Origin of the sequence: Enterococcus sp. DIV2467a, from assembly GCF_050532945.1 — a bacterium.
Classification (GTDB): domain Bacteria; phylum Bacillota; class Bacilli; order Lactobacillales; family Enterococcaceae; genus Enterococcus; species Enterococcus faecalis.
This window is the reverse complement of the sequence record NZ_CP172896.1, coordinates 2,300,687-2,416,029: the sequence shown is the minus strand read 5'-3', so window position 1 is coordinate 2,416,029 and position 115,343 is coordinate 2,300,687. Positions and strand designations below refer to the sequence as shown.

At 37.4% G+C, this 115,343-nt stretch carries 100 protein-coding genes, 1 tRNA gene, 1 pseudogene, 1 riboswitch and 3 other annotated features (2 of these 106 running past the window's edge); of the genes and pseudogenes, 76 read left to right on the top strand and 26 right to left on the bottom strand.

Going from position 1 to position 115,343, the window contains the following annotated elements; genetic code table 11:
- The 3 genes from pfkB to IGL80_RS11375 form a co-directional block, all read right to left on the bottom strand.
- Positions 1-568 carry the 5' portion of a 1-phosphofructokinase gene (pfkB, locus tag IGL80_RS11385; RefSeq protein ID WP_002358692.1) on the bottom strand. It extends 350 nt beyond the left edge of the window, so 568 of the gene's 918 nt are visible here — the first part of the coding sequence; its start codon is at positions 566-568; the stop codon falls past the left edge of the window.
- Positions 565-1,317: a DeoR/GlpR family DNA-binding transcription regulator gene (locus tag IGL80_RS11380; protein WP_002381250.1), complete on the bottom strand. Its 753-nt coding sequence runs from the start codon at positions 1,315-1,317 to the stop codon at positions 565-567. The genes pfkB and IGL80_RS11380 overlap by 4 nt, the downstream gene beginning before the upstream one ends.
- Positions 1,318-1,455: 138 nt before the next feature.
- On the bottom strand, positions 1,456-3,015 hold the full coding sequence (locus tag IGL80_RS11375) for a ClC family H(+)/Cl(-) exchange transporter (protein WP_002358694.1): 1,560 nt from the start codon (positions 3,013-3,015) through the stop codon (positions 1,456-1,458).
- Between the two features lie 164 nt (positions 3,016-3,179).
- On the opposite strand from IGL80_RS11375, the gene pcrA reads away from it, so the two are divergent.
- Together pcrA and ligA are read left to right on the top strand one after the other, a co-directional pair.
- Entirely contained in the window at positions 3,180-5,438 is a 2,259-nt protein-coding gene (gene pcrA / locus IGL80_RS11370; protein ID WP_010708284.1) for a DNA helicase PcrA, read from the top strand.
- 125 nt (positions 5,439-5,563) lie between these two features.
- Positions 5,564-7,594, top strand: a complete 2,031-nt coding sequence (gene ligA / locus IGL80_RS11365; protein WP_002358699.1) for an NAD-dependent DNA ligase LigA — start codon at positions 5,564-5,566, stop codon at positions 7,592-7,594.
- Here ligA and IGL80_RS11360 read toward each other — a convergent pair.
- Complete coding sequence (locus IGL80_RS11360; RefSeq protein WP_002382998.1) at positions 7,591-7,806, bottom strand: hypothetical protein; 216 nt, start codon at positions 7,804-7,806, stop codon at positions 7,591-7,593. The genes ligA and IGL80_RS11360 overlap by 4 nt on opposite strands.
- On the opposite strand from IGL80_RS11360, the gene IGL80_RS11355 reads away from it, so the two are divergent.
- From IGL80_RS11355 to IGL80_RS11320, 8 genes are all read left to right on the top strand, one after another.
- Entirely contained in the window at positions 7,772-7,858 is an 87-nt protein-coding gene (locus tag IGL80_RS11355; protein ID WP_306173767.1) for a hypothetical protein, read from the top strand. The genes IGL80_RS11360 and IGL80_RS11355 overlap by 35 nt on opposite strands.
- Before the next feature lie 317 nt (positions 7,859-8,175).
- On the top strand, positions 8,176-8,481 hold the full coding sequence (gatC, locus tag IGL80_RS11350; RefSeq protein WP_002355569.1) for an Asp-tRNA(Asn)/Glu-tRNA(Gln) amidotransferase subunit GatC: 306 nt from the start codon (positions 8,176-8,178) through the stop codon (positions 8,479-8,481).
- Positions 8,481-9,950, top strand: a complete 1,470-nt coding sequence (gene gatA, locus IGL80_RS11345; RefSeq protein WP_002358701.1) for an Asp-tRNA(Asn)/Glu-tRNA(Gln) amidotransferase subunit GatA — start codon at positions 8,481-8,483, stop codon at positions 9,948-9,950. Before gatC ends, gatA begins: the two co-directional genes overlap by 1 nt.
- Positions 9,950-11,380, top strand: coding sequence for an Asp-tRNA(Asn)/Glu-tRNA(Gln) amidotransferase subunit GatB (gatB, locus tag IGL80_RS11340; protein WP_002358703.1), 1,431 nt, complete (start codon positions 9,950-9,952; stop codon positions 11,378-11,380). The genes gatA and gatB overlap by 1 nt, the downstream gene beginning before the upstream one ends.
- Positions 11,381-11,398: 18 nt before the next feature.
- Positions 11,399-12,487, top strand: coding sequence for a diacylglycerol kinase (locus IGL80_RS11335; RefSeq protein ID WP_002383001.1), 1,089 nt, complete (start codon positions 11,399-11,401; stop codon positions 12,485-12,487).
- 199 nt (positions 12,488-12,686) lie between these two features.
- Entirely contained in the window at positions 12,687-14,060 is a 1,374-nt protein-coding gene (gene rlmD / locus IGL80_RS11330; RefSeq protein WP_002355574.1) for a 23S rRNA (uracil(1939)-C(5))-methyltransferase RlmD, read from the top strand.
- Positions 14,061-14,189, top strand: coding sequence for a hypothetical protein (locus IGL80_RS11325; RefSeq protein WP_002355577.1), 129 nt, complete (start codon positions 14,061-14,063; stop codon positions 14,187-14,189).
- Between the two features lie 284 nt (positions 14,190-14,473).
- Entirely contained in the window at positions 14,474-14,791 is a 318-nt protein-coding gene (locus IGL80_RS11320; protein ID WP_002358707.1) for a thioredoxin family protein, read from the top strand.
- A gap of 40 nt (positions 14,792-14,831) precedes the next feature.
- Here IGL80_RS11320 and IGL80_RS11315 read toward each other — a convergent pair whose 3' ends face one another.
- On the bottom strand, positions 14,832-15,677 hold the full coding sequence (locus IGL80_RS11315; RefSeq protein ID WP_002392183.1) for a helix-turn-helix domain-containing protein: 846 nt from the start codon (positions 15,675-15,677) through the stop codon (positions 14,832-14,834).
- A gap of 398 nt (positions 15,678-16,075) precedes the next feature.
- On the opposite strand from IGL80_RS11315, the gene ptcA reads away from it, so the two are divergent.
- From ptcA to IGL80_RS11270, 9 genes are all read left to right on the top strand, one after another.
- Positions 16,076-17,095: a putrescine carbamoyltransferase gene (gene ptcA, locus IGL80_RS11310; RefSeq protein WP_002355587.1), complete on the top strand. Its 1,020-nt coding sequence runs from the start codon at positions 16,076-16,078 to the stop codon at positions 17,093-17,095.
- A gap of 66 nt (positions 17,096-17,161) precedes the next feature.
- Positions 17,162-18,538 (top strand): APC family permease, encoded by a 1,377-nt coding sequence (locus IGL80_RS11305; protein ID WP_002355588.1) that lies wholly within the window; start codon positions 17,162-17,164, stop codon positions 18,536-18,538.
- Positions 18,531-19,628 carry an agmatine deiminase gene (gene aguA, locus IGL80_RS11300; protein WP_002358710.1) on the top strand — a complete coding sequence of 366 codons (1,098 nt, stop codon included), beginning with the start codon at positions 18,531-18,533 and terminating at the stop codon, positions 19,626-19,628. The genes IGL80_RS11305 and aguA overlap by 8 nt, the downstream gene beginning before the upstream one ends.
- An 11-nt stretch (positions 19,629-19,639) precedes the next feature.
- Positions 19,640-20,569: a carbamate kinase gene (gene arcC / locus IGL80_RS11295; RefSeq protein WP_002355590.1), complete on the top strand. Its 930-nt coding sequence runs from the start codon at positions 19,640-19,642 to the stop codon at positions 20,567-20,569.
- 196 nt (positions 20,570-20,765) lie between these two features.
- A complete protein-coding gene (locus IGL80_RS11290; RefSeq protein WP_002358711.1) occupies positions 20,766-22,352 on the top strand; it encodes an amidase family protein in 1,587 nt (528 codons plus the stop codon).
- A 557-nt stretch (positions 22,353-22,909) separates the two neighbouring features.
- Positions 22,910-23,608 carry a nicotinamide riboside transporter PnuC gene (pnuC, locus tag IGL80_RS11285; RefSeq protein ID WP_002358712.1) on the top strand — a complete coding sequence of 233 codons (699 nt, stop codon included), beginning with the start codon at positions 22,910-22,912 and terminating at the stop codon, positions 23,606-23,608.
- A gap of 8 nt (positions 23,609-23,616) precedes the next feature.
- Positions 23,617-24,261 (top strand): deoxynucleoside kinase, encoded by a 645-nt coding sequence (locus IGL80_RS11280; RefSeq protein WP_002355594.1) that lies wholly within the window; start codon positions 23,617-23,619, stop codon positions 24,259-24,261.
- Between the two features lie 349 nt (positions 24,262-24,610).
- The gene (locus IGL80_RS11275; protein WP_002355595.1) at positions 24,611-25,042 is read left to right on the top strand and encodes a hypothetical protein; all 432 of its coding nucleotides are present in this window, start codon (positions 24,611-24,613) and stop codon (positions 25,040-25,042) included.
- Positions 25,043-25,154: 112 nt separating this feature from the next.
- Positions 25,155-25,541, top strand: coding sequence for a DUF1149 family protein (locus tag IGL80_RS11270; RefSeq protein ID WP_002358717.1), 387 nt, complete (start codon positions 25,155-25,157; stop codon positions 25,539-25,541).
- A gap of 46 nt (positions 25,542-25,587) precedes the next feature.
- Here the strand turns inward: IGL80_RS11270 and IGL80_RS11265 are convergent, their stop codons facing one another.
- The gene (locus tag IGL80_RS11265) at positions 25,588-25,923 is read right to left on the bottom strand and encodes a hypothetical protein (protein ID WP_002358719.1); all 336 of its coding nucleotides are present in this window, start codon (positions 25,921-25,923) and stop codon (positions 25,588-25,590) included.
- Between the two features lie 297 nt (positions 25,924-26,220).
- On the opposite strand from IGL80_RS11265, the gene IGL80_RS11260 reads away from it, so the two are divergent.
- The 15 genes from IGL80_RS11260 (at position 26,221) to IGL80_RS11190 (ending at position 42,803) form a co-directional block, all read left to right on the top strand.
- The gene (locus IGL80_RS11260; RefSeq protein ID WP_002355598.1) at positions 26,221-27,612 is read left to right on the top strand and encodes an L-cystine transporter; all 1,392 of its coding nucleotides are present in this window, start codon (positions 26,221-26,223) and stop codon (positions 27,610-27,612) included.
- Between the two features lie 274 nt (positions 27,613-27,886).
- The gene (locus IGL80_RS11255; RefSeq protein ID WP_002358720.1) at positions 27,887-28,267 is read left to right on the top strand and encodes a VOC family protein; all 381 of its coding nucleotides are present in this window, start codon (positions 27,887-27,889) and stop codon (positions 28,265-28,267) included.
- Positions 28,268-28,419: 152 nt separating this feature from the next.
- On the top strand, positions 28,420-29,586 hold the full coding sequence (locus IGL80_RS11250) for a serine hydrolase domain-containing protein (RefSeq protein WP_002358721.1): 1,167 nt from the start codon (positions 28,420-28,422) through the stop codon (positions 29,584-29,586).
- Positions 29,587-29,719: 133 nt separating this feature from the next.
- Positions 29,720-30,397: a DUF1003 domain-containing protein gene (locus tag IGL80_RS11245; protein WP_002399139.1), complete on the top strand. Its 678-nt coding sequence runs from the start codon at positions 29,720-29,722 to the stop codon at positions 30,395-30,397.
- A gap of 442 nt (positions 30,398-30,839) precedes the next feature.
- Positions 30,840-31,790 carry a rhodanese-related sulfurtransferase gene (locus tag IGL80_RS11240; protein ID WP_002358723.1) on the top strand — a complete coding sequence of 317 codons (951 nt, stop codon included), beginning with the start codon at positions 30,840-30,842 and terminating at the stop codon, positions 31,788-31,790.
- A gap of 178 nt (positions 31,791-31,968) precedes the next feature.
- Positions 31,969-32,352: an LPXTG cell wall anchor domain-containing protein gene (locus tag IGL80_RS11235; protein WP_002358724.1), complete on the top strand. Its 384-nt coding sequence runs from the start codon at positions 31,969-31,971 to the stop codon at positions 32,350-32,352.
- Positions 32,352-33,083, top strand: coding sequence for a WxL domain-containing protein (locus IGL80_RS11230; RefSeq protein WP_002358725.1), 732 nt, complete (start codon positions 32,352-32,354; stop codon positions 33,081-33,083). Before IGL80_RS11235 ends, IGL80_RS11230 begins: the two co-directional genes overlap by 1 nt.
- Before the next feature lie 16 nt (positions 33,084-33,099).
- Positions 33,100-33,879 (top strand): WxL domain-containing protein, encoded by a 780-nt coding sequence (locus IGL80_RS11225; RefSeq protein WP_002358727.1) that lies wholly within the window; start codon positions 33,100-33,102, stop codon positions 33,877-33,879.
- Positions 33,880-33,898: 19 nt separating this feature from the next.
- Positions 33,899-35,998: a lectin-like domain-containing protein gene (locus IGL80_RS11220; RefSeq protein WP_002404764.1), complete on the top strand. Its 2,100-nt coding sequence runs from the start codon at positions 33,899-33,901 to the stop codon at positions 35,996-35,998.
- A 22-nt stretch (positions 35,999-36,020) separates the two neighbouring features.
- Positions 36,021-36,761 (top strand): WxL domain-containing protein, encoded by a 741-nt coding sequence (locus IGL80_RS11215; RefSeq protein WP_002355609.1) that lies wholly within the window; start codon positions 36,021-36,023, stop codon positions 36,759-36,761.
- Positions 36,762-36,836: 75 nt separating this feature from the next.
- Positions 36,837-37,931, top strand: coding sequence for a DUF916 and DUF3324 domain-containing protein (locus IGL80_RS11210; protein ID WP_085366624.1), 1,095 nt, complete (start codon positions 36,837-36,839; stop codon positions 37,929-37,931).
- A 201-nt stretch (positions 37,932-38,132) separates the two neighbouring features.
- The gene (locus tag IGL80_RS11205) at positions 38,133-38,582 is read left to right on the top strand and encodes a hypothetical protein (RefSeq protein WP_002381257.1); all 450 of its coding nucleotides are present in this window, start codon (positions 38,133-38,135) and stop codon (positions 38,580-38,582) included.
- 3 nt (positions 38,583-38,585) lie between these two features.
- Positions 38,586-40,034: a helix-turn-helix domain-containing protein gene (locus IGL80_RS11200; protein WP_002358731.1), complete on the top strand. Its 1,449-nt coding sequence runs from the start codon at positions 38,586-38,588 to the stop codon at positions 40,032-40,034.
- Between the two features lie 109 nt (positions 40,035-40,143).
- Positions 40,144-42,048 (top strand): heavy metal translocating P-type ATPase, encoded by a 1,905-nt coding sequence (locus IGL80_RS11195; RefSeq protein ID WP_002391769.1) that lies wholly within the window; start codon positions 40,144-40,146, stop codon positions 42,046-42,048.
- A gap of 35 nt (positions 42,049-42,083) precedes the next feature.
- On the top strand, positions 42,084-42,803 hold the full coding sequence (locus tag IGL80_RS11190) for an MgtC/SapB family protein (RefSeq protein WP_002358733.1): 720 nt from the start codon (positions 42,084-42,086) through the stop codon (positions 42,801-42,803).
- 47 nt (positions 42,804-42,850) lie between these two features.
- Here IGL80_RS11190 and IGL80_RS11185 read toward each other — a convergent pair whose 3' ends face one another.
- Together IGL80_RS11185 and IGL80_RS11180 are read right to left on the bottom strand one after the other, a co-directional pair.
- Positions 42,851-43,588: an amino acid ABC transporter ATP-binding protein gene (locus IGL80_RS11185; protein ID WP_002355616.1), complete on the bottom strand. Its 738-nt coding sequence runs from the start codon at positions 43,586-43,588 to the stop codon at positions 42,851-42,853.
- 1 nt (position 43,589) lies between these two features.
- A complete protein-coding gene (locus tag IGL80_RS11180; protein WP_002355617.1) occupies positions 43,590-45,758 on the bottom strand; it encodes an amino acid ABC transporter substrate-binding protein/permease in 2,169 nt (722 codons plus the stop codon).
- A gap of 278 nt (positions 45,759-46,036) precedes the next feature.
- Between IGL80_RS11180 and uvrB the strand changes: the two genes are divergently transcribed.
- The 8 genes from uvrB to IGL80_RS11140 all read left to right on the top strand — a co-directional run bounded on the left by uvrB (position 46,037) and on the right by IGL80_RS11140 (position 56,743).
- Positions 46,037-48,034: an excinuclease ABC subunit UvrB gene (gene uvrB / locus IGL80_RS11175; protein WP_002355618.1), complete on the top strand. Its 1,998-nt coding sequence runs from the start codon at positions 46,037-46,039 to the stop codon at positions 48,032-48,034.
- A 117-nt stretch (positions 48,035-48,151) separates the two neighbouring features.
- Positions 48,152-50,971, top strand: a complete 2,820-nt coding sequence (uvrA, locus tag IGL80_RS11170) for an excinuclease ABC subunit UvrA (protein ID WP_002358734.1) — start codon at positions 48,152-48,154, stop codon at positions 50,969-50,971.
- 172 nt (positions 50,972-51,143) lie between these two features.
- On the top strand, positions 51,144-51,938 hold the full coding sequence (locus IGL80_RS11165; protein ID WP_002358735.1) for a YusW family protein: 795 nt from the start codon (positions 51,144-51,146) through the stop codon (positions 51,936-51,938).
- 165 nt (positions 51,939-52,103) lie between these two features.
- Complete coding sequence (gene rapZ / locus IGL80_RS11160) at positions 52,104-52,991, top strand: RNase adapter RapZ (RefSeq protein ID WP_002355625.1); 888 nt, start codon at positions 52,104-52,106, stop codon at positions 52,989-52,991.
- Positions 52,991-53,986 (top strand): gluconeogenesis factor YvcK family protein, encoded by a 996-nt coding sequence (locus IGL80_RS11155; RefSeq protein ID WP_002355627.1) that lies wholly within the window; start codon positions 52,991-52,993, stop codon positions 53,984-53,986. Before rapZ ends, IGL80_RS11155 begins: the two co-directional genes overlap by 1 nt.
- A 33-nt stretch (positions 53,987-54,019) precedes the next feature.
- Entirely contained in the window at positions 54,020-54,955 is a 936-nt protein-coding gene (gene whiA, locus IGL80_RS11150) for a DNA-binding protein WhiA (RefSeq protein ID WP_002358736.1), read from the top strand.
- A 232-nt stretch (positions 54,956-55,187) separates the two neighbouring features.
- Complete coding sequence (locus IGL80_RS11145; protein WP_002358737.1) at positions 55,188-56,111, top strand: PEP phosphonomutase; 924 nt, start codon at positions 55,188-55,190, stop codon at positions 56,109-56,111.
- Between the two features lie 113 nt (positions 56,112-56,224).
- Complete coding sequence (locus IGL80_RS11140) at positions 56,225-56,743, top strand: DsbA family protein (protein ID WP_002358739.1); 519 nt, start codon at positions 56,225-56,227, stop codon at positions 56,741-56,743.
- A gap of 44 nt (positions 56,744-56,787) precedes the next feature.
- Here the strand turns inward: IGL80_RS11140 and clpP are convergent, their stop codons facing one another.
- Positions 56,788-57,381: an ATP-dependent Clp endopeptidase proteolytic subunit ClpP gene (gene clpP / locus IGL80_RS11135; RefSeq protein WP_002355633.1), complete on the bottom strand. Its 594-nt coding sequence runs from the start codon at positions 57,379-57,381 to the stop codon at positions 56,788-56,790.
- 195 nt (positions 57,382-57,576) lie between these two features.
- On the opposite strand from clpP, the gene IGL80_RS11130 reads away from it, so the two are divergent.
- Complete coding sequence (locus IGL80_RS11130) at positions 57,577-58,095, top strand: hypothetical protein (protein WP_002355635.1); 519 nt, start codon at positions 57,577-57,579, stop codon at positions 58,093-58,095.
- 20 nt (positions 58,096-58,115) lie between these two features.
- On the opposite strand, the gene IGL80_RS11125 is transcribed toward IGL80_RS11130, so the two are convergent.
- Positions 58,116-58,520 (bottom strand): DUF1622 domain-containing protein, encoded by a 405-nt coding sequence (locus tag IGL80_RS11125; RefSeq protein WP_002383026.1) that lies wholly within the window; start codon positions 58,518-58,520, stop codon positions 58,116-58,118.
- A 464-nt stretch (positions 58,521-58,984) separates the two neighbouring features.
- Here IGL80_RS11125 and IGL80_RS11120 point away from each other — a divergent pair.
- From IGL80_RS11120 to IGL80_RS11095, 6 genes and pseudogenes are all read left to right on the top strand, one after another.
- Positions 58,985-62,343, top strand: a pseudogene (locus IGL80_RS11120) (isopeptide-forming domain-containing fimbrial protein).
- Positions 62,344-62,367: 24 nt separating this feature from the next.
- The gene (locus IGL80_RS11115) at positions 62,368-62,751 is read left to right on the top strand and encodes a bacteriocin (RefSeq protein ID WP_002358745.1); all 384 of its coding nucleotides are present in this window, start codon (positions 62,368-62,370) and stop codon (positions 62,749-62,751) included.
- Between the two features lie 173 nt (positions 62,752-62,924).
- The gene (locus IGL80_RS11110; protein WP_002358746.1) at positions 62,925-63,434 is read left to right on the top strand and encodes an SA1002 family membrane protein; all 510 of its coding nucleotides are present in this window, start codon (positions 62,925-62,927) and stop codon (positions 63,432-63,434) included.
- Between the two features lie 29 nt (positions 63,435-63,463).
- The gene (locus IGL80_RS11105; RefSeq protein ID WP_002358747.1) at positions 63,464-65,251 is read left to right on the top strand and encodes a glycerophosphoryl diester phosphodiesterase membrane domain-containing protein; all 1,788 of its coding nucleotides are present in this window, start codon (positions 63,464-63,466) and stop codon (positions 65,249-65,251) included.
- A gap of 25 nt (positions 65,252-65,276) precedes the next feature.
- Entirely contained in the window at positions 65,277-65,684 is a 408-nt protein-coding gene (locus IGL80_RS11100) for an NUDIX hydrolase (RefSeq protein WP_002358748.1), read from the top strand.
- A gap of 233 nt (positions 65,685-65,917) precedes the next feature.
- The gene (locus IGL80_RS11095) at positions 65,918-66,118 is read left to right on the top strand and encodes a cold-shock protein (RefSeq protein WP_002355647.1); all 201 of its coding nucleotides are present in this window, start codon (positions 65,918-65,920) and stop codon (positions 66,116-66,118) included.
- Between the two features lie 657 nt (positions 66,119-66,775).
- On the opposite strand, the gene IGL80_RS11090 is transcribed toward IGL80_RS11095, so the two are convergent.
- A tRNA-Arg gene (locus tag IGL80_RS11090) sits at positions 66,776-66,847 on the bottom strand.
- A gap of 58 nt (positions 66,848-66,905) precedes the next feature.
- Here IGL80_RS11090 and rpoN point away from each other — a divergent pair.
- The 5 genes from rpoN to IGL80_RS11065 all read left to right on the top strand — a co-directional run bounded on the left by rpoN (position 66,906) and on the right by IGL80_RS11065 (position 74,182).
- Positions 66,906-68,237 carry an RNA polymerase factor sigma-54 gene (gene rpoN, locus IGL80_RS11085; RefSeq protein ID WP_002358750.1) on the top strand — a complete coding sequence of 444 codons (1,332 nt, stop codon included), beginning with the start codon at positions 66,906-66,908 and terminating at the stop codon, positions 68,235-68,237.
- Positions 68,238-68,437: 200 nt separating this feature from the next.
- Positions 68,438-70,315 carry an acyltransferase family protein gene (locus IGL80_RS11080; RefSeq protein ID WP_002358751.1) on the top strand — a complete coding sequence of 626 codons (1,878 nt, stop codon included), beginning with the start codon at positions 68,438-68,440 and terminating at the stop codon, positions 70,313-70,315.
- Between the two features lie 122 nt (positions 70,316-70,437).
- Positions 70,438-70,533, top strand: a riboswitch (SMK box riboswitch).
- Positions 70,531-71,715 carry a methionine adenosyltransferase gene (metK, locus tag IGL80_RS11075; RefSeq protein ID WP_002355656.1) on the top strand — a complete coding sequence of 395 codons (1,185 nt, stop codon included), beginning with the start codon at positions 70,531-70,533 and terminating at the stop codon, positions 71,713-71,715. Its footprint overlaps the riboswitch before it by 3 nt.
- 170 nt (positions 71,716-71,885) lie before the next feature.
- Entirely contained in the window at positions 71,886-73,352 is a 1,467-nt protein-coding gene (locus tag IGL80_RS11070; RefSeq protein ID WP_002358752.1) for an MDR family MFS transporter, read from the top strand.
- Positions 73,353-73,390: 38 nt separating this feature from the next.
- Positions 73,391-74,182, top strand: a complete 792-nt coding sequence (locus tag IGL80_RS11065) for an alpha/beta hydrolase (RefSeq protein ID WP_002358753.1) — start codon at positions 73,391-73,393, stop codon at positions 74,180-74,182.
- An 80-nt stretch (positions 74,183-74,262) separates the two neighbouring features.
- On the opposite strand, the gene IGL80_RS11060 is transcribed toward IGL80_RS11065, so the two are convergent.
- Positions 74,263-74,925: a TetR/AcrR family transcriptional regulator gene (locus IGL80_RS11060; protein ID WP_002358755.1), complete on the bottom strand. Its 663-nt coding sequence runs from the start codon at positions 74,923-74,925 to the stop codon at positions 74,263-74,265.
- Positions 74,926-75,178: 253 nt separating this feature from the next.
- Between IGL80_RS11060 and erfC the strand changes: the two genes are divergently transcribed.
- The 5 genes from erfC to IGL80_RS11035 all read left to right on the top strand — a co-directional run bounded on the left by erfC (position 75,179) and on the right by IGL80_RS11035 (position 81,568).
- Positions 75,179-76,894 carry a multidrug ABC transporter ATP-binding protein/permease ErfC gene (gene erfC, locus IGL80_RS11055; protein WP_002355662.1) on the top strand — a complete coding sequence of 572 codons (1,716 nt, stop codon included), beginning with the start codon at positions 75,179-75,181 and terminating at the stop codon, positions 76,892-76,894.
- Complete coding sequence (erfD, locus tag IGL80_RS11050) at positions 76,894-78,663, top strand: multidrug ABC transporter ATP-binding protein/permease ErfD (protein ID WP_002358756.1); 1,770 nt, start codon at positions 76,894-76,896, stop codon at positions 78,661-78,663. The genes erfC and erfD overlap by 1 nt, the downstream gene beginning before the upstream one ends.
- A gap of 408 nt (positions 78,664-79,071) precedes the next feature.
- Complete coding sequence (locus tag IGL80_RS11045) at positions 79,072-79,677, top strand: TetR/AcrR family transcriptional regulator (protein WP_002355664.1); 606 nt, start codon at positions 79,072-79,074, stop codon at positions 79,675-79,677.
- A gap of 138 nt (positions 79,678-79,815) precedes the next feature.
- Complete coding sequence (locus tag IGL80_RS11040) at positions 79,816-80,895, top strand: ABC transporter permease (RefSeq protein WP_002355665.1); 1,080 nt, start codon at positions 79,816-79,818, stop codon at positions 80,893-80,895.
- Positions 80,896-80,899: 4 nt separating this feature from the next.
- The gene (locus tag IGL80_RS11035) at positions 80,900-81,568 is read left to right on the top strand and encodes an ABC transporter ATP-binding protein (protein ID WP_002363221.1); all 669 of its coding nucleotides are present in this window, start codon (positions 80,900-80,902) and stop codon (positions 81,566-81,568) included.
- 57 nt (positions 81,569-81,625) lie between these two features.
- Here the strand turns inward: IGL80_RS11035 and IGL80_RS11030 are convergent, their stop codons facing one another.
- The 5 genes from IGL80_RS11030 to IGL80_RS11010 all read right to left on the bottom strand — a co-directional run bounded on the left by IGL80_RS11030 (position 81,626) and on the right by IGL80_RS11010 (position 85,675).
- Positions 81,626-82,189, bottom strand: a complete 564-nt coding sequence (locus tag IGL80_RS11030; protein ID WP_002355667.1) for a class I SAM-dependent methyltransferase — start codon at positions 82,187-82,189, stop codon at positions 81,626-81,628.
- On the bottom strand, positions 82,189-83,157 hold the full coding sequence (locus tag IGL80_RS11025) for a TIGR01212 family radical SAM protein (RefSeq protein WP_002355668.1): 969 nt from the start codon (positions 83,155-83,157) through the stop codon (positions 82,189-82,191). Before IGL80_RS11025 ends, IGL80_RS11030 begins: the two co-directional genes overlap by 1 nt.
- Before the next feature lie 15 nt (positions 83,158-83,172).
- A complete protein-coding gene (locus tag IGL80_RS11020) occupies positions 83,173-83,823 on the bottom strand; it encodes a phosphatase PAP2 family protein (protein ID WP_002355669.1) in 651 nt (216 codons plus the stop codon).
- A 167-nt stretch (positions 83,824-83,990) separates the two neighbouring features.
- Positions 83,991-85,016, bottom strand: a complete 1,026-nt coding sequence (locus tag IGL80_RS11015; RefSeq protein ID WP_002358757.1) for a DUF4097 family beta strand repeat-containing protein — start codon at positions 85,014-85,016, stop codon at positions 83,991-83,993.
- A complete protein-coding gene (locus tag IGL80_RS11010; protein ID WP_010708289.1) occupies positions 85,016-85,675 on the bottom strand; it encodes a DUF1700 domain-containing protein in 660 nt (219 codons plus the stop codon). The genes IGL80_RS11015 and IGL80_RS11010 overlap by 1 nt, the downstream gene beginning before the upstream one ends.
- A 316-nt stretch (positions 85,676-85,991) precedes the next feature.
- On the opposite strand from IGL80_RS11010, the gene IGL80_RS11005 reads away from it, so the two are divergent.
- Together IGL80_RS11005 and leuS are read left to right on the top strand one after the other, a co-directional pair.
- Complete coding sequence (locus tag IGL80_RS11005; RefSeq protein ID WP_010708290.1) at positions 85,992-88,205, top strand: autolysin; 2,214 nt, start codon at positions 85,992-85,994, stop codon at positions 88,203-88,205.
- A 50-nt stretch (positions 88,206-88,255) separates the two neighbouring features.
- Positions 88,256-88,488 (top strand) — a binding site (T-box leader).
- 120 nt (positions 88,489-88,608) lie between these two features.
- On the top strand, positions 88,609-91,023 hold the full coding sequence (gene leuS / locus IGL80_RS11000) for a leucine--tRNA ligase (protein ID WP_002364766.1): 2,415 nt from the start codon (positions 88,609-88,611) through the stop codon (positions 91,021-91,023).
- 54 nt (positions 91,024-91,077) lie between these two features.
- On the opposite strand, the gene IGL80_RS10995 is transcribed toward leuS, so the two are convergent.
- The 5 genes from IGL80_RS10995 to IGL80_RS10975 all read right to left on the bottom strand — a co-directional run bounded on the left by IGL80_RS10995 (position 91,078) and on the right by IGL80_RS10975 (position 94,154).
- Positions 91,078-91,302 (bottom strand): DUF3955 domain-containing protein, encoded by a 225-nt coding sequence (locus IGL80_RS10995; RefSeq protein ID WP_002383054.1) that lies wholly within the window; start codon positions 91,300-91,302, stop codon positions 91,078-91,080.
- Between the two features lie 96 nt (positions 91,303-91,398).
- Entirely contained in the window at positions 91,399-91,842 is a 444-nt protein-coding gene (locus IGL80_RS10990) for a DUF2798 domain-containing protein (protein WP_085366620.1), read from the bottom strand.
- Between the two features lie 175 nt (positions 91,843-92,017).
- A complete protein-coding gene (locus IGL80_RS10985) occupies positions 92,018-92,851 on the bottom strand; it encodes an amino acid ABC transporter substrate-binding protein (protein WP_002355679.1) in 834 nt (277 codons plus the stop codon).
- Between the two features lie 10 nt (positions 92,852-92,861).
- Positions 92,862-93,497 carry an amino acid ABC transporter ATP-binding protein gene (locus tag IGL80_RS10980; RefSeq protein WP_002358764.1) on the bottom strand — a complete coding sequence of 212 codons (636 nt, stop codon included), beginning with the start codon at positions 93,495-93,497 and terminating at the stop codon, positions 92,862-92,864.
- Positions 93,498-93,509: 12 nt separating this feature from the next.
- On the bottom strand, positions 93,510-94,154 hold the full coding sequence (locus IGL80_RS10975) for an amino acid ABC transporter permease (RefSeq protein ID WP_002383057.1): 645 nt from the start codon (positions 94,152-94,154) through the stop codon (positions 93,510-93,512).
- 53 nt (positions 94,155-94,207) lie between these two features.
- Positions 94,208-94,450 (bottom strand) — a binding site (T-box leader).
- A gap of 154 nt (positions 94,451-94,604) precedes the next feature.
- Positions 94,605-94,837: a binding site (T-box leader), on the bottom strand.
- A gap of 147 nt (positions 94,838-94,984) precedes the next feature.
- Here IGL80_RS10975 and IGL80_RS10970 point away from each other — a divergent pair.
- From IGL80_RS10970 to IGL80_RS10945, 6 genes are all read left to right on the top strand, one after another.
- Positions 94,985-96,616 carry a peptide ABC transporter substrate-binding protein gene (locus IGL80_RS10970; protein ID WP_002404754.1) on the top strand — a complete coding sequence of 544 codons (1,632 nt, stop codon included), beginning with the start codon at positions 94,985-94,987 and terminating at the stop codon, positions 96,614-96,616.
- A gap of 106 nt (positions 96,617-96,722) precedes the next feature.
- Entirely contained in the window at positions 96,723-96,971 is a 249-nt protein-coding gene (locus IGL80_RS10965; RefSeq protein ID WP_002355684.1) for a GlsB/YeaQ/YmgE family stress response membrane protein, read from the top strand.
- Positions 96,972-97,349: 378 nt separating this feature from the next.
- Positions 97,350-99,089 carry a DUF2264 domain-containing protein gene (locus tag IGL80_RS10960; protein WP_002358767.1) on the top strand — a complete coding sequence of 580 codons (1,740 nt, stop codon included), beginning with the start codon at positions 97,350-97,352 and terminating at the stop codon, positions 99,087-99,089.
- Positions 99,090-99,092: 3 nt separating this feature from the next.
- Entirely contained in the window at positions 99,093-99,920 is an 828-nt protein-coding gene (locus tag IGL80_RS10955; protein ID WP_002391333.1) for a hypothetical protein, read from the top strand.
- Positions 99,921-100,191: 271 nt separating this feature from the next.
- Entirely contained in the window at positions 100,192-101,355 is a 1,164-nt protein-coding gene (locus IGL80_RS10950; protein ID WP_010708292.1) for a glycoside hydrolase family 88 protein, read from the top strand.
- A 12-nt stretch (positions 101,356-101,367) separates the two neighbouring features.
- Entirely contained in the window at positions 101,368-103,146 is a 1,779-nt protein-coding gene (locus tag IGL80_RS10945; RefSeq protein WP_033607434.1) for a glycoside hydrolase family 35 protein, read from the top strand.
- Positions 103,147-103,170: 24 nt separating this feature from the next.
- Here the strand turns inward: IGL80_RS10945 and IGL80_RS10940 are convergent, their stop codons facing one another.
- The gene (locus tag IGL80_RS10940) at positions 103,171-103,878 is read right to left on the bottom strand and encodes a GntR family transcriptional regulator (RefSeq protein ID WP_002355690.1); all 708 of its coding nucleotides are present in this window, start codon (positions 103,876-103,878) and stop codon (positions 103,171-103,173) included.
- A gap of 260 nt (positions 103,879-104,138) precedes the next feature.
- On the opposite strand from IGL80_RS10940, the gene IGL80_RS10935 reads away from it, so the two are divergent.
- From IGL80_RS10935 to IGL80_RS10920, 4 genes are all read left to right on the top strand, one after another.
- Positions 104,139-105,032 (top strand): PTS mannose/fructose/sorbose transporter subunit IIAB, encoded by an 894-nt coding sequence (locus IGL80_RS10935; protein ID WP_002383065.1) that lies wholly within the window; start codon positions 104,139-104,141, stop codon positions 105,030-105,032.
- Positions 105,033-105,080: 48 nt separating this feature from the next.
- Positions 105,081-105,872 (top strand): PTS mannose/fructose/sorbose/N-acetylgalactosamine transporter subunit IIC, encoded by a 792-nt coding sequence (locus IGL80_RS10930; RefSeq protein WP_002358771.1) that lies wholly within the window; start codon positions 105,081-105,083, stop codon positions 105,870-105,872.
- Complete coding sequence (locus tag IGL80_RS10925) at positions 105,865-106,665, top strand: PTS system mannose/fructose/sorbose family transporter subunit IID (RefSeq protein ID WP_002383066.1); 801 nt, start codon at positions 105,865-105,867, stop codon at positions 106,663-106,665. Before IGL80_RS10930 ends, IGL80_RS10925 begins: the two co-directional genes overlap by 8 nt.
- Before the next feature lie 114 nt (positions 106,666-106,779).
- Positions 106,780-109,794 carry a polysaccharide lyase 8 family protein gene (locus tag IGL80_RS10920; protein WP_002404751.1) on the top strand — a complete coding sequence of 1,005 codons (3,015 nt, stop codon included), beginning with the start codon at positions 106,780-106,782 and terminating at the stop codon, positions 109,792-109,794.
- Between the two features lie 69 nt (positions 109,795-109,863).
- Here the strand turns inward: IGL80_RS10920 and IGL80_RS10915 are convergent, their stop codons facing one another.
- Both IGL80_RS10915 and IGL80_RS10910 read right to left on the bottom strand, forming a co-directional pair.
- Positions 109,864-110,187: a DUF960 domain-containing protein gene (locus IGL80_RS10915; protein WP_002355697.1), complete on the bottom strand. Its 324-nt coding sequence runs from the start codon at positions 110,185-110,187 to the stop codon at positions 109,864-109,866.
- Positions 110,188-110,438: 251 nt separating this feature from the next.
- Complete coding sequence (locus IGL80_RS10910) at positions 110,439-111,047, bottom strand: 50S ribosomal protein L25/general stress protein Ctc (protein ID WP_002358773.1); 609 nt, start codon at positions 111,045-111,047, stop codon at positions 110,439-110,441.
- A 330-nt stretch (positions 111,048-111,377) separates the two neighbouring features.
- Here IGL80_RS10910 and IGL80_RS10905 point away from each other — a divergent pair, with 330 nt between their 5' ends.
- Both IGL80_RS10905 and IGL80_RS10900 read left to right on the top strand, forming a co-directional pair.
- Positions 111,378-112,160 carry a 16S rRNA pseudouridine(516) synthase gene (locus tag IGL80_RS10905; protein ID WP_002358774.1) on the top strand — a complete coding sequence of 261 codons (783 nt, stop codon included), beginning with the start codon at positions 111,378-111,380 and terminating at the stop codon, positions 112,158-112,160.
- Positions 112,157-112,837 (top strand): YjjG family noncanonical pyrimidine nucleotidase, encoded by a 681-nt coding sequence (locus tag IGL80_RS10900; protein ID WP_002358775.1) that lies wholly within the window; start codon positions 112,157-112,159, stop codon positions 112,835-112,837. The genes IGL80_RS10905 and IGL80_RS10900 overlap by 4 nt, the downstream gene beginning before the upstream one ends.
- 35 nt (positions 112,838-112,872) lie before the next feature.
- Here IGL80_RS10900 and IGL80_RS10895 read toward each other — a convergent pair whose 3' ends face one another.
- Entirely contained in the window at positions 112,873-113,328 is a 456-nt protein-coding gene (locus IGL80_RS10895; RefSeq protein WP_002363227.1) for a GNAT family N-acetyltransferase, read from the bottom strand.
- A 174-nt stretch (positions 113,329-113,502) separates the two neighbouring features.
- Between IGL80_RS10895 and udk the strand changes: the two genes are divergently transcribed.
- The 3 genes from udk to IGL80_RS10880 all read left to right on the top strand — a co-directional run.
- Positions 113,503-114,132 (top strand): uridine kinase, encoded by a 630-nt coding sequence (gene udk / locus IGL80_RS10890; protein WP_002355702.1) that lies wholly within the window; start codon positions 113,503-113,505, stop codon positions 114,130-114,132.
- 168 nt (positions 114,133-114,300) lie between these two features.
- A complete protein-coding gene (locus IGL80_RS10885; RefSeq protein ID WP_002355703.1) occupies positions 114,301-114,642 on the top strand; it encodes a type II toxin-antitoxin system PemK/MazF family toxin in 342 nt (113 codons plus the stop codon).
- Between the two features lie 102 nt (positions 114,643-114,744).
- On the top strand, positions 114,745-115,343 hold the 5' portion of the coding sequence (locus IGL80_RS10880; protein ID WP_002358777.1) for a Gfo/Idh/MocA family protein. Its footprint extends 367 nt past the window's final position; only the first 599 of its 966 coding nucleotides appear in the window; the start codon lies at positions 114,745-114,747; the stop codon falls past the right edge of the window.

The window sequence follows — 115,343 nt, the reverse complement described above, 5'->3', positions numbered from 1 at the left end:
GATATAATTCTGCCAACTCATGATTATTTGGCTTGACCAATAAAGGCTTTTGTGACAAAGCGTTCATTAAATCTTCACCTGTCGTATCAATAACAAATTCTGCGCCTTTTTCCTTCACAATTTGGATTAATTCTTCGTAAAATCCTTTGCGTAGAGAAGCAGGTGTACTTCCTGAAAGAACAACAATATCACCAGCCTGAACACGACTAACTGCTTGTTTTAGTTCTTGAATTTCTTCGTTTGTTAGAGCAGGTCCTAAGCCGTTAATTTCTGTTTCAGTATCTGATTTCAATTTAATGTTGATTCGTGTATCAGCAGACACGGGAGTGAAATTCGTTTGGATTTCTTCTTTTTTCAACCAATCGGCAATGAATGAGCCTGTAAAACCACCTAAAAAACCTAAGGCAGTGGATTCTGTCTCCATACGTTTTAAAATACGTGAAACGTTGATTCCTTTGCCGCCAGGTAATTTAAAATCATTCGTCATCCGATTTAAATCACCAATTTGTAGATGATCGACATGAACGATAAAGTCGATAGAAGGGTTTAAAGTCACTGTGTAAATCATTTGTTTGCCTCCATTAAAATAGTTTTTTGCTGGAATCCTTGAAGCGATTCAGCAGGGCAGTAGTCAGTTAGTAAAGTAACTGACTCTAATTCTTCCACTTTGGTAAACGTTACTTCATTAAATTTTGTATGATCCAGTAAAACATAGGCTGTTTCTGCTTGATGAATAGCCAAGGCTTTTAGCGCTGCTTCTTCGGGATCAGGCGTCGTTAAACCAAACTCTAAATGTGCGCCGTTAGTTCCTAAAAAAGCTTTGTTAAAACGAAAATGTTGTAGCTGTTCCATACTAGTGGCACCAATGATTGCTTTAGTGGAGAGCTTCAAAGTACCACCAAGCATAATAGTGGGAATTTCCATATCGCTAAGTTTTGCAGCATGATGTACGGAATTCGTCACTACATGGATTTGTTTCCCAACTAAAAAAGGGATCATTTCTAACGTGGTTGAACCAGCATCTAAATAGATCATATCGCCATCTTGTACACAACTAGCGGCTAAAGAAGCAATCTTTTGCTTTTCGTGCGTGTTTTTGATTGATTTTTCCGTCATGTTTTGTTCAAAGCCTAAATTAAGAATACGCTTAGCGCCGCCGTGAATGCGTTCTAACAAATTGGCGTCTTCTAATTCTTGTAAATCGCGGCGGATTGTGGATTCTGAAGCATTGAACAAGCTAGCAAGTTCTTGTGATTTGACGACTGATTTTTGATCTAACAATTGTAAAATTTTTTGATGTCGTTCTTCCGTAAGCATTTTCATCCCTCATTTCATGGATATAATAGCACAAATGAAAACGCTAATCAATCTAAAACGGTCAAAAACATTCAAAAAAATTAAAAAACAGTCATAAGAAAAAAAGAAAGCTGCTGAACCTGAGTTCAGCAGCTTTCTTTAATTCACTAAATCATTCGGTAAAGTTTTTTGATAAATCTCTTTTTTGACTTGGTAAGCGAGTTTTTCATCGGTCAAAATAATGAGCACATCGCCAACATGCATAACAGTATCACCATGTGTTAAAATTTCCGATTCACCACGGCGAATGGAAGTGAGCAACATTTGTTTAGGCCAGACAAAATCACGTACCATCGTATCATCTAAGGAACTTTCTGCAGTGATAGGTAATTCGATAATCGTTTTGTGGCCACGAATATTACTTACTTTAGAAGGAACCAAACGTTCTAATAAGCTTTCATAAATTGGCTTGCCGCCAAGACTATCGATGGTAATATAACTAACTAAAGCAACAACCCCTAAAGACATTAAATGAGAAAAATTGCCGACCATTTCTGTTACTAAAATAATCGCTGTTAACGGTGCTTTACCAATCGCAGTAAAATAACCAGCCATGGCAAAAATTAAAAAGTTTTTCACAAAAATTGGATCCATCCCTACGTATTGGACAAGTAGACTGCCATACAATGTTCCGATAATGGCACCTAAAGTTAGAATAGGCAAGAAAATACCACCAGGGAGATTCGAACCGTAAGAAACCATTGAAAAAACAAAACGTAAAACCAGTAAGCCGACTAAAGCCCAAATAGTGGCCGGTTGATTGCCTAAAGCTAAAACAATTTGATTCCCACCGCCAAGTAAATGTGGAAAGAAATAACCAATCGGTAAAATCAAAATAAAAGGAACAAAACCATAATAATTAGAAGAAAGGCCTTTGATTTTTCCATATACTTTTGGTAAGGACAACAATGTTTTTTGATATATCCAACCTAATAATCCTAGCAAAACGCCCAGCAGGACTAATGTCCAATAGTACTCTAAAGGCAAAGATTTAACCGGACCAATATAAAGAACTGGCTGCAATCCGAAGAAATGCAAAGAAACAAAGTTAGCGGAAATGGCCGCAGAAAAAGAGGTTAACCAAACTAAAGGTGAAAAGGAATGGTGAACCTCTTCTAGAACAAATAAAAGTCCTGCGATTGGTGCGTTAAAAGCGGCGGCTAAACCAGCACTGGCACCACTACTGATTAAAATTTTTTCTTCAGACTTGGTGCTTTGCCGCCATTGACTATAGCCTTGTCCAACCACTGCACCTAGTTGAATTGAAGGACCTTCACGTCCCAAAAATAGCCCAGGACTAATCGCTAAGATCCCACCGATAAATTTTTTCCAAAGCACTGGAAACCAGTGAATTTCTAATTGACCTTGAAGTTGTCCTTCCACTTGGGGGATGCCACTGCCTTTAATTGCTGGTTCGCTTTTGATCAGTCGTCCTAATAAATAAGCAAGCACGAGAGAAAATAAGAACCAAGGAATCATCCAAAAGGGTTTTTCGTGAAACGTTTGATACAGATGCACGACTTGTTCGCCAATTTTTTCAATGCCTAAGCGAAATAAGCTGACAACAAAGCCGACCAGGATTCCGACGACGATGCCTTTAAGGATAAAGCCGATTCGGGTACCATCTAATTGTTTAATTTCATGTACATCATTATTCATTTCATTTTTAGCCTCCATCACTACTTACTAATGTACTGCGGTTTGACTTGATTTACAAGAAAATTTCATATAAAAAGAAAAAGATTTTTTGTTCTTTTCTAAAGAACTTCAAAGGGATTTTTGGTATACTGTATAAGATTGAAAAAAGAGAGAGGACGTTTAATATGACACAAAAACATGCCTTGGTTCAGGGAATGAATCCTCGACAAGAAGAAGCCGTTTTGCATACAGAAGGACCACTGTTAGTCATGGCTGGTGCTGGTAGTGGAAAAACGCGGGTTTTAACACACCGAATTGCCTATCTAATTGAGGAAAAAGAAGTAAATCCATGGAATATTTTGGCGATTACGTTTACCAATAAAGCTGCTAAAGAAATGAAAGAGCGTGTAAATAAATTACTGGAAACGGGTGGCGAAGATGTATGGGTCTCCACTTTTCACTCCATGTGTGTAAGAATTTTACGTCGTGATGTGGATCAGATTGGTTACAACCGTAATTTTACAATTATTGACCCATCGGAACAAAAAACATTAATGAAACGCATCTTAAACGACTTAAATATTGATTCAAAAAAATATGATCCTCGCTCAATTTTAGGTACGATTAGCAATGCCAAAAATGAATTACAAACGCCTGAAAAAGTTGCTGAAATGCAAGGTTCCTTATATGAAGAAATTGTCGCAAAATGCTATGAAGCCTATCAAAAAGAATTACGCAAAAACCAATGTATGGATTTTGATGATTTGATTATGAATACGATTCGTTTATTCAATGAACAACCAGATACGTTGGCTTTCTACCAAAATAAATTTCACTATATTCATGTGGATGAATACCAAGATACCAATCATGCACAATATACCTTAGTCAATTTATTGGCTGCACGTTTCAAAAATCTGTGTGTCGTAGGTGATGCCGACCAAAGTATCTATGGTTGGCGCGGGGCGGATATGCAAAATATCTTGGATTTTGAAAAAGATTATCCAGATGCCAGTGTAATTTTGCTAGAACAAAATTATCGATCCACCAAAAACATTTTGGCGGCTGCGAATGATGTCATCAAAAATAACCGTAACCGCCGCGAGAAAGAACTGTGGACAGAAAATATAGACGGTGAAAAAATTGTCTATTATCGTGGGGACACAGAACGGGATGAAACACAATTTATTGTGAGCCAAATCCAAAAAGAAATGCGGGAAAATGACCGAATTTATGGTGATTTTGCGGTATTATATCGGACCAATGCTCAATCCCGTGTAGTGGAAGAAATGCTCTTGAAATCTAATATTCCGTATACCATGGTGGGCGGACATAAATTCTACGACCGTAAAGAAATTAAAGATATTTTGGCTTATTTAAGTTTGATTGCCAATCCAGATGATTCGATTAGTTTTGAACGAATTGTCAATGAACCAAAACGAGGAATCGGTAAAAGTTCAATTGAAAAATTACGACTATTTGCGGATACGCATGGTTGGGCTTTGCTGGAAGCTGCCCAAAATGTTGATTTGGCAAATATTTCAGGAAAAGCGGGTAAAGAGCTGGGCAATTTTGGCATGATGATTCAAGACTTAATGAAAACAGTGCCCTATTTAACGATTACAGAATTGGTGAAAGAAACTTTACAACGTAGTGGTTATCGGGAAGCTTTGATGGCGCAAAATAATTTAGAGTCTCAAGCTCGCTTAGAAAACTTGGACGAATTTTTATCTGTGACACAAGAATTTGATAAACGTTTTGAAGCGCAAAACAACGACGATCCAAATGGCGAAGAAACAAAATTGGCGGATTTCTTAACAGATTTAGCCTTGGTTTCTGATTTAGATAATTTAGAAGAGAGCTCTTCGCAGGTAACCTTAATGACGTTGCATGCGGCCAAAGGGCTGGAATTTCCAGTGGTCTTTTTAATGGGCTTAGAAGAAGGGGTTTTCCCATTATCACGTGCCATGCTAGAAGAAAGTGAACTGGAAGAAGAACGGCGCTTGGCTTATGTTGGTATCACACGAGCGGAAGAAGCCTTGTTCTTAACGAATGCTTATTCGAGAACATTATATGGTCGCACGCAATATAATCGACCAAGTCGCTTTTTAGAAGAAATTGAGGCGGAGCGTTTAATGAAACAAGGGGCGGCGGCCAATTTACAGAAAGCTCCAGCGCGCACCTTTGATCCTAAAGTATTCAAGCCCAGCGCAAGTAAACCAGCTTATACACAGCCAGCTACAAAATCAGTTAGCAACAAAGTGGCAAGTGGTGGCGAAAAAGTTTCCTGGCAAGCAGGTGATAAGGTCCAACATAAAGCATGGGGCGTTGGTACAGTCGTTCGTGTAGGCGGTTCGGCCAAAGACTTAGAGTTGGACATTGCTTTCCCTGAAAAAGGCATAAAACGGTTGTTAGCGGCATTTGCACCAATTGAAAAAATTTAACATGCAAAATAGGTCAGCGATTTAATGAGAAATCATCATTAGATAAATTCTTTTTATTTTCTATCTTAGTGTAAATGTGTTAAAAAGACGATAAGAGCATTACACTTATGAGGAGGAGTTCTACGATGGAACAACAACCATTAACATTAACGGCGGCGACAACTCGTGCGCAAGAATTAAGAAAACAACTCAATCAATATTCCCATGAATATTATGTCAAAGATCAACCATCCGTAGAAGATTATGTTTACGATCGTTTGTATAAAGAGTTAGTCGATATTGAAACGGAGTTTCCTGATTTAATCACGCCAGATTCGCCGACACAACGTGTAGGTGGCAAAGTTTTATCTGGTTTTGAAAAAGCTCCGCATGACATTCCAATGTATAGTTTAAATGATGGGTTTAGCAAGGAAGACATTTTTGCTTTTGATGAACGTGTTCGTAAGGCGATTGGTAAACCCGTTGCTTACTGTTGTGAGTTAAAAATTGATGGGTTAGCAATTTCATTACGTTATGAAAACGGGGTGTTTGTACGCGGAGCAACACGAGGCGATGGAACGGTTGGTGAAAACATTACAGAGAACTTACGAACGGTTCGCTCTGTACCGATGCGTTTAACGGAGCCCATTTCAGTGGAAGTTCGTGGCGAGTGCTACATGCCTAAACAATCCTTTGTCGCATTAAATGAAGAACGTGAAGAAAATGGCCAAGATATTTTTGCCAATCCTCGGAATGCAGCGGCGGGAAGCTTGCGCCAATTAGATACAAAAATTGTGGCGAAACGGAACTTAAATACGTTTTTATACACAGTTGCTGACTTTGGACCAATGAAAGCGAAGACGCAGTTTGAGGCATTAGAAGAGCTTTCTGCAATTGGTTTTAGAACCAATCCCGAACGGCAATTATGTCAGTCAATTGATGAAGTCTGGGCCTACATTGAAGAATACCATGAAAAGCGGAGCACTTTGCCATACGAAATCGATGGAATTGTGATTAAAGTGAACGAATTTGCGTTGCAAGATGAATTAGGTTTCACTGTCAAAGCACCTCGCTGGGCGATTGCCTACAAATTTCCACCAGAAGAAGCAGAAACAGTAGTGGAAGATATTGAATGGACAATTGGGCGCACGGGGGTGGTCACTCCTACTGCGGTCATGGCTCCTGTACGAGTCGCGGGAACCACGGTTAGTCGGGCAAGTTTGCATAATGCAGATTTTATTCAAATGAAAGATATCCGTTTAAATGATCATGTTATTATTTACAAAGCCGGCGATATTATCCCAGAAGTAGCGCAAGTCCTAGTTGAAAAACGTGCAGCCGATAGTCAGCCTTATGAAATGCCGACACATTGTCCAATTTGTCATAGTGAGTTGGTGCATTTAGATGAGGAAGTGGCGTTACGTTGTATTAATCCAAAATGCCCTGCGCAAATTAAAGAAGGGCTGAATCACTTTGTCTCACGAAACGCAATGAACATTGATGGCTTGGGGCCACGAGTGTTAGCACAAATGTATGACAAAGGATTAGTGAAAGACGTAGCGGATCTGTATTTCTTAACAGAAGAACAATTAATGACTTTGGATAAAATCAAAGAAAAATCAGCAAACAACATTTACACTGCCATTCAAGGGAGTAAAGAAAACTCTGTCGAACGTTTGATTTTTGGCTTAGGGATTCGCCATGTGGGGGCGAAAGCGGCGAAAATTTTAGCGGAGCATTTTGGTGATTTACCAACCTTAAGTCGTGCAACTGCGGAAGAAATTGTGGCTTTGGATTCAATTGGCGAAACAATCGCAGACAGCGTTGTGACGTATTTTGAAAATGAGGAAGTTCATGAATTAATGGCTGAACTGGAAAAAGCCCAAGTGAACTTGACATATAAAGGTCTCCGGACAGAACAATTAGCAGAAGTGGAGTCACCTTTCAAAGACAAAACAGTTGTTTTAACAGGAAAATTAACGCAGTACACTCGCGAAGAAGCCAAAGAAAAAATTGAAAATCTTGGTGGAAAAGTTACAGGGAGTGTTTCGAAAAAAACTGACATTGTGGTTGCTGGCGAAGATGCAGGCAGTAAATTAACCAAAGCTGAAAGCTTAGGCGTGACCGTTTGGAATGAACAAGAAATGGTCGATGCGTTAGATGCAAGTCATTTTTAAGAAGAAAAATTAACGTTGTCAGATTTTATGTAGTAATTTGATGGTATACTTATTTTAGTCATAAAAGTTATATGAACGAGGACTTTCTGAGTTGAGAAAGGAGGTTGATGCTTATGCGCAATTCTTCTTACTTTAACAAAAGGAGCAATGTTTTTGTCCGTTGAAGCAGCGCTAGGACTGATGATTGGTTTTGCAACACTTGTTGTGACCATTATCTTCGGTATCTTAGCGCTTGTCTTAGACAACAAAAATAACCGTTCATAAGCTTTGAGGAGCTGAACGGTTAAGCGTTTGAAATAAAACCAATAACTCAGTAAGCCGCTAGTTCTTATAACTAGTAGTGGCTATTAGAGAGGTATGTTCCTGCATATCTCTCTTTTCATTTTCATAATAACATATTTCCGTCATTTTTGCGAGCGACAAATTATCAATGAAATTCAAGGTTTCATCTAAAATATCCGACCATTTTATGGTAGAATAGGAACAGAGTGAACAGCTGTGCTAAGCTGTTTAAAGAAATACAATCCAATTGATTAATCTGAAAATGAAAATTTCAGTAAATGATAGAAAGAAGGGTATCTATGGCAATTACAGAAGAACAAGTCAAACATGTCGCTAAATTATCAAAATTATCTTTCTCCGAAGAAGAATTAGCGGACTTTACCAATCAACTAGATAAAATTATTGATATGGTGGAATTACTAGAAGAAGTAGATACAACCGGGGTTCCTTTTACTTCAAATGTGAATGAATCAATCAATGTCATGCGTGAAGACGTAGCGACACCAGGAATGGACCGTAAAGAATTAATGCGGAATGTTCCGGAATCAGAGAATGGTTACATTAAAGTGCCTGCAATTATGGATAACGGGGAGGCAGGAGCCTAATGGAAAAATTATACGACAAATCGTTAACAGAGTTACATGATTTATTGGTTTCAAAAGAAATCACAGCAGTTGATTTAACCGAAGAAACATTAAATCGTATTCAAGATACAGAAGAACAACTAGGTTCTTTTATTACAGTTAGTGAAGAAAAAGCAATGGCATTAGCCAAAGCGATTGACTTAAAAGGCATCACTGAAAGTAATCCATTAGCTGGGATTCCAATTGGGATTAAAGACAACATTGTCACAAAAGATATTTTAACAACAGCTGGCTCAAAAATGTTACACAATTTTGACCCAATTTATGATGCGACCGTGATGGATAAAGTCTATCAAGCAGATATGATTCCAGTCGGAAAATTGAACATGGATGAATTTGCCATGGGCGGAAGTACGGAAACGTCTTACTTCAAGAAAACAAAAAATGCTTGGGATCAAACCAAAGTTCCTGGCGGTTCTTCTGGTGGTTCAGCTTCTGCTGTCGCAGCCGGACAAGTCCCAGTTTCTTTAGGGAGCGATACAGGTGGCAGTATCCGCCAACCAGCCGCATTCAACGGTATTGTGGGCCTAAAACCAACTTATGGACGTGTGTCTCGTTTTGGTTTGATTGCTTTTGCTTCAAGTTTAGACCAAATTGGTCCATTGACACGAAATGTTAAAGACAATGCCTTAGCTTTAAACGCAATTAGTGGTTATGACGAAAAAGACGGCACTTCTGCAGGCGTTTCTGTTCCTGATTTTACGGCAGATTTAACTGGCGACATCAAAGGCATGAAAATTGCTTTGCCAAAAGAATACTTAGGTGAAGGGGTACAACCTGATGTTCGTGAAGCGGTATTAAAAGCAGCAGAAACATTTAAATCTTTAGGAGCAACGGTGGAAGAAGTTAGTTTGCCACATTCTAAGTACGGCGTAGCGGTTTATTATATTATTGCCTCTTCAGAAGCAAGTTCAAACTTACAACGCTTTGATGGCATTCGTTACGGGTACCGTTCAGACAATGTACAAAACTTAGAAGATGTCTATGTTAATTCACGTTCTGAAGGTTTCGGAACAGAAGTTAAACGTCGGATTATGTTAGGAACCTTCTCTTTAAGTGCTGGTTATTATGATGCGCACTTTAAAAAGGCTGGTCAAGTCCGTACACTAATCAAACAAGATTTTGAGAATGTCTTTGCGGATTATGACTTAATCATTGGCCCATCCACACCAACAGTTGCCTTTGGTCTAGGGGAAAACATCAATGATCCAATCACAATGTATATGAATGATATTTTAACCATTCCTGTCAACTTAGCAGGACTACCAGGCATGTCCATTCCAGCAGGCTTCTCAGAAGGCTTGCCAGTTGGTTTACAAATTATTGGAAAACATTTTGACGAACATACAATGTATAAAGCAGCCTATGCTTTTGAACAAGCGACAGATTTCCATACGAAAAAACCAGTCATTTTAGGGGGGAACGATTAATGAACTTTGAAACTGTCATTGGATTAGAAGTCCACGTAGAATTGAAAACCAACTCTAAAATTTTCTCCTCTGCGCCAGCGCATTTCGGAGCAGAACCAAATAGCAACACAAATGTGGTTGACTGGAGTTACCCAGGTGTTTTGCCTGTCATGAATAAAGGTGCCTTAGAATTTGGTATGAAAGCAGCACTTGCCTTGAACTGTGAAATTTCAAAAGAAACACATTTTGACCGTAAAAACTATTTTTACCCAGATAACCCGAAAGCATACCAAATTTCTCAATTTGATCAACCAATCGGACATGATGGTTGGATTGAAATTGAAGTCGAAGGCAAAAAGAAAAAAATTCGCATTGAACGGGTGCATTTAGAAGAAGATGCTGGGAAAAATATTCACGGCACAGATGGCTATTCTTATGTAGACTTGAATCGTCAAGGTACGCCTTTAATTGAAATCGTTTCTGAAGCAGACATGCGCTCACCAGAAGAAGCGTATGCTTATTTAGAAGCGTTGCGTTCAATTATCCAATTTACAGAAGTTTCTGATGTGAAAATGGAAGAAGGTTCTATGCGTTGTGATGCCAATATTTCTTTACGTCCGTATGGTCAAGAAGAATTTGGTACTAAAGCGGAATTAAAGAACTTGAACTCTATGAACTTTGTAAAAAAAGGTTTAGCTTATGAAGAAAAACGCCAGGCCAAAGTCCTATTATCTGGTGGCGAAATTCAACAAGAAACACGCCGCTTTGATGAAGCAACTAGTACAACGTTGCTTATGCGTGTTAAAGAAGGCTCAAGTGACTACCGTTACTTCCCAGAGCCAGATGTTCCTCGTTTTTCAATTGATGATGAATGGATTGAAAAAGTTCGCGCTAGTTTGCCAGAAATGCCAGCCTCACGTCGTGCCCGTTATATCAGTGAATTAGGGTTACCTGAATACGACGCAATGGTCTTGACTTTAACGAAAGAAATGTCAGATTTCTTTGAAGCAACCTTAGCAAACGGTGCAGATGCGAAACAAGCATCAAACTGGTTAATGGGCGAAGTTTCTGCTTACTTAAACAGTGAAAAAGTTGAATTAGCCGATACTAAACTAACACCAGAAAATCTAGCGGGTATGATTACTTTGATTAACGATGGCACAATCAGCTCGAAAATTGCGAAGAAAGTGTTCAAAGAGTTAATTGAAAACGGTGGAGACGCTAAAGAAGTTGTCGAAGCAAAAGGCCTTGTTCAATTATCTGATCCAGCGCAATTATTACCAATGATTAACGAAGTTTTAGACAACAACCAACAATCAATTGATGACTTTAAAAACGGAAAAGACCGTGCAGTTGGTTTCCTTGTTGGACAAATTATGAAAGCAACTCGTGGACAAGCAAACCCAGGTGTGGTTAACAAGTTATTGCAAGAAGAGCTTTCAAAACGATAAGAAAGTAGCAGGCAAACCATGAAAAAAGCTAGAGTGATTTATAATCCAACGTCAGGAAAAGAGTTAGTTAAAAAGAACTTAGCCGATATTTTATCTATTTTAGAAGAATGTGGTTATGAAGCCAGTGCATTTGCGACCACACCAGAAGAAAATTCAGCACGCAATGAAGCACATCGTGCTGCGCGTGCAGGATTTGATTTACTAGTAGCAGCAGGTGGAGATGGGACCATTAATGAAGTCGTGAATGGGATTGCTCCGTTGAAGCGGCGCCCTAAAATGGCCATTATTCCTGCTGGAACGACGAATGACTATGCACGGGCCTTGAAGATTCCTCGTGATAATATCGTTAAGGCAGCAGAAGTGATTAAAAAAAATCAAACTGTCAAAATGGATATTGGCCAAGCCGGCAAAAATTACTTTATCAATATTGCGGCGGGTGGTCATTTAACGGAACTGACTTATGAAGTTCCGTCAGAGTTGAAAAGTATTTTTGGTTACTTAGCGTACTTAGCCAAAGGAGCCGAAATGTTGCCGCGAGTGAAGCCGATTAAAATGCGCATGACATATGATGAAGGTGTGTACGAAGGCAACGCATCAATGTTTTTCCTAGGGCTGACTAACTCGGTGGGTGGTTTCGAGCAAATCGTACCAGATGCTAAATTAGATGATGGTAAGTTTTCATTAATCATTGTAAAAACAGCCAATATTTTTGAGATTCTTCATTTAGTTGCGTTAATGTTAAATGGTGGAAAGCATGTTGAAGATCATCGACTAATCTATACAAAGACCAGCTATTTACATGCAGAAACGTTAGAAAAGAACAATAAAATGATGATTAATTTAGATGGTGAATATGGAGGCGATGCTCCAATGACCTTTAAAAATATGCATCAACACATTGAAATTTTTGCAAATGGTGATGCACTGCCGTCCAATGCAATTATGGGTTCTGTCTTAACTGGTAGCGATGAGATTGTCGTAGAATCAGAAGACGAAGAGGAAGAAGCATATAACGAAGCCAGCAAAGAATTTGTCAAAGAAGTTGAACGACTAACAGACGAAGATATTGATGGCGATGGAAAGATTGCCGAAAAAGAAAAGCACTAGGTAGTCCGTGAATAGCTAATGAAAGATTTAGTTGATAAGATCTTTCATTGGCTATTTTTTGACTAAGGGAAAGGGTCTCATTCTTTTATTTACCCAAAAAGCTCAAACGGAATTGCTAAATCGCCATGAAAATTCGTTGTTGCTTTTCTTAGGTATTTTCATTAGAATGAGTGAAGTGTATAAAAAGAAGGAGCGACTTATGAAAAATTATCCAGTAAAGAAAAATGACGTCATTGAAGTAGAAATCATTGACTTGACGCATGAAGGTTTAGGCGTGGCAAAAGTGGACCATTATCCATTGTTTATTGAAAATGCCTTACCAGGTGAAAAACTTGAAATCAAAGTCTTAAAAACAGGCAAAAGTTTTGGTTATGGGAAAGTATTGACTGTCCTAAAAAGCAGTGAACAGCGTGTGCCCGTGAAAGATGAAAACTTTACAAAAGTCGGGATTAGTCCGTTGCAACATTTAGCGTACGGCGCCCAACTATCATTTAAAACGCAACAAGTCGAAAATGTTATGCAACGTGTCGCTAAATTGCCAGAAGTCCCTGTTTTACCAACAATTGGGATGAACGATCCGTGGCATTACCGGAACAAAGCACAAATTCCCGTGCGTAAAATTGACAACCAACTACAAACAGGTTTTTTCCGGAAAAATAGCCATGATTTAATTCCAATGGAACATTTTTATATTCAAGACCCAGAAATTGATGCAGCAATTGTTAAAATCCGTGACATTATGCGTAAATATAGCGTAAAACCTTATAACGAATCTGATAATACAGGGAACTTACGCCATATTGTCGTTCGTCGTGGCTACCATACTGGGGAGATGATGGTTGTTCTAATTACGAGAACACCGAAATTATTCCCAATTAGTAAAATTGTGCCAGATATTTTGGAAGCTATTCCGGAAGTAGTCAGCATTGTACAAAATGTAAATCCAAAACGAACCAATGTCATTTTTGGCGACGAAACCATCTTATTACATGGGTCTGAAAAAATTACAGATACTATTTTTGATTTGAAATTTGAAATTTCCGCGCGTTCATTTTATCAAGTAAATCCACAACAAACAGAAGTGATGTATCAAAAAGTTAAAGAGTATGCGGCTTTAACAGGCAATGAAATTGTGGTGGATGCCTATTGCGGGATTGGAACGATTGGCTTAACTTTAGCCCAAGATGCAAAGCAAGTTTACGGTATTGAAGTAATTGAAGAAGCGGTCAAAGATGCAGAAAATAATGCTAAATTAAACAACATTGAGAATGCCACTTTCACGGCTGGTTTAGCGGAAGAATTATTGCCAAAATTAGTTGAAAATGGCTTGCAACCAGATGTTGTGGTGGTGGATCCACCACGGAAAGGGTTAGATGGTCAATTAGTAAACACATTAATTGAAACGCAACCTGAACGAATTGTTTATGTCAGCTGTAATCCAGCCACACTCGCTCGCGACATTGCATTATTAACAGAAGGTGGCTATGAAGCAAAAGAAATTCAACCAGTGGATAATTTCCCACAAACGACCCACATTGAATCTGTCACGTTATTAACAAAGGCGGTGGATTAAATGAATGAAAAAGAAAAAATGTTAGAATTAATTAAAAAGAAACAAGGTGGTGGCCGTTCTAAAAAAATGGAAACTCCCAAAAATGATCGTAAAAACATGCGCAAAGGGCCTAAAATTTTTAATAAATAAGCGGTTATCAGTAAAAAGTTGAGGTCGGGACAGAAGCGTTTAACTCCGAGAAATAAGAAGGAATTTCCGAAAATTGTTCTGTAATTTTTGGAGAATTCCGGCTTATTTCCGAAGGAGTTGCTTTTGTTCCCGCCGTTTATCAGTTTTTGAGCGTGGAGCAAAAATCCAAAGTGATTTTTGTCCCACGCTCAACTTTTTTGTTAAAGCATTCCTAGCCAAACAAATAAGTTGTTATTTTGCTAGTAAATCTGTTATTTTAGACAAAAGACAAGGAGGGCTATTCAGTGGAATATGTAACAACATTAGAAGAATTAGAAGAAAAAATTACAGACAATCGTCTACAAGCCGTCTTTTTGACAGCAAAAAATTGTAGTGTTTGTACAGTTGATAAACCGATTGTCGAAAAAATTGCAACAAAATATGAATTTCCTACATACATTGCAGAAGCTGATAAAAGTCCAGAAATAATTGGACAATTAAATGCTTTTTCTGCACCGACCATTATCTTATACTATGAAGGAAAAGAAATTCATCGCCAAGCTAAAATTATTAACTTTCAAGAAATTGAAAAGAGAGTTCGACAAGTACAAGAAAATAGATAATCAAAAAGGAAGCCACCGATCACGGAGGCTTCCTTTTTGATTATCTCGCTAAATGTTCAGTTTGTTGTTGAGAAAAAAGTTGATAACTGACAAAAACTTCTGCTCTTTTGTTTACTTCTAATTTAACGAAAATATTGTGGATATGTGTTTTTACTGTCCCGATTGATAGGAATAGTTCGTTGGCTATATCTTGATTTGTTTTGCACTCTAAAAGTAACGAAAGCACTTCTCGTTCTCGCTGCGTTAATTGATAGGCATCACAAAAAGGCGCCAAAAGTACGGGTTCATCTGATTGATTTTCTTCCAATTTAGCAGCGTCTTTTTCAAGAACCGACAGAGGAAAATCACGATTACAGAAGTAGATAATGGCGATCGAGAGAATGATTGTATAAATATCTTCAGAAACGTTTCGGTTGTTAATTTTAAAGACAATATCAGAATATTGGTCAATGTTAAAAATAACGAAGGTATCTTCCAAAAGAATCGCCACACCGAAACCAATGCTTAGCCAACCAATAAAACGAAGATATTTTTTCGCAAGGGCTGATAAAGGATCTATTCGTAATTGATAGAGCGCATAGCATCCAAGGTAAATTAAAAATAGCTGATTGGGTAAATAGTACAACCAAACTTTTAAGGCGGAATTTTGTGAAAATGGAATAGCTAGCATCCATAAACCAATTAAAAATAACCAGACAAATTGATAATTTTTAAAAGGACGACCACTAATAGTATTGATAATAGCCAGATAGGCAAAATTACAACAAATAAAAATGATGGTCTTTAAAAAAGGTGCGGTCATAAAGGTCTGATTATATTCGGTTGCAAACGAATTAATGAACTCAGTCATATAAACAATCACATTGTCACAAATAAAAATAACCATTAAAAAGAGAAGCAATAAAAAAATCGGTTGTTTATTTTTCAAGTAAAGATTTAAGGTAAAGGTTGAAGTAAACGAATATAAAATAATCAACAAGATGTTATAAATAAAAACAAATGTCACGATTGGAAACCCCTTTCATCTTTTATTTTAAGTGAATGATTTTTCAAAATAATTATACCATTTTCAAATCTATGATTGGTCAGAAATTAGAGAGAAATCCGCCTAAACTTTTATAAACCCCTGGTGTACCAACGGTTTATAACCATAAATAAACTTTTTTTAATGAAAAATTACGCCGAAAAAGAAAGCGTTTTCTAACTTTTGGTGGATAGTAAACTCTTCGCTAAACTTGGTAAAGTCAATGTGTAAACAAAAACAACTTTTAGGAGGAACACATCATGAAAAGAGATTACGTTACAACAGAAACATATACGAAAGAGGAAATGCACTACTTAGTCGATTTATCATTAAAAATTAAAGAAGCGATTAAAAATGGGTATTATCCGCAACTGTTAAAAAACAAATCTTTAGGAATGATTTTCCAACAATCTTCAACTCGAACACGAGTATCTTTTGAAACTGCAATGGAACAATTAGGCGGACATGGCGAATATTTAGCACCTGGTCAAATTCAATTAGGGGGACATGAAACGATTGAAGATACCAGCCGTGTATTGTCACGTTTAGTAGATATTTTGATGGCTCGTGTGGAACGTCACCATAGTATTGTTGATTTAGCTAATTGTGCTACCATCCCAGTCATTAACGGTATGTCTGATTACAATCATCCAACCCAAGAATTAGGTGATTTGTGTACCATGGTTGAGCATTTACCAGAAGGCAAAAAATTAGAAGATTGTAAAGTTGTCTTTGTCGGAGATGCGACACAAGTTTGTTTTTCTTTAGGATTAATCACAACAAAAATGGGCATGAATTTTGTTCACTTCGGTCCAGAAGGCTTCCAATTAAATGAAGAGCATCAAGCGAAATTAGCAAAAAATTGTGAAGTTTCAGGCGGTAGCTTTTTGGTCACAGATGATGCAAGTTCTGTTGAAGGCGCTGATTTCTTGTACACGGATGTTTGGTATGGCTTGTACGAAGCGGAATTATCTGAAGAAGAACGTATGAAGGTTTTCTATCCAAAATATCAAGTGAATCAAGAAATGATGGATCGGGCAGGTGCCAATTGTAAATTCATGCACTGTTTACCAGCAACACGTGGGGAAGAAGTAACTGATGAAGTAATTGACGGTAAAAATTCTATTTGTTTCGATGAAGCAGAAAACCGTTTAACATCTATTCGTGGCTTATTAGTATATCTTATGAATGATTATGAAGCAAAAAATCCTTATGATTTAATCAAGCAAGCAGAAGCGAAAAAAGAACTAGAAGTTTTCTTAGACACTCAAAGCATTTAACGGCCAACTGTCCACTGATTGAAAAAATGAATCAGTGGACAGTTTATAAAGAGAGGAAGAGTCTTCATGGAGGGGAAAAAGAAATTTAGTTTAACGAGTGCCATTTTATCAGTGATCTGTGTGGTTTTCGTTGCTGAAGCAGCGGCGCCTGTTGCTGCAATTGGTAATTCTCAGTTTTTTTGGTGGATTTTCTTATTAATTGCATTCCTATTGCCATATGGGTTAATTTCATCAGAATTAGGAACAACTTATATTGGTGAAGGGGGCATCTATGATTGGGTGACCAAAGCATATGGTCATCGTTGGGGTGCCAGAGTTTCTTGGTATTATTGGATTAATTATCCATTGTGGCTAGCTTCATTAGCCGTTATGACGCCAGAACTATTAACGACAATTACAGGTATTAAGTTTTCAACACCGATGATGATTATTGTTGAATTAATTTTTACTTGGATTGTGGTTTGGATTAGTTTTTATCCAGTCAGCGACAGTATCTGGATTCTAAATGGAGCTGCCGTAATCAAGATGGTTTTAGCTGTCTTAATTGGTGGGCTAGGATTGTATGTAGCCTTGACGAAAGGTGTTGCCAATGAATTTACCTTGAAATCAATGCTGCCAACGTTTGACTTAAGGAGTTTATCTTTTATTTCTGTAATCATTTTTAATTTGTTAGGGTTTGAAGTCATCTGTACGTTTGCAGATGATATGGAAAACCCTAAGAAGCAAATTCCACAAGCTATTGTAGCAGCGGGGTTAGTCATTGCGGCCATTTATATTTTTTCAGCCTTTGGAATTGGGGTAGCGATTCCCACCGATCAAATTAGTACCGGCAGTGGTATGATGGATAGCTTTAAACTATTGACAGGCTCGACAGAAGGTTGGTTCATTATGTTGATGGCTTTCCTATTCCTTCTTACGTTGTTCGGAAACATGATTTCTTGGTCATTAGGAGTCAATAATACAGCTTGTTATGCTGCTGAAAATGGTGACATGCCTAAATTTTTTGAAAAACGTAGTAAGAAAAATGACATGCCAATTGGGGCTGCTTTGATGAATGGCATTGTGGCATCGGTGGTCATTGTATTAGCACCAATTTTACCTAATCAAGATTTATTCTGGGCCTTTTTCTCCTTGAATGTCGTCCTATTCTTGTTATCGTATATCCCAGTTTTCCCAGCTTTTTATAAGCTTAGAAAAATTGATCCCGATACACCACGTCCGTTTAAAGTTAACGGAAAACCAGGATTTTTAAAAGTTTTAGTGGTTTTGCCAATGATTATGATTATTATTTCACTGATTTTCACAGCAGTGCCTTTAGATTTTAGTCCCGCAGCATTAAATGAAAAATTACCAATCACAATTGGGGCAATCATTTTTATTCTGTTTGGTGAAGTAATTATTTACGTGAAAAAAATTAAGAAGGGAACGAAAGAAAATGGCTAAACGAATTGTAGGAAATACCCCTAAACAAGATGGCTTTAGAATGCCAGGAGAATTTGAACCACAAGAGAAAGTTTGGATGATTTGGCCAGAAAGACCGGATAATTGGCGTGATGGTGGTAAACCTGTCCAAGAAGCTTTTACTAATGTGGCCAAAGCAATTAGTCAGTTTACACCGATGAATGTGGTGGTTTCTCAACAACAATTTCAAAATTGCCGTCGCCAATTGCCGCCAGAAATTACGGTTTACGAAATGTCAAACAATGATGCCTGGGTCCGTGATTGTGGACCATCATTTGTCATTAACGACCATGGAGAAATCCGTGGTGTGGATTGGACATTCAATGCTTGGGGGGGATTAGTAGATGGTTTATATTTCCCTTGGGACCAAGACGATTTGGTTGCACAAAAAATTTGTGAAATTGAGCATGTAGATTCTTATCGTACAGATGATTTTGTTTTAGAAGGCGGTTCATTCCACGTAGATGGACAAGGAACAGTCTTGACTACAGAAATGTGCTTATTAAGTGAAGGTCGAAATCCACAACTTTCAAAAGAAGCAATCGAACAAAAATTATGCGACTATTTAAATGTTGAAAAAGTTCTTTGGCTAGGTGATGGAATTGACCCAGAAGAAACCAATGGTCATGTGGATGATGTAGCTTGTTTTATTGCACCTGGTGAAGTGGCTTGTATTTACACCGAAGATCAAAATAGCCCATTTTATGAAGCGGCACAAGATGCGTATCAACGTTTGCTTAAAATGACTGATGCTAAAGGACGCCAATTAAAAGTCCACAAATTATGCTGTCCTGTCAAAAATGTAACCATTCAAGGCTCCTTCAAAATTGATTTCGTGGAAGGAACCATGCCACGAGAAGACGGCGATATTTGTATCGCATCCTATATGAACTTTTTAATTACAAATGATGGCGTGATTGTGCCACAGTATGGTGATGAAAATGATTGTTTGGCTTTAGAGCAAGTTCAAACAATGTTCCCAGATAAAAAAATTGTCGGCGTTAATACGGTAGAAGTTGTTTATGGGGGCGGCAATATTCACTGTATCACACAACAAGAACCAAAGCGCTAGGAGGGAAACAGATGTCAAAAATAGTGATTGCATTAGGTGGAAATGCGTTAGGAAATTCTTCGAAAGAACAATTGGCAAAAGCACAAACCGCTGCAAAATCCATTGTTGATTTAATTGAACAAGGCCATCAAGTGGTGATTGCTCATGGCAACGGGCCACAAGTTGGCAAAATTCGCTTAGCTTTTGAGGAAACGAGTCAATCTCCAGAAGATGTCGTGCCGTTTCCTGAATGCACAGCAATGAGCCAAGGCTATATTGGCTATCATTTACAACAAGCAATTGATGAAGAACTAGTAGCCAGAAATTTAGGGGAACAACCAGTTGTTACGTTAATTACACAAGTCGTGGTGGATCCAAAAGACCCAGCGTTTACAAAACCAACAAAACCAATTGGTGGTTATTATGACGAAGAAACAGCCAAACAGTTGATGGCGGAAACTGGGAACGTCTATCAAGAAGATGCGGGTCGAGGCTGGCGACGGGTAGTTCCTTCACCAAAACCAGTTGATATTTACGAAAAAGTTAGCTTGCGAACACTTGTTGATGCAGGACAGATCGTAATTGCTTGTGGTGGTGGCGGGGTTCCTATTGCCTATGATGGTCCAGTCTATCATGGTGTAGATGCAGTCATTGATAAAGACTTTGCGGCAGCAAAAATGGCTGAACTCATTGAAGCAGATGTTTTTGTGGTATTAACTGCAGTGGAACATGTTTTTGTTAACTTTGGTCAAGCAAATCAACAAGCTTTGACTGATGTTACGGTTACGGCAATGCAACAATATATAGAAGAAAATCAATTTGCGCCAGGTAGTATGTTACCTAAGGTGGAAGCGGCCATCAGTTTTGCAGAAAGTAAACCAAACCGCCAGGCGATTATCGGGCTTTTAGAATTAGCTTCGGAAGCAATCAAAGGAGAAAGTGGTACACGAATTACACAATAAATTCTCAGTATTTAACTTTCACAAAAGACTAAAACAAACGCATTTAGCGGACTATCTTAATCGTTAGAGAGTAGGACATCGGTCGTTTTGACGGATGTCCTACTCTCTATTTTGTCTTTTTAACGAACAAAACTGTTAGTTGTCATGCAAAAATAAACATAGTAAGATAATCTTTAAATGGTATAGGAGGATAAAAATGTCTAAATTTTTAAAAGTAATCGGAATAATTGCTGTTTTGTTAGTCATAATAGGCGCTGCAGCGTATTGGTTTATACTCAAAAAGTTCACTCCTGAGGCAGAAACCCCAGCAATGTACAATCAAGAGAGAATCGTTAAAACGATTGAAGATCAATTAAAAGAAACAGATGTACAAAAAGCTCGGACCAAAGCACCGTTGATTATTGAAAAAAATATCACTGAATTACAGCAAGCGATTGCCAACGGAACATTGACCTATGAAGAACTTACGGCGTTTTATTTGGACCGTATTTTACAGTTCGATCAAATAGATAATGGCATGAACAGCATCTCTGAAATCAATCCGCAAGCAATTAAGGAAGCCAAGGCATTTGACCAGCAAGCCTCTCAAACACCGAAGAAGCCTTTGTATGGTATTCCTGTGACTTTGAAAGAAAATATAAATACGACCAACATGATTTCGAGTGCAGGAGCTTATGCCTTACGCACGTTCAAGCCTAAGGAAGATGCGGAAGTAGTTAAGAAGTTAACAGAGGCGCAAGCTTTGGTTTTAGGAAAAGTAAACTTATCTGAACTAGCGAATTATATGTCAATGAAAGCACCAAGTGGCTATAGTTCCAAGCATGGACAAACACTTAATCCTTATGGGCCGCTCAAAATAACACCTTCAGGTTCAAGTTCTGGGAGTGGGGCTAGTGTGACGATGAATATCGGCGCCTTCTCTTTAGGCACTGAGACGATGGGATCGATTGTTTCCCCCGCTTCTCATCAATCAGTGGTTGGTTTTAAACCGACCCACAGTTCAGTAAGTGGCGAAGGTGTTTTGCCATTGGCACCGTCATTAGATACAGTTGGCCCGATTGCCCGAAGTGTCGTTGATGCTGCGCAAGGCTATAATGCGTTTAAGAAAGACACGGTTCCGAGCATTGATTCAACGAAATTTACTAAAAATAACTTACAAGGTCAACGCATTGGGTTGCTAGAAATGCCAAGTGCTGAAGAAGAATTTAGGGCTGCTAAAAAGGCCCTCCAAAAAGCAGGAGCAGAAGTGATTCCGGTAACACCAGATATGGAAGGGATTGATGGCGGGGCAGTTATTTCCAATGAATTTAAGTTTGCATTGGAAAAATTTGCGAAACGTTATGATTTACCATTTAAAACACTGGAGGAATTAATTGCGTATAATCAACAAGATAAAAAGGTTCGTGCCAAGTATGGGCAAGATTTATTAGAAGCAGATGTTAAAAAGAAACAACCAGATAAAGAAATCATTCAAACAACCATTAAAAAAGCACAGCAAACGTTTGATGCGTTGCTAAAAAAACAACAATTAGACGGATATGCCTTTATTGATTCTGAAGGTACGGGTTTAAGTGCCGTGGCAGGATATCCTGAATTGACTGTTCCTTTGGCGAAAAACAGTGAAGGACAACCTTATGGGCTGACTTTTACACAAACTGCCAATAAAGAGCAAACGTTATTTGAGCAAGCTTACAGCTTTGAACAAAGTACAAAAGGACGGATAGTACTTTCAGACAACGAGCTGTTGGCAAACAGTAAAAAAATAAATAGAGATGAGCAGTAAAGGGAAACTAGGAATGGCGAAACATCCGTATCAAACCTAATAAAGATAATCGACCTACAAATGAAAGGAATTGTTTGTAGGTCGATTATTTAGGTTAGTCGTTTTTTTTTTTGCTTTTTTAGGCGAATGTTTTCATGTAATAAGTTAATAAGTGGCCAGATTCGAGAAATAAGGCCGTCAATTTTTAAGCATTTCAATAAAAAGAGTGAACGATGGCTGTGTTTGAAGCATAAATATGTACGGTTGCTTCCGCTTTCACAACATTAATTTGGAGCGCTACCGTCGTAAAGGGTTCTGCTGCAGGAATTATTAGATGGAAACAAATCCATGAATACATAGAAGATTAAAACAAGATGAAGAAAATATTGTGGCAATAAAGGATATCAGAAAGCTTGCGTAATAACTATATGTAGTGTTTCGATATTTTTCGAATCAATATATAGTATTAAAATCTTCTTTTTATTCCGAAATCTGATTGACTTGTTTTTTAAAACGGAGTACTCTTATTGAGACGTCAACAGAGAAAAGTTTGGTTTTAGGAAGGTCGGAAATTTGTCGTGAATAAGAATTTTTTGGTGAATGATTTTAAAGGTTGGGAAACGAGAAGTTACTTGTTTTTAGCTTTGATGGTGGGGGTACAGTTGATTGCATTTGCTATCAATCCATCGAATTGGATTACGTTAGTAGGTGGTTTAGCCGGCATCATTTGTGTGAATTTAATTGCCCAAGGAAAAGTCAGCAATTACATTTTTGGGTTAATCAGTGCAGTGATTATTGGCTATTTTGGGTTAGTGACACGGGTATATGCGGAAGTTCTTTTACAAAGCTTCTATATTATTATGGACATTACAGGGCTTTATGCTTGGATTCGGGCTAGCGAGGATGGCTCGGGTCAAGTAACCGAAGTAAAAGTTTTAAAAGGTATTCAGTGGTTGTATGCCTTTTTCACGTGGCTGCTCATTGGCGTAGCTGCATATATTTTGTTAGGTTTTGTAAATGATGCGCAACAAACATTAGATGCAATCACGTTCAGTGTTTCAGCGACAGGGATGTTATTGATGATTAAACGTTATCAATCGCAATTCGTGTTTTGGCTACTAGGAAATATTTTTTCAATTTTGTTATGGTTCCGAGCAGGGACGCACGCTGGTGGTGATTATGCGATATTTGTTATGTATTGTATGTATACTTTTAACTCAATTTTTGGTATGTTTAATTGGTTGAAGATAAAAAATAAAATGGAAAAAAATAGGTAGGGAGTTCGATGGCAGTGATTGTTTTAGCAGGTACGATTGGCGCTGGTAAATCTAGTTTAACAGCTTTAATTGCAAACCGTTTAGGTTCAGAAGCCTTTTACGAATCAGTTGATGATAATGAGGTATTACCTTTATTTTATGCGGAACCGGAAAAGTACGCATTTTTATTACAAATTTATTTTTTAAATAAACGTTTTGATAGTATTAAACAAGCATTAACGCATGAAAATAATGTATTGGATCGCTCGATTTATGAAGATTCATTACTTTTTCATTTAAATGCAGATTTAGGTCGTGCCAACGAAACAGAGGTCAAAGTGTACGATGACTTATTACAAAATATGCTCCAAGAATTGCCTTATGCTGCGCATAAAAAAAGACCTGATTTGTTAGTTCACATTCGTATTTCATTTCCCAAAATGTTAGAACGCATCAAAAAACGTGGCCGTCCTTATGAACAAATTGAGACAGATCCAACGTTGTATGATTACTATCAAATGTTGAACGAGCGTTATGATCAATGGTATGAAGACTATGATGAAAGTCCTAAAATTCAAATTGATGGCGATAAATATGATTTTGTCGAAGATCCTGAAGCGTGTCAATATGTCTTGGCGTTAATTGAGAAGAAAATTGAAGAATTAGAAAGATAAATAAAAAGAAGCAAGTCCGGACTTGCTTCTTTTTGACTTAAAATGTGGATAGATAGGCTAAAGTTGCTACTAAATAAAGGAGTGTAGTGCTAAATTATAGAATCGGATTTTAACCTTCCCCTAAGTTAAAATCGGATAATCTATCCATCGACAGTTTAAGTTTGTATAAAATAGCGGTAGCTATTATCAACGAAGTCATTCATCGGTTGACCTGACTTCTCTAGAAGTATACCATCGAAAATAACCAACAGTTGTTCAAAATTTGGACTTAGTAAGTGTAAATTTTGATTGAAAGTTTCTGTAAATCAATCATTTATTCAAAAAATAATGCTCGAAAGAAGGAAGATAAATGGGCCAAATTTGGTTTGAACGCATTCTACGTTGGCGCAAAAAAGCGCAACGATTTTTACAAGGACGTTATGCACGGTTCGATGAATTGAATCGAACGCTGTTGCTAACAAGTGTCGTGCTGGCGCTCATCAATATTTTTACTGGCTATCTTTGGGTTCGATTATTGATTTTAATCACAGTCGCCTACGTGTATTATCGCTTTTTTTCAAAACATATTCATCCGCGATTGAATGAAAATCAACGGTTTATTCTTCGAAAACAACGCCTAATGCAAAAGGTTCATGCTTTTCGCAAGCGACACATGACTCAGAAAGAGTATCGTTATTTTAAATGTCCAAAATGTCAGCAGTCATTACGTGCGCCGAAAGGACGAGGAACAATCAAAGTCACTTGTTCAAACTGCCAAAATCAATTTATCAAAAAAGTCTGACCTTCTGTGTTTTTTGGTCTAGGCAGCTTTCGGACTTGTGGTATACTTGAGAAAAGAAACCATTGGATATTCTAAAAGGGGAATATCTTGTTAAAAAAGGAGAGAAAAAACAATGGAAATTAAACGCCAACAAGAAATTGTTGAAGCGTATCACTATGATATGCGAGTACCTGATTCAGAAGTAGAGACAGATTTACGTGTCAGTTTTTCACCAATTGAAGTAGAAGAAGAAAATTATCCAGAAAACAGCTCAGCACTTGTTGCTCGCTTAGAATTTCGAATTGTCTTTGACGAATTTGTTTTATCAGGGGCGATTAGCCAAATTAATCACATTATTGATCGTAAAATTGAAAAACAAGAAGATATTTCGCAAGAAGAAGTCGATGAACTTGTGCGTCCTTTATTTAGCATCGTCGAACGTTTATCTTATGAAGTAACTGAAATTGCTCTGGATCGTCCAGGTGTTCAATTGAATTTTCAACAATCAGAAGAAGCTTAAACTTTAAAAACAGCGTTTATAACGGATTCCGTTACAAACGCTGTTTTTATTCTTGTGAAGATTTAGCAACCAAAGCTTTTTTAAACTGTTCATAATTTTTTGTAGCGATATCCACATAAGCAATCGGCTGACCAACTTTGGTGATTTTTTCGGGAAGATAGGGAGCGAGCATTTCATTGTACAAAATGAACGCAGCTTCTGGTACTTCCTCTGAAAGAACATCATAACTGATAAAGTCAATTTCATAGGTTGGTTGAAAAAAGGCTTTGATGTTTTGCTGCTCTTTATTTGAAAAGAGCCAAGGACCTCCATTTGCAGGGCTTCCCACAAATAACGTCGCTCCATCACGGTTGACAGAAAGGATCCAACAAATTTTTTGCATGCGCTTACACCTCCTAGAACTAAGTATACCACGTCAGCTTAAAAGAAAGAGGACAAAAAACAAATTATTTTTACAGTGACTAGTAAAACAACGCTTGGTGATAGTTTTAAACTATCACAACGGTTATTTTCTATCAAAAAGTAAGCAAATTATCCCACTATTTGCTATAAAATAAGGTACAATAGAACTATCACTGGAAACAGTCTGCTGTTTTCAGGGTATTTACTGGAGAGTGAGTACCGGGAACCTTTACTTCCTTTGATGTACTTGTCATTAAAAACATAGGGAGGAACTAAAATGACAACATTCATCACTGTATTAGTGATCCTTGCATTTATTGCTGTGTTATTCGGTTTCTACCAAATGCAAAAGAAACATTTAAAATTCTCAACACGTGTCTTTTCAGCATTGGGCGTGGGGATTGTTTTAGGTGCAATTATTCAATTTGCTTTTGGTACAGACAGTAAAATTACTACGCAATCAATGGAATGGATCGGGATTGTAGGTAATGGTTATGTAGCGTTTCTACAAATGCTCGTAATTCCGTTAGTATTTGTATCTATCGTAGGTGCATTTACAAAAATGAAAGAATCCAATAAATTAGGAAAAATTAGCTTTAATGTGTTAGCCACCTTACTAGGAACAACAGCAGTAGCTGCCTTGGTGGGGATTGGAACAACCTTAGCGTTTGGCCTTCAAGGGGCAAAATTCACGCAAGGTGCTGCAGAAACGTCAAGAATTGCCGAGTTAGCGACGCGTCAAGATGCGATTCAAGATTTGACGATTCCACAACAAATCGTTTCATTTATTCCTAAAAATGTCTTTGCTGACTTTGCGGGAACACGACCAATGAGTACCATTGGGGTGGTAATCTTTGCTGCGTTTGTTGGTGTCGCTTATTTAGGCGTTCGTCGTAAAGCGCCAAAAGAAGCTGAATTTTTTGCAAATTTAATTGATAGTTTATATAAAATTACCATGCGAATTGTTACCTTAGTTTTACGCTTGACCCCTTATGGCGTGTTAGCGTTAATGATTAATGTTGTAGCAACAAGTGATTTTGTTGCGATTATTAACTTAGGTAAATTTGTGTTGGCATCATATGTGGCCTTAATCATTGTTTTTGCCATTCACATGCTGATTTTAATTACTTTGAAAGTCAATCCAGTTACGTATCTAAAAAAAGTTTTTCCAGTCTTGAGCTTTGCTTTTACTTCTCGTTCAAGTGCAGGAGCTTTACCATTAAATATTGAAACACAAACCAAAGCATTAGGTGTCGATGATGCCACAGCAAACTTTGCTGGTAGTTTCGGTTTATCTATTGGACAAAATGGTTGTGCCGGCGTTTATCCAGCTATGTTAGCAACCATCGTTGCACCAACTGTTGGAATTGATGTCTTTAGTTTACAATTTATTTTAATGTTAGTAGCAGTTGTCACAATCAGTTCATTTGGCGTAGCCGGTGTCGGCGGCGGAGCAACCTTTGCTTCTCTAATCGTTTTAGGCGCAATGAACTTACCAGTTGCAATTGTTGGTTTAGTAATTTCAGTTGAACCACTTATTGACATGGCGCGGACAGCTGTTAACGTTAACGATAGTATGGTTGCAGGCGTGTTAACAAGTGCTCGTATTCATGAATTAGATCGTGATGTCTTAAATGATCGCGACGTTGTCTTAGATGCAAATATCTAAATCAATAAAACGAAAAGAGGTCGGGACAGAAGTGTTTAACTCCGAGAAATAAGAAGAAATTTCCGGAAATTGTTCTTTAATTTTTGGAGAATTTCGGCTTATTTCCGAAGGAGTTGCTTCTGTTCCCGCCGTTTATTAGTTTTTGAGCGTGGGACAAAAATCCAAAGTGATTTTTGTTCCACGCTCTTTTTTTGAATTTTAAGCGAAAGTGCAGTAATTATTTAAAAGAACGTATATAATAAGTTGTTAACTAAATTCAAAAGGACGTGAAGGAATGTTTTCAAACCAAGTAAAGATTATGTTATATGTGAATAATGTTGAGGAATCTAGTCAATTTTGGCAAACGTTTGGCTTTGTTGAAAAGGAAAGAGAGGAAGTTGACGGCACATTGGTGGTAGAAATTGCACCAAGTGAATCAGCAGAAGCGATTATTGTTTTATATGATTTGGCCTTTATTCAAAAACATTCACCAGAAGTGGCGGGGAATACCCCTTCTTTAATGTTTGCTAGCGATGATATCATTGGTCTCTATAAAAAAATGCAAGAGGCTGGCGTTACTGTTGGTGAAATGGTTCAATTGCCAACAGGCTTAGTTTTTAATTTTGCAGATAACGATGATAATTACTTTGCTGTGATGGGGCAAGAAAGTAAATAAAAAACAGCTTGGCACCAGAATCAATTTAGATTCTGGTGCCAAGCTGTTTTTTATAAAAGTTGAAAGTTTTATAAATTTTACTAAAATCTGTAATTTTCATGAAAATATAGCGTATGATAATGCTGTTAATAGAATAGGCGGAGGTAAGCGGTATGCGTAAACGACATGCAAAGAAAAGACATGGAGGAGTGAATTGGCTTTTTATAGTATGTTTGTTGGTGGTGATTGGTGGTAGTGGTTATTTAATAAAAACGTTATTTTTCACTAGAGATTCACAAGTTAGTCAAGAATCGAAAGTGGTCTTGGAAGAAGATCGTCGAAGTGATAATTATGCGAATTTAACGAAAGAAATAGTTGCACCCGATAGTGGCGAACTTGATCAAAAAATTCAAGAAACAAATTATATTGGTTCGGCTTTGATCATTAAAGATGATCAGGTTTTAGTAAATAAAGGATATGGCTTTGCCAATTTTGAAAAGCAACAAGCCAATACGCCAAACACAAGGTTTCAGATTGGCTCAATTCAAAAATCTTTTACCACAACCTTGATCTTAAAAGCGATTGAAGAAGGTAAACTTACATTAGATACAAAACTCGCTACGTTTTATCCGCAAATTCAAGGTGCTGAGGACATTACGATTAGCGATATGTTGAATATGACAAGCGGTTTAAAGTTATCAGCAATGCCTAATAATATCGTTACCGATGAAGAAATTATTCAATTTGTTAAACAAAATACCATTCAAGTCAATAAAGGAAAATACAATTATTCCCCAGTAAATTTTGTCCTTTTAGCAGGAATGTTAGAGAAAATGTATCAACGTACCTATCAAGAATTATTTAATAATCTTTATCACAAAACGGCTGGTTTAAAGAATTTTGGCTTCTATGAAACCTTATTGGAACAACCCAATAATTCAACAAGTTATAAATGGACAGAAGACAATTCGTATAATCAAGTGCTCTCAATTCCCGCAGCTAGTTTTGCCCATGAATTTGGGACTGGGAATGTGGATATGACGACAGGTGATTTGTATTGGTACTTACATCAATTAATGAGTGGACACTTAGTTTCCACCGCACTTTTGCAAAAATTATGGACGTCTTCTCAGCAAAGTTCTTATCATGGCGGCATCTATGTTCATGATAACTATTTACGCTTACACGGCGTTGAAGCGGGTCAACAAGCCCTGGTTTTATTTTCAAAAGATATGAAGACAGGGGTCATATTGCTAACTAACTGTGTGAATCCAGCGAAATACAAAGAATTAATTGGTTCGTTGTTCCATGATGTAACCAATTTAACTGTTAAATTTTAAAGCAGAAGTAACAACGATCACTCCCAAAGCCTTTTTAGGTTTCTTCTGAGAGACTTTATATTAAAATAAAGGGAAGAACGATCAAAGGGAGTGACGAAGATGAAACAATCAAAAAATAAACAAGTTGTTATTGGTGAACCAACGAAAAAAAAACATTTATCTTCAAGATATAGAACAGGAAACGCAAGCTTTTATTCTCCAAAACAATCCACAATTGACAGCTGAATCGATGATTACATTGGCGGAGTTACTTAATTATCGTTTGGATTACATGAAACAATTGGTCGCAAATGATTCTGAAAAAATCCAACAACTGAATGAATTAGTGGTTCAACATATCAAAGAAGATAAGCTGATTTCCAATAATATGAATGAAAAGATGGAAAAGAAATTAACCTTTGGCCAACGAGCAGCGGATACCATTGCTAAATTTGGCGGTAGCTGGGTGTTTATTGGCTTCTTTTGCTTCGTGTTGATTGCTTGGATCGTGATTAACTCTACCACTTTATTGGGACAACCATTTGACAAATATCCTTATATTTTGCTAAATCTCGCCTTATCTTGTTTAGCAGCTATCCAAGCACCGATTATTATGATGAGTCAAAACAGACAAGAAGCCCGTGATAGAGAACAAGCGAATAATGATTATAAAATTAACTTAAAAGCAGAAGTAGAAATTAATTTATTACATGAGAAAATGGATTATATTATCAATAATCAACTAGAAAATTTGGTAAAAATCCAAAATATTCAAATTGAACTTTTAGGTGAATTGCAAGAACAACTCGCCGCGACTTCTGAAAAGGAGTAGTATATAGAAGAGGTCGGGACAGAACCGTTTAGCTCCGAGAAATAAGAAGAAATTTTCGAAAATTGCTCTTTAATTTTTGGAGACCAAGTAGGTATTGTTCATCATCGAATCACTACGTTCTTCGTGATTCTCAACAATTTCGGCTTATTTCCGAAGGACCTTCACCAAGTAGGTACGATGATTTCATCTGTTCATGCTTCACAGTGAAACATCGCAACTCTTAGAGCTGTAGCTCTTTTGAAGGGTGTACTGTGACGAGACGCATGTCGAGAAAACACCTTAGAAGTTGTTGAGATCGGAGCAACGCGTAGTGTTGGTTCTGTTCCCGCCGTTTATCAGGCTTTTTTTATTGTGTGTAAATACACAAGCAAAATAATCGCTTTCCCTTTTTTATTCACCGTATAATGGGATAGAATGACTTTATACAAAAGGGGAAAACAAGATGAAATACCAAGTATTACTTTATTACAAATATACAACAATTGAAGATCCAGAAGCTTTTGCGAAAGAGCATCTAGCTTTTTGCAAATCATTAAATTTAAAAGGCCGTATTTTAGTAGCGACAGAAGGGATTAACGGAACGTTATCTGGTACTGTCGAAGAAACAGAAAAGTACATGGAAGCAATGCAAGCAGATGAGCGCTTTAAGGATACATTCTTTAAAATTGATCCAGCAGAAGAAATGGCGTTCCGCAAAATGTTTGTTCGCCCACGTTCTGAATTAGTGGCGTTGAACTTAGAAGAAGACGTTGATCCATTAGAAACGACGGGGAAATATTTGGAACCTGCAGAATTTAAAGAAGCCTTATTAGACGAAGACACTGTTGTAATCGATGCTCGTAACGATTATGAATATGATTTAGGTCATTTCCGTGGTGCCGTGCGCCCAGATATCCGTAGCTTCCGTGAGTTACCACAATGGATTCGCGAGAACAAAGAACAATTTATGGATAAAAAAATTGTTACCTATTGTACTGGCGGGATTCGCTGTGAAAAATTTTCTGGCTGGTTATTAAAAGAAGGATTTGAAGATGTTGCTCAATTGCATGGTGGTATCGCCAACTATGGAAAAAATCCAGAAACACGTGGCGAACTTTGGGATGGCAAAATGTATGTCTTTGATGACCGAATCAGTGTCGAAATTAATCACGTTGATAAAAAAGTTATTGGGAAAGATTGGTTTGATGGAACACCTTGCGAACGCTATATTAACTGTGCAAACCCAGAATGTAATCGTCAAATCTTAACTTCAGAAGAAAATGAACATAAACATTTAGGCGGCTGCTCATTAGAATGTAGCCAGCATCCTGCCAACCGTTATGTAAAAAAATATAATTTAACAGAAGCAGAAGTTGCTGAACGTTTAGCTTTGTTAGAAGCGGTTGAAGTATAAAAATAATAAAAAAATAAACAAAAAAACTTCGAAAATTATTTTTCGAAGTTTTTTTGTTTATTTTTTTGTCTTTAAAAGTGTTGATTTTAAAGCTTTCTTAGCTGAAACCATTTTATTTTTTAAAAGCGTCTGAAAAAAATAAAAAAATCTAATAAATATTTCTTTTATATAATGTTTATTGGCTGGGCCAGTCAATGTTGAAAATGGGGAAGGAGGAATTCAGATGAAAATCATAAAAAGGTTTAGTTTGGTATGTTTAGGGCTATTGATCATTGGGTTGCAAACAAAAAGCGTTATGGCTGAAGAAAATAATTATGAATCAAATGGTCAAGCGAGCTTCTATGGTACCTACGTTTATGAGAATGAAAAAGAGTCAAATGACGTAGCGTATACCCAACAATCAGAAGAACAGGGAAGAAATAATTTAGCTGCTTCTGGACAAGCAGTTTTACCTAAAACAGGCGAGTTTGAAAATCCGCTGTATTCCTTGATAGGAGTTAGTTTGTTGGGGGTAGTCATTTATTTAATTAATAAAATGAAACGAGAGAAGGAGCTTATTTAATGAAAAAAACTGTTTTACTTACATCGGCAACCATACTTTTAGGCGTAGGGTTTCAAGCAATAAACGCATCAGCAGCAGAAACTTTTCCGAAAGAATACAATACGGAAGGCACAATTACTTTTGAAGCAGGCGATAACGAAATCACACCGCCTGTTGATCCAGAAAATCCCGATCCTACTGATCCAGTAGACCCAATTGATCCTCCAGGGCCAGGAACGGGTGGTGCCTTATCAATTGATTATGGGTCAAAATTTAAATTTGGCACACAAAAGATTTCTACGGCAGATCAAACGTATTATGCTGCGCCAGATGAAATGAAAGATGGTTCAAAAAAACCAACCTATGTACAAGTAACTGATAAAAGAGGAACGTTAGCAGGATGGAAACTAACGCTTTCCCAACCTGAACAATTTAAAACAGCTACTGGAGAGGAACTAGTCGGCGCTCAATTAACGTTTACAAAGGCAGAAGCTGCCTCAATGGTGGATGAAAAATATAAACCTTCTGAAGTCAGTAGTACTATTTCCTTAACACCTGGTGTAAATAATAATCTAGCGATGAACGCTAAAAAAGAAACAGGGGTTGGGACTTGGGTTTATCGCTTTGGTTCAAATGAAGCAACAAATAAAGAAGCTGTCCAACTATTCGTTCCCGGAAAATCTGTAAAGCTTGCACAACAATATTCAACGAAGTTAGTTTGGGCATTAGAAGATACGCCCGCTAATAATTAAATAAAGGAGAAAAGCAATGAAAAAACAATTCACAGGAATCGTTCTATGCAGTACATTTGCAGTTGCTGGTGGGTCCTTACAAGCGAAGGCAGAAGAGCCAAAAGAGTATCGTTCGAATGGTTTAGTAGAATTTATTCCGAACGTAGATCCGACAGACCCGGTTGATCCAGAAAATCCCGATCCAGAAAAGCCAGTCAAACCAATTGATCCGACAGACCCAGAAGGTCCTAATCCAGGTACTCAAGGGCCACTGTCTATTGATTATGCTTCAAGTTTTGACTTTGGGAAAAATCGTATTTCGAATAAAGACCAAGTATATTTTGCAAGAGCACAGCAATATCAAGAAAATCAAAAAGAAACACCAAATTTTGTGCAAATTTCTGATAATAGAGGAACCAATAGCGGTTGGTCTTTAACGGTTACGCAAAAGGAGCAATTTAAAGCAACAAAGGCGACTTTAAATAGTCAGTTGACAGGTGCGCAAATTTCTTTAGCTAACCCGACTGTTAATAGTAATGCGCAAAATGTTGTGAAACCAGAGGCAACAAATAAGATTGCCCTTGTTCCAGGGACCGCATCGCTAGTGGCAGCTGCGAAGCAAGGAACCGGTGCAGGAACTTGGGCTACTTATTGGGGCAAAGTAGAAGTGGTTGCAGAACGCGATGAAACCAATACGGTACACAATGTTAATGTTACAAAAGATGTTGCGCTATCAGTACCAGGGTCAACCCCTAAAGATGCCGTGAAATATCAAACAAAATTATTGTGGACGTTGACGGATGTACCAGGAATTTAAAAAGTAGAGGTGAAGAGAGATGCGAAACAAACAAAGCCTAGTCTTTTTGGCAAGTAGTTTATTCTTACTACTCCTTGCGCCTATTACTAGCGAAGCGATTAGTAATCCTTCGACAAATATCAACGAAGTCAATCGGGAAATAGTGGAGGAATCGGCCAATGATCAGGCAACTAGCGCTCCTTCTCACTCGGAAACATTAGAGCAAAAACCTTCCCTAGAAACGACAACAACAACCGATAATCATCCAGCAAAAACAGACCAATCAACGGCTACTTTAGAACCTAGCGAACAACAAAAGGATGACGATAACAGTGCAACGGAATCGGCGATAGTTGAACCACAGCCGCGCATGTTGGCTGCGCCATACGCTACTTCATTGCCGGATGATCCTAATATCATTCCAATCGACAAGGTATTTCAAGAACCAATTGGAAATGCAACAAGTATTTTAGAAGGTGGGAAGTTATTACAACTAAACCCAGCTGTTAAATCACAAAAAGGAGCTATTTGGTCAAAAAAACCAATCAGTTTATTGTCGGATTTTACCTTTAAAAGTTATTTGTATTTAGGAAACGAGTATGCAAATGCTGGTGATGGTATGACCTTTACCTTAACGAATGATCCTAGAATGTCCACAACGCCTCAAGAAGTCATTGGTTCACCTGGGATGGGAATCGGTGCATACTCCACGAAAGCTGGTCAACCTTATGTTAGAAATGCCTTATCGATTGAGTTTGATACCTATAAAAATACTGGTAGTTCCAACCGAATGGACCGAGAAATTTCACAAGATAAGGGAAATGGACATTTAGCTTTTGTCACTCCGAAAGCTAATAACAACAGCTATACAGGGGAGCATTCAGGCGTCACTGTTTCGCCAACCTATCTATCTAATGGAACCTGGCGCATGTTGACTGTTCATTGGAATGCCGCAACCAAAGCATTAACATATGATTTAGAAGGTGTGGGCACGAATACGTATGTAGTTTCAGATTTAAATGCACAATTTGGCGCAACAACGGTTTATTGGGGCTTTACATCATCCACAGGTGGCAAATACCAAGAGAATGCTTTAGCAATGACACAAATTCCTACCAACGTTACGTCACAAGCAGCCCTTAGCGTGAATGGTCAGGAATTTAGCTCAGCTGTTGAAGCAGTGAAAAATGATCAGGTGAGACTACGGAATACGTTGAATATTGACAATGACTTTATCGAAGATCGTCAACCGCAAGTAAGCATTGACTTACCTGATGAATTAGCATATGAAGAAAATTCATTAATGATTGATGGTAAAAAGGTAGCAGCCAAAGATCTGACACAAACAGGGAATCACTTAACAATTGCTTTAAATGACTACCTAGTCTTAAAGAAGGACATGATTATTGAATTAAAAACAACCCTTCAAGATAATACGCCCGAAAAAGTTTTAACTATGAACTTTGACTATTATGAAGAAGGAACTTTACTGCAAAAGTCAAATAATGTAACGATTACTATTCCTAAACCAACAGAAAAAACAGTAACCGTTTTTTATAAAGACGCGGAAGGTAAAGATATTGCTCCACCTAAAAGTGTAACAGGGAAAATTGGTGCACCCTATCAAGAAAAACCCCTAGATATTTCTGGCTATGTTTTTACAAAAGACTCGGGCAATGCGGAAGGAACAATGACAGAGGAAACAAAAGATATTTATTTTTACTATCGTTTAGGGGAACTATATTTTAAAGAGGCACCAAAACAGATTACTTTTGGTACGGAAAAGATACGTAATCAACCACTAATTAAACTTGGGCATCCCACCGAAGGACTCAAAGTCGTGGATGAACGTAACGCAAATAATTGGCGCTTGCAACTAAAGCAAACGCAACCGTTAACAAATGATTCAATTGTAATGCCAGATGTTTTTTCTTTCGTTTCAACTGCTGGAAGCTCTCAGATTACAAATGAGGCAATTACGCTTTTAGAAAGTAATCAGAAAGGTGAAACAGATTTAACAGCATTACTTGATGAATCAAAACAACAAGGAATTCAAATCAATGTTCCTGTAGCTTATCAAAGAGTTGGAACATTTAAAGCTCGTTTATCTTGGGCGTTAGAAGATGTGCCAGGAAATTAAAGAAAAGAATGGAGAAAAGAAAATGAAAAAAGTAACAACAGTATGTTTATCCACATTTATTTTAGGGAGCTTAGGCATGACTTCTCAAGCCTTTGCAGAAGATGGCGGTAGTTATACATCTAATGGTATCGTAGAATTTACACCAAGTGAAGAGCCAACTAATCCGGTTGACCCAACGGATCCAACTAATCCAGTTGATCCTATTGACCCAACAGATCCTGAAGGTCCTAATCCAGGAACAAACGGTCCGTTGTCAATTGATTATGCGTCAAGTCTAGACTTCGGTGTTCAAAAAATCACGTCGAAGGATCAGACTTATTTTGCTGCTACCCAAAAATACAAGACAGTAGGCGCAACCGATGAAGTCAAAGAAGGGCCTAACTATGTCCAAGTAACAGATAACCGTGGAACCGAAGCTGGCTGGTCATTAAAAGTGAAACAAGAAGGACAATTTAAATCAACTTCTGGTAAAGAATTGACTGGGGCAGCTATCACGTTTAAAAACGGAAATGTAGTGACTGCTTCAGATTCAGGCAAACCAACAGGCCCAGCCACAATCACGTTGAATTCAGATGGTAGTCAATCAGATGTAATGAGTGCAGCGAAAGGAAACGGTGCAGGAACTTATTTATTTGATTGGGGAACAGACGCAACTACAGCTGCTAAAAGTATTGAGTTAACTGTTCCAGGTTCTACAACCAAATATGCTGAAAAATACGCCACAAAATTAACATGGACGTTGACAGACGCTCCAGGAAATTAAACGAGTTTTAAAAAGAAGAATAGCGGGGAACATGGTTACCTGCTATTCACTACATATAGAAAAGGAGTAAATAATTTGAACAGAAAAAAACAACGATTTCTTTTTTTTCCGATACTACTAATTCTTTTAGCGTTAGTACCTAGCAATGGTTTTGCCAGTGAATTTAATTTCGCGGTTACGCCTATTCCATCAGAAAAACAAGTAGATAAAGAAAAAACTTACTTTGATTTATTACTAGCACCAAATGAAGAAACTGAGTTGAAAGTGAGCTTGCGCAATGATACAGATAAAGAAGTAAAGGTAGGTATTTCCATCAATAGTGCCATTACCAATTCAAATGTAATCGTGGAGTATGGTGAAAATAAGGGGAAAAAAGATCAAAGTTTAGCGTTTGATATAAAAGACTACGTTCAATACCCTAGCTCAGTTCGTTTAAAACCAAAAAGTGAACAAACGGTTTCTATTAACGTCAAAATGCCTAATACACCCTTTGATGGAGTGTTAGCTAGTGGTATCACTTTTAAAGAAGAAACGTCGGATGAAGGCAAACGCCAAGACGATAAGAGTCAGGGGTTATCCATTAAAAATGAATATTCGTATGTCGTTGCATTATTGATGCAACAAAATAAAAAAAAGGTTGAGCCGAATTTACTTTTGAAAAAAGTCTCACCAGGACAGATTAATGCTAGAAATGTGATTTTAGTCAATCTACAAAATGATCAAAAAACATATATTAACCAAGTTGCCTTTTCGGCAGAGATTACCAAAAAGGGACATGAAGAAGTTTTATATAAAGAGGAAAAAGCAAACATGCAAATTGCACCAAATACCAATTTTTCTGTTCCCATTGCGCTAAAAGGGCAACCGCTTAAGCCAGGAGATTACCATTTGTCTATGAACGTTGTTGGGAATAAAGATGCTGCAGGCTCATTTAAAAAATCAATAAACAATGAATCGATATCTTTTAGAAATCAATGGCAATTTGAAAAAGACTTTACAATTAATGGTGAAGTTGCCAAAGAATTAAATGAAAAAGATGTCACCTTAAAAGAAAATCATTCGAATTTATATTTGATGATTGGCTTACTACTATTATTGATAGTGATTTTAATCATTGCCTGGTTGATTTGGCGAAAAAAGAAACAGGAAAAAAACGAAAGAGAAATATAAAGAGTAGTTAATTTTTGATTTGATCATCGGCAACGTTTTTGTTTGTTTTTACTTATCAAACATGCAGTTTATTCAACAAACCTAACTCAAAAAAAGAAATAATAAGAAGGAGTATTGTTAAATATCGTCTGATACCACTTTACTAGTTATATTTTTTGTTTTGTTATGTAGCTAAAGTATTTGGCAATATATGTGAGAAAAATGGATAAATACAAACATTTACTATTATGGAGTACATTGTTACTCTCGTTTTTTCAAGTAACCAATGTGCAAGCAGCAGAAGAACGGAATCCAATTTATAATCCGACCAATCCAACAGAAGAAATTTATCCGATTGAGAATACTGGCACACCAGAAAAAATGGAAGAAACAAATGAAAGTACTATTACTAGCGAAACGCAAGCGGAAGAAAGTAGCGAAGACGTTAGTAAAAAAGAAGTGACAACCAATAATCCAAAAACAAATGAAGAAAGGCCTTCTTCCAAGAAAAGTCAGCATCAAGTATTTTTCACGGATGAATTATTTGATGCTAGCCATATCACCATTGTACCAAATAGCACAGGCGGTGCTGGAACGGAGGGGCAAAACACTTTTTACTTGAATTTCATACGGGAATTAGTAGGAACGGCTATTTATGGGAGAAAGAACTGATAAATGATGAATTATGAAATTTTTTTAAATAAAGAAGATCAACGAAGTTATTCCTTGCTAAGGCATTTAGAAGAAAGTCCCACGCTATCAGGTACTTTTATTGCACTTCGCGAAGAATTATCAATGTCGAATTTTTTAGTCAAAAAAACATTAGAAAAATTAAAAGCAGATATTGACAATCTAAAGTTAAGCGACAGCTTAACTTTAGTCGTTTCTGATGTAGATGTTACACTTGAAATTGATGGAAACTATTCAAGTAAACTTTTGCTCACGAAATACTTAACAGAATCGCTCTCTTTTAAATTAGTGTTGTCTTACTTTAGAGGAAATTATAGTTTGACAAAGTTTGCTGAATGTAATCATGTCAGCACCTCTGTGGCGTATAGTACCTTACAGCGGCTAAAAAAAGCCTTAAAGGAGTATCAGATCTATTTTAGTAAGCGGGAAATTGTCGGCAATCAAAAAGCAATTTCATTTTTTTTGTATAAATTGTTCACGCTTTCCAATCAACCAATTTCCGAACTATATTCGGTAAAAGTTTATAATGAAGCGAAACGTGTATTACAGTCTGTTGAGTTAAACTATACTTTCACCACCTATGAGCGACGCAATTTTTTCCATTATTTAGCTATTATGATTAACAACGAAGGACGTGCGGTGGAAGGGATCGATACGCGTGCACTGAATACATTTTCAGAGGAACTAATAAAAAAATCGCAAGTGGCATGGGCATTGGCCTCAAAATCATTAACGTATACGATTGTTTTTTTCTTGTATTTGCATGGCAAACTAGAGAAAAAATATGTCATTCACGAAGATCCTACGATTGAAAGCCTAACTCGTGTTTTCATTGGAAGTTTTGAAAAAGCATTTAATTGTTTAGAAGAGTCAACAAGGAATACTCTAGAAGAAGGGTTAGCAATTATTCATTTCAATGTTATTTACTTTCCGATTAATATGTTTGACGATTTTGAAATGGATTTACAGTTTTTTAAGCAAACATATCCGGAATTTTATTTTTATTTAATTGAATATATTCGTTGGTTAACAGCAAAACATAAAAAAATTGCGAAAGCCAATCACTGTTTGTTTTTTAACTATCTATTGTTGCTAATTAATCATGTTCCGGTTCATTTAATTGCAGAGCCAGCCAAGGTCCTAATTGATTTTTCTTATGGAAAAGAGTATAACCAATTCATCAAAAAAAATTTATCCGTCTATGTGAATTTAAATGTAGAAATTATTGACCCGTTATCAGATACCTTACCAGATGTGGTGATTACCAATTTAAATAACTTGTATCAAGAAGAACAGAGTAAAGTTATGGTTTGGCTGGATCCACCTCGTTCGATTGATTGGGTCAATTTAACGCAATCATTATTGACTATTCAAGAAGAAAAATATCAACAACAAAAAGAATCGACAAAGACAAGCGGTGATCCTATCGAATAGAATCATCGCTTGTCTTTGTGTTTAAGTCTTTACAAAACCACTCAAGTGTTTTATAATATGAATATACATTCATATGAATAGAAAAACATTAATAAGGAGGCGCATAACAATGTCAAAACAAACAGGTGCACACACACATGAAGAAAAAGGTAAAAACGTTCCAGTTATTCTCTTTTTTACAGGATTGGCTCTTTTCTTTATCGGTTTATTTTTAGGGAACATGCTCTTAGTGAAAAATATTCTTTTCTCGTTAGCTGCTATTTTAGCTGGTTATCATATTATTGGGGAAGGCTTTGGAGATACGTATCGGGATACGAAAAACAATCGAAAGTTTTCGCCTAATATTCATTTGTTAATGACCTTAGCTGCAGTTGGTTCAGCATTAATGGGAAGTTTTGAAGAATCAGCATTGTTGATTTTGATTTTTGCGGCGGCGCATTTCCTTGAAGATTATGCTCAAGGCAAAAGCCAACGTGAAATTACAAAACTATTAAATTTAAATCCAACAGAAGCTCGCCTGATAACAGACGACGGCTCAATTCAAACTGTGTCAGTTGAACAATTGAAGATTGGTGACCGCGTGCAAGTCCTCAATGGCGCGCAAATTCCGACAGATGGCGTCGTGATTGAAGGAAGTACCGCTGTGGATGAATCATCTATTAATGGGGAAAGCATTCCCAAAGAAAAAAATAGCGGGGACCCAGTTTTTGGTAGTACCATGAACGGTTCAGGCACAATTGTTGTTGAAGTAACGAAAGATAGTTCAGAAACAGTTTTTGCAAAAATCGTACAGCTCGTGAACCAATCACAAGAAAATCAATCAGAAATTGCAAGCAAAATTAAACGATTTGAACCAAAATATGTCACACTAGTTTTAGCAGTTTTTCCACTAATTGTTTTAGGTGGCGCATTACTTTTCCAATTGACTTGGGCTGAAAGTTTTTACAGAGGCTTGGTCTTCTTAATTGCTGCCTCACCTTGTGCTTTAGCAGCAAGTGCCGTTCCGGCAACTTTATCAGGAATTTCCAATTTAGCGAAACAAGGCGTTTTGTTTAAAGGTGGCTCATTCTTATCAAATTTAGCTGAAGTGAAAGCACTCGCTTTTGATAAAACAGGCACGCTAACAAAAGGCAAACCTGAGGTCACAGATTATCTTTTTGTTGATGGCTTAGAAGATCGCCAAGACGAATTAGTAGCTGTTTTAACAAATATGGAGAAAAAATCCAATCATCCATTGGCGACGGCGATTGTTAATCGCTTTGAAGCAGAAACAACGGCTTTAAATTTAGAAGTAGAAAATATTGTCGGGGTGGGTTTAGTAACGACCATTGCAGACACAACTTTTAGAATTGGTAAACCATCTAGTTTCGAACAAGTGCCAACAATCATTGAGAAACAAACAACGAAATTAGCAAGTGAAGGCAAAACGGTAGTGTACTTTGCCGAAAATGAACAAGTGATTGGTTTGGTGGCATTGATGGATGTTCCTAATGAAGAAGCAATGAACGCCATTCACTATTTCAAGTCACAAAATATTGAAACAACAATGATTACAGGAGATGCAAAACTTACGGGGGAAGCAGTTGGCCGCTTAGTAGGCGTGGACCAAGTTTATGCTAATGTTTTGCCTGAGGAAAAATCAGCGATTGTTGATCAATTAAAACGCGAAGTAGGAATGACAGGGATGGTTGGTGATGGTATTAACGATGCGCCCGCTTTAGTGAATGCTGATATCGGAGTGGCGATGGGGGATGGTACAGACATTGCTATCGATGTTGCAGACGTGGTAGTGATGAAAAATGATCTTTCTAAATTAGGCTATGCTCACCGTGTCTCAAAACGCTTGAATAAAATTGTGCAGCAAAATATTATTTTTTCAATGTTAGTGGTAGCAACGTTAATTATCTTGAACTTTTTAGGTATTGCGAATATCGCATTTAGCGTACTTATTCATGAAGGAAGTACCTTAGTGGTCATTTTTAATGGCTTGCGTTTATTAGTTAATACAAAATAAGTCAAATAGTCACTTGCAAGAAAGGAGAGAAAGCGATGAATTCTTTAAAAATGATTGAACTTTCTCTCACCGACGTTGTCATTCGGATGGCTCTAGCCGTGGTTTTTGGAGCTTTGATTGGGTTAGAAAGAAGTATTAAAAGAAAAGGCTTCGGTATCAGTAGTAATGCCATTTTATGTTTGGCCTCTTGTACGATTTCCATTTTACAGATTCAATCGGTGGATATTTTAGTCGATGTGGTGAAACAAAATAGCGCCTTGGCGTCCATTATTTCTATGGATATTACACGATATGGCGCCCAAGTGATTAGTGGTGTAGGCTTTCTCGGTGCGGGGATTATCGTTTTTAGAGAAAGGAAAGTTTCTGGGTTAACGACAGCAGTAATGATGTGGAATGTTACTATTATTGGTTTAGTCATTGGGATGGGCTTTTTAACCATTGCGTTTATCAATCTCGTGGCAACTTTGCTAGTATTAGCTCTGGCCCATTTTAAACGAAAGACTCCTTTAAAACGATTGCAGCTTATCGTAAAAATGAAGGAACCTATGATTAAAGAAAGCCGACTGCATGAACAACTTCAAGATTCTTTAGAAAAAGGGGAGCGCTTAGTAGAATTGACTTTGGAATCCGAACAAGAGGCAGTGACAGCAAAGATTTCTTATGTAGGCAAAGAAGATTTCTGGCATTCCAACTTGCACCATCTCTTGAAAGAAAAAGGGCACGTTCAATCTGTCTCTGTCACGGAAACAATTTAACCATAAAATAAAGCACTTGGGCGCTAGCGCGCGCCAAGTGCTTTTGTTTAAATATTTAATACTTTATCTAAGAAATCTTTTGTTCGAGGGTTTTGAGGATTTTCAAAGACTTGCTCTGGCGAACCATCTTCTAGGAAGTTACCGCCATCAATGAACATTACTCGATTAGCCACTTCTTTTGCAAAGCCCATTTCGTGAGTAACGATGACCATTGTCATTCCTTGTTTTGCTAAATCTTTCATTACACCAAGAACATCGCCAACCATTTCTGGATCAAGGGCTGATGTTGGCTCATCGAAAAGCATAATATCAGGATTCATCGCTAACGCACGTGCAATTGCGACACGTTGTTTTTGACCACCAGATAAAGAATCTGGATAGGCATCTTTTTTATCTGCCAACCCAACACGTTCTAAAAGTTCTAACGCTTTTTTCTCCGCTTCGTCTTTTGATAAGCGGCCTAAATCAGTTGGTGCTAAAACAATATTTTCTAAAATAGATAAATGTGGAAACAAATTGAAATGTTGGAAAACCATGCCGATATGTTGACGGACTTGGTTGATGTCCGTATTTTTATCTGTCAAGTTCGCACCATCAATAATAATGTCTCCGCTAGAAGCTTCTTCTAATTGATTCAAGCAACGTAAAAAAGTACTTTTACCAGAACCAGAAGGACCGATGACGCAGACTACGTCGCCTTCGTTAATAGAAACATTAATGTCGTTTAAGACCGTGTTGTCACCATATTTTTTTACTAAATGTTCAACTAAGATTTTTTCAGTCATATTAGTTCACCTTCTTTTCAAGGTTTTTCGCTAATTTAGTTAAGCTAGTAATTAAAATTAAGTAGATTAACGCAATAACGAAGTAAACCATTGTACTTTGTAATGTCCGAGCAACAATAATTTTTCCTGTTTGTAGTAGTTCGATTAAGCCAATTGCTGAAAGGATAGTTGTATCTTTCAATGAAATAACAAATTGGTTAATGAATGAAGGAATCATAATGCGAATCGCTTGTGGTAAAATAATTTTTTGCATTGTCCGATTATAGGAAAGACCTAAACTTCTTGAAGCTTCCATTTGGCCAACTGGAACAGCTTTGATTCCGCCGCGCACAATTTCAGAAATATAGGCACTGGCATTTAAAGTTAATGTGATAATCCCAGCAATGAAGACCGGGATATTAAAGCCAAGCACACCAGGTAATCCGAAATAGATGAAGAACGCTAAGACCATTAAAGGAATTCCGCGAATTAAATCAACATAAATGGTTGAAAGTACACGTAATGCTTTGATTGGTGAAACGCTGAATAATCCGAAAATAACGCCGACAATTAAAGCAAGTACGAAGGAAATCAACGTTAATAGAATCGTCATCCATAAACCGTGTAACAATTGTTTCCAGTTGTTTTGCATGAAGCCAACAAACGTAGATTCGTCAGCTGTTTCTTCTTTGGCTTCGTTGCCATCTTTCACGTAAGTGCCGATAATTTTATCGTATTCACCTGTACGTTTCATTTCTTTTAAGCCTTCGTTAAACATTTCAAGTAGTTCAGGATTTTGCCCTTTTTTGACAGCAAAACCGTAAGAACCACCTTTTTCACGAGGAATTGGTGTCGCTAGTGGTTGATTTTGCGCAACCCCATAGCCAATGACAGGATAATCATCCATCATGGCATCAACTTCGCCAATTTCTAATGCACTGTATAATGCATCAGTTGTGTCTAAATACTTAATTGAGTAATCATATTTCTTTTTATTTTTTTCTAAGAAATCAGCACTTTCAGTACCAATTTTTACGCCGACTTTTTTGCCTTTTAAATCATCATACGATTTAATTTTGTCATTGCCTTTTTTGACCGCAATTTGAATGCCGCTATCAAAGTAAGGAACAGAGAAGTCGAAGGCTTTTTTACGATCATCCGTAATCGTCATGCCTGCAACCATCCCATCTGCTTGACCAGATTCAACAGCTTGGACAGCAGAACTAAAACCAATAAATTTAAATTCAACAGTAAAACCTTGCAATTCAGCTGCACGTTTGACTAAATCTACATCAATTCCGACATAATCACCTTGGGCATTTTGAAACTCAAACGGAGCAAACGTAGAATCACTAGCAATCACATATTTCTCTTTTTTAGGAGTGATTTTTTTCATCTGTTCGCCAGCGTCTTGTGTGTTTGTTTCATCACCTGTCGCTAAGTAGTTGTTTAAAATTTTATCATAAGTACCATTGTCTTTAAGATTTTTCAAACCAGCGTTGAACTTTTTGATTAATTCAGGGTTTTGACCTTTTTTCACTGCGAAACCATAAGAACTGCCTGTTTCTTTATCGCCAACTAATTGTAATTTTTGGCCATTTTTCACTGCGTAGCCCAATACAGGATAATCATCAACGATTGCATCCGCTTCGCCGTTTTCTAAGGCTTTATAAAGACCCGTTGCATCGTCAAAATTTTTGATGGTGTAGTCATATTTCTCTTTATTTTTTTCAAGGAAGTTGGCACTTTCAGTTCCAACTTTAGCCGCAACCGTTTTGCCTTTTAAATCATCATATGATTTAATTTTGTCGTTTCCTTTTTTTACCGCTAATTGTAAACCGCTATCGAAGTATGGATCTGAAAAATCAAAGGATTTTTTTCGCTCATCCGTAATACTCATTCCAGCAATCATGCCATCAATTTGTTTAGATTGAATCGCTTGGACTGCACTATCGAAGCCTAATGGTTTTAAATCCACTTCAAAACCTTGATCTTTGGCAATCGCATCTAATAAATCAACGTCAATACCAATGTATTTTCCTTTTGAGTCTTGGAATTCAAAAGGGGCGAATGTTAAATCCGTTCCAATTGTATATTTCTTTCCTTCCGCATGTGCTGAAGTGCCACTAATGAATGTTAGCAGAGTTACCATCATCACAAAGAAAGAAAGTAAAAAGTGTTTCCTTTTCATAAAATACCTCCTAGTTTTGCATATTGAACAATTATATAGTAAGAAATAGGAAGCTGACAAGTATTTGAACGCTAAAAAGAGAAAAAAACTCTAATTTCCTTACATTTCATGTTATAAAATGTGACATAGAAATTAAGAACAAAAGATTAAGATCAGTTGAAGTCCGAAACAGCAAAAGTGGCGAAAATATGTTCGGTATGTTAAACTAATAAGTGGACATTCTGCCAGAATGGGCCGATAATTTAAGAGAAATTAGACACTTTGAGGGGGAGTTATAAATGATCGAAAGAGAAACTTCCAATACCTTTCATTTGGCTTCTAAATATGAGCCTGCCGGAGATCAGCCAGCCGCTATTGCTGAACTAGTTGACGGTGTCAAAGGTGGAGAAAAAGCTCAAATTTTACTTGGAGCGACCGGAACAGGTAAAACATTTACAATCTCTAATGTGATTCAAGAAGTGAACAAACCAACATTAGTGATTGCACATAATAAAACACTAGCTGGACAATTATACGGGGAATTTAAAGAATTTTTCCCAGATAATGCGGTCGAGTATTTTGTCAGTTACTATGATTATTATCAACCAGAAGCATATGTACCCTCAAGTGATACATATATTGAAAAAGATTCCAGTATTAATGATGAAATTGATAAACTACGCCATTCAGCGACAAGTTCTTTATTGGAACGAAACGATGTCATCGTGGTAGCATCAGTTTCTTGTATTTTTGGTTTAGGGGATCCGCGGGAATACAGTCAACAAGTTGTTTCATTACGTGTGGGAATGGAAATGGATCGTAATGAGTTACTAAAAAGCTTAGTCGATATTCAATTCGAACGAAATGATATTGATTTTCAACGGGGGCGTTTTCGTGTCCGTGGTGATGTGGTTGAGATATTCCCAGCTTCACGGGATGAGCATGCGCTACGTGTTGAATTTTTCGGAGACGAAATTGATCGAATTCGTGAAGTAGATGCGTTAACTGGTGAAATTGTCGGCGAAACAGAGCATGTCGCTATTTTTCCGGCAACACACTTCGTGACGAACGAAGAACATATGGAACACGCCATATCGCAGATCCAAGAAGAATTAGAGGCACGTTTGAAAGTGCTTCGCAGTGAAAATAAATTATTGGAAGCTCAACGTTTGGAACAGCGAACCAACTATGATATTGAGATGATGAGAGAGATGGGCTATACGTCAGGGATTGAGAATTACTCTCGACATATGGATGGTCGCCAAGAAGGAGAGCCGCCATATACGCTGTTGGACTTTTTCCCAGATGACTTCTTACTTGTAATCGATGAGTCTCATGTAACAATGCCGCAAATTAGAGGAATGTATAATGGCGACCGAGCACGGAAACAAATGTTAGTGGACTATGGTTTCCGGTTACCAAGTGCACTTGATAACCGACCGCTTCGTTTAGAAGAATTTGAACAACATGTAAACCAAATTGTTTATGTATCGGCAACACCAGGCCCTTATGAAATGGAACAAACAGAGACTGTTGTTCAACAAATCATTCGACCAACAGGTTTACTAGATCCAGAAGTAGAAATCCGCCCAATTATGGGTCAAATTGATGACTTGGTGGGCGAAATTCATGAACGGATCGAAAAAGATCAGCGGGTGTTTGTCACAACCTTAACGAAGAAAATGGCCGAAGATTTAACCGACTATTTCAAAGAATTAGGCTTAAAAGTTAAATATTTGCATAGTGATATAAAAACACTGGAAAGAACGGAGATTATTCGCGATTTACGATTAGGCGAATTTGATATTCTAATAGGTATTAACTTATTACGTGAAGGAATCGATGTGCCAGAAGTTTCCTTAATTGCGATTCTAGATGCGGATAAAGAAGGCTTCTTACGTAGTGAACGCTCGTTAGTGCAAACGATGGGACGGGCTGCCCGGAACGCTGAAGGAAAAGTCATTATGTATGCAGATAAAATCACCGATTCGATGCAACGAGCTATGGATGAAACGGCACGACGTCGGGCAATCCAAGAAGCATATAATGAAGAACATGGTATTGAACCAAAAACAATTATTAAAGAAATTCGTGATTTGATTTCTATTTCCAAAACAGCTGATAAAGATGAAACCGTGGTTCAATTGGATAAATCATATGAAGATTTATCAAGACAAGAAAAAGCTGATTTATTAATGAAACTTGAAAGAGAAATGAAAGATGCGGCCAAAGCATTAGACTTCGAAACTGCAGCCACATTACGAGATACCATTCTTGAATTGAAAGCTGCCAAATAAGTCAACCAACGGATTAAGTAAAAGATACGATGAACCATCGTATCTTTTACTAATCTTTTCTCTATAGAATGACTTGAAATGATTTGACGTAAGAGATTTAGTAAAAGGAGAACATATATGGCAAATGATAAAATTGTGATTCATGGTGCACGCGCCCATAACTTAAAAAATATTGATGTCACGATTCCTCGTGACAAAATGGTTGTTGTAACTGGACTATCTGGTTCTGGCAAAAGTTCATTAGCGTTTGATACGCTTTACGCAGAAGGGCAACGACGTTATGTAGAGAGTCTCTCTGCTTATGCGCGACAATTTTTGGGACAGATGGATAAACCAGATGTTGACAGCATCGATGGTTTAAGTCCAGCTATTTCAATTGATCAAAAGACGACAAGTAAAAACCCACGCTCAACGGTGGGGACGGTCACAGAAATCAATGATTATTTACGATTGTTATTTGCTCGGGTAGGTCATCCAATTTGTCCTAACGATCATATTGAAATTACCAGTCAGTCTGTTGAACAGATGGTTGATAAAGTCTTAGAGCTACCAGAGCGAACAAAAATTCAAATTTTGGCCCCTGTTGTGGTCAAGAAAAAAGGCCAACATAAAAAAGTGTTTGAAATGATCCAACGTGAAGGGTATGTCAGAATGCGGGTGGATGGTGAAACCTATGATGTTAGTGAGGCACCAGAACTTGAAAAAAATAAAAAACATGATATTGCGATTGTGATTGACCGTATCGTTGTGAAAGAAGGCATTCGCTCTCGGTTGTTTGATTCGTTTGAAGTGGCTTTGCGTTTAGCTGAAGGTTACGCAATTGTTGATGTGATTGGTCAAGAAGAGATGTTGTTTAGTGAACATTATGCTTGTCCTTATTGTGGGTTCACAGTCGGTGAATTGGAACCGCGCTTGTTTTCATTTAATGCACCATTTGGCGCTTGTCCCGATTGTGATGGTTTAGGTGTTAAATTAGAAGTGGACAAAGACTTAGTGATTCCAGATCCCACTAAAACCTTGAGAGAAGGAGCCATTGTTCCGTGGAACCCTATTAGTTCCCAATATTATCCACAAATGTTGGAGCAAGCAGCCACCAGTTTTGGGATTGATATGGATACGCCGTTTGAAGAATTACCTGCAGACCAACAAGAAATTATTTTAAATGGTTCTGGCGAGAAAAACTTTCATTTTCATTATGAAAATGACTTTGGTGGTGTTCGTGATGTGGAAGTGCCATTTGAAGGGATTTTAAAAAATATTAAACGACGTTATCATGAAACAAATAGCGATTTTACACGAGATCAAATGCGGTTATACATGACAGAATTGACTTGTCGAAGCTGTCAAGGGTATCGTTTGAATCCGCAAGCTTTAGCTGTAAAAATCAATGGCACGCACATTGGTGAAGTCAGTGAATTAGCAATAAAAAATGCGGTCCAATTTTTTGAAGGTGTGTCTTTATCTGAACAAGAAACAACGATTGCTCGGCCAATTTTAAAAGAAGTCGAAGATCGGTTAACCTTCTTAAAAAATGTCGGGTTAGATTACTTAACCTTAAGTCGAGCTGCTGGTACACTTTCTGGTGGAGAAGCACAAAGAATTCGCTTAGCAACACAAATTGGATCAAACTTATCAGGCGTCCTTTACATTTTAGATGAACCATCAATTGGTTTGCATCAACGAGATAACGACCGCTTGATTGACTCATTGAAAAAAATGCGGGACTTAGGCAATACATTAATTGTGGTGGAACATGATGAAGATACAATGATGGCTTCGGATTACTTGATTGATGTGGGACCTGGCGCTGGACATCTGGGCGGTGAAATTGTAGCCGCTGGTACGCCGGAAGAGGTTGCTAAAAATCCGCATTCGTTGACCGGGCAATATCTTTCTGGGAAAAAAGTGATTCCTGTACCAAAAGAACGTCGCAAAGGCAATGGCAAAGCGATCAAAGTCACTGGTGCCAGTGAAAATAATTTGAAAAATGTCAGTGTTGAATTTCCGCTGGGTGAATTTGTTGCTGTCACAGGTGTTTCAGGTTCAGGGAAAAGTACTTTAGTCAATCAAATTTTGAAAAAAGCACTGGCCCAAAAATTAAATCGTAATTCCAATAAACCTGGGAAACACAAAAGTATCACTGGTTATGAAGCCATTGAAAAGATTGTTGACATTGATCAAAGTCCAATTGGTCGAACACCAAGAAGTAATCCAGCGACTTATACTAGTGTTTTTGATGACATTCGCGATTTGTTTGCCCAAACAAATGAAGCCAAGGTTCGTGGCTATAAAAAAGGTCGCTTTAGTTTTAACGTCAAAGGTGGCCGTTGTGAAGCTTGTCGCGGGGATGGTATCATCAAAATTGAAATGCATTTTTTACCTGACGTCTATGTGCCTTGCGAAGTTTGTCATGGCAAACGTTATAATTCTGAGACGTTAGAAGTTCATTATAAAGGCAAAAACATTTCTGATATTTTAGATATGACGGTGGAAGATGCCGTAGAATTTTTCAAACATATCCCTAAAATTCATCGTAAATTGCAAACAATTGTGGATGTAGGCTTAGGCTATGTGACATTGGGGCAGCCAGCAACTACTTTATCTGGTGGAGAAGCACAGCGGATGAAGCTAGCGAGTGAACTTCATAAAAATTCTAATGGGAAAAACTTTTATATTCTGGATGAACCAACAACCGGCTTGCATACCGATGATATTGCGCGATTGCTTCTAGTATTAGAGCGTTTAGTGGAAGCGGGCAATACCGTTTTAGTGATTGAACATAACTTGGATGTCATCAAATCTGCGGATCATGTGATTGATCTAGGGCCAGAAGGTGGCGACGGTGGTGGGACGATCGTGGCGACAGGAACACCAGAAGAAGTTGCTAAAGTCAAAGACAGTTACACAGGATATTATTTAAAACGTGTTCTGAAATAAACATTAATGATTAGATAAAGAACCTTGTTTTTATGGGAAACAAGGTTCTTTTATTATAAAATAACAAATATTTTTTTAATAAAAATTAAAAATAAATGTTGGCTTAATGTGTAATTAAAAGATATACTATGTTTGTTAACAAAATAACAATGAACACGAAGGGAAGTCTTAAATGAAAAACAAAAAAATAACAACAAGTTTATTAACAGCAGGAATGGTCTTAGCTATCGGAATCACACCTTTTATACATAGTAACACAATGGAAGCAGCGACTTTAATTTCACAATCAGACCATGAAAAAGTAATGAGTTTTACCAAGAAAGACTTAAAAGAAGCAACGGGCATTCAATTGGAGCCGGCGACAGTACAAGCCGTTCATCAGGAATTAAAGCAACAAATCACCTGGGAAACATTAGGTTATTCCACAATTGATGCGCAAAATATTGCGACACGTTTTACACAAAATACATATCAGGCTCTGGGGATTTTAACAGATATCGCCAACCATTCAGACCTTCAATTGAAAGTCATTACCATTAATAATCCCTATCTAGCAACAGCTAAAATTGGTACCTTTAAGTGGGAAACCGTAACTCCTGAAGTTGGTGGATACCATGAAACAGCAGACAATGAACTAACCACACCGACACCGACTGTTGCCAGTCTTCAAGAGATTGACGTAGAAATCGAATACGACGAAAATGAAATTGAGTTCACCTATGAAATAAAATCGAACGGAACAATTGAAGCAACGTATGAAGATGAATCTGCTGATTTAGAATTAGAAGGTAAGGCAGCACAAGACAAAATCATGACTCTTTTAGATGGATTGTCAATCAAAACAGCTACAAATGAACAAATTAAAGAACACATTACGAAAAAGTTAGCCGTGAATGAACAAGTAAAACAATTTGAGTTTGAAGCTAATTTTACTGATAAAACAGAAATTGAGTTTGTATTAAAATAACACACAGTTATATAATATAATTCAGCAATTAAAACAGCGTTGACAAAAATGTCAATGCTGTTTTTCTATGAAAGAATAGAAATCTTTATAAGAATGATTGAAAAGCTTTCTTTGATACGCCCGGGGTGTTATAATGTAGTGATGCAAGTGAAGGGAGTGTTGAATATGCCAGAAAATTTACAACTGGTTATTATTACAGGAATGAGTGGCGCTGGAAAAACAGTCGCTGTTCAAAGCTTTGAAGACATGGGCTATTTCTGTATCGACAATTTACCACCAAGCTTAATCCCAAAATTTTGGGAATTAATTAAAGAATCTGGAAAAGTTACCAAGATTGCGTTAGTGATTGATTTACGTTCACGGACCTTCTTTAGAGAAATTCAGGATATGTTAGTCGAACTTGAAAATACTAATTTTATTGATACAACGATTTTATTTTTAGATGCCACCGATGAAGAGTTGGTTTCTCGTTATAAAGAGACACGGCGTGCGCATCCAATGGCGATGGATGGTTTAGTGACAGAAGGTATTCGTAAAGAACGTGCAATGCTGGAAGAAATCAAGGCGGATGCTCAGTTGGTCATTGACACTACGGACTTGTCCCCTCGTCAATTGCGGGAACGTTTGAATAAAGAACTAGCAACGAGAGAGACACACGAATTTCGAGTGGAAATGGTGTCCTTCGGCTTTAAATATGGCTTGCCGATTGATGCAGATATCGTTATGGATGTTCGCTTTTTACCTAACCCCCATTATATTGATGAACTACGACCGTTAACTGGAATGGATCAACCTGTTTATGATTATGTGATGGGCTTCCCAGAAACAGATGAATTTTATACAAAATTTATCGATTTACTGCGAACAGTCTTACCTGGATATAAAAAAGAAGGTAAAAGTAGCGTCACCATTGCAATTGGCTGTACTGGCGGACAACATCGCTCTGTTGCATTGACAGAACGTGTTGGCGCTGAATTAAAAGAGGAAGATTACCATGTTAATATTACCCACCGCGACCGCTTAAAAAGAAAAGAAACGGTTAATCGCTCTTAATGAAAACCTATCGAATTCGTAAACCGAAGATCGTGGTTGTTGGTGGTGGAACAGGCTTACCAGTAATTTTGAAAAGTTTAAGAAATCAAAGTGTTGATATTACTGCCGTCGTAACGGTCGCTGATGATGGCGGTAGTAGTGGCGAGCTTCGTTCCTCTATTAATAACATGACACCTCCGGGAGATTTAAGAAATGTTTTAGTGGCATTGTCAGATATGCCACAATTATATGAAGATATTTTTCAATATCGTTTTGATAAATCAGATAGTCATTTTGCCAATCATGCAATCGGTAATTTAATCATTGCTGCTGTATCGGAAATGAGAGGAAGTACGTATGAAGCCATTCAATTGCTTTCAAAAATGATGCATGTTGATGGACGGATTTATCCATCATCAGAACGGCCATTAACGTTACATGCCGTATTTAAAGATGGCTCAGTGGCGGTGGGAGAATCAAAAATTGCACTGGATCGCAAGACGATTGACCATGTGTTTGTGACAAATACACACGGAGAAGAACAGCCAAGAGCTGCGCGCAAAGTCGTCAAAGCAATTGAAGAAGCAGACATGGTCGTGTTAGGACCAGGGAGTCTTTTTACAAGTATTTTACCTAATTTAGTTATTACAGAAATTGGTGAAGCCATCAAACAAACGGCAGCCGAAGTAGTCTATATTTGTAACATCATGACCCAAAAAGGGGAAACGGAACATTTTACGGATGCCGATCATGTTCGTGTCTTAAACGAACATCTACAAGCGCAGTTTGTTGATACAGTGCTGGTTAACACAGAAAAAGTACCAGAAAATTACATGGATCCTGAAATTTATGATGAATATTTAGTTCAAGTAAAGCATGATTTTCAAGGATTACGTGAAGAAGGATGCCGAGTCATTTCGACAGACTTTTTAGAATTAAGAGATGGCGGAGTTTTTCATGATGGGGAAAAAGTTGTTGAAGAACTTTTCCGTATCGTATTTGGAACGAAATATTAATTAATCAAAAGAATCAAGAGAGGAGGAGCTTAGATGTCTTTTGCCTCGGATGTCAAAAAAGAGTTAACTGGTTTAGAAGTCCATCGAGAACACGCGAAAGCAGAATTAGCAGCATTAATTCGGATGAACGGCTCACTTAGCTTAGTTAATCAACAGTTTGTCTTGAATGTACAAACGGAAAATGCTGCAATTGCTCGTCGAATGTATTCATTACTGAAAGATCATTACCATGCACAAGCAGAATTATTAGTTCGTAAAAAAATGAAACTAAAGAAAAATAATGTTTACATTGTGCGTCTAAAACAAGATACACAAAAAATTCTAGCTGATTTGGATATTATGGATGGGGTCGTTTTTAATGGCAATGTGTCAAATGAAATCATGGGTAACGCGCAAAAAATGCGTTCCTATTTACGCGGGGCCTTTATGGCTTCTGGCTCAGTTAATAATCCGGAAACAAGTCGCTATCATTTAGAAATTTTTTCAATTTATGAAGAACACAATAATGACATTTGTAAGATGTTGAATTACTATGACTTAAACGCTCGAACATTGGGACGCCGAAATGGGTATATTTGTTATTTAAAAGGTGCTGAAAAAATTGCCGACTTTTTAACATTAATTGGTGCCACGAACTCTATGTTGAAATTTGAAGATGTCCGGATTGTCCGTGATATGCGGAATTCAGTAAACCGTTTAGTAAATTGCGAAACAGCGAATTTAAATAAAACTATTGATGCGGCTTCAAAACAAATTGAAAATATTCAATTTATTGAAAGTACAGTAGGGCTGACGTCATTACCGGAGAAACTTCAGGAAATCGCAGAATTACGGTTAGAGTATCCGGAAGTTAGTCTCAAAGAACTAGGGGAAATGATTCCTTCAGGAGCTATTTCTAAGTCAGGTATTAATCATCGTATTCGAAAAATTAATGAATTTGCAGAAAAATTACGAGAAAAAAGTGCGTAACTTTTCTGCTCCAGAAGTGAAGAATAACATTTCCGTTTGAAGTGCTATCCTTCACTTTTTCTTTAAGCGTGTAAAAAAATTAAAGTGTGCAAAAAGTGTGTAGCACTGAAATGTAGTGTTGACCTGTGGTTTAAAGAAACGACGTTGGCACGAATGTTGCATGTAATAAAATGCAAGCGATTACTTATTGCTGTTTTTAACTAAAACATTAAAAACTATTGGAGGGGTCAAAATGGTTCAACGATTAATTAGTGCAAATGCATCAGAAATCAAACGGATGTCAAAAGAAGAGCTGTTTCAGAGTATTAAAGCGAGCGAAGGGCGCGTAATTTTATCGGAAAATGTGGTAGTTCATCCATCCGTAGCAGGTGATATCACTTGTGCGGAAATGTCAAAAGCATATGGCGCAGACATGATTTTATTGAATGTTTTCGATGTTAATCAACCGATTGTAGTAGCCGCTTATGAAGGGCAATATACTGCGGAAACATGTGTCCCTAATGATGAGGTTGTTCATCGTTTGAAAGAACTAGTCGGTTTACCGATTGGCATGAATGTCGAACCTGTTGATGAAAATTTAGACTTAGCTTCAACGAGAGTTTCGATTGAACCAGGTAGAAAAGCATCGGCAGCTACTTTCAAAAAAGCCAATGAACTGGGTTTGGATTTTATCTTATTGACAGGTAATCCAGGAACTGGCGTGACCAACGACTTGATTGCTAAGAACGTGGCCTTAGCCAAAAAACATTTTGACGGTATCATTATTGCCGGAAAAATGCACAGTTCAGGCGTAGATGAACCAGTGGTCAGTTTAAAATCAGCTGAACAATTTATTGAAGCGGGCGCTGATATTGTCTTAGTCCCAGCAGTCGGCACGGTTTGGGGCATCGATGATCAACAAGTCAAAGAAGTTGTGGATTTTGCACATTCAAAAGGAAAATTAGTTATGAGTGCCATTGGAACTTCACAAGAAAGTGCTCAACCTGAAGTTATCCAAGCAATCGGCATTAGAAATAAAATTTTAGGCGTAGATATTCAACATATTGGCGATGCCAATATGGGCTTAGTTGGTATTGAAAATATTAAAGAGCTTTCTGATGCGATACGTGGGAAAAGACATACTGTTGCTAGAATGGCTCGTTCGATTAATCGTTAAAAAAGTGAACAGAGGCACGAATTCAGAAAATTTGAATTCGTGTCTTATGATTTTTTTATTGAAAAACGGTATACTAAAAGAGAAATAAAGGTTTGAAAGGATGAGGTTTTTTTATGGATATTTCAGTAATTGATGCAACAAAAGTTAACACAGAAACAGGGCTTCACATTGGTGAGAGCAATGCCCCTGTCAAAATGATAGAATTTATCAATGTTCGCTGTCCTTATTGCAGAAAATGGTTTGAAGAGTCTGAGGAACTGTTAGCACAATCTGTCAAAAGTGGTAAAGTTGAACGTATCATTAAGTTGTTTGATAAAGAAAAAGAAAGTTTACAACGCGGCAATGTGATGCATCACTACATTGACTATTCAGCGCCTGAACAAGCGCTGTCAGCATTGCATAAAATGTTTGCTACGCAAGATGAATGGGGAAACTTAACCTTAGAAGAAGTAGCGACGTATGCTGAAAAAAATCTGGGCTTAAAAGAACAAAAAGATGCAACGCTTGTTTCCGCAGTGATTGATGAAGCCAATGCGGCGCACATTCAATTTGTACCAACGATCATCATTGGTGAGCATATCTTTGACGAAAGTGTCACTGAAGAAGAATTACGTGGATACATTGAAAAATAAAAAAAATGGAAACAGCGACTGTCGCTGTTTCCATTTTTTTATTTTTAATTTAAGGCGCTACTATTTTCCATTACTTCATCGATTAAACCATATTCTTTTGCTTGTTCGGCAGTCATATAGTTATCACGATCGGTATCACGTTCAATCACTTCAATTGGTTGGCCAGTTCGTTCAGCTAAAATTGAATTTAAACGTTGACGAGTGTCTAAAATGTGACGAGCAGCAATTTCAATTTCTGTTGCTTGCCCTTGAGCGCCACCAAGTGGTTGGTGAATCATGATTTCCGCATTTGGTAAAGCGAAACGTTTGCCTTTTTGACCAGCTGTTAATAAGAAGCTACCCATTGAAGCCGCCATTCCTAATACGATAGTTTGGACATCCGCTTTAACGAAATTCATGGTATCGAAAATCGCTAAGCCTGCAGAAACGCTACCACCAGGAGAGTTAATGTACAAGTAAATGTCTTTTTCTGAATCTTGGGCATCTAAGAATAATAACTGTGCAATCACTGAGTTTGCCACGTTATCATCGATAGGGCCGCTTAGCATAATGATGCGGTCTTTTAATAAACGAGAGTAAATGTCATAAGCACGTTCACCGCGAGATGATTGTTCAATAACTGTTGGAATTAAATTCATAAGTAAATCCTCCTATATAAAGAAACTTTTAAAGTCATTCTATCACAAAGCACTTTGAATGCCTATGAAAAGTATACCTCTTTGGTCAATAAAGGTCAACGAAGTCGCTTGAAAAATTTTGTGTCATTTTTTATCCGAAACTTTTGGATTATGTTATACTAAAATGGAAAATTAGAAAAGAGCGAGGGGAAAAATATGTTTGTTTTTATCGCCGGAATGGTCGGTGTAATCGTCGGTGCGCTAATAGTCACAGCAAGTGCCGCCTTACATTCATCTTACAAAGAGCGAAAAGAAGTACGTTATCGTGAACTAGAACATTTGGTTAAAGAAATTGAATCATTGAATTTATTAAATAAAAAAGTCAAAGAAATTTTACAAAAGCGTGAATTATATATAGACAGATCAATTGAATACTTATCGATGGATGATTGTTTCATCAGCATCGATGATTTTATTTATTTGGAATCATTTTCTGCTCAAAATAATTTTTACTTACCGACGTACTTAATTGAAGAATTTTTCAAAAAAATTGCGCATCGTAAAGTCATTTTGACGGCCAGCGAAGTTGCTGAAATGGGTGGTCACACCTATAAAGGCGGCCGTGTTATTTTGGAAAATTTTTCAGACGAGATTTTAGCAATTATTGAAGATAAAAAACGTAAAATGCAGCGTTTGTCTAACGAACCACTTCATTATTTTAAAGCGATTAAATAAAAAAAGAACCAGCGTACCCGCTAATTTTTTGGGGTATCTGGTTCTTTTTCTTGTTGTTCCATATCGGTCATAGTGTCTTCAATTTCTTTATGTAAGAAATAAGAAATAACTGTACGGATGATTACCAAGGTTGCCAATTTCAAAATATCTTGAAAAGTTGGTTTGACAATGGATTCAATAATATCAGCAGCAATTAAAATTTCTAAACTTAACAGAATGTAGCTACCAAGGAAGTTTTTGATGAACGTATTCATTTTGGTTAAGGTAAAGCGGCTTTGATTTTGTCGTTCACTTTTAATGAAATCTTTTCCTGCTAAACAAACACCCCAAACTAAAACAATAATCGAAAAAACATTCAGTCCTAAAATACATAGCTCAAAAAGTGGGGTTAAAAGCGTCATTAACTGATGGGGCCACTCATTCATCGTATTCACTCCTACCAAAAAGCCTTTTCTTTAACTATAACGAAACGGCTGACTAACGTCAAATATTGTTGAAATAAACAGGCTAAACTATTCGGCTTATAGAACAAAACTAAGAAAATTATGAATAGCATCTAACAATTAAGTAAAAGGACTGTAAAGGTTCTTTTACTTTTTTTGTGTAAAAAAAGAGTCTTAAAAGGAATCAAGTAGCAAAAAGTAAGTGAAAACCAACTTTGTCAGTGGATAGTCTTTTCATTAATTTTTAAAAGACAAATTTTACGTTTTCAAGAGCCGAATACTGCCAAGTTTTAGCCTTTAAAGGTGATAGAATCAGAAATTGAGTAAGAGATGTGTCACAAAAACAAGGATACACATCGACTTGATGAAAGATTTAAGGAGCTGTAGTTGAAGTAAAGAGAAGCAAGTGTCCCAAACACTAGCGAAAGAAAATAGGGAGGATTAAAATGTTTAAGAAAGCAACGAAATTATTATCGACAATGGTGATTGTCGCTGGAACAGTTGTGGGAAATTTCAGTCCCACATTGGCTTTAGCTGAAGGAGCGGTTAAAGCAGGAGATACAGAAGGAATGACCAATACGGTGAAAGTGAAAGACGACAGTCTGGCTGATTGTAAACGGATATTGGAAGGACAAGCTGCTTTCCCAGTTCAAGCGGGTGAAACGGAACCGGTTGATTTAGTGGTTGTTGAAGATGCCAGTGGTAGTTTTTCAGATAATTTTCCACATGTAAGACAAGCGATTGATGAAGTGGTTCAAGGATTATCTGATCAAGACCGCGTGATGCTGGCTTCGTATCGTGGCGGAAAAAAATTTATGTTTCCTGATGGAAAGACAAAAATTAATTCAGCTGATTATGATATGAATGTGCGCGTCAATACGCAATTGACTTATGATAAAAGCCAATTTGTCTCTGGTTTTGGAGACGTTCGGACGTATGGTGGTACGCCAACCGCCCCAGGATTGAAACTCGCTTTAGATACGTACAATCAAACACACGGAGATTTAACGAATCGAAAAACGTATTTCCTATTAGTGACAGATGGGGTCGCTAATACACGTTTAGATGGTTACTTGCATAAAACCAATACCAATGATTCAATCAATGAATATCCAGATCCAAGACATCCTCTTCAAGTTTCGGTTGAGTATAGTAATGACTATCAAGGTGCAGCAGCAGAAGTTTTAGCGTTAAACCAAGAAATTACTAACCAAGGCTATGAAATGATTAATGCGTATTGGGAAAGTGTTGAATCTTTAAGTTCAGTAAATTCATATTTTGATAAGTATAAAACAGAAGTGGGTCCTTTTGTAAAACAAGAGTTGCAACAAGGATCTAGCACACCAGAAGATTTTATTACAAGCCAATCTATTGATGATTTTACAACCCAATTAAAACAAATTGTCAAAGATCGTCTGGCGCAATCGACACCAGCAACAGCTTCATTAACGATTGCCAATCAATTTGATATTCAATCGGCGACCGCTACGGACGATGCTGGAAATGATGTGCCTGTTCAAATTAACGGACAAACCATTTCAGCAACTAGTACAGAAGGTTACGTAGGAAACATCACGATTCACTACGAAGTCAAAGAAAATACAGCGATTGATGCAGCAACACTTGTAAGTAGTGGGACAATGAATCAAGGAACAATTGCTAAGGAATTTCCAGAAGCGACGATTCCTAAAAATGACAATGCGCATGCGTGTGACGTGACGCCAGAAGATCCAACGATTACAAAAGATATCGAAAATCAAGAACATTTAGACTTAACTAATCGTGAAGATAGTTTCGATTGGCATGTCAAAACAGCCTTTGGTAACGAAACAAGTACTTGGCAACAAGCCAGTTTAGTGGATGATATTAACCAATTATTAGATATCCAAAAAGTCGTTGTTACTGATGAAAATGGTAAAGATGTTACAGCTAATGGCAAAGTAACACAAGAAAATAACAAAGTAACTTTTGAAATGAACAAACAAGCAGACAGCTATGACTATTTGAGTGGTCACACATACACAATGACCATCACCACTAAAATTAAAGCTGACGTAACGGACGAAGAATTAGCGCCTTATATCCAACAAGGCGGCATTCCCAACCAAGCCGACTTAAACTTTGGCAACGAAGGTGATGTGTTACATTCCAACAAGCCAACAGTGACACCGCCTGCACCAACACCAGAAGATCCAACGATAACAAAAGATATCGAAGGCCAAGAACATTTAGACTTAACTAATCGTGACCAAGAATTTAAATGGAATGTCAAAACAGCTTTCGGTAACGAAACAAGCACTTGGACCCAAGCCAGCATGGTAGATGACATTAATAAAGTGTTAGACATCACAGACGTGAAAGTCACTGATGAAAATGGCAAAGATGTTACAGCTAACGGCAAAGTAACGCAAGAAAATAACAAAGTAACTTTTGAAATGAACAAACAAGCAGACAGCTATGACTATTTGAGTGGTCATACATACACAATGACTATTACAACTAAAATTAAAACTGACGTAACGGACGAAGAATTAGCGCCTTATATTGAACAAGGTGGGATTCCCAACCAAGCCGACTTAAACTTTGGCAATGAAGGTGACGTGTTGCATTCCAACAAGCCAACCGTAACACCGCCTGCACCAACGCAGAAGATCCAACGATTACAAAAGATATCGAAGGCCAAGAACATTTAGACTTAACTAATCGTGACCAAGAATTTAAATGGAACGTCAAAACAGCTTTCGGTAACGAAACAAGTACTTGGACCCAAGCCGGCATGGTAGATGACATTAATAAAGTGTTAGAGATTACAGACGTGAAAGTTACTGATGAAAATGGCAAAGATGTTACAGATAATGGCATAGTAACACAAGAAAATAACAAAGTAACTTTTACTATGAACAAAAAAGATGACAGCTACTCTTACTTAGCTGGTCATACATACACAATGACTATTACCACTAAAATTAAAACTGACGCAACGGACGAAGAATTAGCGCCTTATATTGAACAAGGCGGGATTCCCAACCAAGCTGACTTAAACTTTGGCAACGAAGGTGACGTGTTGCATTCCAACAAGCCAACCGTAACACCGCCTGCACCAACGCCAGAAGATCCAACGATTACAAAAGATATCGAAGGTCAAGATCACTTAGATTTAACCAACCGTGACCAAGAATTTAAATGGAATGTCAAAACAGCCTTTGGCAACGAAACAAGCACGTGGACCCAAGCTAGCATGGTAGATGACATTAATAAAGTGTTAGATATCACTGATGTAAAAATCACAGATGAAAATGGCAAAGATGTTACAGCTAACGGCAAAGTAACACAAGAAAATAACAAAGTAACTTTTGAAATGAACAAACAAGCAGACAGCTACTCATACTTAGCTGGACATACGTACACAATGACTATTACCACTAAAATTAAAGACGGCGCAACCGATGAAGAATTAGCACCTTATATTGAACAAGGCGGCATTCCCAACCAAGCCGACTTAAACTTTGGCAACGAAGGGGACGTGTTACATTCCAACAAACCAACAGTGACACCGCCTGCACCAACGCCAGAAGATCCAAAAAAACCTGAACCTAAACAACCGTTAAAACCGAAGAAACCGTTGACGCCTACAAATCATCAAGCACCAACGAACCCAGTCAATTTTGGAAAATCAGCAAGTAAAGGAATTCATTTACCAATGACTAATACAACAGTAAATCCACTTTACATGATCGCAGGTTTAATTGTCCTTATAGTGGCTATTAGCTTTGGCATAACAAAAAATAAAAAAAGAAAAAATTAGACAAACTAAAAAGGAAGAAAAAACATGAATAAAAAAATTTCGTTCAGTCTGTTAATTTTGTTACTTAGTTTGTTGGTAGGTTTTACATTTATTCCGCATAAAAAGGAATTAAGTTTCAATGAGTATCAAGAAAAAAAACACTCTGGCGAAACATTTTATGTTGTTTTAAAAAAGAAAAACTGTTCAGATTGTCAGGATTTCGAGAAACTATTACAAGCACCTAAACAGGTTTACTATGTAGAATTAACCAACAAAGAGACCATGAAGGAATGGTCAACATTTATCCGAGAAAATAAAGTTTTACATGTGCCATCTATGTTTAAAATAGATAACGGCCATCTCAAGAAAATTGATGGAGAAGGAGATGCGAATCAATTATTCGCAAACTATCAAAAAATAACGAAGTAAAAAGAATAAAAAGACAAGGCAAGTTTCCTAAATAAAGGAAACTTGCCTTGTCTTTTTTCTAGTAATAGTCGTTTATTAAATAACATGTGAAATGTTTCTCAAATCCATTTTGGTTTGATAAAATAAACGCAAACATATGAATTTGTTTTCATTTGTTTTGGGAGGAGGAACGAATGATTGAATTGATTTTACTTTTGTCGGTGATTCTTTTAGGTTTATTGATTGGAAATAAAAGAGTTGATAAGTGGCTTTTTCTTAAGGCATTACTTTTGTTTTCTGTTATGCTAAGTGTGAGCATCTTAATTTCGGTAGCTATGTATTTATTATTAACAATAGGCGTTGCAAACGTAATAGGGCAGCGGTTAGAGTCGTTATTTCTTTTAGGGATAGTCGTTATCATCAGTACGAGTCTTTTGTTATATTTTTTATTGAATTTAACGACGAAAAAAATTGTTTTACCCATCGCTTTAATGAAAATAATTGAATATTATATTCAATGGGTATTGATTTATGTTACTATTTATCAAGTGATTTTTGATCAGTTTATTGTTTCTTCAGAAGTAAAAAATACGTTACAAGGGACTATTGATGAGCCAGTCGCAATCATTATTGTTATTTTGCCATCATTTATTTCAATTTGGATTGCCGTTGTTTTATTTAGGATTCGTATGGAAGAACTTTAGTCAGATACTTTTAGAATGGAGGAGTTTGTATGTCTGCTTGGCAAACATTTAAAAATGGAACAAGGCAATTTTTTAAAGACATCTTGCAGTACTTATGGTTATTTTTTACTTTAAATGTCTTATTATTATTGGTGGGTGGGGCTTTTAGTTGGGCTACTTCCAACGCACTAAAAACTCAAGGTATTCCTTATCTTTCGTTTAATAACCTGAATTTACTGTTAGAAAAGCCGCTTGCTCTGGTGTTATTAATTCTCTTGTTGTTACTTTTTTTAGGTGCAGTTTTTTATCAGTTTACCTTTTTATTATTAGGGATTTTTCAAATACGGCAAGACCATCGTTTTCATTTTAAAGGAGTTACCAAGGCATCTTTTAAGGTTCTTAAAAAGCAAGGTGCCCGTTCGTGGTTATTCTTTTTCGGTTATTTTGTTGTCATTGTCCCTTTTGGTAACCTGATTTTCCAAAGTAATCTATTGACGAAATTTGTGATTCCAGATTTTATTGTTGAATTTTTGTCCCAACGAATTCCTTACTTGGTTGGGTTACTGGCCTTTGGGTTATTAGTCTGGTATTTAGCTATTCGTTTCATTTACACGCTTCCATTAATGATTCTGGAGAGAAAAAAAGCGGGCGAGGCAGTTAAGGCTAGTTGGTCAATGACAAACAAACGATTATGGTTCATTATTTGTAATATTGCATTTGTGACGATCGCGGTATTTGTTTCAACGTATGTTATTTATGTGTTACTTTATCTTCTACAGTTGAAGTTAGATACCTTGAGCGATACCATTAGCTTACTAGGTGGTATTTTAAATTTAACGGTTGTCCAATTTTTACAGTTTGTCTCTAATACTTGGCTTTCAGTATTACTGATTAATTTCTTATATACACAATTAAATGTTCAAGCAGAAACGACGACAAAAGTTGCCTTTGACAAAGAAACGAAACGTAATAAATTAGTGACTATCGGAATGGGCCTAGGACTATTCACCATTTTTGGCGGCTATATAATTTTCAACGCTGTTTACTTAACAGGGCTATTAGAATCAAAACCTTTGATTATTTCGCATCGAGGGGTCACCAATAGTAATGGCGTACAAAATACCATTCCTGCTATGGAAAGAACCATTAAATTTAAACCAGATTATATTGAAATTGATGTTCAAGAAACCAAAGACCATCAATTTGTTGTGATGCATGATGCAAACCTTCAAGAACTCGCCGGCGTCGATGGCACGCCACAAGAATTTACGTTGGCTGAATTAACAAAAATGACCGTTAAAGAAAATGGCCAAGAAGCACCAATTGCCAGTTTTGATGATTATTTAGCGAAAGCAAACCAAGCCAAACAAAAATTACTAGTAGAAATTAAAACGTCTAAACAAGATAGTCAAGGTGCGCTATCTAACTTTATTGAAAAATATGAACGTCCTTTGATAAAGAATAACCATCAGGTTCAATCTCTCGACTACAATGTGATCAAAGCGTTTAAAAAAGCCAAATCAAAAGTAAAAGTAAGTTTTATTTTGCCCTATAATTTCACTTTTCCAGAAACACAAGCTGATTTGTATACAATGGAAGCTACCACGTTGAACGATACCTTCATTTTAAAAGCTGACCAACAGAAAAAAGCAGTTTATGCTTGGACAGTTAATGACTCAGAGGTATTAAGTAAAATGCTCTTTATGGATGTCGCTGGAGTGATTACCGATGATTTGGAGTTAGTCAATGAAGAAGTCAATGACTTTGAAAAAAATCCATCGTATGCGGATCGTATTTTGCATTATATTTTTATGCTGCCAAGTGTGGCTTCTCAATAAAAAATGAAGAAAAGGGTTAAACGAAATGAAAAAAGAATTTTCGCGAGTACTTCTTAAAAATCAATATGATGAAATTCTTATCTTAAAAGATCGGCCAGACACATGGAATTTCCCTGGCGGAAAACAAGAACTTGGTGAATCAGCGCTGGAATGTGCGATTCGTGAAATGAAAGAAGAGTTAGCAGTGGAAATTACTGAACTTGAAGAAATTTTTACTGGACCACTTGTTTTTGATTCAATCGTTTGGCAAGGACATTTTTATTTTGCCAAACAAGCCCAAGGAAAAGTTACCCTGAACGAACCAAATAAAATTAAAGGCGTACAATTTATTAAGCGGTTTGAGGAAGTAAATTTTTCACCAGGATTAGCTCCGCTATTTGATTATTTGGCGCGTAGCGATTATTTAAAGTTAAACAAAACTAACTGGAAATAGAAAGAATAGGAGTGTCTTTTGCTAGGGCTTTGTCAAGCGCATCTTTGATTATTTTAGAAAGTCCAAGGAAAAGTCGTGGGCATTGTTTATTCCTAATAAATGTGTTATAGTAATTAAGTAATCAATTTTGATAAGTAATTTGAGTTATATATTTAAAAACTATACTTCTCCTTTTGCCACTCAACATTTTTTGCAATAACTTGCATATTTTTATGCACTAGGAGGAAATATATATGAACAACGGTACAGTAAAATGGTTTAACGCAGACAAAGGTTTTGGATTTATTACAGGTGAAGATGGCAATGATGTATTTGCACATTTTTCAGCTATTCAATCAGATGGATTTAAAACTTTAGACGAAGGCCAAGCAGTAACTTTTGATACTGAAGAAGGTCCACGCGGCTTACAAGCAACGAACATCGTAAAAGCTTAATAATGAATGAAAACGGACCACGTGTTGGTTCGTTTTTTTTGATAGCTGTTGTCTGATCTCGCCATTAATTACATAGCAAAACAAAGCAGAGGCCATTTAAAGGAGGAGAATCTGAAGACAACCTTAACTGAGCTGTTACTTGTAAGTGGATTATTTTGGCTAGTAATCATAATTGGTGTGATTGCGGGTAGCATATTTCTAATTAAGTATTTTAGAGGTCGGAGCTGAACGGTTCTGTTCCCGCCAATTATCAGGTTTTAAGCCTGGGACAAAAATCCAAAGTGATTTTTGCCCCAGGTTCTTTATTTAATTAGGGTATCAAGTTTTAGGTAAAATAATTAACAAATTAAAAGCAATTTACTATATAATCAGAAAGGGATCTTTAAGAGAGAAGCAGGTGTTTGCTTGTCGCAATACTTTGTTTAGCAGATAGAAAAAGGAAACGTTATGCGTTACAATAGGAACGGAGGAATTTTAACCTTATTGGATTTGTAGCTGAAGCAGAACAAATGTTGTCGCGTTAAGTGCGATTGAGCTTGCCACAAGCAACATTTGAAAAAACTACGGATAGAAAAATCATTCCTAAACAAGAAAAAAACACTCTTTAGATGAATAAAGAGTGTCCAGAAACGTTGATAAATCAACATATTTAAATAACGCGCCCTGAGGGAATCGAACCCCCGTCTCAAGAACCGGAATCTTACGTGATATCCACTACACTAAGGGCGCGGCACGAATACTAGTTTAGCTGATATTGACAAAAATTACAAGAGGGAGGACGAAAATAATGAAATTTGAGCAACGAATGTCCCAACAACAAAAACAAGTCCAGAAGTTGGCCATGACTCAACAACTTCAACAATCCATTCAAATTTTACAATTTAATACGGAAGAACTGGCTGCCTTTGTTGAAGCGAAAGCACTAGAGAATCCATTAATTGATTTACAAGTAGACACGCAGTACACCACAGATTTTCCGATAACTAGTCGTTCTTACACCAACCAAGACGAAGAAAATAATTATATGAATCAAATTCCAGACTATCATTTATCATTATTTGAGTCTTTAATTGATCAAATTCATTTGAATTACCGCGATACATACTTGCGAACATTGGTATTGTTTTTAGTAGAATATATAGACGTGAATGGTTATTTAACGATTTCGTTAGAAGAAGCGGCAGAGAAAACCGAAGCAAGCGCCATTCAAATGCTAGATGCATTAACTTTGTTACAACAGCTAGATCCAGCAGGTGTGGGGGCACGCAATTTACAAGAATGTTTGATGCTACAAACAGAACGAGACGATACCGCGCCTAATTTAGCGTATATTTTATTGGAGGAAGAATTTGATGCCTTAGTGAGTCGTAAATGGGGCCCGTTAGCTAAAAAATTCGGGATTGAATTAGCAGAAATTCAATTGATTTTTGATTATATACAAACGTTATCGCCAGCGCCAGGGAATATTTTTGATGCGACCGAGGAATTGTATATTCGACCAGATTTAACTGTCCGAATCAAGGAAGATCGAATAGTGGTGATTTCCAACAAAGCTAGTCGACCGACATTAAATTTTCAAGAAAATTATTTCAAACGAATGCAAGAGACTGACGACAAAGAAGTCCAAGAATATATTAAGGATAAGAAAAACGAATTTGAATGGTTAGAGCGCGCAGTGAATCAGCGGGGGGATACAATTTTACGTGTAGGGCAAGAAATTGTGCGCCGTCAAGAAGCCTTCTTTTTAGAAGCAGATCGGCCATTAAAACCAATGACTTTAAAAGAAATTGCGGATGCTTTGTCTATTCATGAATCGACAGTTAGTCGTGCGGTCAATGGAAAATATCTAGAAACCACGTTTGGCGTCTTTGAATTGCGCTCATTCTTCTCAACAAGTATTCTTTCATCAGAAGAAGATGGCGAGGATGTCTCAACAACGATGGTTAAAAAGCAACTACAAAAATTAATTGATCAAGAAGTAAAAAGTAAACCGTTATCTGATCAAAAATTAGTCGAGCGATTAAAAGATTCAGGCATGGAAATATCCCGGCGAACGGTGGCAAAGTATCGTGAAGCCTTAGGGATTCCATCTTCATCTAAACGAAAACGATATGAGTAAACAACCAAAGCTTATGAGTGATTTTCATAAGCTTTGGTTGTTTTTTTACAATTTAAAAAATGTTGGTTTTTTGAATTGTAAAAAAAGCCTAAAGGAGACAAAGTTTGCTTGCCATTTCCTAGGAAAAAACGTATATTAAAGTTACTTGCTTCTTTAAATAAAGGAAAAGAATAATTTTATAGAAAAGTTGGAAAGCACAAATGAATCAGACAGCAAATAGCAAGAAAAAACGCTATATTACAGGTTTTGATGGCATTCGGACGATCGCTGTAATTGGCGTGATTTTGTATCACCTTTTTCCCCAAGTCATGCGAGGTGGCTACTTAGGTGTTCCGATTTTCTTTGTTGTTTCAGGTTATCTTATTAACGACTTGTTGCGGCAAGAATGGGCAGAAAATCAGACCATTGATTTAAAAGGATTTTATGTGCGAAGGATGAAACGGCTGTATCCAGCATTAATTGTGATGCTTTTAAGTGCAGTTAGTTATATTACACTCTTTCAGCAGGATTTATTAAACAATATTCGCAGCGTTGTCGCTAGTAGTATTTTTTATTACAACAACTGGTGGCAAATTTTTAAAGGGTTTTCTTATTTTGATGGATTTGCGACACAATCGCCATTTGTACATATTTGGTCATTGGCAGTTGAAGCGCAAAATTATTTAATTTGGCCATTACTTTTTATTCTTCTGGAACGCTTTGTTCGTAAGCGCGGTCGAATTTTCAGCTTAGTTTTAATCGGCGCCTTAATTTCGGTGACGCTGATGGCCGTTTTATATGTTCCTGGCGCAGATCCTACACGTGTCTATTATGGAACAGACACACGTGTTTTTTCTATTTTACTAGGTAGTGCATTGGCGTATGTTTGGCCAAGCACACGTTTGAAAGAAGAAATTCCAGAAGCCTCTAAAAAAATCTTAAATGGCGCTGGTTTAAGTGCCTTAATTCTTTTAGTGTTAGCCTTTTTAACATTATCAGATCATACAAATTTTGTTTATTATGGCGGCATGTTTTTAATTAGTTTGGCAGCCACTGTCTTAGTGGCCGTCACTGCACATCCAGGGGCAGATATGAATCGTTGGTTAACGAATCCAGTCTTTACGTGGATAGGTAAACGGAGTTATGGCATTTACTTGTATCAATTCCCAATCATGATTTTTTATGAGGCCAAAATTAAGACCTTATCGGACCATGTTTTTCTACATTCATTGGTTGAAATAGCATTAATTTTAGTAGTGAGCGAATTGTCATATCGTTTTATCGAACATCCACTGACACGATTGTCTTATAAGGATGTCTGGACTCAATTCACTGAATTCTTACGGAAACCGTGGGACCTTCGTGAAAAAGGGACAATGGCCTTTATGACAGTGATTAGCGTGATTGCAGTATTCGGTTTAATTGTGGCTCCAGCAAACGCTAAAAGTGCGCAACAAGAGCAACTAGAAAAAAATATTGCGAAAAATCAGCAAAAAATTGAAGAACGTAAAAAAGAAGTCCAAGAAAGTGGCACGAAAAATAGTAGCACGTCCACAGAAAGTAGTACAAAACCGAGTGAAAGCCAAGACGTTCTACCCACACAACTCACACCAGAGCAAGTAAAAAAAGCGCAGAATTTAGAAATCACAACTATTGGTGATTCTGTTATTCTAGATGGTGCTAGCGGGTTACAAGATATTTTCCCTAAAATGATTATCGATGGGGAAGTGGGCCGTCAATTGTATAGTAGCATTTCACTAATTGGTGAACTAGACAAAAAGAAAATGCTCAAAGATACTGTTTTAGTGAGTTTAGGTACGAATGGTCCTTTTACAGAGGCACAATTTGATGAATTTATGAAAGCGTTAGGTAATCGAAAAGTTTATTGGATTAATGTTCGCGTCCCAACTAGAAGATGGCAAAATCAAGTGAATAGTTTACTTAGTCAAATGGACAAAAAATACGATAACTTAACGGTCATTGACTGGTTTAATTATAGTAACGCCCATGATGATTGGTTTTATGATGACCGAGTTCATCCAAATGTGGCAGGCGGCGAGCAATATACACACTTTATCGCGGAGAAAATTTTACAGTAGCAAGAAACTTCCAGCTCAGATGAAAGGGGCTGGAAGTTTCTTGTTATAGGAAAAGCAAATATAGGTAATTTAATGATTTTCTTGAAAACCTAAGCTTTTTTTTTAGATATCTGGTATACTGTTTTTGTTACAAGTTCCCGAAAGGATTTAGCAAGTAATTGTCGTTACTTACTAAAGATGCCTTGTAACCGAAACTATTTAGGGGGAATAACATTATGACAGAAAGACATTTATTTACATCAGAATCCGTTTCAGAAGGACATCCAGATAAGGTAGCTGACCAAGTCAGTGATGCAATTTTAGATGCGATTTTGGAGAAAGATCCGATGGCCCGCGTGGCATGTGAAACATCCGTAACAACTGGTTTAGTCCTAGTATTTGGAGAAATTTCTACAACAGCTTATGTAGATATCCAAAAAATTGTTCGTCAAACTGTGAAAGATATTGGTTATACACGAGCAAAATATGGATTTGATGGAGAGACTGTCGCAGTTCTTGTAGCAATCGATGAGCAATCACCTGATATCGCTCAAGGGGTTGACGCAGCCTTAGAAGTGCGTGATCAAGATGAAAAAGACGATATTGGCGCTGGTGACCAAGGCTTAATGTTTGGTTTTGCCGTTGACGAAACACCGGAATTAATGCCATTACCGATCGCGTTAAGTCATCGTTTGGTTCGCCGTTTAGCAGAATTGCGGAAGGAAAAAGTCTTACCTTACTTACGTCCTGATGCAAAATCTCAAGTAACAGTGGAATATGATGATCAAGGTCAACCACAACGTGTGGATACGATTGTCATCAGTACACAACATGATGATGAAACAACCTTAGAACAAATCGAAAAAGATATTAAAGAACAAGTAATCAATGAGGTGATTCCTCATGAACTTTTAGATGATGAAACAAAATACTTTATCAACCCAACTGGTCGCTTTGTAATCGGTGGCCCTCAAGGAGATGCCGGCTTAACTGGTCGTAAAATTATCGTTGATACTTATGGCGGTTATGCTCGTCATGGCGGCGGTGCTTTTTCTGGAAAAGATGCAACCAAAGTTGACCGCTCTGCTAGTTATGCTGCGCGTTATATCGCGAAAAACATTGTTGCTGCTGGTTTGGCGAAAAAAGTAGAAGTCCAATTAGCTTATGCAATTGGTGTGGCGCAACCAGTGTCTATTTCTATTAATACGTTTGGTACGAGTGATCTTCCAGAAAGTAAATTAATCGAAGCAGTTCGTAAAAACTTTGATTTACGTCCAGCAGGTATTATTGAAATGCTAGATTTACGTCGCCCAATTTATAAACAAACTGCGGCTTATGGTCATTTTGGTCGAACAGATATTGATTTACCTTGGGAACAAACAGATAAAGTTGAAGCGTTAAAAGCTAGTTTAGCTGAATAATTAAATAAAAAAAACAAGAAGTCAGCCAAGTATTGGCTGACTTCTTGTTTTTTTTTGCAATAATTTTTTTATGAAAAAGCATTTTTTTAAGACATTTTGTTCTTTTTTGTATAGAATAGCTATGGAGCAATTTAGAAAATTGACAATTGAATAGAAAAGGATGTGAACAAATGGCAAAAGAAACAAATGTTAAGTTAGTCACGGTGAGTGTTTTTGTGGCAACATTTATGACAGCCATTGAAGGGACCATTGTGTCTACTGCGATGCCAACGATTGTCGGCTCGTTACATGGCATGGAAATTATGAACTGGGTATTTTCAATTTATTTATTAACGAATGCGATGTTAACACCGATTTATGGGAAACTTGCGGATAAAATTGGTCGTAAACCTGTCTTCATGATTGGCATTATCATTTTTATTTTGGGCTCCTCGTTGTGTGGCTTTGCTCAAGATATGTTGACTTTAATTATTGCCCGCGCAATTCAAGGTGTGGGGGCAGGCGCAATTTTACCAGTTGCGTTAACGATTATTGCCGATATGTATACATTGGACAAGCGAGCGAAAATTTTAGGTTTAAACAGTGCCGCCTGGGGAATTGCTAGTATTTTTGGTCCGTTAGCAGGTGGTTTTATTGTAGATACAGTCGGTTGGCATTGGATTTTCTTCATTAATGTTCCTATTGGACTTGTTTTATTGGGCTTGATTAGTATTTTCTTAGTTGAACCAAAGCGGGAACGGACCAAGATGCCAATGGATATTTTGGGCAGCGTTACTTTGATGGCAGTGTTGCTAACGTTATTGCTAGGTTTTCAAATGATTAGCGATAATGGTTTTACATTAGTAACATTTGGTTGTTTGAGTTTGAGTGTGCTCTTTTTTGTAGCGTTTGTGATGATAGAAAAACGCGCGCAAGACCCAGTGATTGATTTGCATTTATTTAATCAACCAACGTTTGTTTTAGTAAATCTTATTGCGGCGCTTATTAGCGGTTTCTTAATGGGGATTGATGTCTACATTCCGATGTGGATGCAAGGCGTCTTAGGAAAAAGTGCAGGAATTGGTGGCTTAGTTTTAGCGCCTATGTCGTTACTTTGGATGGCTGGATCATTTATAGCAAGTAGCTTTATGGAAAAATATGCTATGAAAAAAGTCTTAACGATTGGGTTATCGATTCTATTAGTCGGGGCCATCTTTTTAGTGGTAATGCCAATGGCCGTTCCGTTTTGGCTTTTCTTTGTAGTGTCTTCTGTCTTAGGAGTTGGTTTTGGGATTACTATCACAACGACTACGGTGACCGCACAAAGTACAGTGGAGCCTGAAAAAATGGGGGTTGCAACATCGTTTAATACGTTGGTGCGTACAATTGGGCAGACTGTGATGGTGTCAATTTTTGGTGTGATTTTAAATGCAGGAATGTTTGCAAAATTGGAAGCGAGCGCGTTAAACGTCGATGCAGATGTCATGAATCAATTAGTGAATCCACATACTGCAAATTTAATTCCAACTGCATTGTTAAAACCATTACGCGGTATCCTCTATGCAGGTCTGCATAATGTTTACTTAGTCGGTGCGGGCTTAGTTGTTGTCGCTCTTTTGTTAAATATTTTCGCAAAAGCGCAACGAGTGAAGGTTTAGTGGTACACTAATAGAAAGAGTATTGGAGGGAAAAGTAGATGGCCTTTTTACAAGCAAATATTTATTCAAATTTATTGGAAATGGAAGTGAATGTGAACGTAATTTTACCACAAGAAACGGTAAAAAAAGTGGGCACAAGTACCCAAGCAGCATTGACAGATATTCCCGTGTTGTATTTATTACATGGGATGGGAGGGAATCACAGTGTCTGGGCTCGCAGAACCTCTATTGAGCGGTATGTCGCTGATTTGGGGATTGCTGTCATTATGCCGTCCACGGATTTAGCTTGGTATACGGACACGCAATACGATATGAACTATTGGACGTTTATCTCAGAAGAATTACCGAAAATTTGTCATCAACTCTTTCCGCAGTTAAGTACAAAACGAGAAAAAACCTTTGCCGCTGGTTTGTCAATGGGTGGTTATGGCGCCTTGAAATTAGGATTAGCGAAACCAGAATCTTTTGCAGCCGTTGCTTCTTTGTCTGGGGCAGTCAGTTTATCATCCACTAGTTTTGGGGAATTATTAAAAGTCCGTAAGCGAAGCTATTGGGAAGGTATTTTTGGCCCGTTAGATCAAATTGAAGGTTCCATTCACGATCCGCTGTATTTATTACAACAATTAGTAGAAAGCCAAACAGAAATGCCCCAATTTTACCTTTGTTGTGGGGAACAAGATATGTTACTTTCTGCTAATCAACAGATGGCTCAAGCGTTGGAACAGGCACAGGCAAGTTACACTTTTGAAACTGGACCAGGAGAACATGACTGGGTGTTCTGGGATGAATGGATTCAAAAAGCCTTGGCTTGGCTACCAATACCAAAATAGAGAAAGTAGTTTTCGCTATTTATTTTAAAAGTTAACCCTTGGTCCGTCAGTCGAAATGACTGACGGACCAAGGGCTTTTTTTATTTAGATGAAGATGTGTTGTCTGCTTGCAACCCATCTAAGTAGGTTTTAACGGCTTGAATAAAGGCGGATTTTTGGTGGATGGAGTGTCGAAATTGAATGCTTTCCTCCATGTACGTTAACTCATTGTCGGAGACATATTGTTTCATGTGCAGCACTTGTTCTTTTAAATAGTCATCTCCGTTCAATACTTGCGAAACGAGCTGTTTTTCCTCCGTTGCGTCCATAATCATCCCAAATAAAAGATGTTGTAAAGACGTTACTGCTAAATGAGTCATTTCTGGTGAAAAACCTGCTTCTCTTAAAATGCCCATCATTTGATTCAAATGGCGTAATCGTTGGGGATAGGCAGGGACGGTTTGGATTTCGATAGCTACGGCACAGGGAAATTGTTGATAGAGATCATAATAGTTTTCCATGAAGGCTAGTAAGTCAGAATACCATTCACCACATAATGCAGGTTCTTGAAAGTGCTCTTCAATCGCTTCAGCCATACTTTGAAGTAAGGCTTGCTTATTTTTAAAATACCAATAAATTGCGGGCGCCTGTACACCAAGCTGTTTGGCGACTTTACGCATAGAAAGTTGTTCTAAAGTGGGACTTTTTTCTAACAAAGAAAATGCGGCTGCAATAATCGTGTCTTTTGATAATTTCGGTTCCATGATTTTAGCTCCTATTAAACGTTATCTTCGTAAGTTTATCAAAAAGAAGGTACACTTTATGATAGGAAAAACTTGTGAAAAATTAACTTGTTCGCTTGTATTTTACCACTAAAAATGGTAAATTATGAATCGGCCTTATTTTACAGTGTTAAATTGGTGAAGTCAATGAGCAAATTGATTTTTTTGTAATGGGGAAGAATTCGCAGACCAACACTGAAGAAGCAGGGAACTATTTTAAGAAAGTAGGGATAAGATGGACCTTATTATTCAACACGCCAAAAAATACAAAGGCTCGGTAGTTATTGCCTTGTTGGCGGTGATCGTAATGGTTGTCTCAGCACTTTGGCAACCAAAATTGTTACAACAAGTGTTGGAAGCAATTATGAATGACGATAGCGACAAAATGAAAAACTTAGGGATTCAATTAATTGCCATTGCAGGATTAGGACTCGTTGCAGGGGTTATTAATACAATTTTTTCTGCCAAAGTTGCCCAAGGTGTCAGTGCTGACATTCGTGAAGCAACTTTCCGCAAAATCCAAACCTTTTCATTTGGCAATATCGAAAAATTTTCAGCAGGTAACTTAGTTGTTCGTTTAACAAATGACGTTACTCAAATTCAAAATGTCATTATGATTGCGTTGCAGACACTTTTTAGAATTCCTTTTTTATTTATCGGGAGTTTTATTTTAGCGATGCTAACCTTGCCACAACTATGGTGGGTGATTGTTGCACTTGTCATCGCAGTTATTTTGATTTCTATGCTGTCCTTTTCGCAAATGGGCAAGCATTTCATGATTATTCAAAACTTGATTGATAAGATTAATGGTATTGCAAAAGAAAATTTGTTAGGCATTCGTGTCGTCAAATCATTTGTTCAAGAAAAAAATCAATTGTCACGTTTTACAAAAGTGAGTGAAGAATTAACCACCCATAACTTAATCGTAGGTAGCTTATTTGCTGTGATGATTCCAGCGTTTATGTTGGTGGCGAACTTAGCTGTTGTAGGCTCAATTTTCTTTGTGAGTAACTTAGTCAAGGACGATCCAACTTTAATCGGTGGTGTCGCTTCCTTTATGAACTATTTAATGCAAATCATGATGGCGATTATTATCGGCGGAATGATGATGATGATGACTTCTCGTGCCGCTGTTTCCATTAAGCGGATTAAAGAAGTGATGGAAACAGAACCAGATGTTACCTACAAAAAAGTCCCAGAACAAGAGTTAATTGGTAGTGTTGAGTTTGACCACGTATCTTTCCGTTATCCTGGGGATGAAGAAGATACCTTGAAAGACATCTCTTTCTCTATTCAGCCAGGTGAAATGATTGGGATTGTGGGCGCAACTGGGGCTGGTAAATCTACATTGGCACAATTAATTCCACGTTTGTTTGATCCGACAGAAGGAAAGATTGAAGTTGGTGGTGTCGATTTACGAGAAGTGAACGAACACAGTTTACGAAAAACAGTTTCCTTTGTGTTGCAAAAAGCAATCCTGTTCTCTGGAACGATTGCGCAAAATCTACGCCATGGTAAACGTGACGCTTCTGAAGCGGACATGGAACGGGCTTCAGGCATCGCCCAAGCCAAGGAATTTATTGAAAAATTAGCAGAAGGTTATGATGCACCCGTCGAAGAACGGAGTAATAACTTTTCTGGTGGACAAAAACAACGGTTATCAATTACAAGAGGTGTGATTGGTGAGCCTAAAATTTTGATTTTAGATGATAGCACCAGCGCGTTGGATGCTCGTTCGGAGCGGTTAGTCCGAGAAGCGTTGGATAAAGAGTTAAAAGAGACTACCACGATCGTTATTGCCCAAAAAATTTCTTCTGTTGTCCATGCAGATCGTATTTTAGTATTGGATAATGGACGTTTAGTCGGGGAAGGCACGCATGAAGAATTAGCAGCTACGAACCCCGTGTATCAAGAAATTTACGAAACTCAAAAAGGAAAGGAGGAAGCTTAATGACTGATTTAATAAAAGCTAGTAAATTTTTCTATCATTATTTAAAACGTTACAAAGTTTCTTTCCTCTTTATTTTCTTAGCAATTTTCGCAGCGACTTATTTACAAGTCAAAGCGCCGCAATTCGTTGGGGAAGCTATTCAGGAATTAGCGAAATATGCGGTTAATGTGATGCAAGGAAAAGACGATAAAAGTGCGTTCGTTTCTGTCATTTGGAAACTACTCATTTTTTATGTCTTAACTAGTGCCGCTAGTTTCATTTACAGTATTCTCTTTACACAAGTTGTGGGGAAATCGACAAACCGCATGCGGATTGGTTTGTTTAACAAATTAGAAAAATTGACGATTCGTTTCTTTGATTCTCATCAAGATGGTGAAATTTTAAGTCGTTTTACTAGTGATTTAGACAACATCCAAAACAGTTTAAACCAAGCGTTGCTACAAGTATTAACCAATATTGCTTTATTGGTTGGTGTCTTAATCATGATGTTCCGTCAAAATGTGGAACTGGCATGGGCCACAATTGCTTCTACGCCGATTGCGATTTTAATTGCGGTCTTTGTGATTAGCAAGGCGCGCAAATATGTCGATTTACAGCAAGATGAAGTGGGTAAATTAAATGGCTATATGGATGAAAAAATTAGTGGGCAACGTGTGATTATTACTAATGGCTTACAAGAAGAAACCATTGACGGCTTTTTAGAGCAAAATGAAAAAGTTCGTGCCGCTACGTATAAAGGTCAAGTGTATTCAGGATTACTTTTCCCAATGATGCAAGGAATGTCATTAGTCAATACGGCGATTGTTATTTTCTTTGGTGGTTGGTTAGCAATCAATGGTTCTGTTGATCGTGCCGCTGCGCTAGGTTTAGTCGTTATGTTTGTCCAATATTCCCAACAATATTATCAACCATTGATGCAAATTTCTTCAGGTTATAGCATGATTCAATTAGCTGTTACAGGCGCTCGTCGTTTAAATGAGATGTTTGATGAACCAGATGAAATTCGTCCCGAAAATGGCGAAAAATTAGAAGAGATTAACAAAGCTGTGGCTTTAAATCATGTTGTTTTTGGCTATAATCCAGAAACGCCTGTGTTGAAAGATGTTTCTATTCATGTGGATAAAGGTGAAATGGTCGCTTTAGTCGGACCGACAGGCTCAGGAAAAACAACGATTATGAATTTAATGAATCGCTTTTATGATGTGAATGAAGGCGCCGTGACGTTTGATGGTGTGGACATTCGTGAAATGGATTTAGATAGCTTGCGTTCACATGTAGGCATTGTTTTGCAAGAGTCCGTTCTATTTTCAGGAACAATTCGTGAGAATATTGCTTTTGGTAAGCCAGAGGCCACGGATGAAGAAATTGTTCAAGCAGCGAAACAAGCGAATATCCATGAATTTATTGTAAATCTTGAGCAAGGCTACGATACTGAGATTACGGAAGAGAATAACCTTTTCAGTACGGGGCAAAAGCAATTAGTAAGTATTGCACGAACGATTATTACCAATCCAGAATTATTAATTTTGGATGAAGCAACAAGTAATGTTGATACAGTAACAGAAGCTAAAATCCAAAAAGCGATGGACGAAGCAATTAAAGGGCGCACCAGTTTTGTGATTGCCCATCGTTTGAAAACGATTCTAAATGCGGATCGGATTATTGTTTTACGAGACGGTGAAGTCATTGAAGAAGGCAACCACCATGAACTAGTTGAACAAGATGGATTCTATGCGGAACTTTATAAAAATCAATTTGTTTTTGAATAAGTTGAAAAAGAAGCAAATGAGAATGACTCATTTTGCTTCTTTTTTTGCTATGCTAAATAGAAAAAGGAGAAATATCAATGGAAAAATGAGGAATGTACGGCAATTACGGCGCACGTTTTTGGTGCTAAATACTTTATTTGTACTGAGTGTATTCAGAGAGAATCGATGGACAAAATCGGCGCTGCTTTTTTGGTTGTTGGCTAATAGTTTTTTATCTGGACTGCAGTGGTTGATTTATTTTGGGGGCGAAAAAGGCTGGCTGATACATCTGCAGCGGTGGTATTATTGCGCGATTCTTCTCCAAATAGTAGGCACATTGATTGTATATTTTTCGTTTTTTGTATAAAGGTCTCTCGTTTCTTGCCGGAGAATATGCTAAAATAAAAAGCAGCAGGGGGCGAGAAAACCATGGAAAAGCCAAATAAACGCAAAGCTGATTTAGAACGTACACGGCAAATTATTTTGTCTGTCGCTTCTGAATTATTCATGACAAAGGGGTTCAAAAATACCTCCACTCGTGAAATTGCTTTAAAAGCGAACATTACCCAACCGAATCTCTATCACCATTTTAAAAATAAAAAAGAACTGTATTTAGCTGTGATTGAAGAATTAACGTCCCGTGTTCAGGAAGAATTAGTCCCAATTGTTTCTGGAAATGCATCAGTAGAAGAAAAACTTTATCAATTAATCAAAGTTTTGTTAGATGAACATCCGACCAATCTTTTCTTAATGTTGAACGACATGTTTCAAGAAATGGGCCCTGATTACAATCGTACGCTGTATCAAATTTTCAAAAAAACCTATATCAATAATATTGCGGCTATTTTTGAAAGTGAACCTGAAACCAATTGCTTACAAGAGGGCATCAGTGTAGATGATGCAACTCGGTTTATTTTATATAACGTTAGTGCATTATTAAGTATTGAAAAAACGTACCAGCGAAAAACAGTGGATGACGATGTCAAAAAATTTATTCAATTTATGCTACATGGCGTTCTGAAAAGTCACAAATAAAAAATAGAGAAGCCCTGTTGGAAAACAGACTTCTCTATTTTTTTGTAAAATTCACTTATCAATTGATAAATAATTATTGATTTATCGATTGATAAGTGATATAGTTTATTTCGAAAAGAAGAAAGAGGTGAACCATTCATGTTTTTAGGATTTAATGAAATGAAGTATTCAAAAGGACGGTACGTCCTTGTAGTCTTAGTAATGGTCTTGATTGCTTGGTTAATTTTTATTTTGTCAGGTTTAGCGAACGGTTTAGCTCAAGGAAATCGTTTAGCCGTAGATCAATGGCAAGCGAATCAAGTGGTTTTATCAAAAGAGGCCAATAGTAATTTAAATGTATCAGTGTTAGATGAAAACGTGAAAGAAACGATTTCAGGAGGCAAAATTGCACCGATTGGTCAACAATCTTTAGCCATCCGCCCAGCAGATGATAAAAAGGCTGAATTAACGAATGTTAGCTTATTTGGGATTGAAAAAGAAAGTTTTTTAATGCCAAAAGTGATTGAAGGAAACGCATTTACTGATAAAAATCAAGTGATTGCTTCAGAAACATTGAAAAATCAAGGATTTAAAATTGGCGACAAATTAACTGCAGGGAAATATGATGAGCAATTAGAAATTGTCGGCTTTATTTCTAAAAGTAGCTATAACATTGTGCCAGTTATTTACACTTCTCTGGATACTTGGCGGTCAATTAAATATGGTGACAATCCAGCAATGGCCAAAATGGTTAATGGTTTCATTGTTCGCAGCAAGGACAACGCGGAAGTTAAAACGACTAATAAAGACAGCCAAGTTCTTTCAATTTCAGATTTTATTGAAAAACTGCCAGGATACAGCGCTCAAAACTTGACCTTGGATGGCATGATTTATTTCTTGATTGTGATTGCAGCGTTCATTATCGGTATTTTTATCTTTGTGATGACTTTACAGAAAACAGCAATGTTCGGTGTCTTAAAAGTTCAAGGGGTGCCGACTAGTTTCTTAGCAAAGGCAGTCATGCTACAAACCGCTTTATTGGCTGTTCTAGGAGTGGCGATTGGTCTTGCTTTAACGGGAATTACCGTGCTCTTTTTACCAGAAGCGATGCCTTATGCAACTAATGGACCACGCATGATTTTGTTTAGTGTACTATTGATTTTATCTGCATTAATTGGCGGGGCATTTTCAATTCGAACGATTGCTAAAATTGATCCGTTAATCGCGATTGGAGGTTAGAGACATGGCAAATGTTTTAGAAATGAAAAATATTTATAAAAAATATGGTGAAAAACATACAGAAGTGATCGCGTTAAAAGAATTATCTTTTGCGGTTCAGCCAGGTGAATTTGTCGCAGTAATTGGTCCTTCTGGTTCTGGTAAAAGTACCTTTTTAACGATTGCAGCTGGTTTACAGGCACCGACAAGTGGCGAAGTCATTGTTGGCGGGCAATCACTAAATAAGTTAACGAAAAAGCAACGTTTGGCGCAACGTTTTCAAAAAATCGGCTTTATTTTACAAAGCTCTAATTTGGTGCCATTTTTAACAGTGGAAGATCAATTTCACTTAATTGAAAAAGTTGATAAGTCACGTAAAAATAGTGAATTAAAAGAGCAATTGTTAGAGACGTTGGGTTTAAAAGAATTACGAAATAGTTATCCTCGTGATCTCTCTGGTGGGGAAAGACAACGGGTAGCCATTGCGTGTGCATTGTATCATGAGCCAGACGTAATTTTGGCAGATGAACCTACGGCTAGTTTAGATACAGAAAAGGCGTTTGATGTTGTCCAATTACTAGCGAAAGAGGCTAAAGAGAAAGATAAAGGAATTATCATGGTGACACATGATGAGCGTTTGTTGAAATACTGTGATCGAGTGGTTCGTATTCGTGATGGTGAATTGACAGAGTAACAAAACAAATAAAAGAGAACATGATCGGATTGCTGGAGACAATCCGACCATGTTCTCTTATTTCTTTTCAATACAGAAAAGAACAGGTGGCTGATTTTTTTGATTGATAAACTCATAACGTAAGACACTGTAAACATCTTGTGGTAAGGCTTGCGTGTAATTCGTGACCAAATCAAGTTCCTCTGAACCGCCTTCGTGGCCATAATAAACGACTAAAATAATGCGACTTCCTTTTACCAAATGAGGCAGTAACCCATCTAACGCCTGTTTAGTCGTAGCGGGTTTTGTAATAATTTCCTTATTACTTTTAGGTAAATAGCCTAAGTTAAAAATAGCGGCAGTGATTTCTGTTTCTTCATCTAGGACAGCATGAAGATGTTCATGTCCTAATGGAAATAACGTAGTTTGTGGGAGTAAATTAAGTTCTGTTAACTTTTGTTCTGTATTGATCAACGCTTCTTTTTGGATATCAAAGGCGAAAACTTCACCAGAAGGGCCAACCAGCTCTGCTAAGAATGCTGTATCATGACCATTTCCCATTGTTGCATCAATGACGAAGTCGCCAGGTTCCACCACTTCTTTTAAAAGTTGGTGACTAAAATGTAGGGCTGTTTGTAGCATTAATTGAAAACTTCCTTTCCTGAAATGACAGTATATTTTCCTTGATAACTGTTGCGGCGTTTCATTTCCGCATCAATCGCATTGAGGACTTCCCATTTTTTCAAACTCCACATCGGTCCGATAATTGTTTCAAAGGGAGCATCGCCTGTCAAGCGATGAATAACAATTTCGGGTGGAATCATTTCTAACTGATCACAAATCACTGAAACATAGGCTTCTTTGCTCATCAATTGTAAGCGTCCTTCATTATAATCCCGCATCATTTTGGTATTTGTCATTAAATGAAGTAAGTGCAGTTTAATCCCTTGGATATCTGAATCCTGAATAGTTCGCCGCACATTTTCGCGCATCATGGCAGGTGTTTCCCCAGGTAGCCCGTTAATTAAATGTGTACAGACCCGAATCCCGTGTTTCCGTAATTTAGCCACACCATCTAGATATGTTTGATAATCATGAGCGCGATTAATGGCAGCGCTAGTTTCCTCAAACGTGGTTTGCAAACCCAACTCTACCCATAAATAAAAGCGTTCATTTAATTCAGCTAAATAGTTCACTACCTCATCAGGCAAACAATCAGGACGGGTACCAATGGATAAACCAACGACACCTTTTTCATTGACTACTTGTTCAAACCGATGACGAATAACGTCAACAGGCGCATGTGTATTGGTGAAATTTTGGAAGTAAACAATGTATTGATCGACAGTTGGCCATTTTTGATGCATCAATTGGATTTCTTTTTGAAATTGAAGCGGCAGGGGATCGCTAGGTGCAACAATCATGTCGCCTGAGCCAGAAACACTACAGAACGTACAACCACCTTTGGCAACCGTCCCATCACGATTGGGGCAATCAAAGCCACCATCAATTGGCACTTTAAAAATCTTTTCACCAAACTGTTGACGAAGTGCATAGTTCCAAGTGTGATAGCGTTTATTTGGATCATCTGAATAAGGAAAAATTTGCATAATCAAGACTTCTTTCTAGCGTTGTTTGCTTTGAAATCGCCAAACAAAGCGTTTTTCTAAATAAATAGGGTAACTTAATAACAACCAAGCTAAACCAAGACAAAAACCACCTAAGATATCGCTAGGGAAATGGACACCTAAATAGATTCGACTAACCCCAATCATGAAAATCCCAATACCTAGTAAAATTTGCACACAAAGGCGGACCGTTTTATTTTTAATGAAAATTGGCAGAATCAATAAAATAGTGCCGTAGAACAAGGTACTTCCTACAGCATGTCCGCTAGGAAAACTATACGTATGTTCAGTTACTAAATGCTCCAAAGTAGGACGTTGGCGCATAAAGAATAATTTTAATAAAGAATTACCTACGCCAGCAATTAAGGCAGTATTAATAAAGAGCCATAATGCTTCAGCATAATATTTCCAAACAATAAACAGAGCAATGACAACGATTGCTAAGATGATAATCGTCAATGAATTGGCAAATTTGGTGTACCAAATAAAAAAGTTATTTAGCTGTGGAAAAGGACGACGAACAAAAGAAGTAATCGTTTGATCAAAGCCTTTGAGCCAGGTTGGATAAAAACGAACAACATAGCCTAAAAACATAAATACTAAAAGAAAACAACTACCTGCAAATTGATAATAAAGTTTGTTTTTCATAAAAAATCCTTTCAAAATTTAATCGCAACAATCCGTATTATACCATCAAAAGGGTAAAAAATTAAAAGATAATTTCATTGCCTGATTAGAGGGGATACAGATATTAAAAAAGTTCTGGCAGCACAATCTCTCATTGTGGTGCTAGAACTTTTTTAAATGGCGCATGTTTATTGATTATCATCATCAGGAGTATCAACGGTAATATCGCCGAATTCGCTAGAAAGGTTAAACTCTGTATCCGCACGACCATTCTTATAAGATGTTCGCTCTTTGTTTAAAAGTTGAACATCGCCTAATTTTGATTCCCCTTTGATTGAAATGTTACGCAAAATTTCTCCAGAATTTACATAAATATCTCCATGGACAAGAGCGACAGTTAATTTTTTAGGCACAGCAGGCATGTCTAAAGAAAAATCACCATTTTCACTTGAAAAGTTAGCTTCTCCTTTGAAATCATAGACGCTAATATCGCCATCTGTCGTTGTTGCTTGGATGTTTCCACGAGCATTTTGCACTCGAATATCACCAGAAGTAGTAGTATTTTTGATTTCATCGAAATAGGCTGAATCCAACGTTATATCGCCGTCAGTGGTTTCAACTGTTGCTTTTTTAGCGGAAGTATCCGCTGAAAGGTAGATACCATCTGAAGAGTTAAGCGTCATTTTTTTGGCTTTAACACCCGATAGACTAACATAAGAATTTGGTAGATTAGTTGTTAATTCGTCTACGTTAAAAGCATTCAATGAAACTTGTGAATGGGTTGAGCCATCAATTACTAACTTTTTCACATTATTAGGAATCTGGACACTCACGTTCGGTGTGAAGTCACTAAAAATACCAATATTAAAGAATGACAATTCGGGTTGGTTTTGTGTACGAGTGGTATTGATGGTTGCTGTTATTTTATTTTTTTCTTCTTTGACATCTAAGGTGCCTTCAGCTTTTGAATAAAAGGCATTATTCGGTGATCGTAATCCCATGTTGTTACTATCAGTTTTATAAATGGTATAAGGGCCTTTGCCTTTTAAGGATAAGTGAAGTTCTTCGCCTGCTTGTTTATTTTTTAGTGTATAACTTTCTTTTAGCGGCGTGACTGATTTTTCCGCTTGTTTGTAAAAATAGACGGCGCCAGATCCACCAATTAGCATCGCTAAGACAGCAATGGATAAGAGAATCCCTGTTGTTTTTTTCATTAGATATCACCTCGTAAAACAGCAATGTTCCATTGGAAATAACGCTTAAAGACATGTGCTGAAAATTTTAAAATTGGTAGAAAAAGTAACCAACCAATGATTGATGCACCAAATAAAAAGAGACTCATAGATAATTGGAAAAAGGAAGCGGCATTTGCTTGGGTAATAACACTATAAATACCATAAATTGGTGAAAATAAAGTTGCAGCTCCGGCAATGCCACAACCGACGTACATTAAGGCAATCCCTAAAATAACCCAAAACATGAAGAAAAAATTTAAACAGAAAATACCAAGCACTTGGAAAAATCGGGTTAGCGGCCGATGCTGTGGTCGTTGATAGTATGGAGAATCATTATCATAGTAAAATTCAGATTCTTCTTCATAGGGATGATCATAAGCAGGTGTAGCCGCTGGAATTTCTTGCCAGCCATTATTTTCAATTTTTCGTTCCGTCAATTCGATGCCTTGTTCTTTTAAAATTTCTTCTGCGATAACCCGTGGTTTCCCCAATGATTTTGCCACTTTTTCTTCTGTTTCGCCTTCCGCAACACGAGCATCAAATAACGCCTTGTATTTCGCAAGAATAATAGCTTGATCTTTTGGATTTAATGCTTTTAAATAAATTTTCAGCTCAATAATAAAATGTTCTTTATTCATTCCGCTCCCTCTTTCTACACGATTCATTTCTCATCTTAAACTATAATTTCTTTTTGAGCGAATAACAAGAGGAATTAAAAAAATCAGACTAAGGTAAAGAAGCATCTACAACTAAAGTCGCAGTTTTTTTCCGAGTAGTAACAAGAGAGGAAATCCATGTTAAAAAACATTACTTCTTTACAATCTAGTTACAGTAATATGAAATTTTGTTGAAGTGTTTTTAATTCGCTAGAAAAAAAGGTATACTTGTTATAATAACAAAACTAAAAAATTACATTTACATATAAGTTAAAAAAGGAAAGTTGGGGACGTATCAATGAAGAAAGAATCAATGTCACGTATCGAAAGAAGGAAAGCACAACAAAGAAAGAAAACGCCAGTACAATGGAAGAAAAGCACTACTTTATTCAGCTCGGCGTTAATTGTTTCATCTGTAGGAACGCCCGTTGCGTTACTACCAGTGACTGCTGAGGCAACAGAAGAGCAGCCAACAAATGCGGAAGTTGCCCAAGCACCTACTACGGAAACTGGCTTAGTAGAGACACCAACAACAGAAACTACGCCAGGAACTACGGAACAACCGACAACGGATTCGTCAACAACGACTGAATCGACAACTGAATCATCAAAAGAAACACCAACAACACCAAGTACCGAGCAACCAACAGTTGATTCAACTACACCTGTGGAATCAGGAACGACTGATTCTTCAGTAGCAGAAATCACGCCAGTAGCTCCTTCAACAACCGAGTCTGAAGCAGCGCCTGCGGTTACACCCGATGATGAAGTAAAAGTACCAGAAGCTAGAGTAGCTTCTGCGCAAACTTTTTCAGCGTTATCACCGACGCAAAGTCCTTCAGAATTTATTGCCGAGTTAGCACGTTGTGCACAACCTATTGCGCAAGCCAATGATTTATATGCATCAGTGATGATGGCTCAAGCAATCGTTGAAAGTGGTTGGGGAGCAAGTACGCTATCTAAGGCACCAAACTATAACTTATTTGGGATTAAAGGCAGCTACAATGGACAATCTGTCTATATGGATACATGGGAATATTTAAACGGCAAATGGTTAGTGAAAAAAGAACCTTTCCGTAAATATCCTTCTTACATGGAATCATTCCAAGATAATGCGCACGTGCTAAAAACAACTTCTTTCCAAGCGGGCGTTTACTATTATGCTGGGGCTTGGAAAAGCAATACAAGTTCGTACCGCGATGCAACTGCTTGGTTAACAGGTCGTTATGCGACAGATCCTAGCTACAATGCTAAATTAAATAATGTCATTACCGCATATAACTTAACTCAATATGATACACCATCTTCTGGTGGAAATACTGGGGGCGGAACAGTTAATCCAGGAACAGGCGGCTCGAACAATCAATCAGGAACGAACACGTACTATACTGTAAAATCAGGAGATACCTTGAATAAAATTGCCGCGCAATATGGTGTGAGCGTTGCTAATTTACGCTCATGGAACGGCATCTCTGGCGATTTAATTTTCGTTGGTCAAAAACTTATCGTGAAAAAAGGTGCTTCAGGTAACACTGGTGGCTCAGGCAGCGGTGGTTCTAACAATAATCAATCAGGAACGAACACGTACTATACTGTAAAATCAGGGGATACCTTGAATAAAATTGCCGCCCAATATGGCGTGAGCGTTGCTAATTTACGCTCATGGAATGGCATCTCTGGCGATTTAATTTTCGTTGGTCAAAAACTCATCGTGAAAAAAGGTACTTCAGGTAACACTGGTAGCTCAAACAACGGTGGCTCTAACAATAATCAATCAGGAACGAATACGTACTACACAATTAAATCAGGCGATACCTTGAACAAAATTGCCGCGCAATATGGCGTGAGTGTTGCTAATTTACGCTCATGGAATGGCATTTCTGGCGACTTAATCTTCGCTGGTCAAAAAATTATTGTGAAAAAAGGTACTTCAGGTAACACCGGCGGCTCAAGCAATGGTGGTTCTAACAATAATCAATCAGGAACGAATACGTACTACACGATTAAATCAGGCGATACCTTGAACAAAATTTCTGCACAATTCGGTGTTAGTGTGGCTAACTTACAAGCCTGGAATAACATCAGCGGTAGTTTGATTTTTGCTGGTCAAAAGATTATCGTGAAAAAAGGCGCCAACTCAGGTTCAACGAATACGAACAAGCCTACGAATAATGGTGGCGGTGCGACAACATCCTACACGATTAAATCAGGCGATACGTTGAATAAAATTTCTGCACAGTTTGGCGTGAGTGTTGCTAATCTACGTTCATGGAACGGGATCAAAGGCGATTTAATTTTTGCTGGTCAAACAATCATCGTGAAAAAAGGCGCTTCTGCAGGTGGCAATGCTTCTTCAACAAATAGTGCATCAGGCAAACGCCATACAGTTAAAAGCGGTGATTCACTTTGGGGCTTATCAATGCAATACGGAATCAGCATCCAAAAAATCAAACAATTAAATGGCTTAAGCGGGGATACAATTTATATTGGTCAAACTTTAAAAGTTGGTTAATTTAAGATTGAAAAAAATAGCTATCTTTGGTAACATGAGTCTTATAATAGAAAAAAACAATGAGAAGGAATAGTAGAAAGAACCATGTGATAGAGAGCGTATGGCTGGTGGAAATACGTACAGAAGCTTTTGAACTCGCCTTTAAGTTACTTTTTTGAACAAACCAAGTAGGAAAAGTCGGTGACGATCGTTAAGACGTTTGAGGTTAAGGTGACGGTGACTGACCGTTTCTTTGACGAATTTAGGTGGTACCACGTTGCATTTGTATGTTCACGTCCTATAGGAATTTTTCCTATAGGACTTTTTTTTATCACTAAGTGGCTAGTTTAAGTCAGAATAGTGACAATGGCTGCAGGTGGCAAATTTTAAGAATGAAAAATTTTATATTACTAGGAGGAATAACATGAGCTACAATCACAAAGAAATTGAGAAAAAATGGCAAAAATATTGGGCTAAGAACAATTGTTTCAATACATTGGACGACCCAAATAAAGAAAAATTTTATGCACTAGATATGTTTCCTTATCCATCTGGACAAGGCTTACACGTAGGTCACCCGGAAGGCTATACAGCAACCGATATTCTTTCACGTATGAAACGTGCGCAAGGCTATAATGTGTTGCATCCAATGGGCTGGGATGCGTTTGGTTTGCCAGCAGAGCAATATGCGTTAGATACAGGAAATGACCCAGCTGAATTTACTAAGAAAAATATCGAAACATTCCGTCGCCAAATTAATTCACTAGGATTCAGCTATGATTGGAATCGTGAAATTAATACCACTGATCCTGAATATTACAAATGGACACAATGGATATTTACAAAATTATATGAAAAAGGGTTAGCTTATGAAGCAGAAGTTGCGGTTAACTGGGTACCTGAACTAGGAACTGTTATTTCAAATGAAGAAGTCATTGATGGAAAAAGTGAACGTGGCGGTTATGATGTGGTTCGCCGACCAATGCGTCAATGGATGCTGAAAATTACTGCTTATGCAGATCGCTTATTAGAAGATTTAGAGCTTGTTGATTGGCCAGAAAGTATTAAAGATATGCAACGAAATTGGATTGGACGTTCTGAAGGAGCCAATGTGACCTTTAAAGTCGCTGGCACAGAAGAAAGTTTCACGGTGTTTACAACCCGTCCTGATACCTTGTTTGGTGCAACCTATACTGTTCTAGCTCCTGAACTAGAACTAGTGAAAAAAATTACGACACCTGAACAAACAGCAGCTGTAGAAGCATATATTGAAGAAACCTCAAAAAAATCTGATTTAAATAGAACGGATTTAGCAAAAGAAAAAACAGGTGTTTTCACAGGTGCGTATGCGATAAATCCAGTCAATGGCCAAGAAATTCCAATTTGGATTGGCGATTATGTTTTAGCAAGCTATGGCACAGGCGCAATCATGGCGGTCCCAGCGCATGATGAACGGGATTACGAATTTGCGAAAACATTTGGCATTGATATCCTACCAGTAATCGCAGGTGGCGACATTACAACAGAAGCCTATACAGGGGATGGACCGCATATCAATTCTGATTTCTTAAATGGATTAAACAAAGCAGAAGCCATCGCTAAAATGAATGAGTGGCTAGAAGAAAATCACGTAGGGAAAAAAGAAGTATCTTATCGTTTACGTGACTGGTTATTCTCTCGTCAACGCTACTGGGGTGAACCAATTCCTGTAATCCATTGGGAAGATGGAACAACCACAACGGTTCCTGAATCTGAGTTACCTCTACGTTTACCAGTAACATCGGATATTCGCCCAAGTGGAACTGGGGAATCGCCATTAGCAAACATTGATGAATGGGTCAATGTCGTCGACCCTGAAACTGGTATGAAGGGAAAACGTGAAACGAATACTATGCCACAATGGGCTGGAAGCTCTTGGTATTACTTACGATTCATTGATCCTCATAATAAAAATGAAATTGCTGATTTTGAAAAATTAAAACGTTGGTTACCAGTTGATATCTATATTGGTGGTGCCGAACATGCGGTGTTGCATTTACTTTATGCTCGTTTTTGGCATAAATTCTTATATGATATTGGTGTGGTTCCTACCAAAGAACCTTTCCAAAAATTATACAACCAAGGTATGATTTTAGGAGAAAACAACGAAAAAATGTCTAAATCACGTGGCAATGTTGTAAATCCCGATGATGTGGTGGCTAAATATGGTGCGGATACATTACGTCTTTATGAAATGTTCATGGGCCCATTAGATGCTTCCATTGCTTGGAATGAAAATGGCTTAGAAGGAAGTCGTAAATTCTTAGATCGCGTTTGGCGTCTGATTGTTGATGAAGAAGGCAAAATGCGTGACCGAATTACCACAATTAATGATGGCCGTTTAACGAAAGTTTATCACCAAACGGTTAAAAAAGTGACAGAAGATATGGCAAACTTGCACTTTAATACAGCGATTTCTCAATTAATGGTTTTTGTGAATGAAGCCAATAAAGTGGATGCCTTACCTTATGAATATGTGGAAGGATTTGTCCAATTACTTGCGCCAATCGCGCCACATATTGGTGAAGAACTATGGCAAATTTTAGGTAACGAGGAAAGTTTAACTTATGTCCCTTGGCCAACCTATGATGAAGCAGCCTTAGTAGAAGATGAAGTGGAAGTAGTTTTCCAAGTGAACGGAAAATTACGTGGCAAACAAAATGTCGCTCGTGGGTTAAGCAAAGAAGAATTAGAACAAATTGCAATGAACCATGAAGCTGTTAAAGAATTTATTGAAGGAAAAACAGTGCGCAAAGTGATTGCTGTTCCAGATAAATTAGTAAATATTGTTGCAAATTAAGTTATATGTTTTTATTAAAAAAAGAGCCGGACGTATCAAAACGTCAGGCTCTTTTTAAGGTTGTTTTGTTTTACCTTTTTGATTCATATGTTCTTTACATGTGATTGTTATAACCGAAAGCAAGGCGATGAAGAGAAAAAAGTAACCAAGCGGCGTACAGAAAAAGGCGGGTTCTTTTAAAAGTCCATCGCTAGATAATGTTGATCCAACTAAAATAGAGATCATAAATAATAAAAGACTAATCAAGCCAAGAAATAAGCTAATACGATATTTTTTCAACTTCAGTTCCTCCTTTAATGAACTATCACTAAGATAAATCAAAAAGGTTAACTTTTTTTTAGGCAACTGTTAAAACTTAGATAAGAAATCTATTTTCTAAGTTTGTCGTTGTTGGTAATTGGTTAAGATCATACGTGAAAAGGGACCGACAATCAGCAATTGATAAGGAAGGGCAACAATAAAGTTCAGGCCCCAAGCTTGGAAATACGCACTTAGTGACAACGTCTGGCCTTCCATTAATAAGCCAAATAAAGACATACAAGTCACCATGCCGATAATCATGAAACTCGAAATGGTCAAAATAAGTAATAGCCGTTTTTCTTTATTAAAGGGTAAAGAAAAAGCGATTTTCTTAGCTAAGACACCAACGATGAAAACGTCTAAAATAAAAGCAACGATAAATCCAGGAAGCAAACCTTTTGATAAGGCGTACAATGAAAATTCTCCATGCAATGATAAATTATAGGTGCTCATTCCGAAAAACATCAGAAAGCACATTAACGTAGTAAAAAGCATTCCTTCTTTTTTATTAGTAGGCATTTTTTTCTCCTTTCATTTATTGAGAGTAATGATTGTTCTAGGCAGAAAAGGACAAATTCTCTCGACTTTTACTAGTGTAGCAAAAATAAAAGTTCTTCATAAGTTAGAATTTGCTAAGAATTTGATTCAAATAAAAAGGTGTACTAAGTCAGCAGTACACCTTTTTATTCGTTATTTAGTTTATTTTTGTGTTATTTGTAACGTCCTCTCCAAACCATTTTTGAGAAATTTTACTAAGGGTGCCATCTTTTCGTAACGTTTCAAAGGCAGTATTGATTTTTTGGACTAATTGATTGTCTGATTTGCGGACGCCCACAGCAAAATCTTCATTGTCATAGCCGACATGAGAAATAGTATAGTTTTTTAAATTATCTTCGTGGGAAAGATAGTAGTTGGCGTAGACGCGATCAATTAGGAGCCCATCAATTCGGCCAGATTTTAAATCTAAGAAAGCTTCATTAAAGCCGTCATATAAAATAGGCGTTTGGTCTTTAACAAATTTTTTCAAAACGTCGGGCTGACTTTCGAAGCCATCATAGCCAGAAGAGCCGTTTTGAACCCCTAAAATTTTGCCTTGCATGTCGCTCGCTGTTGCAATGTTTTTTTCTTTTAAAGAAACAAGTACTTGATCGTTCGTCATGTAAGGTTGTGTGAATTGAACTTTTTCGGCCCGCTCGCTCGTTTTAGTGTAGCCATTCCAAATAAGATCAATGGTTTGATTTTGTAATTCTGTTTCTTTCATAGACCAATCAATCGGTTGGAAGTCAACGGAAATGCCATAAAGTTTAAAAACCGCTTTGGCTAAGTCGACATCAAAGCCGACAATTTTGCCTGATTTATCTTGAAAACCCATGGGCACAAAGGAGTCATCTAAGCCAATAATAATCCGTTTTTCTTCGTTAATCCGTGTCCATTGATCTTCGTTGCTTTTTCTTTTACCACAACCTGCAAATAGGAGTAAACTACAACAGATAACCAGCAAGGCTAAAGAATATTTCTTTTTCATCATAAACTCCTTTCTATTGGACGGGGGCAACCGTCAAAAGGTTGTCTGCAATTTTTTCAGCGAAAGCCATATCGTGGGTCACGACAATCTGTGTCATGCCTTGTTTCCGTAAATCTAAAATAACTTCTTCCACTTGTTGGCGTAAAGCTGGATCTAGCGCGCTCGTTGGTTCATCGTACCCAAGAACTTTTGGCTTCATTGCTAAGGCACGAGCAAGTGCAACTCGTTGTTTTTGTCCACCAGAAAGTTGATATGGATAGAGTTTTTCTTTACCAGCCAAGCCCAATTTTTCCAGTAATTCTAAAGCTTCTTGCTGACTTTTTGCTTTTTCTTCTTTTAGTACTAATGTAGGTGCTAAGGTAATATTTTCTAAAACTGATAAGTGAGGGAAAAGTTGGAAATCCTGGAAAACGACCCCAACCACTTGATCGGCATTGTCCATTTCAGCAGGATTGAAAGGAACACCATCCAACAAAAGCTCACCAGAATCAATGGTTTCTAAACCAGCCAAACAACGAAGTAAAGTGGTTTTTCCGCCGCCTGAAGGACCAACAATCGTTAAAATTTTACCATCTGGAATTTCTAAATTTAAGTGATCAATAATGGTCCGGTTGTCAAAATGTTTGGTTAAATTTTTAATAGTTAACATGGTAGAGTCCTCCTATTTATAATATTGATAGAATTTTTCAATTTTCTTAGAAGCAACAGTCAAAATTGCCGTAAAGAGTAAATAAATCACTCCCACTAAAGCTAATGGCACTAATGTAACATCGCGGCTCATCGCAATTTTACCAGCACGTAAAAGATCGCCTAAGCCAAGAACATAAATAAGAGAAGTATCCTTGACCAAATTGATAATTTCATTTCCTACGGAAGGCAGCACGATTTTAACAACTTGTGGCAAAATAATCCGAGTGACTGTTTGAAAACGTGTTAAACGTAAAACCTTAGCAGCTTCATATTGACCTTGGGGAATTGCTTGAATCCCCCCGCGGAAAATTTCAGCAAAGTACGCAGCATAATTTAAAATAAATGCGAATAAGGCCGCATCGTAACGTTCAAAGACAATACCAATTAATGGTAAGCCGTAAAAAACAAAAATTAATTGTAACAATAGCGGAGTGCCGCGCATTAACCAAATGTAGAGGTTAATTAAGTAACGTAAAGGTTTAAACGAACTTTGTAAAATAAAGGCAATGATAATCCCCAGTGGAATCGAGCCAAGGAGCGTAAAGAAAAAGACTTTCAGTGTCATGCCAGCTCCGCTAACTAAAGCAGGTAAAATTTCTAAAATATAATCCATCATTTTTTCCTCCAACAATTTTTATTAAAAAACAAAAAAGCCTCTTGGCTGTGAGCCAAGAGGACGAATCGCATTCGTGGTGCCACCTCAATTTACTTATCTTTCACAAGATAAGCCTTATGTAGTTGCGTTGACAACTACTCTCTGTTAACGATAGAGTCACCGGTTTTTCTTACTAAAGGATTCAGAAAAACATCTTTTAGGTGTGAGTAAAGAAGAATCCATCTTTTTCTTTCAGCCAATGAAAAAGTCTCTGTAAAGGAAGAGCTAAATTACTATGTCCTAAGCCTTGATTGTAAGTATGAAATTGTTCGAACGGAACAGAAAACCTGTTGCTTTTCTAGCGTATCCCATTGAGCACATAGAAAAGGGGACAACAGACAGGAGCGGTTAAGGCATTCTCTCAGTTTGAAAAGCGCATCTAAAAAACAAAAAAGTCCTTTGGCTGACTAGCCAAAGGACGAATAATCAATTATCGTGGTTCCACCTTAGTTTATTCGTGTTTCGCAACACGAACCTTATGAAGTTCATAACTTCGCCTGTTAACGAGTGGTCCCGGACTTTCCTACTAAGGGTTCAAAAAGTCAACTCCCAGATGTGGTTCACTGTTTCTTTACGTCTTTTTCCACCAACCAAAGACTCTCTTCACTAAAGGAAACAGTTACTCTTCTGTTCTCTGTTTTTCAATACTGTACCACCAGAAAAAATATCTGTCAACTCTTATTCTTAAAAAAATATTTTTCTTTCAAAAAGTAAGTGCTGAAAAAGGACAAATGTATGGAAAATCATGTAAAATGTAGGTAAGTTGTTTGAACAGAAGGAGGAGTTTTGGTATGAAACAGAAAAAGTGGTTAATCGGACTTGTTGCACTAGGCTTGGTTTTAGCAGCATGTGGAAGTGGCGGTTCGAAAACGACCTCGAATGAAGCAGCTACACAGAAAATTAACGTCGCATCTGGTGGTGAACTCTCGACATTAGACAGCGCTCATTATACAGATGTCTATAGTTCCGATATGATTGGTCAAGTAGTTGAAGGCTTGTATCGACAAGATAAAAACGGAGATCCTGAGCTAGCTATGGCGAAAGCAGAGCCACAAGTTAGTGAAGACGGGTTAGTCTATACATTCAAGTTACGAGAGGCAAAATGGACAAACGGGGATCCAGTTAAAGCAGGGGATTTTGTAGTTGCGTTTAGAAACGTGGTCGATCCAGCATACGGTTCAAGTAGCAGTAATCAAATGGATATTTTTAAAAATGGGCGTGCGGTGCGGGAAGGACAAGCCACGATGGAAGAATTTGGTGTCAAAGCAATCGATGACCAGACACTAGAACTAACATTGGAAAATCCAATTCCTTATTTAGCCCAAGTCTTAGTTGGAACACCTTTTATGCCTAAAAATGAAGCCTTTGCCAAAGAAAAAGGTACTGCCTATGGGACTTCTGCAGATAATTTTGTTGGCAATGGACCATTTGTAATTTCAGGTTGGGATGGCAATTCCGAAACTTGGAAATTGAAGAAGAATGATCATTATTGGGATAAAGAACACGTAAAATTGAATGAAATTGATGTTCAAGTAGTGAAAGAAATTGGCACAGGAGCCAATCTTTTTGATAATGGCGACTTAGATTACACTGTTTTAGCAGATACTTATGCACTTCAGTATAAAGAGTCAAAACAAGCGCATTTTGTACCTAAAGCCATGGTGGGTTATTTAAGCCCCAATCATCGCCGTGAAATCACCGGCAACGAACATGTTCGAAAAGCTTTTTTACAAGCGATTGATAAAGAAACTTTTGCAAAAGAAATTTTAGGAGATGGCTCGACAGCTTTAAATGGTTTTGTACCAGCTAATTTTGCAAAAAATCCAGATACAGGTGAAGATTTCCGCAAAGAAAATGGTGATTTATTACCATATAATATTAAAGAAGCCCAAGCTAACTGGACCAAAGCGAAAGAAGAGTTGGGCAAAGATAAAATTGAATTGGAACTAATCTCAGCGGACTCAGCGATTGCCAAGAAAACCATTGAATTTGTTCAAGGGCAATTGCAACAAAATTTACCAGGTTTAACAATCAAATTAAAATCATTGCCTTTGCAAAATCGTTTGGATTTACAAACAGCAGGTAATTACGATTTAGCCTTTGGAACATGGACACCTGACTATGCTGATCCCATTAATTTTTTAGAATTTTATGACTCGAAAAGTGGCTTAAATACTTCTGGTTATAACGATTCGGCGTATGATGCGGGTCTCCAAAAAGTTAGAAAAGATTACGCCAATGAACCTGAAAAACGCTGGAATGAATTACTAAGTTTAGAAAAAACATTAATTGAAAAAGATGCCGGTGTTTTACCCTTATTCCAAGGAGCCATTGGTTACTTGAAATCAGATCGCTTACAAGGTTTGCAAGTATTTTCTTTTGGTCGCACAGTATCCTATCGTTTAGCTTATGTAGAAGAATAAATTGACTTCTGAAAAGTCCTATCTTTTGAAAAAGTCTGCTTTCTGTTTTATCCTTAAAGTAGGAAAATTAACTAAAAAAATCAACTATGAAAGGTAGGTTTTTCAAATGTTTAGCTTTCTATGGGCATTAATTGTCGGAGGAATTATTGGCGCAATTGCTGGCGCAATTTTAGGAAAAGACGTGCCAGGTGGCATTATTGGAAATATTATCGTGGGCTTTTTAGGGAGTTGGGTAGCATCACTCTTGTTGCCTTCTTTAGGACCAGTCATCGGCGGTTTTCCGATTATCTCAGCGTTGCTAGGAGCGATTATCTGTATCGCTATTTACTCTTTTATTGTAAACCGCAAGGCGTAAAATTGTATCAAAATGATATCTTGAAAAGCATCATAAAACTTGTGAAGGTTGATCAAACCATTACTTTTGATGTCTTTTCTCTCATATTTTAAGTCTATGACAAAAATCTCTTTGGATTTTTGTCATAGACTCTTTTTTTTTAAAATATTTATTATGAGAATTTCCTGCGTTAGACTGCTTATTTTTCATTTATTATTCATTTTTGATAATGGAAGTTTTGTTGGATAAAGTGAATAGCTCAAGGTTCAACAAAAATAAAGAAAAAATTAATATGTTAAGTTTGGGGAAGGTGAAATGCTGCTCTCATAATACGCCGTTTTATTCATTAAACGATAGTTGAAAAAAATAAGTGCCCTTGTTATTCTTTGAATTAAACTAATGGGGGCGAAAAGCATGGAATCGTTAAAAAGTAATCTTTTTTTGACCAGAGAAGCATATTTGGAAGCTTTTGAAACAATCATGACACCTTTAAAAACGGCTATTTTAACATCAGAAAAACCTGGCGTAAATTTTGGGTCCAGTGGTGCTGTCTATGATCAGCAACATGCTGAAATGGAAGCGCTCATTCGACCATTATGGGGAATTGGACCGTATTGGGTTACTTGTAAAGATGATGTTTTAAGAGATGCTTATGTGGAAAAATTAATCGCAGGAACTGATCCGTCATCCCCAGACTATTGGGGCGATATTGTTGATTATGATCAATATATTGTGGAAGCAGCAGCATTATCTTTAACTTTATTGCTTCATAAGACATATTTTTGGTCCTGTTTTTCTGAGAAACAGCAAGAAAATATCATGGTTTGGTTAAATAAGGCACTTGGTTGTAAAATTCCTAAAAATAATTGGACGTTTTTCAAAGTGCTCATTCGTTTAGCACTCGAGGGATGTGGACAAGTGATTAACCAAACGGAACTAGAGGAAGAATTGGCGTTGATTGAACGCATGTATTTAGGTGATGGTTGGTATATGGATGGTAAAACTACGCAAAGAGATTATTATATTTCGTTTGCTTTTCATTATTATAGTTTGATTTATGTCAAATTTATGCGAGAAAGAGATCCTGTTCGTGCGAAACGTTTTACAGAACGAGCCGTTATGTTCGCGCAGGACTATCTGTACTATTTTGATGAGGAGGGCGAAGCGTTACCTTACGGACGTAGTCAAACGTATCGGTTTGCTCAAGGAGCGTTTTTCGCAGCTTTGATATTTGCAGAAGTAGAGGCGTTACCTTGGGGACAAATAAAAACGCTGTTAGCAAAACATTTACACTGTTGGATGCAACAGACTATTTTCACTTATGATGGTCGGTTGTCCATTGGCTATCATTACGAAAATTTAGTAATGGCAGAAGGTTATAATGCACCAGGCTCTCCGTATTGGGCTTTTAAAACATTTTTGTTGCTCGCAGTGGATCAAGACCATCCGTTTTGGCGTGCTGAACCGCTGGCGATAAAACGAGAAGAAAAGCGTTTGATAGAAAAGGGAAACATGTTATTAATCCATCCTAAAATGAAAACGCATGTCCTCGGCTATCCTGCAGGACTATGGCTTGAAAATCAAGCGCATGCTGCGGCTAAATATAGTAAATTTGTCTATTCTAGCCGCTTTGGTTTTAGCGTTCCCAAAGCTGAAACGTGTTATGAGGAGGGGGCTTTTGATAACGTACTGGCTGTTTCTCGTGATGGTGAATATTTTCGTGTTAAAGGGAAAGTTCATGATTTTTATTTAACAGAGGAGCAAGTTTATTATAAATGGCTACCTTTTCAAGAAGTAGAAATTGAAACAACCATTTATCCTTTTGGAGAATGGCATGTTAGAGTACATGAAATAGTGACATCGGTTCCATTAAAAGTGCGCGAAGGAGGATTCAGTCTACCGTTACTTGGAAAATTTTCAGAAAAAGAACTTGGTAAAGAGTGGGCTAGAGTCGATTCAGGAGAATTGGGTTCGCAAATAGTTGCAATTGAAGGGTATGACCACGCAGGTATTCTTCAACCTGAACCCAATACATCGTTGTTTTTCCCAAGAACAAGTTTACCTTATTTGCAAAAAGAGCTACCAATAGGAACGCATCGCCTGATTTGTTTGGTAGGCGGTGTGACAAGGGAGGAATAAAAAATGATAAAAATCGAATTGAAAAATAAAGACAATCAGATTATTACTGGCCGAATCGATCACGAGAAGCCAGAAGCGCCATTCATGGCGGAGGGAGACACGTTAGCGGTATTAGCAATTAAACAGTACCTTTATCAAGTTGGCGATAAAATTGTAGTGACTTATACAGGGGCTACCCCTTATTTGATGGTTCAATTAGATGAAACTTTGGCTCCTTCATTGATTTATTTGAAAGAAAAAGTTTGGGAATATCAAATTCCATTAGAAGAATCTGCTCGAAAAGCTTTTGTTGATACGGCCTTTCATTCAGCAAGGCACCAAATAATGGTTCGACAAGCGCACACGTTTGAAAAAGACAATTATCAAAATCTTTCTATGAATACACATGACCAAAAAGAATATTCAGGAGCCTATCCCCATGCGTATGCAAACGTTGAAACGAGAGACGATGCTGTTTTCTTTGCGAAAAATGCTATTGATTCTAAGTTTGGTAACCTTTCTCATGGCTCGTATCCATTTGCTTCTTGGGGAATTAACCAACAAAAGGAGGCACAGTTAACGATTGACTTTGGCAGGCCTGTAGAAACGGACTGGATCCGCTTGCTATTTCGGGCGGATTACCCACATGATAGCTATTGGGAGGAAGTCACTTTAGCTTTTTCAGATGGAGAGGAACGAGTAGTTGCCACAACGAATACCGCCTGTTTTCAAGAAATAAAGTTCCCAATGAAAACAACACAAACTTTGACATTAAAATGCTTACGAAAAGCGCTGGACTCTTCTCCATTTCCAGCGTTGACCCAAATTGAAGTATTCGGTCGGAATAAATAACAAGAGGTCGGGACAGAACCGTTTAGCTCCGAGAAATAAGAAGAAATTTCCGAAAATTGATCTTTGATTTTTGGAGAATTTCGGCTTATTTCCGAAGGAGTTGGTTCTTTTCCCGCCGTTTATCAGTTTTTGAGCGTGGAGCAAAAATCCAAAGTGATTTTTGTCCCACGCTCTTGTTTTTAAGATAAATAATCAAGAAAGGTCGCTTTTTATTTTCTTTTACGTTATAATACAATAAGTTAATATGTTAACAAGTTAAGGAGTGATGGAGATGTGTAGTCAAGAAAATAAACAAAGACTGATCTCTCTAGGAGAAAATGTCACAGATGAATGGATTCAAACGCAATTAAATGAATGCGTTTCAAAAATTGCTAAAAATATGCAGCGTTTCGGAACACAGTTTCCTTCAGCTTGTGCTACGAATGGTCGATATCGTCTCAAAGCTAACGATGATTGGACCAATGGCTTTTGGACAGGCATGCTTTGGCTGGCATATGAGTGGTCTCACCAAGAAAAATTTCGTTTACTGGCAATGGAAAATATTGACAGCTTTCAACAACGATTAGAGGAGCATTTTGTTTTGGACCACCATGACATTGGTTTTTTATATAGTCTATCGGCGGGTGCTGGGTATAAAATTACCGGTGATGAGCGCTGTAAACAAGAAGTGCTAGCTGCCGCTGAAGTATTGTCAGCACGATTCCAAGAAAATGGCTCCTTCATCCAAGCGTGGGGCCATTATGGTGATCCCAAAGAATATCGATTAATTATCGACTCATTAATGAATTTACCGCTTTTATTTGAAGCAACTAAATTATCTGGAAATAGGGTTTATGAGGAAATTGCCTCACGTCACTATCATACGTTAATGAAAACGGTGATTAAATCCGATGCGACAACTTATCATACCTATTATTTTGATCCAGAAACAGGCAAACCAAAACATGGAGCTACGCATCAAGGACATAGTGATACTTCCATTTGGGCACGAGGCCAAAGTTGGGCAATTTTAGGGATTCCCCTAAACGAAACATTTCTCCATTCCCAACCATTTCCAGAAATGTATCCACAAATAGTGGAGGTTTTTCTAGCTCATTTGCCAGCAGATTTAATTCCCTATTGGGATTTTGATTTTAATGACCAAATGCCATCTGACAAAGATAGCTCGGCACTGGCAATTGCGACATGTGGTTTATTGGAAGCAGACAAACTACAGGCTTTTCCTCAAGCAAAAGAGCTTGCCAAAGGAATGATTTATCAATTAGGAGAATATTATCGTACGAAAAATGATTCCGAAAATGAAGGACTGCTACTCCATGGTGTTTACGCACATGCAGAAGGAAAAGGGATTGATGAACCCAACTTATGGGGCGATTATTTTTACATGGAAGCCTTAATACGTTTAGCAAAACCATCATGGCAAAGATACTGGTAAAGGGGAAAAATGATGCAAACGTTTGAGATTAAAGAAGACTTTTTATTAAATGGACAACCAATAAAAATTATTAGCGGGGCGATTCATTACTTTCGAATGACACCTAGACAATGGGAAGATAGCCTCTATAATCTGAAAGCTTTAGGAGCTAATACAGTAGAAACCTACATTCCTTGGAATATTCATGAACCAGAAGAAGGCGTATACGATTTTGAAGGAATGAAAAACATTGAAGCATTTGTCCGCTTGGCAGAAAAACTGAATTTACTAGTTATTCTGCGTCCTTCGGCTTATATTTGTGCAGAATGGGAGTTTGGTGGCTTACCAGCATGGCTTTTGAAAGAAAAAGGCGTACGATTACGTTCGACAGATCCTATTTTTATGACTAAAGTTCGTAACTATTTTCAAGTATTATTGCCTAAACTAGCACCGCTGCAGATAACACAAGGTGGACCAGTGATCATGATGCAGGTTGAAAATGAATATGGGTCCTATGGCATGGAGAAAGCGTACTTGCGACAAACCAGGCAGATAATGGAAGAACTGGGGATTGAGGTTCCTCTTTTTACATCTGATGGCGCTTGGGAAGAGGTTTTGGATGCGGGGACGTTAATTGAAGAGGATGTTTTTGTGACAGGAAATTTTGGTAGTCATTCGAAAGAAAATGCTGCCGTTTTGAAAAAATTTATGACTCGTCATGGTAAAAAATGGCCGTTGATGTGCATGGAATACTGGGATGGGTGGTTCAATCGTTGGGGCGAACCAGTGATTCAGCGAGAAGGTACCGACTTGGCGAAGGAAGTAAAAGATATGCTGACAGTGGGTTCTTTAAATCTCTATATGTTTCATGGAGGAACAAATTTCGGCTTTTATAACGGGTGTTCGGCGCGAGGTGCAAAAGATTTACCTCAAGTCACTAGCTATGATTATGATGCTTTATTAACAGAAGCAGGAGAACCAACAGAAAAATATTATGCCGTTCAAAAAGCAATTAAAGAAGTATGTCCAGAAGTTTGGCAAGCACAACCACGCACGAAAAAACTGGGGAATTTAGGAAGCTTTCCAGTAACTGCTAGCGTATCCTTATTCGCAGTAAAAGATCAAATGATGACACCGAAGACCACCGCGTATCCATTAAGTATGGAAGAAGCTGGCTCAGGCTATGGCTACTTGCTTTATTCGTTTGATTTAAAAAATTATCATCATGAAAATAAACTAAAAGTGGTCGAGGCCAGTGATCGTTTACACATTTATGTAGATGGAGATTTAGCTGCTACCCAATATCAAGAGACAGTGGGAGAAGAGCTACTGATTTCAGGGCAAACTGAAAAAGACACACTTGCGTTAGATATCTTAGTGGAAAATTTAGGTCGCGTTAATTATGGCTTTAAATTAAATAATCCGACACAAAGTAAAGGAATTCGAGGTGGAGTGATGCAAGACATTCATTTTCACCAAGGCTATCAACACTATCCCTTAACTTTTTCACAAGAGCAATTAGCCAAGATTGATTACACAGCTGGAAAAAATCCATTGCAGCCTTCATTTTATCAAGTAACATTTGAATTAGAACAGCTAGCAGACACGTATATTGACTGTCGAGGCTACGGCAAAGGATTCGTTGTGGTCAATGGTCATCATCTAGGTCGTTATTGGGAAATAGGACCCATTCATTCGCTGTATTGTCCCAAAGAATTTTTACAGCAAGGACAAAATGAAGTAGTAATTTTTGAAACAGAGGGAATTGACATTGAGTACTTGAAATTTACGAATCAAGTAATCATAGATTAAAAAAATAGAAGTAGAAGCTGAAATTTATTCGGCTTCTACTTCTATTTTGGTTTTGAAATATTTCCAATGTTTATAACTAATAATATATTCAGCAACACTACCATCTGCGAGATAGGAATGTTTAACTTGTTTAACAGCGGGTTCACGAAAACTTAATTGAAGTAAGTTCAATAACTCAGCATCTTCGGGAAAGACAATTTCATTTGTTTCTACAGAAGCCAACGAGAAGAGGTCTACTGAAAAATCTTTACGGACTCGTTCATACACACTTGCATAAGCTGTGAGGTCCTTTGAGAGCGGCTCTTTAACAAGCTTTTTGGGAAGATGTGTGATATGTACGAGAAAGGGTGTATCTTCAGAATAGCGTACACGCTTGATTCTATAATAAGAAGCGTTAGCTGGTAAGCCTAATTCCTTTAAAATTTCGGCTTGATTATCTTCTTCAATTGAAAGGACTTTAACTTTTTCAGAGTCTAAAGAATGCAACTCGATATCAGAAAATTTTACATTTTGAGAAACTTTTGATTTCGAAACAAAGGTCCCTTTTCCTTGGATACGATACAAGTAACCTGCACTGGTCAGCTCATTCAGTGCTTTGACAGCTGTGATAGAACTAACAGCATATTTTCGTTTAATATCGGCTTCAGAATAAAATTTATCACCAGGAATAAAGGTATGATTTTTTATTTCACGTAAAAGGTCTTGTTTAATTTGTTCATATTTAGGTAACATGCGATTGCCTCCATTCTAGTAATCGAATGAATTAAGCATAACATGTTAACTAGCCTTTAGCAAACACTTTGAAAAAGAGGAAAGACAATTTTTATTTAAAGAATTCAAAAAAATAAATTCAATATATTAAGATATTAGGTTTACGGATAACTTAGTATGTGTTATAGTAAGTTCGTAGAGAACATAACATGTTAAGTAGGGTCACCTACATCTAGGGAGGGAAATTCGTGGAAAACATTGTACTAATTAGTCATGGTAGCATGGCTGAAGGCGTCAAAGTTAGCTTAGAAATGATCGTTGGTCGGCAAGAACACGTGCATACAGTCTCATTACGACCAGATAGCGACAATCTTCAATTTGAGAAAGAGCTAAATGAAAAAATGAAAGCCCTTAACGGTACGACACTGATTATTGCTGATTTACTAGGAGGAACGCCATGTAACGTGGCAACTAAGAATTATTTGAACGTTGACGGAGTGGAAATTATTGCAGGGATGACGCTCTCTGTTGTGATTGAAGCAGTGGTTAATCAACAGGCTTCGATTAAAGAATTAGTTTGTTTAGCACAAGAAAATATTGTTGATGTAAAAGCTGGGATGAATCAAGCAGAACAAGAGATTTCAGAAGCCAGCAAAGAAAAAGAGTTAAGTAACTATAGTCAATATGCTGGAAAAGAAAATATTGTAAACACACGGATTGATGAACGGTTAATTCATGGACAAGTAGCGGGAATTTGGTCGACAAGTCTTAGTACACAGCGAATAATTGTAGCCAATGATGAGGCGGCTACAGATCCTTTACAAAAATCATCTTTGAGAATGGCAGCGCCTTCTTCGATGCGTTTATCTGTTCTTGGAGTAGAGGCTGCCGCTAAAAATATTCAATCAGGAAAATATGGTAAACAGCGTTTATTTTTATTATTTAAAAATCCGAAAGATGTGCTCCGCTTTATCGAAGCGCAAGGACCTATCAAAACTGTAAATGTTGGGAATATGAGTTACAAAGAAGGAGCACGCGAAGTAACAAAAAGTATTCAAGTTTTACCAGAAGAAGAACAAATTTTTGAAACAATCGCTTCAAAAGGCGTCACTGTGACAGCCCAATTAGTTCCAAACGATCCAGTCGTTGATTTTATGAAAAAATTACGCGGCTAAAACTGTCAGACTAAGAAAGAATATTTTTAAATTTAGGAGGAAATTTCAATGCATTTAGCAGCGTATCAAATTATTTTAATTACTATTTATGCGTTTATTGCTATTAATGACTCACTTATTTCAAATACGTTGACGCAACCAGCTATTGCTGGAATGATTTCTGGAATGATTATGGGAGATTTAAAAACTGGTTTAATGGTTGGCGGCACTCTTCAATTAATGCGTTTAGGAATTGCTGCTTTTGGTGGAGCATCGGTACCTGATTATTTCACAGGGGCTGTTTTAGGAACCGCTTTCGCTGTAATCTCTGGAAAAGGAGCGGAGTATGGCATTGGTTTAGCTGTTCCTGTTTCTCTGTTGATGTTGCAACTAGATGTAGTCGCCCGTTTTTGTAATGTCTTTTTACTTCATAGTGTCGATAAAGCGATTGATAAGATGCAAGTAAAACGGATTCCACGCTTAGTTTTATCTGGTTCTGTTCTGTGGGGACTGTCTCGTGCCATTCCGATTTTATTAATGTTATTAGCGGGGGATGCTGTAGTAACAACGATTACCGATAACATGCCAGAATGGCTAATGACGGGCTTAAAAACAGCTGGAGGAGTATTACCTGTTGTCGGTGTAGGGATTTTATTACGTTACTTGCCAACGAAGCAATATATCCCCTATTTACTATTAGGCTTTTTCTTAGCGGCTTATTTAAAAGTTCCAATGTTAGGTGTTTCGATAGTTGGGATGGTAGCAGCGATGCTTGTATTTAAACGTGATGGGGCAAAAAGCACGACACAAGCAACAACAGGAAATGGTGATTTTGAAGGAGGATATGACGGCGATGAGTAAGCATAAACTGACAAAAAAAGAATTAAATGCAATTAGCTGGCGTTATATTTTAGGAAGCCAATTAAACTGGAACTATGAACGTATGATGAGTTCAGGATATTTATACGGCATCTTACCTGTTTTAAAAAAATTCTATGGTCATGATGAAGCACAATTTCAAGATATGATGCGCACACACAATCAATTTTTTAACACCAATGCTATTTTTGGGAATTTAATTATGGGGATTGATGTTGCGATTGAAGAGCAAGATGGCTATAAAGCGAAAGAAACAATTATTGCGCTAAAAACAGCTCTGATGGGTTCTTTGGCAGGCGTTGGGGACTCTTTATTCCACGTTATTTGGGGGACGATTTTCGGCTCTGTTGCAGGGACACTGGCTCAAAATGGTTCGGTGGTGGGCTGTGTTATTTGGATTATTGCAAATATTGCACTATTGTTTGGTCGGGCCGCGCTCTTACCACTTGGTTATAAGCAAGGGGTCAAACTAGTGACGACCTTAAAAGACAAGTTATCTGCCTTTACGAATGCAGCAACTGTTCTTGGTGTGACTGTGATTGGTGCCTTAATTCCTTCAGTTATCAAGGCGACAGTTCCTTTTGTTTATAAAAAGAACGGGGTCGAATTAGTTATTCAAGATACGTTAGATGCGATTCTGCCTTCCTTAGTTCCAATCTTACTTGTTCTTTTGACTTATTGGATGTTAGGTCAAAAGAAATTAAATTCCACACGAGTGATTTGGATTATTTTAATTTTATCGATTGTTTTGAGTGCCTTTGGTATTTTGGCGTAAAAAGTATATTAAGTGATTTTCAGAGAGTCGGAGAGTGTAGAAAGTATTTTTCTTCACTCTTTTTCTCTAATTTGGATGTAAGCGTTTTACGTTAATTTTTTAGGAGGAGAAAGAATGAAAAACAGGAAAATATGGGTAATGCTGGTCGGACTGTTTACTGCTTTGACGAGTGGATTTATGGGAACCACTCTTACTTTTGCAGAAGAAAACGAAGCGAGCCAAACGATTGAGCAACCCTCTTACATTTCAGATTTCCCCAATCAAGTTGGGCATTGGCAAGATTTGGTGGGAACAGCAGAAAAAAAGAATGATTCTGCTGGTTTATGGATCGCAAACACGAAGCAAGGGACAAACCTAGAATCTGTCTCTATCAATCTTGATGCACGTGAACAATCTTCAGGAGATCTTGAACTAACCTTTTTATATGAAGGGCAAAGTAACTTCGGATTGGTTTTTCGCGGAGATAAACAAAAGACGAGTCAATGGCAATCTTTTGCTTATAATCGTGACGGCCGCTGGCAATTAGGACAACCAGGCGGTAAATGGCTAACTAATATTCCGGGACCAACATTACTAAGTGGCCAACAATATAAACTGCTGGTTCGCTATGACGGGAAAAAAATTCAGACATTCCTGAATGATCAATTATTTTATGAAAATGAAGAGGTTCATTATCCTGATGGTACGTCCATTAATGATGACTGGATGGGAGCTGTAGGAATTAGACTATTTGGTAATCTATCAAAGCTGAATATCATTTCTATGAAAAGTGGCTCCGTTGGTAGCATTCCTGTTATCGATTCATCTGCAGAATACCGAGAATTAAAAGAAAAATGGCGAAATCAGCTTGTTTCAAAAGAATATGATTCAACTAACCAAGCGCTTGTAGACTATGTCCAAAAAATCTTCAATGAAGCAACAGAACTCGATCAAACGATGAATAAAGAGCCGAACCGCAGCTATTTATGGCCACTAGAGCCTGGCAATACGCCATCGGCTGATTTAACGACTCAATTTACCAAATTGCAAAAATTAGCGTTAGCCTATGGAACGAAGGGGAGTACGCTTTACCAAGATGACAAATTGGCAGCAACCATTATTGATGGCTTAGATTTTATGGTAACGCAAAAAGGATATGATGGGAAAAAGTACCATGGAAATTGGTGGGACTGGCAAATTGGTGTGCCACAGAAGTTTCTTAATATTCTAATGATTTTAGAGGATAAAGTTTCTCCAGAAAAGCAACAAATCTATACAAATGCGCTGAGCAGTTATGTCCCAGATCCGTTTAAACAGTTGTATACAAAACCACAAGGAACGTTTGTGGATTTAGCTTTTATCCCAAATTTTGTGACATCAGGAGCGAACCGAACGGACTTAGCTTTAACTGTTTTGGGGTTAGGAATTTTACAAAAGGATAGCGGGAAAATTAACCAAGCATCCAGTAGTATCGTCGATGTATTTAAATTAGTCACAAAAGGTGATGGTTTTTACCAAGATGGTTCTTTTATCCAGCACAATAACATTCCTTATACAGGTTCGTATGGCAATGTTTTGGTGAAAGGGATTGGACAAATTTTGGCCATTACAGCAGATTCATCTTTTCAAATGGATGCAACTCTTGTGACAGAATTTGTTGAAAATGTTGATCGTGCCTTTCTTCCTTTGATTTATAAAGGTGAAATGCTACCAACTGTGAATGGCCGTTCCATCTCAAGAGCCCCAGCAGTTGGAAAAACAGGCTATGGCTCAACTACCATGTATAATTTATTAATTGTGGCTAAATTTGCTCCTAATAATTATCAAAAGAAATTTCAAGAAGCCGTTAAATATTGGATGAAGGAGAACCCAGATTATTATTTGACAAATGCTCGTGATTTTAATGATTTACAGATGACTATGCAACTTTTAACTAATCCAGAAATTACGGGAGGGCAACTTCCTTTTACAGGCACGAAACTTTATGCTTCGATGGATCGATTTGTCCAACGCACACCTAGTTATATGTTTGGGCTAGGCTTGTATTCAAAGCGCACTGCATCTTTTGAAGCAGGGAATAAAGAAAATAAACGTGGCTGGCACACTGGTGACGGAATGATGTACGTATATAATGATGACGAGGTTCAATTTAATTCCAGCTATTGGCCAACTGTAGATCCCTATCGACTACCAGGAACAACTGTAGATACCATTTCTTTGGCAGATGAAGTTTCAGCATTTACAACAATCACATCGAAAGAGCAATGGGTTGGTGGAGTAACATCAGAAAATCAGGCAGTAGTAGGGATGGCTCTTAATAAAGACGGGACCAAAAATAATGGGAAACTTTTACCTATGAACCTACAAGCTAAAAAATCTTGGTTTGTATTAAATGGGCAAATTATCGCATTAGGCGCAGGAATTAAAGGGGATACAGAGGCTTCGATTGAGACAGTTGTTGATAATCGTTTGTTAAATGATGCGTATCAGTATCAAGTGCTATCAAATATTGGGGAGATTCATGAGAAAAATGAAACGAGTAAAAAACAATGGTTATTACTAAAGTCGGATCATTCCAATGCTAATATGGGTTATTATTTTCCAGAAGAAACAACGGTAAATGTTAAAAGTGAAACTAGAAAAGGAACCTATAAAGCAATTAATGAAGCATTTCCAAGTGATAAAGAATATGTAGGTGATTATCGAACATTTACGATTCAACATGGTCAACACCCAACGAACGAGCATTATGCTTATGTAGTTTTACCAGGAATCGATGAAACTGATTTAAAAACATATGCTGCCAAAAAAACAGTAGAAGTTCTCTCAAATACAGAAGAAATTCAAGCAGTTAAGCAAGAAGAAGAAGGCTATCTTGGGGTTAACATTTGGTCAGAAACTGGCGGTACAATAGCAGGGATTACCTCAAATAAAGCTATTTCTTTAATGAGAAAGACACAACAACACCAAAAAACGTATACTTTCTCTGATCCCACACAAACAACTAAGACACTGACTTTAAAAATACCAAAAGATTACAGCAGAGTAATTAGTCAAAGTGACGGAATCACTTATGATGATGCAACAGAAACCTTTACTATTAATTTTGAAAATGCTGCAGGAAGTAGTAAACAAATTATTGTAGAATAACTAAAAGAAATTAAAGTAGCCTCAAATTCCAGTTTTAATCGGAATTTGAGGCTACTTTGTTGAAATTATTTAAGATTCTAACATTTCTGCAGGTAATAAAATCGTTTCACGATGGCCATCATCAAAAGCAAAAATTCGCGACGGATATGCCGTAGAATAACTAAATGGTAAGTCGATTGCCATTTCTACTGAACTATTTTCCTGAGAAAAATGGACAGTCACTTTGCCATTATTGTTCAACAAATCAAAGTGAAGTAAATCGTTTAAAGGGATAACCCCTTTTAGATTTAAGTCAATAATCAACCAAATACTATCAATTAAGCCACTAGGTAAGCTGGAAACAACACCTAATGAAGCATAGCGGCTACGGTCACTATCAAAACGTTCAAACATATGGATGACCTCCTTTTTGTTTACTTACTTTTAGTATACTGCAAATTTAAAAAAAAGAAATTGTTTCGTTTGAAAATATTGCGTAGATTAGCAAAAATTTAATATTCCTCTGTAGCTTCCTAGCTTTGCAGGTGTCATCATTTATGTGAAGAAATCACGACATGCAGTAAAAAGAAAATGGGACGTACGTTGTTTCAACGTACATCCCATTTCTAAAACTTAAGAGAATCAGCTGAACAAAAGTGTACTCTTTATTCGGCTAATTCTGGTTCAGTCGTTTCAGCAGCTGTTCCTTCTTCTTCTTCAGGAGCAGTTTGTGCTTCAACAATAGCAACTAGTTGTTCTTCTGGATCAGTTAAAATTTCATAGTCTTTGTGTTCAGGTAAATCAGCGATTGTAAGAGCATCACCAATTTCTAAGTTTGTAATATCTACTTCAATTGATTCTGGCAATTTGTCTGGTGTGGCTGCCACTAAAACAGTGTACAAGTTTTGAGCTAAGGTACCCCCAGCTTTCACACCTGCAGATTCACCAATTAATTGAACTTCTGCTTCGACTTCTGTTGTTTCTTTCATATTTACAGATAAGAATTCAACATGAAGCATTTGACCAGTAAAGGTATCTAACTGTGCTTTCGACATTAATGTGTTGATGTTTTTGCCATCAACTGTCATTTTAATAACGGTGTTAGCACCATGTTCGCGTAAAATTTTTGATAAGTCTTTTTCTTCAAAATAGATTGGTGTACTTTCAATTTGGTAACCGTAAACAATGGCAGGTACTTTCCCTTCGTGACGTAGCTGATTTCTTAGTGAACGTGGACGGATAGCTCTTTCTTTAACTTCTAATTGTACTGACATAACCTAATTCCTCCTTGAAATAATGAGTGATTTGGTTAAACTCAGAAACAAAACATAATGGAAAAAAGAAACTCTTTTTTCAGTTGTTCTTGTCTAGAAAAATGCTAACAATAATCAAAAAATCCCCACAAATATTGCCAGGCAACACTCATGGGAATGGTTCATTGTTATCGTTGTTCTCTCCCAGGTCATTACGCTGTTTTTGAGAAACCTTTATTTACTTTACTTATTAACCGTAACACTTATATTTTTATACGTCAAGGAATTACCTTTTTCTACTTTTCATCTTTAACGGATTCCACTATACTAATACCAGAATGGAGCGGAACAATGCGATTAGATAAATTACTAGAAGAACTTCAGTTTGGATCACGCAAAACGGTGAAACGAATAATCAGAGGCAAGCAGGTCACTGTGGATGGCATCGTGACATTAAATGAAAGCCAAAACGTCGATGCGCAATTACAAATGATTAAAGTAAAAGGACAATTAATTTCGCATAAGACCCATGTGTACTATATGTTGAATAAGCCAAAAGGTGTGGTTAGCGCTGTCTCAGATGCATCTAAAAAAACAGTTATTGATTTGATTGCGCCACAAGACAGACGCCCTGGTCTTTATCCAGTGGGCAGACTCGATGGCGATACGGAAGGGTTACTTCTATTAACAGATAATGGACAATTAGGGTATCAATTAATTCGGCCAAATAAAGAAGTAGCGAAATGTTATGAAGTGAAAGTCAATGGTTTGGTCTCTGCAGAAGATTGTGCTAAATTTAAAGATGGGATTGTTTTGCAAGGAGGCATTCAATGTAAGCCAGCAAAAATAACTGTTCTTGCAGCGACTGAAACGGAGAGTCATGTTTTCCTGACTATTCAAGAAGGAAAATTTCACCAAGTGAAAAAAATGTTTTTATCTGTGGGGAAAAAAGTGACTGCTTTAAAACGTCAAACTATGGGGCCGTTGCGGCTAGATCCGCAATTACCTTTAGGTGCTTATCGTTCATTAACAAGAGAAGAGTTACAATTGCTATTGCCTTATTTTTTTATTGAAAAACAACAAACAAGCAAAGCGTTACCGAGTAATTTGAAAAGAGAAGAGGAACGGAAATGAAAACATTGCTTTTTGATGTTGATGATACATTGTTAGATTTTAAATTGGCTGAAAAGAAGGCGCTCCATGCCTTATTTGAAGAAGAAAATGTACCATTTACATCTGAAGTCGAGTCAACATACCACCGAATTAATCAAGGATTATGGCGTTCATTTGAAGAAGGAAAAATAACAAAAGATGTTCTCCTTGATACACGGTTTGGTTTATTGTTTGACGCGTTTAATCGAGAAGTTGATAGCGTTAAAATGGGAGAAAACTACCGAGAATATTTAAGTCAAGGACATGACTTGCTTGGCAATAGTCAACGTATCTTGGAAAAATTAGCACCCCATTATGATTTATATATTGTGACAAACGGAGTGGCAAAAACACAGTATCGTCGGTTGGAAGATTCGAAATTAATGCCTTATTTTAAAGATATTTTTGTTTCAGAAGAAGTGGGTTATCAAAAACCGATGAAAGAGTATTTTGATTTTGTTTTTGAATGGATTCCTAATTTTAGTAGAGAAAAAACAATGATTATTGGCGATTCTTTGCATTCAGATATTCAAGGAGGCCAACAAGCGAAAATTCAAACTGTTTGGCTCAATCCGACCTCCGCTCCAGCAACACCAACAATTCAACCCAATTATACGATTCAACAGCTAGATGAGTTGTTACCAATTCTTGGGCATTAAAAAAACAACATTTCCTGTACAGGAAATGTTGTTTTTTAACTTAAATGTAACCGTAAGCGAACCATATCTTTTAAAGGCAAGCCGTTTTCCATAATGGGCTCATCATAATGATGGATAAAAAAATCTGGTTCAATATGTGTCATTCGAAAACCGACTTTTTGGTAGAGATATAGTTGTTGAAAGCCTGTGCTCCCAGTCCCAATCTCCAAGTAATCATACTTTTCTTTTTTTGCAAAATCAATGGCAAAATGTAATAACTCTTGTCCGATGCCCCGCCCTCGGCTTTCTTCTGAGACAGCGATGTTTACGATTTCCAATGTCCGTGGGTGAGTCGGCAACAGGACTAAAATTCCTTGAAGTTCTTCAGTCTGATAGTCAAAGCAAATGCCGCGGGTAATGTAATCTGCCACCATTTTTTTTGAGGGATCTGCCTCATAAAGAAGAGCGTAATGCGCAGTTGTAAGTGCTTCTTTTTTGACTTTTTTAATCATAGGTAGGATTCTCCTTTTATTGATAAGTATACTGTAATTGAAAGAAGTGTGGGCAGATTTTTCATAAGAAGATAAAAATCACATGAAAAGTCTTGGAAAAGGTCTGGCATTCTTCAGAGTTTTCATTATAATAGTAAAAGACAATGAAGTTTTTGAAAAGAAAGAGGTTTATACATGAAAGATAGTCAGCCAATTATCATTGGTGTTACTGGCGGATCAGGAAGCGGAAAAACCAGTGTTAGCCGTGCGATTTTTAATAATTTTCCCGATCATTCAATTATGATGTTAGAACAGGATTCTTATTATAAAGATCAGAGCCATTTGAGTTTTGAAGAACGTTTAAATACCAATTATGATCATCCTTTTGCGTTTGATACAGATTTATTGATTCAACATGTTGAACAACTGTTAAACTATCAAGCCATTGAAAAGCCAGTTTATGACTACGTTGCGCATACAAGAAGTACAGAAACGGTGATCCAAGAACCGAAAGAAGTAATTATTCTTGAAGGGATTTTAATTTTAGAAGATCGCCGCTTAAGGGATTTAATGGATATTAAAGTGTATGTGGATACAGATGATGACATCCGTATTATTCGTCGAATCAAGCGTGATATGGAAGAACGTGGCCGTACGTTGGATTCTGTGATTGAACAATATTTGACAGTCGTCAAGCCCATGTATCACCAATTTATTGAACCTACGAAACGTTATGCAGATATCATTGTGCCAGAAGGTGGCGAAAACCACGTCGCTATTGATTTAATTAATACAAAAGTGGATAGTATTTTAACAAAAATGTAATAGTTAGCTTAAATAGCCGTCTCTATATCAGAGTCGACTGTTTAAGCTTTTTTTGACTTTTAAAGGGTGGTTTTATCAAATATTTTAAGGGATAGCTAAAAAGTTGAAAATATTGCAAGAAACAATATGCTATAATTTTTTAAAGGAAAAGGAGGGAAGGGAATCTGAATGATAAAAAGAGGTGAGGTTTTTTATGCGAATCTCTCACCAGTTGTTGGTTCTGAACAAGGTGGGATTCGACCTGTCCTGATTATTCAAAATAACAAAGGTAACTTATTTAGTCCAACGTTGATTGTTGCACCGATTACCCGTAACGTAAGCAAGCGGCTGCAACCAACGCAAGTCCTCATCGAAATTCCCCATAACGAGTGCAGGACGCCATCACTTATTTTGTTAGAACAAATTCGAACATTGGATAAAGAACGAATGCTACACAAGGTTTGTCAACTTTCTCGTGAAGAGATGGAACAGGTCAATCAAGCTTTAAAAGTTAGCGTTGGTATCCGTTAATTTACATATAAAGAAATCGTTTTGGGGAAACGGTTTCTTTTTTTTGTTGAAATGGTTTCCAAATATTCGTTTTTCTCGTATAGTGAAAGAGGAGGCGATCACATGGATAAAATTCGTTATGGAATTATGAGTACTGCCCAAATTGTCCCAAGATTTGTAGCAGGGCTTCGAGAAAGCGCGCAAGCTGAAGTGCGCGGGATTGCATCAAGGCGTTTAGAGAATGCTCAAAAAATGGCTAAAGAATTAGCGATTCCGGTGGCTTATGGCAGTTATGAAGAGTTATGTAAGGATGAAACAATTGATATTATTTATATTCCCACCTACAATCAAGGACATTACTCAGCAGCTAAGCTTGCGTTATCACAAGGAAAACCCGTCCTACTGGAAAAACCATTTACATTAAATGCTGCTGAAGCAGAAGAACTCTTCGCAATCGCACAGGAGCAAGGGGTTTTTCTAATGGAAGCTCAGAAGTCTGTCTTTTTACCAATTACCCAAAAAGTAAAGGCGACAATTCAAGAAGGGAGATTGGGAGAGATTTTATGGGTTCAGTCAGTTACTGCCTATCCCAATGTGGACCATATTCCCTGGTTTTACTCGAGAGAAGCGGGTGGTGGAGCGCTTCATGGCTCAGGAAGTTATCCATTACAATACTTACAATACGTATTAGGGAAAGAGATTCAAACTGTTACGGGAACCGC

Excerpts from the sequence above, each read along its gene's own strand:
- IGL80_RS11070 (WP_002358752.1), top strand. The coding sequence starts at position 71,886 with ATGGCAAAAGAAACAAATGTTAAGTTAGTCACGGTGAGTGTTTTTGTG.
- erfD (WP_002358756.1), top strand. The coding sequence starts at position 76,894 with ATGACTGATTTAATAAAAGCTAGTAAATTTTTCTATCATTATTTAAAA.
- IGL80_RS11315 (WP_002392183.1), bottom strand. The coding sequence starts at position 15,677 with ATGGTTATTTTTATTTGTGACAATGTGATTGTTTATATGACTGAGTTC.
- erfC (WP_002355662.1), top strand. The coding sequence starts at position 75,179 with ATGGACCTTATTATTCAACACGCCAAAAAATACAAAGGCTCGGTAGTT.
- IGL80_RS11105 (WP_002358747.1), top strand. The coding sequence starts at position 63,464 with ATGTCTGCTTGGCAAACATTTAAAAATGGAACAAGGCAATTTTTTAAA.
- IGL80_RS10910 (WP_002358773.1), bottom strand. The coding sequence starts at position 111,047 with ATGTCAGTACAATTAGAAGTTAAAGAAAGAGCTATCCGTCCACGTTCA.
- IGL80_RS10975 (WP_002383057.1), bottom strand. The coding sequence starts at position 94,154 with ATGATGGATTATATTTTAGAAATTTTACCTGCTTTAGTTAGCGGAGCT.
- IGL80_RS11165 (WP_002358735.1), top strand. The coding sequence starts at position 51,144 with ATGAAAAACAAAAAAATAACAACAAGTTTATTAACAGCAGGAATGGTC.
- IGL80_RS11335 (WP_002383001.1), top strand. The coding sequence starts at position 11,399 with ATGAAAAAAGCTAGAGTGATTTATAATCCAACGTCAGGAAAAGAGTTA.
- IGL80_RS11015 (WP_002358757.1), bottom strand. The coding sequence starts at position 85,016 with ATGAAAAAAACAACAGGGATTCTCTTATCCATTGCTGTCTTAGCGATG.
- IGL80_RS11255 (WP_002358720.1), top strand. The coding sequence starts at position 27,887 with ATGTTTTCAAACCAAGTAAAGATTATGTTATATGTGAATAATGTTGAG.
- IGL80_RS11180 (WP_002355617.1), bottom strand. The coding sequence starts at position 45,758 with ATGAAAAGGAAACACTTTTTACTTTCTTTCTTTGTGATGATGGTAACT.
- whiA (WP_002358736.1), top strand. The coding sequence starts at position 54,020 with ATGTCTTTTGCCTCGGATGTCAAAAAAGAGTTAACTGGTTTAGAAGTC.
- uvrB (WP_002355618.1), top strand. The coding sequence starts at position 46,037 with ATGATCGAAAGAGAAACTTCCAATACCTTTCATTTGGCTTCTAAATAT.
- IGL80_RS11375 (WP_002358694.1), bottom strand. The coding sequence starts at position 3,015 with ATGAATAATGATGTACATGAAATTAAACAATTAGATGGTACCCGAATC.
- IGL80_RS11130 (WP_002355635.1), top strand. The coding sequence starts at position 57,577 with ATGTTTGTTTTTATCGCCGGAATGGTCGGTGTAATCGTCGGTGCGCTA.
- IGL80_RS10970 (WP_002404754.1), top strand. The coding sequence starts at position 94,985 with ATGAAACAGAAAAAGTGGTTAATCGGACTTGTTGCACTAGGCTTGGTT.
- ptcA (WP_002355587.1), top strand. The coding sequence starts at position 16,076 with ATGAAAAGAGATTACGTTACAACAGAAACATATACGAAAGAGGAAATG.
- IGL80_RS11045 (WP_002355664.1), top strand. The coding sequence starts at position 79,072 with ATGGAAAAGCCAAATAAACGCAAAGCTGATTTAGAACGTACACGGCAA.
- IGL80_RS11270 (WP_002358717.1), top strand. The coding sequence starts at position 25,155 with ATGGAAATTAAACGCCAACAAGAAATTGTTGAAGCGTATCACTATGAT.
- IGL80_RS11025 (WP_002355668.1), bottom strand. The coding sequence starts at position 83,157 with ATGCAAATTTTTCCTTATTCAGATGATCCAAATAAACGCTATCACACT.
- uvrA (WP_002358734.1), top strand. The coding sequence starts at position 48,152 with ATGGCAAATGATAAAATTGTGATTCATGGTGCACGCGCCCATAACTTA.
- IGL80_RS11190 (WP_002358733.1), top strand. The coding sequence starts at position 42,084 with ATGAATTCTTTAAAAATGATTGAACTTTCTCTCACCGACGTTGTCATT.
- IGL80_RS10915 (WP_002355697.1), bottom strand. The coding sequence starts at position 110,187 with ATGTTTGAACGTTTTGATAGTGACCGTAGCCGCTATGCTTCATTAGGT.
- rlmD (WP_002355574.1), top strand. The coding sequence starts at position 12,687 with ATGAAAAATTATCCAGTAAAGAAAAATGACGTCATTGAAGTAGAAATC.
- IGL80_RS11095 (WP_002355647.1), top strand. The coding sequence starts at position 65,918 with ATGAACAACGGTACAGTAAAATGGTTTAACGCAGACAAAGGTTTTGGA.
- IGL80_RS11265 (WP_002358719.1), bottom strand. The coding sequence starts at position 25,923 with ATGCAAAAAATTTGTTGGATCCTTTCTGTCAACCGTGATGGAGCGACG.
- metK (WP_002355656.1), top strand. The coding sequence starts at position 70,531 with ATGACAGAAAGACATTTATTTACATCAGAATCCGTTTCAGAAGGACAT.
- IGL80_RS10945 (WP_033607434.1), top strand. The coding sequence starts at position 101,368 with ATGCAAACGTTTGAGATTAAAGAAGACTTTTTATTAAATGGACAACCA.
- IGL80_RS11275 (WP_002355595.1), top strand. The coding sequence starts at position 24,611 with ATGGGCCAAATTTGGTTTGAACGCATTCTACGTTGGCGCAAAAAAGCG.
- IGL80_RS10905 (WP_002358774.1), top strand. The coding sequence starts at position 111,378 with ATGCGATTAGATAAATTACTAGAAGAACTTCAGTTTGGATCACGCAAA.
- gatC (WP_002355569.1), top strand. The coding sequence starts at position 8,176 with ATGGCAATTACAGAAGAACAAGTCAAACATGTCGCTAAATTATCAAAA.
- clpP (WP_002355633.1), bottom strand. The coding sequence starts at position 57,381 with ATGAATTTAATTCCAACAGTTATTGAACAATCATCTCGCGGTGAACGT.
- IGL80_RS11035 (WP_002363221.1), top strand. The coding sequence starts at position 80,900 with ATGGCAAATGTTTTAGAAATGAAAAATATTTATAAAAAATATGGTGAA.
- IGL80_RS11005 (WP_010708290.1), top strand. The coding sequence starts at position 85,992 with ATGAAGAAAGAATCAATGTCACGTATCGAAAGAAGGAAAGCACAACAA.
- IGL80_RS11010 (WP_010708289.1), bottom strand. The coding sequence starts at position 85,675 with ATGAATAAAGAACATTTTATTATTGAGCTGAAAATTTATTTAAAAGCA.
- IGL80_RS11205 (WP_002381257.1), top strand. The coding sequence starts at position 38,133 with ATGGATAAATACAAACATTTACTATTATGGAGTACATTGTTACTCTCG.
- IGL80_RS11220 (WP_002404764.1), top strand. The coding sequence starts at position 33,899 with ATGCGAAACAAACAAAGCCTAGTCTTTTTGGCAAGTAGTTTATTCTTA.
- IGL80_RS11115 (WP_002358745.1), top strand. The coding sequence starts at position 62,368 with ATGAATAAAAAAATTTCGTTCAGTCTGTTAATTTTGTTACTTAGTTTG.
- IGL80_RS10925 (WP_002383066.1), top strand. The coding sequence starts at position 105,865 with ATGAGTAAGCATAAACTGACAAAAAAAGAATTAAATGCAATTAGCTGG.
- IGL80_RS11020 (WP_002355669.1), bottom strand. The coding sequence starts at position 83,823 with ATGAAAAACAAACTTTATTATCAATTTGCAGGTAGTTGTTTTCTTTTA.
- IGL80_RS11060 (WP_002358755.1), bottom strand. The coding sequence starts at position 74,925 with ATGGAACCGAAATTATCAAAAGACACGATTATTGCAGCCGCATTTTCT.
- gatA (WP_002358701.1), top strand. The coding sequence starts at position 8,481 with ATGGAAAAATTATACGACAAATCGTTAACAGAGTTACATGATTTATTG.
- IGL80_RS10920 (WP_002404751.1), top strand. The coding sequence starts at position 106,780 with ATGAAAAACAGGAAAATATGGGTAATGCTGGTCGGACTGTTTACTGCT.
- IGL80_RS10930 (WP_002358771.1), top strand. The coding sequence starts at position 105,081 with ATGCATTTAGCAGCGTATCAAATTATTTTAATTACTATTTATGCGTTT.
- IGL80_RS11155 (WP_002355627.1), top strand. The coding sequence starts at position 52,991 with ATGAAAACCTATCGAATTCGTAAACCGAAGATCGTGGTTGTTGGTGGT.
- IGL80_RS11290 (WP_002358711.1), top strand. The coding sequence starts at position 20,766 with ATGTCTAAATTTTTAAAAGTAATCGGAATAATTGCTGTTTTGTTAGTC.
- IGL80_RS11185 (WP_002355616.1), bottom strand. The coding sequence starts at position 43,588 with ATGACTGAAAAAATCTTAGTTGAACATTTAGTAAAAAAATATGGTGAC.
- IGL80_RS10940 (WP_002355690.1), bottom strand. The coding sequence starts at position 103,878 with ATGTTACCTAAATATGAACAAATTAAACAAGACCTTTTACGTGAAATA.
- IGL80_RS11225 (WP_002358727.1), top strand. The coding sequence starts at position 33,100 with ATGAAAAAACAATTCACAGGAATCGTTCTATGCAGTACATTTGCAGTT.
- leuS (WP_002364766.1), top strand. The coding sequence starts at position 88,609 with ATGAGCTACAATCACAAAGAAATTGAGAAAAAATGGCAAAAATATTGG.
- IGL80_RS10965 (WP_002355684.1), top strand. The coding sequence starts at position 96,723 with ATGTTTAGCTTTCTATGGGCATTAATTGTCGGAGGAATTATTGGCGCA.
- rapZ (WP_002355625.1), top strand. The coding sequence starts at position 52,104 with ATGCCAGAAAATTTACAACTGGTTATTATTACAGGAATGAGTGGCGCT.
- IGL80_RS10885 (WP_002355703.1), top strand. The coding sequence starts at position 114,301 with ATGATAAAAAGAGGTGAGGTTTTTTATGCGAATCTCTCACCAGTTGTT.
- IGL80_RS11380 (WP_002381250.1), bottom strand. The coding sequence starts at position 1,317 with ATGCTTACGGAAGAACGACATCAAAAAATTTTACAATTGTTAGATCAA.
- IGL80_RS11040 (WP_002355665.1), top strand. The coding sequence starts at position 79,816 with ATGTTTTTAGGATTTAATGAAATGAAGTATTCAAAAGGACGGTACGTC.
- IGL80_RS11240 (WP_002358723.1), top strand. The coding sequence starts at position 30,840 with ATGAAATACCAAGTATTACTTTATTACAAATATACAACAATTGAAGAT.
- udk (WP_002355702.1), top strand. The coding sequence starts at position 113,503 with ATGAAAGATAGTCAGCCAATTATCATTGGTGTTACTGGCGGATCAGGA.
- IGL80_RS11100 (WP_002358748.1), top strand. The coding sequence starts at position 65,277 with ATGAAAAAAGAATTTTCGCGAGTACTTCTTAAAAATCAATATGATGAA.
- IGL80_RS11110 (WP_002358746.1), top strand. The coding sequence starts at position 62,925 with ATGATTGAATTGATTTTACTTTTGTCGGTGATTCTTTTAGGTTTATTG.
- IGL80_RS11080 (WP_002358751.1), top strand. The coding sequence starts at position 68,438 with ATGAATCAGACAGCAAATAGCAAGAAAAAACGCTATATTACAGGTTTT.
- IGL80_RS10955 (WP_002391333.1), top strand. The coding sequence starts at position 99,093 with ATGATAAAAATCGAATTGAAAAATAAAGACAATCAGATTATTACTGGC.
- IGL80_RS10900 (WP_002358775.1), top strand. The coding sequence starts at position 112,157 with ATGAAAACATTGCTTTTTGATGTTGATGATACATTGTTAGATTTTAAA.
- IGL80_RS10980 (WP_002358764.1), bottom strand. The coding sequence starts at position 93,497 with ATGTTAACTATTAAAAATTTAACCAAACATTTTGACAACCGGACCATT.
- IGL80_RS11195 (WP_002391769.1), top strand. The coding sequence starts at position 40,144 with ATGTCAAAACAAACAGGTGCACACACACATGAAGAAAAAGGTAAAAAC.
- IGL80_RS11250 (WP_002358721.1), top strand. The coding sequence starts at position 28,420 with ATGCGTAAACGACATGCAAAGAAAAGACATGGAGGAGTGAATTGGCTT.
- gatB (WP_002358703.1), top strand. The coding sequence starts at position 9,950 with ATGAACTTTGAAACTGTCATTGGATTAGAAGTCCACGTAGAATTGAAA.
- IGL80_RS10935 (WP_002383065.1), top strand. The coding sequence starts at position 104,139 with ATGGCTGAAGGCGTCAAAGTTAGCTTAGAAATGATCGTTGGTCGGCAA.
- IGL80_RS11200 (WP_002358731.1), top strand. The coding sequence starts at position 38,586 with ATGATGAATTATGAAATTTTTTTAAATAAAGAAGATCAACGAAGTTAT.
- IGL80_RS11260 (WP_002355598.1), top strand. The coding sequence starts at position 26,221 with ATGACAACATTCATCACTGTATTAGTGATCCTTGCATTTATTGCTGTG.
- IGL80_RS10985 (WP_002355679.1), bottom strand. The coding sequence starts at position 92,851 with ATGATGAAAAAGAAATATTCTTTAGCCTTGCTGGTTATCTGTTGTAGT.
- IGL80_RS11360 (WP_002382998.1), bottom strand. The coding sequence starts at position 7,806 with ATGGTCACAACAAGTGTTGCAAAACCAATCATCAGTCCTAGCGCTGCT.
- rpoN (WP_002358750.1), top strand. The coding sequence starts at position 66,906 with ATGAAATTTGAGCAACGAATGTCCCAACAACAAAAACAAGTCCAGAAG.
- IGL80_RS11280 (WP_002355594.1), top strand. The coding sequence starts at position 23,617 with ATGGCAGTGATTGTTTTAGCAGGTACGATTGGCGCTGGTAAATCTAGT.
- IGL80_RS10990 (WP_085366620.1), bottom strand. The coding sequence starts at position 91,842 with ATGCCTACTAATAAAAAAGAAGGAATGCTTTTTACTACGTTAATGTGC.
- IGL80_RS11125 (WP_002383026.1), bottom strand. The coding sequence starts at position 58,520 with ATGAATGAGTGGCCCCATCAGTTAATGACGCTTTTAACCCCACTTTTT.
- arcC (WP_002355590.1), top strand. The coding sequence starts at position 19,640 with ATGTCAAAAATAGTGATTGCATTAGGTGGAAATGCGTTAGGAAATTCT.
- ligA (WP_002358699.1), top strand. The coding sequence starts at position 5,564 with ATGGAACAACAACCATTAACATTAACGGCGGCGACAACTCGTGCGCAA.
- IGL80_RS11325 (WP_002355577.1), top strand. The coding sequence starts at position 14,061 with ATGAATGAAAAAGAAAAAATGTTAGAATTAATTAAAAAGAAACAAGGT.
- pcrA (WP_010708284.1), top strand. The coding sequence starts at position 3,180 with ATGACACAAAAACATGCCTTGGTTCAGGGAATGAATCCTCGACAAGAA.
- IGL80_RS10895 (WP_002363227.1), bottom strand. The coding sequence starts at position 113,328 with ATGATTAAAAAAGTCAAAAAAGAAGCACTTACAACTGCGCATTACGCT.
- IGL80_RS10960 (WP_002358767.1), top strand. The coding sequence starts at position 97,350 with ATGGGGGCGAAAAGCATGGAATCGTTAAAAAGTAATCTTTTTTTGACC.
- IGL80_RS11030 (WP_002355667.1), bottom strand. The coding sequence starts at position 82,189 with ATGCTACAAACAGCCCTACATTTTAGTCACCAACTTTTAAAAGAAGTG.
- IGL80_RS11305 (WP_002355588.1), top strand. The coding sequence starts at position 17,162 with ATGGAGGGGAAAAAGAAATTTAGTTTAACGAGTGCCATTTTATCAGTG.
- IGL80_RS10950 (WP_010708292.1), top strand. The coding sequence starts at position 100,192 with ATGTGTAGTCAAGAAAATAAACAAAGACTGATCTCTCTAGGAGAAAAT.
- IGL80_RS11140 (WP_002358739.1), top strand. The coding sequence starts at position 56,225 with ATGGATATTTCAGTAATTGATGCAACAAAAGTTAACACAGAAACAGGG.
- IGL80_RS11145 (WP_002358737.1), top strand. The coding sequence starts at position 55,188 with ATGGTTCAACGATTAATTAGTGCAAATGCATCAGAAATCAAACGGATG.
- IGL80_RS11065 (WP_002358753.1), top strand. The coding sequence starts at position 73,391 with ATGGCCTTTTTACAAGCAAATATTTATTCAAATTTATTGGAAATGGAA.
- IGL80_RS11215 (WP_002355609.1), top strand. The coding sequence starts at position 36,021 with ATGAAAAAAGTAACAACAGTATGTTTATCCACATTTATTTTAGGGAGC.
- IGL80_RS11230 (WP_002358725.1), top strand. The coding sequence starts at position 32,352 with ATGAAAAAAACTGTTTTACTTACATCGGCAACCATACTTTTAGGCGTA.
- aguA (WP_002358710.1), top strand. The coding sequence starts at position 18,531 with ATGGCTAAACGAATTGTAGGAAATACCCCTAAACAAGATGGCTTTAGA.